Source organism: Pseudoflavonifractor sp. (assembly GCF_050943825.1).
Lineage (GTDB): Bacteria > Bacillota > Clostridia > Oscillospirales > Oscillospiraceae > Pseudoflavonifractor.
The window spans coordinates 455,440-540,436 of the sequence record NZ_JBMNPX010000001.1 but is presented as its reverse complement, the minus strand read 5'-3'; the positions used below and the strand labels follow the sequence as shown (position 1 = coordinate 540,436).

75 protein-coding genes, 1 tRNA gene and 1 riboswitch (1 of these 77 cut by a window edge) are annotated in these 84,997 nt (G+C 61.7%); of the genes, 59 read left to right on the top strand and 17 right to left on the bottom strand.

The window, feature by feature from the left end:
- The 5 genes from ACOX7T_RS02460 to ACOX7T_RS02440 all read left to right on the top strand — a co-directional run.
- The coding region (locus tag ACOX7T_RS02460; protein WP_433439558.1) for a helix-turn-helix domain-containing protein at positions 1 to 431 on the top strand (431 nt) is incomplete at its 5' end.
- Between the two features lie 187 nt (positions 432 to 618).
- Positions 619 to 1,038, top strand: coding sequence for a hypothetical protein (locus ACOX7T_RS02455; protein ID WP_433439556.1), 420 nt, complete (start codon positions 619 to 621; stop codon positions 1,036 to 1,038).
- The gene (gene mobP3, locus ACOX7T_RS02450; protein ID WP_433439554.1) at positions 1,026 to 2,972 is read left to right on the top strand and encodes a MobP3 family relaxase; all 1,947 of its coding nucleotides are present in this window, start codon (positions 1,026 to 1,028) and stop codon (positions 2,970 to 2,972) included. Before ACOX7T_RS02455 ends, mobP3 begins: the two co-directional genes overlap by 13 nt.
- 69 nt (positions 2,973 to 3,041) lie before the next feature.
- Positions 3,042 to 3,260 carry a helix-turn-helix domain-containing protein gene (locus ACOX7T_RS02445; RefSeq protein ID WP_087373467.1) on the top strand — a complete coding sequence of 73 codons (219 nt, stop codon included), beginning with the start codon at positions 3,042 to 3,044 and terminating at the stop codon, positions 3,258 to 3,260.
- Positions 3,261 to 3,315: 55 nt separating this feature from the next.
- Positions 3,316 to 4,545, top strand: coding sequence for a tyrosine-type recombinase/integrase (locus tag ACOX7T_RS02440; RefSeq protein ID WP_433439552.1), 1,230 nt, complete (start codon positions 3,316 to 3,318; stop codon positions 4,543 to 4,545).
- Positions 4,546 to 4,612: 67 nt separating this feature from the next.
- On the opposite strand, the gene ACOX7T_RS02435 is transcribed toward ACOX7T_RS02440, so the two are convergent.
- Together ACOX7T_RS02435 and ACOX7T_RS02430 are read right to left on the bottom strand one after the other, a co-directional pair.
- A complete protein-coding gene (locus ACOX7T_RS02435) occupies positions 4,613 to 5,209 on the bottom strand; it encodes a hypothetical protein (RefSeq protein WP_433439550.1) in 597 nt (198 codons plus the stop codon).
- Between the two features lie 319 nt (positions 5,210 to 5,528).
- Positions 5,529 to 5,604, bottom strand: a tRNA-Pro gene (locus ACOX7T_RS02430).
- Between the two features lie 247 nt (positions 5,605 to 5,851).
- Here ACOX7T_RS02430 and trmB point away from each other — a divergent pair.
- Positions 5,852 to 6,544: a tRNA (guanosine(46)-N7)-methyltransferase TrmB gene (trmB, locus tag ACOX7T_RS02425; RefSeq protein WP_433439548.1), complete on the top strand. Its 693-nt coding sequence runs from the start codon at positions 5,852 to 5,854 to the stop codon at positions 6,542 to 6,544.
- 72 nt (positions 6,545 to 6,616) lie between these two features.
- On the opposite strand, the gene trhA is transcribed toward trmB, so the two are convergent.
- The gene (gene trhA, locus ACOX7T_RS02420) at positions 6,617 to 7,363 is read right to left on the bottom strand and encodes a PAQR family membrane homeostasis protein TrhA (RefSeq protein ID WP_433439546.1); all 747 of its coding nucleotides are present in this window, start codon (positions 7,361 to 7,363) and stop codon (positions 6,617 to 6,619) included.
- Between the two features lie 335 nt (positions 7,364 to 7,698).
- Between trhA and ACOX7T_RS02415 the strand changes: the two genes are divergently transcribed.
- Both ACOX7T_RS02415 and ACOX7T_RS02410 read left to right on the top strand, forming a co-directional pair.
- Complete coding sequence (locus ACOX7T_RS02415; protein ID WP_433439544.1) at positions 7,699 to 9,669, top strand: bifunctional metallophosphatase/5'-nucleotidase; 1,971 nt, start codon at positions 7,699 to 7,701, stop codon at positions 9,667 to 9,669.
- Positions 9,670 to 9,702: 33 nt separating this feature from the next.
- A complete protein-coding gene (locus ACOX7T_RS02410; protein ID WP_433439542.1) occupies positions 9,703 to 10,437 on the top strand; it encodes a class I SAM-dependent methyltransferase in 735 nt (244 codons plus the stop codon).
- 48 nt (positions 10,438 to 10,485) lie between these two features.
- On the opposite strand, the gene spoVAE is transcribed toward ACOX7T_RS02410, so the two are convergent.
- Both spoVAE and spoVAD read right to left on the bottom strand, forming a co-directional pair.
- Positions 10,486 to 10,854, bottom strand: coding sequence for a stage V sporulation protein AE (gene spoVAE / locus ACOX7T_RS02405; protein ID WP_433439540.1), 369 nt, complete (start codon positions 10,852 to 10,854; stop codon positions 10,486 to 10,488).
- A gap of 13 nt (positions 10,855 to 10,867) precedes the next feature.
- Complete coding sequence (spoVAD, locus tag ACOX7T_RS02400; RefSeq protein ID WP_433439538.1) at positions 10,868 to 11,893, bottom strand: stage V sporulation protein AD; 1,026 nt, start codon at positions 11,891 to 11,893, stop codon at positions 10,868 to 10,870.
- Between the two features lie 155 nt (positions 11,894 to 12,048).
- Here spoVAD and ACOX7T_RS02395 point away from each other — a divergent pair, with 155 nt between their 5' ends.
- The 15 genes from ACOX7T_RS02395 (at position 12,049) to ACOX7T_RS02325 (ending at position 32,830) form a co-directional block, all read left to right on the top strand.
- Positions 12,049 to 12,657, top strand: a complete 609-nt coding sequence (locus ACOX7T_RS02395) for a hypothetical protein (protein ID WP_433439536.1) — start codon at positions 12,049 to 12,051, stop codon at positions 12,655 to 12,657.
- Positions 12,658 to 12,735: 78 nt separating this feature from the next.
- A complete protein-coding gene (locus ACOX7T_RS02390; RefSeq protein ID WP_433439534.1) occupies positions 12,736 to 13,473 on the top strand; it encodes an acyl-[acyl-carrier-protein] thioesterase in 738 nt (245 codons plus the stop codon).
- 164 nt (positions 13,474 to 13,637) lie between these two features.
- Positions 13,638 to 15,113, top strand: a complete 1,476-nt coding sequence (gene guaB / locus ACOX7T_RS02385) for an IMP dehydrogenase (protein ID WP_433439532.1) — start codon at positions 13,638 to 13,640, stop codon at positions 15,111 to 15,113.
- A gap of 171 nt (positions 15,114 to 15,284) precedes the next feature.
- Positions 15,285 to 16,079: a cell wall hydrolase gene (locus ACOX7T_RS02380; protein ID WP_433439530.1), complete on the top strand. Its 795-nt coding sequence runs from the start codon at positions 15,285 to 15,287 to the stop codon at positions 16,077 to 16,079.
- Between the two features lie 127 nt (positions 16,080 to 16,206).
- Positions 16,207 to 16,749, top strand: coding sequence for a phosphodiesterase (gene yfcE / locus ACOX7T_RS02375; RefSeq protein ID WP_433439528.1), 543 nt, complete (start codon positions 16,207 to 16,209; stop codon positions 16,747 to 16,749).
- Positions 16,750 to 16,870: 121 nt separating this feature from the next.
- Positions 16,871 to 17,371, top strand: coding sequence for an RNA polymerase sigma factor (locus ACOX7T_RS02370; RefSeq protein ID WP_433439526.1), 501 nt, complete (start codon positions 16,871 to 16,873; stop codon positions 17,369 to 17,371).
- Entirely contained in the window at positions 17,368 to 18,297 is a 930-nt protein-coding gene (locus tag ACOX7T_RS02365) for a hypothetical protein (RefSeq protein WP_433439524.1), read from the top strand. The genes ACOX7T_RS02370 and ACOX7T_RS02365 overlap by 4 nt, the downstream gene beginning before the upstream one ends.
- Before the next feature lie 125 nt (positions 18,298 to 18,422).
- A complete protein-coding gene (locus tag ACOX7T_RS02360) occupies positions 18,423 to 18,902 on the top strand; it encodes an RNA polymerase sigma factor (RefSeq protein ID WP_433439523.1) in 480 nt (159 codons plus the stop codon).
- Complete coding sequence (locus tag ACOX7T_RS02355; RefSeq protein WP_433439521.1) at positions 18,895 to 20,316, top strand: DUF4179 domain-containing protein; 1,422 nt, start codon at positions 18,895 to 18,897, stop codon at positions 20,314 to 20,316. The genes ACOX7T_RS02360 and ACOX7T_RS02355 overlap by 8 nt, the downstream gene beginning before the upstream one ends.
- Before the next feature lie 127 nt (positions 20,317 to 20,443).
- Positions 20,444 to 22,897, top strand: coding sequence for a leucine--tRNA ligase (gene leuS / locus ACOX7T_RS02350; protein ID WP_433439519.1), 2,454 nt, complete (start codon positions 20,444 to 20,446; stop codon positions 22,895 to 22,897).
- Position 22,898: 1 nt separating this feature from the next.
- Positions 22,899 to 23,276 carry a VOC family protein gene (locus ACOX7T_RS02345; protein ID WP_433439517.1) on the top strand — a complete coding sequence of 126 codons (378 nt, stop codon included), beginning with the start codon at positions 22,899 to 22,901 and terminating at the stop codon, positions 23,274 to 23,276.
- Between the two features lie 167 nt (positions 23,277 to 23,443).
- Entirely contained in the window at positions 23,444 to 23,626 is a 183-nt protein-coding gene (gene rpsU / locus ACOX7T_RS02340; RefSeq protein WP_294520882.1) for a 30S ribosomal protein S21, read from the top strand.
- A gap of 110 nt (positions 23,627 to 23,736) precedes the next feature.
- Complete coding sequence (locus ACOX7T_RS02335) at positions 23,737 to 23,910, top strand: hypothetical protein (protein ID WP_433439515.1); 174 nt, start codon at positions 23,737 to 23,739, stop codon at positions 23,908 to 23,910.
- A 142-nt stretch (positions 23,911 to 24,052) separates the two neighbouring features.
- Positions 24,053 to 25,417, top strand: a complete 1,365-nt coding sequence (locus ACOX7T_RS02330; protein WP_433439583.1) for an MATE family efflux transporter — start codon at positions 24,053 to 24,055, stop codon at positions 25,415 to 25,417.
- A gap of 348 nt (positions 25,418 to 25,765) precedes the next feature.
- A complete protein-coding gene (locus ACOX7T_RS02325; protein ID WP_433439513.1) occupies positions 25,766 to 32,830 on the top strand; it encodes an S-layer homology domain-containing protein in 7,065 nt (2,354 codons plus the stop codon).
- Positions 32,831 to 32,880: 50 nt separating this feature from the next.
- Here ACOX7T_RS02325 and ACOX7T_RS02320 read toward each other — a convergent pair whose 3' ends face one another.
- From ACOX7T_RS02320 to ACOX7T_RS02305, 4 genes are all read right to left on the bottom strand, one after another.
- On the bottom strand, positions 32,881 to 35,118 hold the full coding sequence (locus ACOX7T_RS02320; RefSeq protein ID WP_433439511.1) for a DUF6273 domain-containing protein: 2,238 nt from the start codon (positions 35,116 to 35,118) through the stop codon (positions 32,881 to 32,883).
- 34 nt (positions 35,119 to 35,152) lie between these two features.
- Positions 35,153 to 36,181, bottom strand: a complete 1,029-nt coding sequence (locus tag ACOX7T_RS02315) for a threonine aldolase family protein (protein WP_433439510.1) — start codon at positions 36,179 to 36,181, stop codon at positions 35,153 to 35,155.
- Positions 36,182 to 36,257: 76 nt separating this feature from the next.
- Positions 36,258 to 37,940, bottom strand: coding sequence for a glutamine--tRNA ligase/YqeY domain fusion protein (locus ACOX7T_RS02310; protein WP_433439508.1), 1,683 nt, complete (start codon positions 37,938 to 37,940; stop codon positions 36,258 to 36,260).
- Between the two features lie 137 nt (positions 37,941 to 38,077).
- Positions 38,078 to 39,028 carry a 2-hydroxyacid dehydrogenase gene (locus ACOX7T_RS02305; protein WP_433439506.1) on the bottom strand — a complete coding sequence of 317 codons (951 nt, stop codon included), beginning with the start codon at positions 39,026 to 39,028 and terminating at the stop codon, positions 38,078 to 38,080.
- 115 nt (positions 39,029 to 39,143) lie between these two features.
- Here ACOX7T_RS02305 and ACOX7T_RS02300 point away from each other — a divergent pair, with 115 nt between their 5' ends.
- Positions 39,144 to 39,479 (top strand): helix-hairpin-helix domain-containing protein, encoded by a 336-nt coding sequence (locus ACOX7T_RS02300; protein ID WP_433439504.1) that lies wholly within the window; start codon positions 39,144 to 39,146, stop codon positions 39,477 to 39,479.
- 41 nt (positions 39,480 to 39,520) lie between these two features.
- Here the strand turns inward: ACOX7T_RS02300 and ACOX7T_RS02295 are convergent, their stop codons facing one another.
- The 3 genes from ACOX7T_RS02295 to ACOX7T_RS02285 form a co-directional block, all read right to left on the bottom strand.
- Positions 39,521 to 40,267 carry a TraX family protein gene (locus tag ACOX7T_RS02295; RefSeq protein WP_433439502.1) on the bottom strand — a complete coding sequence of 249 codons (747 nt, stop codon included), beginning with the start codon at positions 40,265 to 40,267 and terminating at the stop codon, positions 39,521 to 39,523.
- Between the two features lie 171 nt (positions 40,268 to 40,438).
- A complete protein-coding gene (locus ACOX7T_RS02290; protein ID WP_433439500.1) occupies positions 40,439 to 40,993 on the bottom strand; it encodes a Fe-S-containing hydro-lyase in 555 nt (184 codons plus the stop codon).
- Positions 40,994 to 40,996: 3 nt separating this feature from the next.
- Complete coding sequence (locus ACOX7T_RS02285; protein WP_433439498.1) at positions 40,997 to 41,686, bottom strand: hypothetical protein; 690 nt, start codon at positions 41,684 to 41,686, stop codon at positions 40,997 to 40,999.
- 221 nt (positions 41,687 to 41,907) lie between these two features.
- Between ACOX7T_RS02285 and ACOX7T_RS02280 the strand changes: the two genes are divergently transcribed.
- The 9 genes from ACOX7T_RS02280 to ACOX7T_RS02240 all read left to right on the top strand — a co-directional run bounded on the left by ACOX7T_RS02280 (position 41,908) and on the right by ACOX7T_RS02240 (position 51,581).
- Positions 41,908 to 42,774, top strand: a complete 867-nt coding sequence (locus ACOX7T_RS02280) for a class I SAM-dependent methyltransferase (protein WP_433439496.1) — start codon at positions 41,908 to 41,910, stop codon at positions 42,772 to 42,774.
- Positions 42,775 to 42,801: 27 nt separating this feature from the next.
- Entirely contained in the window at positions 42,802 to 43,650 is an 849-nt protein-coding gene (locus ACOX7T_RS02275) for an energy-coupling factor transporter ATPase (protein ID WP_433439494.1), read from the top strand.
- A gap of 67 nt (positions 43,651 to 43,717) precedes the next feature.
- Complete coding sequence (locus tag ACOX7T_RS02270) at positions 43,718 to 44,587, top strand: energy-coupling factor transporter ATPase (RefSeq protein WP_433439492.1); 870 nt, start codon at positions 43,718 to 43,720, stop codon at positions 44,585 to 44,587.
- Positions 44,588 to 45,394, top strand: coding sequence for an energy-coupling factor transporter transmembrane component T family protein (locus ACOX7T_RS02265; RefSeq protein WP_433439490.1), 807 nt, complete (start codon positions 44,588 to 44,590; stop codon positions 45,392 to 45,394).
- A 207-nt stretch (positions 45,395 to 45,601) separates the two neighbouring features.
- A complete protein-coding gene (truA, locus tag ACOX7T_RS02260; RefSeq protein ID WP_277215644.1) occupies positions 45,602 to 46,351 on the top strand; it encodes a tRNA pseudouridine(38-40) synthase TruA in 750 nt (249 codons plus the stop codon).
- 34 nt (positions 46,352 to 46,385) lie between these two features.
- A complete protein-coding gene (locus ACOX7T_RS02255) occupies positions 46,386 to 47,582 on the top strand; it encodes a DUF5711 family protein (RefSeq protein WP_433439487.1) in 1,197 nt (398 codons plus the stop codon).
- A gap of 39 nt (positions 47,583 to 47,621) precedes the next feature.
- Entirely contained in the window at positions 47,622 to 48,329 is a 708-nt protein-coding gene (locus tag ACOX7T_RS02250) for a CvpA family protein (RefSeq protein WP_433439485.1), read from the top strand.
- A 42-nt stretch (positions 48,330 to 48,371) separates the two neighbouring features.
- The gene (locus ACOX7T_RS02245; protein WP_433439483.1) at positions 48,372 to 48,905 is read left to right on the top strand and encodes a CDP-alcohol phosphatidyltransferase family protein; all 534 of its coding nucleotides are present in this window, start codon (positions 48,372 to 48,374) and stop codon (positions 48,903 to 48,905) included.
- Positions 48,906 to 49,052: 147 nt separating this feature from the next.
- On the top strand, positions 49,053 to 51,581 hold the full coding sequence (locus ACOX7T_RS02240; protein ID WP_433439481.1) for an AAA family ATPase: 2,529 nt from the start codon (positions 49,053 to 49,055) through the stop codon (positions 51,579 to 51,581).
- A gap of 54 nt (positions 51,582 to 51,635) precedes the next feature.
- Here ACOX7T_RS02240 and ACOX7T_RS02235 read toward each other — a convergent pair whose 3' ends face one another.
- On the bottom strand, positions 51,636 to 52,346 hold the full coding sequence (locus ACOX7T_RS02235) for an ATP-binding protein (RefSeq protein WP_294549510.1): 711 nt from the start codon (positions 52,344 to 52,346) through the stop codon (positions 51,636 to 51,638).
- A gap of 102 nt (positions 52,347 to 52,448) precedes the next feature.
- On the opposite strand from ACOX7T_RS02235, the gene ACOX7T_RS02230 reads away from it, so the two are divergent.
- The 5 genes from ACOX7T_RS02230 to ACOX7T_RS02210 all read left to right on the top strand — a co-directional run bounded on the left by ACOX7T_RS02230 (position 52,449) and on the right by ACOX7T_RS02210 (position 58,463).
- A complete protein-coding gene (locus ACOX7T_RS02230) occupies positions 52,449 to 53,138 on the top strand; it encodes a Crp/Fnr family transcriptional regulator (protein WP_433439479.1) in 690 nt (229 codons plus the stop codon).
- A gap of 65 nt (positions 53,139 to 53,203) precedes the next feature.
- Positions 53,204 to 53,749 carry an RNA polymerase sigma factor gene (locus ACOX7T_RS02225; RefSeq protein WP_433439477.1) on the top strand — a complete coding sequence of 182 codons (546 nt, stop codon included), beginning with the start codon at positions 53,204 to 53,206 and terminating at the stop codon, positions 53,747 to 53,749.
- Positions 53,746 to 55,185, top strand: a complete 1,440-nt coding sequence (locus ACOX7T_RS02220) for a hypothetical protein (protein WP_433439475.1) — start codon at positions 53,746 to 53,748, stop codon at positions 55,183 to 55,185. The genes ACOX7T_RS02225 and ACOX7T_RS02220 overlap by 4 nt, the downstream gene beginning before the upstream one ends.
- Positions 55,186 to 55,378: 193 nt before the next feature.
- Positions 55,379 to 57,397, top strand: coding sequence for an FAD-dependent oxidoreductase (locus ACOX7T_RS02215; protein WP_433439473.1), 2,019 nt, complete (start codon positions 55,379 to 55,381; stop codon positions 57,395 to 57,397).
- A 139-nt stretch (positions 57,398 to 57,536) separates the two neighbouring features.
- Positions 57,537 to 58,463, top strand: coding sequence for a LysR family transcriptional regulator (locus ACOX7T_RS02210; RefSeq protein WP_433439471.1), 927 nt, complete (start codon positions 57,537 to 57,539; stop codon positions 58,461 to 58,463).
- 56 nt (positions 58,464 to 58,519) lie between these two features.
- On the opposite strand, the gene murC is transcribed toward ACOX7T_RS02210, so the two are convergent.
- Positions 58,520 to 59,896 carry a UDP-N-acetylmuramate--L-alanine ligase gene (gene murC / locus ACOX7T_RS02205; RefSeq protein WP_433439469.1) on the bottom strand — a complete coding sequence of 459 codons (1,377 nt, stop codon included), beginning with the start codon at positions 59,894 to 59,896 and terminating at the stop codon, positions 58,520 to 58,522.
- Positions 59,897 to 60,051: 155 nt separating this feature from the next.
- Between murC and ACOX7T_RS02200 the strand changes: the two genes are divergently transcribed.
- The 12 genes from ACOX7T_RS02200 (at position 60,052) to ACOX7T_RS02145 (ending at position 68,931) form a co-directional block, all read left to right on the top strand.
- A complete protein-coding gene (locus ACOX7T_RS02200) occupies positions 60,052 to 61,230 on the top strand; it encodes a CCA tRNA nucleotidyltransferase (RefSeq protein ID WP_433439467.1) in 1,179 nt (392 codons plus the stop codon).
- 11 nt (positions 61,231 to 61,241) lie between these two features.
- Entirely contained in the window at positions 61,242 to 61,580 is a 339-nt protein-coding gene (locus ACOX7T_RS02195; protein WP_294549528.1) for a hypothetical protein, read from the top strand.
- Positions 61,581 to 61,701: 121 nt separating this feature from the next.
- Positions 61,702 to 61,983: a YabP/YqfC family sporulation protein gene (locus ACOX7T_RS02190; RefSeq protein WP_294549531.1), complete on the top strand. Its 282-nt coding sequence runs from the start codon at positions 61,702 to 61,704 to the stop codon at positions 61,981 to 61,983.
- An 18-nt stretch (positions 61,984 to 62,001) separates the two neighbouring features.
- On the top strand, positions 62,002 to 63,252 hold the full coding sequence (locus ACOX7T_RS02185) for a sporulation protein YqfD (protein WP_433439464.1): 1,251 nt from the start codon (positions 62,002 to 62,004) through the stop codon (positions 63,250 to 63,252).
- Positions 63,253 to 63,294: 42 nt separating this feature from the next.
- The gene (locus ACOX7T_RS02180; protein WP_433439581.1) at positions 63,295 to 64,263 is read left to right on the top strand and encodes a PhoH family protein; all 969 of its coding nucleotides are present in this window, start codon (positions 63,295 to 63,297) and stop codon (positions 64,261 to 64,263) included.
- Positions 64,264 to 64,265: 2 nt separating this feature from the next.
- Entirely contained in the window at positions 64,266 to 64,787 is a 522-nt protein-coding gene (locus tag ACOX7T_RS02175) for a hypothetical protein (protein ID WP_433439462.1), read from the top strand.
- A complete protein-coding gene (locus ACOX7T_RS02170; protein WP_433439460.1) occupies positions 64,784 to 65,275 on the top strand; it encodes a hypothetical protein in 492 nt (163 codons plus the stop codon). Before ACOX7T_RS02175 ends, ACOX7T_RS02170 begins: the two co-directional genes overlap by 4 nt.
- Complete coding sequence (gene ybeY, locus ACOX7T_RS02165; RefSeq protein WP_006572869.1) at positions 65,272 to 65,766, top strand: rRNA maturation RNase YbeY; 495 nt, start codon at positions 65,272 to 65,274, stop codon at positions 65,764 to 65,766. Before ACOX7T_RS02170 ends, ybeY begins: the two co-directional genes overlap by 4 nt.
- Positions 65,767 to 65,768: 2 nt before the next feature.
- Positions 65,769 to 66,023 carry a hypothetical protein gene (locus ACOX7T_RS02160; protein WP_433439457.1) on the top strand — a complete coding sequence of 85 codons (255 nt, stop codon included), beginning with the start codon at positions 65,769 to 65,771 and terminating at the stop codon, positions 66,021 to 66,023.
- Positions 66,024 to 66,085: 62 nt separating this feature from the next.
- A complete protein-coding gene (gene era / locus ACOX7T_RS02155) occupies positions 66,086 to 66,979 on the top strand; it encodes a GTPase Era (protein ID WP_148318710.1) in 894 nt (297 codons plus the stop codon).
- Between the two features lie 273 nt (positions 66,980 to 67,252).
- Positions 67,253 to 68,011, top strand: coding sequence for a DNA repair protein RecO (recO, locus tag ACOX7T_RS02150; protein WP_433439455.1), 759 nt, complete (start codon positions 67,253 to 67,255; stop codon positions 68,009 to 68,011).
- A gap of 94 nt (positions 68,012 to 68,105) precedes the next feature.
- Positions 68,106 to 68,222, top strand: a riboswitch (THF riboswitch).
- Between the two features lie 91 nt (positions 68,223 to 68,313).
- Entirely contained in the window at positions 68,314 to 68,931 is a 618-nt protein-coding gene (locus tag ACOX7T_RS02145; protein ID WP_433439453.1) for a folate family ECF transporter S component, read from the top strand.
- A gap of 40 nt (positions 68,932 to 68,971) precedes the next feature.
- Here ACOX7T_RS02145 and ACOX7T_RS02140 read toward each other — a convergent pair whose 3' ends face one another.
- Entirely contained in the window at positions 68,972 to 69,913 is a 942-nt protein-coding gene (locus tag ACOX7T_RS02140) for a S1 RNA-binding domain-containing protein (RefSeq protein ID WP_433439451.1), read from the bottom strand.
- Positions 69,914 to 70,062: 149 nt separating this feature from the next.
- On the opposite strand from ACOX7T_RS02140, the gene ACOX7T_RS02135 reads away from it, so the two are divergent.
- The 3 genes from ACOX7T_RS02135 to ACOX7T_RS02125 all read left to right on the top strand — a co-directional run bounded on the left by ACOX7T_RS02135 (position 70,063) and on the right by ACOX7T_RS02125 (position 71,807).
- Complete coding sequence (locus tag ACOX7T_RS02135; RefSeq protein ID WP_433439449.1) at positions 70,063 to 70,257, top strand: DUF951 domain-containing protein; 195 nt, start codon at positions 70,063 to 70,065, stop codon at positions 70,255 to 70,257.
- Positions 70,254 to 71,327, top strand: coding sequence for a histidinol-phosphate transaminase (hisC, locus tag ACOX7T_RS02130; protein ID WP_433439447.1), 1,074 nt, complete (start codon positions 70,254 to 70,256; stop codon positions 71,325 to 71,327). The genes ACOX7T_RS02135 and hisC overlap by 4 nt, the downstream gene beginning before the upstream one ends.
- Positions 71,328 to 71,420: 93 nt before the next feature.
- Positions 71,421 to 71,807: a pyridoxamine 5'-phosphate oxidase family protein gene (locus tag ACOX7T_RS02125; RefSeq protein ID WP_433439445.1), complete on the top strand. Its 387-nt coding sequence runs from the start codon at positions 71,421 to 71,423 to the stop codon at positions 71,805 to 71,807.
- A gap of 95 nt (positions 71,808 to 71,902) precedes the next feature.
- On the opposite strand, the gene ACOX7T_RS02120 is transcribed toward ACOX7T_RS02125, so the two are convergent.
- Positions 71,903 to 72,478 (bottom strand): xanthine phosphoribosyltransferase, encoded by a 576-nt coding sequence (locus ACOX7T_RS02120; RefSeq protein ID WP_433439443.1) that lies wholly within the window; start codon positions 72,476 to 72,478, stop codon positions 71,903 to 71,905.
- Positions 72,479 to 72,929: 451 nt separating this feature from the next.
- On the opposite strand from ACOX7T_RS02120, the gene ACOX7T_RS02115 reads away from it, so the two are divergent.
- Positions 72,930 to 74,807, top strand: coding sequence for a DUF4914 family protein (locus tag ACOX7T_RS02115; protein WP_433439441.1), 1,878 nt, complete (start codon positions 72,930 to 72,932; stop codon positions 74,805 to 74,807).
- Positions 74,808 to 75,050: 243 nt separating this feature from the next.
- A complete protein-coding gene (locus ACOX7T_RS02110; RefSeq protein WP_433439439.1) occupies positions 75,051 to 75,599 on the top strand; it encodes a TetR/AcrR family transcriptional regulator C-terminal domain-containing protein in 549 nt (182 codons plus the stop codon).
- Between the two features lie 49 nt (positions 75,600 to 75,648).
- On the opposite strand, the gene ACOX7T_RS02105 is transcribed toward ACOX7T_RS02110, so the two are convergent.
- On the bottom strand, positions 75,649 to 76,677 hold the full coding sequence (locus ACOX7T_RS02105) for a hypothetical protein (protein WP_433439437.1): 1,029 nt from the start codon (positions 76,675 to 76,677) through the stop codon (positions 75,649 to 75,651).
- A gap of 330 nt (positions 76,678 to 77,007) precedes the next feature.
- Between ACOX7T_RS02105 and ACOX7T_RS02100 the strand changes: the two genes are divergently transcribed.
- The 4 genes from ACOX7T_RS02100 to ACOX7T_RS02085 form a co-directional block, all read left to right on the top strand.
- Positions 77,008 to 80,364, top strand: a complete 3,357-nt coding sequence (locus ACOX7T_RS02100) for a PD-(D/E)XK nuclease family protein (protein ID WP_433439435.1) — start codon at positions 77,008 to 77,010, stop codon at positions 80,362 to 80,364.
- Positions 80,365 to 80,378: 14 nt separating this feature from the next.
- Positions 80,379 to 84,014 (top strand): helicase-exonuclease AddAB subunit AddA, encoded by a 3,636-nt coding sequence (gene addA, locus ACOX7T_RS02095; RefSeq protein WP_433439432.1) that lies wholly within the window; start codon positions 80,379 to 80,381, stop codon positions 84,012 to 84,014.
- Positions 84,015 to 84,160: 146 nt separating this feature from the next.
- Entirely contained in the window at positions 84,161 to 84,364 is a 204-nt protein-coding gene (gene rpmE / locus ACOX7T_RS02090) for a 50S ribosomal protein L31 (RefSeq protein WP_006572889.1), read from the top strand.
- 130 nt (positions 84,365 to 84,494) lie between these two features.
- On the top strand, positions 84,495 to 84,997 hold the 5' portion of the coding sequence (locus tag ACOX7T_RS02085; protein WP_433439429.1) for a flavin reductase family protein. 4 nt of this gene lie beyond the right edge of the window; the window shows 503 of its 507 coding nt (coding positions 1-503); the start codon lies at positions 84,495 to 84,497; its stop codon lies beyond the right edge, outside the window.

Genomic DNA, 84,997 nt, shown 5'->3' with positions numbered 1-84,997 from the left:
TGAGCATCGAGGACAGAGAAACCTACCAGTGCTACCCCAGCTACAAGACCATCGGCAAGGCGCTGGGTATGAGTGAGAACACCGTGAGCAAGTATGTGCGCAGCCTGGAGGAGAAAGGTCTCATCCGCACCGAGCCGACGATGGTGCGGAGCAAAGGCGGCAGGCCCCTCAACGGGAACCTGCTCTACACCATCCGTCCGATCCAGGCGGCAATCGAATTGTTCTACGAGCGGCAGTTCCGGCAGCTGGAGGAGGATACCGCCCGCCAGAGGGCGATGGCACACCTTGCAGAATCGGCCCGCGAAAGCCCACAGAACGCCCTGTGTACGCCTTTCGGAGCAGAAGCGAGTCCCAGTGCCGCCCCGGGGTTGGAGGCCCGATTTGGCCCGCTTTCGGAGGCGCTTCCGGGGACGAAAGAAAAAGCAGGATAAACGACGGGGTCGCAAGCGCCCCCGTCAGAAGCACCTCTGCCCGCAGTGCGGGCAGTTGCGGGGGCTTTTGCGGGGATTGGAAATGGGGTCAAAATCCGGGCCGTGACGTCATCTCTGCGGTCACAATCCCCAAAAGCCTACTGCCACAAGGAAAAAACAGGGGTCAATCCCCGGAAAGGAGAACATTATGAGCAAAAAAGAGAAATTCCCACTCTACCTGTCGCCGGAGAAAAAGGCCATCCTGGAGCGCCGGTATCAGGAGGACGGGAGCCGGAGTATCACCGCCTTCATTGAACGGGCGGTGGACTTTTACCTGGACTACCTCAGTGCCAACAGCGCCGGACTGTTTCTCCCCACCTCCATCAAGTCCTATCTGGACGGAAGGATGGGACAGCTGGAGGAGCGGCTGTCCTCCATCGCCTTCCGGCAGGCGGTGGAGCAGGACATGGTGGCCGGTATCCTCGCCGACGCGTATCAGTTCAGCAGCGAAGATCTACGCCGACGGCGGGCGGAGAGCGTTCAAAATGTGCGGAAAACCAATGGCCGCATCTCGCTGGAGCAGCGGGTGCGTGGAGCCTGGGAGGAGGACGATGAGTGGCAGGATTGATCGTGAAAAGCCCTTATCTCAAGTGCGGAGGCAGCAGTTCGGTCAGCGGCTATCTGAGGTACATCGGCACACGGGAACGGGTGGAGATCATCCCAGATGACCGTCCGCCCACTCGAAAGCAAGAGCAACTCATCACCAAACTGACAAAGGATTTCCCGGAGGCTAAGGAGCTGGGTGAGTATTCCGATTACAAAGACAAGCCCACCAAGGCCAATGCCTCTGTCTTTATCACCCGAGCGCTGGAGGAAAACTGGTCTCAAGTGCAACAGTCAGACGGCTACATGAAATACATCGCTACTCGGCCTCGTGCGGAACGGCTTGGTGATCACGGGCTCTTTGGTGATGAAGATGCTGTGGACTTGGAGCAGGCCATGCAGGAACTGGATCAGTACAACGGAAATGTGTGGACGCATATCCTCTCACTGAAGCGTGAGGACGCTGCGCGTCTTGGATATGACAATGCCAAAGCATGGCGAAACCTGCTCCGAGCCAATCGCAATGAAATTGCCGCCGCCATGAATATTCAACCGAACCACTGCCGCTGGTACGCTGCCTTCCACGATGAGGGCAAGCATCCCCATGTCCACATGATGGCGTGGTCAACACAGCCGGGAGAAGCGTACCTTACGCGGGACGGAATCCGCAATATCAAATCTACCCTCACCAATCAGATCTTCAAACAGGAGATGCTCCACACCTACGAACAGAAGTCACAGTCGCGGGATGAGCTGGTGCGGGAGGCCCGCCGGGCGATCCGGCAGCTCACCCAGGAGATGACACGAAGCGTCTGTACGGCTCCTGAGATTGAGCAGAAGATGGAGCAACTGGCTGGACAACTGGAAACGGTCAAGGGCAAAAAATCCTATGGCTACCTTCCCAAGTCCGTGAAGAAAACCGTGGACGAGGTAGTGGACAAGCTGGAGGAGCTGCCGGTAGTACGTGAGTGCTACGATCGGTGGTGCAGGCTCCAGGGCGAGGTGGAGAGTTACTACCACGACAAACCCAGAGAACGGAAAAAGCTGTCCCAGGAGAAAGAGTTCCGGCAGATCAAAAACGCTGTCATCCAGGAGGCGGAGCACATCCGTCTTGGTGATATCTCCTTCGAGGATGATGACTTGGCTGAGCATGACGAACCAGAACCGGCGCGTCGTGAGTCCGATGCCTGCCGGGAACTGTGGCGAATCATTGGGAACGAGGACATTTCCCTGGACTACCGTGACCGGGCGGCAGAGAAGTTGGAACAGGTGGCGGAGCGCGGCGACGCCTATGCGCAATACCGAATGGGACAGCTCTACCGGGACGGCCCTCTGCTGATCCCGGACAACCATAAGGCAAAGCACTGGCTCACCCAGGCGGCAAAACAGGGGTTGCCGGAAGCACAGTATGTCCTTGGCAAGCTGCTCCTCTCTGACGATTGGGAAGTGCGGGACCCGGACGAGGGCATCCGCTGGCTGAAACAGGCAGCGGAAAACGGAAGCCACTTTGCCGCTTACCGTCTGGGCAAAGAGTATCTGGAGGGAAACGCCGTCAACAAGGACACCTCCAAAGCGGCGGATTGGTTTACCAAATCGGCGGAGGCAGGCAACCAGTACGCCCAGTACATGGTGGGCAAGCTGTACCTAATGGGACAGGGCCTACCACGGGATCAGGCACAGGCGATGGTGTGGTTTAGCCGTTCCGCGGTCCAGGGAAATCAGTATGCTCAGTTCTTTTTGGAGCAGCGAAACCATCTCCGCACGCCCTCTGTGATGCTGGCGGTCACCCAACTGCTCTACCACATGAGCCGGATCTTCCAGGACAACTCTGTGCCGCCTGCCGTCCCGATGGGCCAGCAGGTGGACCGAAAACTCAGGCGAAAGATCCAGGAGAAGAAAATTGCGATGGGCCACAAGCCGGATGACCATGAGGAGCAGTGGCCTGAGATGACCATGTAAGCGGCGCAGAATATGAGCCGCAAAACAAAGAATAAAATCCCTTCCACGAGAAGGGTAGAAAGGAATCCAATGAAACGATCCAAGTACAACTCTTTCAGCGAACTCCCCCTGATGCTGACCGTGCAGGATGTGGCTGATGTGCTGGGCATCGGACTGGCCCACGCCTACGAGGTCGCCCACCGGCAGGATTTCCCCACCATCACCCTGGGCAGCCGTATCATCGTACCCCGTGATAAGTTCATGGCGTGGATCGACGATCAGGCGGCCAAAAAGACGGAAATATTTTAGTGGCTATTTCAAAGATTCTGTGGTATTTGTTTGTGTTGCCAAGGAGGGATGATCAATGGCAAAGAAACGAGCAAACGGCGAGGGCAGTATCCGTAAAAAGCCCAACGGCCGCTGGGAGGGCAGATACACCCAGGGCATCGACCCAAGCACCGGCCGCGCCATCCAGAAAAGCGTGTCCGCCCGGACGCAGGCCGAATGCAAGGAGAAACTGGCAAAGGCTATCCGGGACAACCGGGGCATCCCGGTGAACCACGACGAGGACTACACCGTGGCGGGGTGGTGCCGGCTGTGGTTTGAAACCTACAGCAAGCCTGTAATCCGCCCCAACACCGCCAAAACCTATGAGAACATGATCGAGAACCACATTGTACCGGCCATCGGGGGAGTAAAACTCAAACGGCTCACTGCCATCCAGATCCAGAAGATGTACAACGATTCCAAGACCAATGGGCGGGTGCAGCGGTTCGAGAAAAAGACCGACACGGCCCTGTCTGGAAGCACGGTGCGGCGCATCCACATGGTGCTCTCCTCGGCGCTGAAACAGGCGGTCAAGGAGCGGATCATTCCCTACAACCCCTGCGACAACTGCCGTATCCCACCCAAGGAGAAAAAGGAGATGGCCATCATCCCGTCGGAGAAACTGGGAGTATATCTCAGCGAGGCGGAAAAGTACGGCGTCCTGCCCATGTTTTTCCTGGAGATGTCCAGCGGCCTGCGGCGGGGGGAACTGCTGGCGCTCCGGTGGGACGACCTGAATGTGAAGGACCGCATCCTCTCGGTGAGCAAGCAGATTACTCGGATCGAAGGGGAGCTGGTGGTGACGGAGCCGAAAACCAAGAACTCCGTCCGCAAGGTGGCGCTGTCCCAGCAGGCCGTGGATATGCTGGTGAAGGAGCATGAACAGCATCCGGACAGCCCCCTCCTGTTCCCGTCGCCCCGCACCGGTGGCTATTGGAGCCCGGACGCAGTGTCCAGGATCAACCGCAAGCTGCTGGCGAAGGCGGGCATTGAGGAGCATGTTCGCTTCCACGATCTGCGCCATACTTTCGCAACCATGGCCCTCTCCAGCGGCGTGGATGTGAAGACCCTGTCCAGTATGCTGGGCCACTACAGCGCCGGGTTCACCCTGGATACCTATACGCATATCACCAATGACATGCAGAGAGGTGCAGCGGAGAAGATCGGCGGCTTCATGGAAACGGCCACGGCCAAGCCAGAGCCGGAACCGCCCGACCCGCCGGAGGAGAGCCGCTGCAAGGTGATACCCTTCGAGAGGGTGAGGTAAGTAATGTAAAACAGCCACAGATAGAGTAGCTTCTATCTGTGGCTGTTCACATTATTGCATATCAAGATTAATAGAATCTATTTCTCTGCTCCTGACGTATATGGTCTTTTTCGTAGGCGGCCATGATTCGCTGATATTCCTTCGGGTTATCATTTTCACAGTCCAGTGTAACAATTTGATCAACGTACGGCTTTAATGGGTCGGGGCTGTACCATGGCTCTTTTATTGTGAGATAAATGATTTTTTTCGTCTTCTGCCGTACTGCCATTTCATGCAGCATTTGAATCTCTTCTGGATTTTTCGTAACGCTTTGCATCGGCCATACAATCATAAAGTCAAACGCATAATTGTCGTATTTATTGCTACTGCTCTTGGTGGATAGATTATCGAAATAGATAGTAAGGTTCGACAATTGCATGGACTCGCCATACTTTTTAGGAACTTTTACTTTGTAAAGACCTGACCAACGGAAGAAACTATCCATCCCATCCTTTGTGGTATGAATAAGAAAGATTAGACCTTTAGACCTCCCTCGATCATTCAGTGCTTTTAGAAGTGCTCGGTGTTTTTCTTCATCGGCTATGCCGCAGATCAATAGCGTTTTCTCTGTCTCATTATTTAGGAAACTTGCAATTTGCTGATAGGCGTTCTCTACATCAGACATGAAAATCCTCCTGATAAAACACTATCATAATGTGTTGGTTGGTGACTTTTTGGCTGTATCTGACAACACAAAAACTACTATAAACATTATAGGCGCGAAAAAGGAAAAACTCAAGTTTCCGTCGTAGCTGTGGCGAAATACCCGAGTTACACCCGTTAGGGATAGGTTAGGGATTTGGCGGTTTCGGAGGCTATCCACACTCATGCTCCCGCCGCTTTTCTGCCCCTGAAACCACCGCTGAACAGCGGTTATCCAAACTGCAAAAACAGAACTAAAAACGCAGAAAAACCGCCTAAATAGGCGGTTTTTCTAAGAAAGGTGGTCCGAGTGACAGGATTCGAACCTGCGGCATCCTGCTCCCAAAGCAGGCGCGCTACCAACTGCGCTACACCCGGATATGAAGTTGTGGGGTGGCCTGGGCGTATTCTCCCAAAGCAAGCGCGCTACCAACTGCGCTACACCCGGTTATGAAATTGTAGAGCGGTCTAAGCCTATTCGCCCAAGATTGACGTCAAAGGAAAGACGAACTGGCAAAGAGCGTTAATAGTATACGATAAAAGAATCGATATTGCAAGAGTACCTTTACAGAAAAGCGTATAATATGATATGATACTAAAGATTTTTAAGCGAGGTGCAGACAGTATGCGAATGCGGAAAAAGCCAAATCTGATTCCGAGAATGGAGCGCTGCGCGGCGTGTCAAATCCGTGACCCTGAGGCCAGACGCGGACACTGGCGCGACCTGATGCCTGAGGCCAAGGAGCTGCGGCTGGAGCTGGGCTGCGGTAAGGGACGGTTTACTGCCGAGACTGCGGCACAGAACCCGGATATTCTCTTCATTGCTGTGGAGCGTGTGCCGGATGCCATGGTGATTGCCATGGAGCGGGTGACGGCTATGGAGCTTCATAATGTATTTTTTGTGGACGGAGATGCGGCCAAGCTGCCTGAATACTTTGCCCCCGGCGAGGTAGACCTCATCTACATTAACTTTTGCGATCCGTGGCCTACTAAGCGGCACGCTAAGCGGCGGCTGACCTTTGTAGCTTTCCTGAAAAAGTACCGCGAGGTCCTGAAGGAGAAGGGGCAGATCCACTTCAAGACGGACAACCGTGATTTGTTTGAGTGGTCCCTCACCCAGTTCCCTCAGGCTGGGTTTGAACTCTCCGAGGTGACCCGGGATCTGCACGCCAACGGTATCTGCGGCGTGATGACTGACTATGAGGAGAAGTTCCACAACCTAGGCACTCCCATCAACCGCTGTGTGGGTACCATGAGGGAGCTTCCGCCTGAACTGCCCAAGGAAGAGCCTGAGGCGGAAGAAGAGGCCGGAGAATAAGTACACCAGAATGTGAAAAAGCGCCTGTGTGGTTTCCAGACCACACAGGCGTTTTTTGTGTGAAAGCTGTGATTAGAGAAGGCAGACCACCTGATACATCAGCAGGAAGTGGCAAACACTGCCCAGAACAATAAACACATGGAAAATCTCGTGGCAGCCAAAATGGGGATTGTCACGACCGGGCCACTTCAGCGCGTAGGACACACCGCCGATGGTATAGAGTACACCGCCGGCCAGCAGCCAGGACAACCCTGCCCAGCCCACGGTCTGATAGAGGGGATAGATTGCCACCACGGCCATCCAGCCCATGGAGATATAGATGGCGGCGGTGAGCTGACGGGGCATGTTAATCCAGCCCATGGTGAGGATGATGCCAGCCAGAGCCAGAACCCAGATGATGGAGAACAGGGCCCAGCCCCAGGCACCTACAGTGCGGAGCACACTAAGACAGATGGGCGTATAGCTGCCGGCAATCAGAAGATAGATGGAGGCATGGTCAAACTTGCGCAGGGCGATGCGGCCGCGGACGCCGGTGTGCAGGCAGTGGTACAGGGTGCTGGCGGTGTAGAGCCCAATCATGGACGCGCCGTAGATGGCAAAGGAGACGATGTGCCAGGCGTCCAGCCCCAGGGTGACGGAACGAATCAGGAGCAGTACGGTCCCCAGTACCGCCAGTGCGGCGCCAATGCCGTGGGTGATGGCAGACCAAGGACGCAGGCCGTCGTAGGGGTTACGGCCTTTCTCCTGAGGGCGGCGGCTGGTTTTTGCAGGAGTGATTCGGGGAACAGAAAATTCAGGATACATCATAAGTTCGTCCATAAAAACCTCCATACGCGTTTACGCGTTTCCCAATATGAGGTATCTCCGCACTGGGCTACGGCGGAGAAAGAGAATACAGTTGTAAGGGGAAAAGATGGTCAGATTGACATGAATAACAGACGTTGCTTTTCTTTGATATAGTATAACACTGAAATTGCGTGATATCAATAGAAAAATGACATAATATAATTTTTAAAATTATATTTAAAAATATGGTAAAATAAGGGGTGAAATTTAAGAGGGTACAAGAGCGGTTTGTACAATTCGTTCAAATTTGACTTTCCATTTCACTGGAATTATGGCATAATGGGGGCAGAACACTGGGAGGGAAGACCATGAAAAAGCGCATAAGACAAATTCTTGTACTGTTGATTACGCTGGTGCTGGCGGCGGGATGCCTAATGACGCCCGCGTTTGCTCAGGAGGAAGAGGGGAAGGTTGCCACCATCCTCTTTACCCATGATATGCACTCCCATCTTTTGCCCGCAGAGCAGGAGGGAGGCGGGGAGTATGGCGGCTTTGCACGGCTGATGACTGCCCTGGAGCAGGAGCGGGCCGAGGCAGAGGCGTCTGGCTATGCCTGCATCACTGTGGACGGCGGCGACTTCTCCATGGGTACGCTGTTCCAGACCATCTACACCACCCAGGCCACTGAGCTGCGCAGCCTGGGGGCGCTTGGATACGATGCCGCCACCTTCGGCAACCACGAGTATGAGTACCGGGCGGATGGACTGGCGAAGATGCTGCGCGCTGCCGCCGAGAGCGGCGACCCGCTGCCCGCGCTGGTCCAGGCCAACTATGTGACGCCCAAGGACCCAGAGGCGGACGCGGAAGTGGTGGAAGCCATGGCTGACTGCGGCGTCACCGATTACGTGATGATCGAGCGAGACGGCGTGCGCTTTGCGGTGTTCGGCGTGATGGGCGAGGACGCGGATGCCTGCGCACCCATGTCCGGCATGGAGTTTGAACCGGTGATTGAGGCAGCCCAACGGGTGGTGGACGAGATTAAGGCCAATGAGGAGTACGACTTCCTCATCTGCCTGTCCCACAGCGGCACCAATCCGGACCCCAAGAAGTCGGAGGATGAGCTGCTGGCCAAAAATGTGGACGGCATCGACTTTATCGTCTCCGGCCACACCCACTCCACCATGCCGGAGCCCAAAATCGTGAACAACACCGTTATCGGCTGTACGGGGGAGTACTGCACCAACCTGGGCAAGGTGACCATCAAAAAGGATGCGGAGGGCAACAACGCGGTTCTGGACTATGAGCTGATTCCCATTGACGAAAATGTGGATGAAGACCCCCAGATTGCCGTACAGGTGGCCAAATACAAGGACTTAGTTGAGACGGAATATCTGTCCCAGTTTGACATGACCTTTGACCAGGTGCTGGCGTACAGTCCCTTTGATTTCACGCCTATCTCCCAGTTTGCACGGGAGCAGGAGGAGGACAGCCTGGGCAACCTGATCACGGATGCCTATATCTATGCCGTCCGGCAGGTGGAGGCGGGCACCAACGCGGCTCCCATTACGGCGGCCTTTGTCAACTCGGGCGTCATCCGGGCCAGCTTTTCTCAGGGAGACATTACAGTGTCCGACGCATTCAACGTCAGCTCCATCGGTTCGGGTGCTGACGGATCGCCGGGTTACCCGCTGATTGACGTGTGGCTCACTGGCAAGGAGCTGAAAACCGTGCTGGAGCTGGACCCGTCGGTGGGGCCCATCTTCTCCGGTGCCCAGCTGTACAGCTCCGGCGTACGCTACAACTTTAATATGAACCGGATGCTGTTCAACCGGGTCACCGACCCGGCACTACTCAGCTCCAACGGCACCACCTCGCCCATTGACGACAACAAGCTCTACCGGGTGGTGACCAACCTCTACTCCAGCCAGATGCTGGGCACCGTGACCGACATGTCCTACGGCATCCTGAAGATTACCCCCAAGGACGAGTGGGGCAACCCCATCACCGATTACGAGGCCCACATCATCCACCTGGAGGACGGATCTGAGCTGAAGGAGTGGTACGCGGTGGCCACCTATCTGGCCTCCTTCACGCCGGAAAATGGTGTGCCCCAGGTGCCCCAGCGGTACGCAGGGCCGGAGGGACGCAAGGTGCGGGATGACAGCGTCAATCCCATCGCTCTGCTCCGCCAGCCCAACTGGATTACCCTGATTGTGCTGGGCGTGGCGCTGCTGCTGGTGGCGCTGGTGGTGTTCATCATCTACCGGGTGGCAACCAGACGCCGCCGCCGTTCCCGCCGCTCCGGTATCCGGAGAGGCTACCGGGGTTACCGAGGCTGAGAAAATCCCAAATTAGAAAGCAGAGAAACTTCCATGAAAGAGAATCAATACGACGACAGCCACTTTTTTGAGCAGTACAGCCACTTCCCCCGCTCGGTGGAGGGGCTGAGTGCCGCCGGAGAGTGGCACGCACTGAAAGCGCTGCTCCCTGACTTCCGGGGCAAGCGGGTGCTGGACCTGGGGTGTGGCTTCGGCTGGCACTGCCGGTACGCCGCCGAGCAGGGCGCTGTCCAGGTACTGGGCATTGACCTGTCGGAGAAGATGCTCTCCCAGGCTGAGGTGCGCAACCCCCACCCCGTGATCACCTACCGCAGGGCGGCCATTGAGGACCTGGACCTGCCCGAAGGCTCCTTTGACGTGGTGCTCAGCTCGCTGGCGCTCCACTATGTGGAGGACCTGGACCAGGTGTGCCGGATGGTGTACCGCCTGCTGACGCCGGGCGGAGCCTTTGTGCTCTCCTGTGAGCACCCCGTGTTCACTGCCAGGGGAGACCAGGAGTGGTACCGGGACGGTGATGGGAACATCCTCCACTGGCCTGTGGACCGCTACTTTGACGAGGGCGCACGGACGGCCCATTTCCTGGGCTGCGACGTGACCAAATACCACCGCACCCTGACCAGCGACGTGGGGGCCCTGCTGAAGGCGGGCTTTGTCCTCACGGATTTGGTGGAGCCCCGGCCCGACCCCAGGCTCATGGATGTGCCCGGCATGGCCGACGAGCTGCGCCGCCCCATGATGCTGATTCTGTCCGGCCGCAAGCCGGCGTAAAAGAGAACAGGAGGCTCCCGGACCGCTCAGGCGGTTCGGGAGCTTCTTTTACTCCTTGGGCTTGGGCCGGAAGATGAGGGCGGCCAGCCAGCTGAAGAAGATGGCGGCGGTAATGCCGCCCGACGCAGCGGTGATGCCGCCGGTGAGGACGCCCAGCACGCCCTGTTCCTCCACCGCCTTGGCCACTCCCTTGGCCAGCAGATAACCGAAGCCGGTGAGGGGCACGGTGGCCCCAGCGCCGCCGAACTCCACCACGTATTTGTACAGCCCCAGGCCGCCCAGCACCACGCCGGAGACCACATAGGTCACCAGGATGCGGGCGGGGGTCAGCTTGGTCTTGTCGATGAGCAGCTGGCCGATGAGGCACAGCAGGCCGCCGCACAGAAAGGCACGGCCGTATTCCCACAGCATTTCCATTGCAATTCCTCCTTTATGCCCTTTCGCAGCCCGGGGCTGCCAGGGCAACCGCGTGGCAGATGGCGGGGATGGACTCCCCCTGCTGGGTGGAGGTGGGGGAGAGAAGGGCGCCGGTGCCGCAGAACAGGAGCCGCTTCCAGCGGCCCTGCTTCAGACCGTCCATCAGATATCCGTTGAGCACCACGGCTGAGCAGCCACATCCGGAGCCGCCGCAGTGGACATCCTGACCCTCCAGGTCATAGATCATGGTGCCGCAGTCGGCCAGGTTGGACAGCTCCACGCCGTCCTGCCGGAACAAGTCCAGTACAATGTCACGGCCCAGCTTGCCCAGGTCGCCGGTGAGAATCAGGTCGTAGCAGGAGGGCTTACGCCCGGTGTCCTGAAGGTGTGCCTTGATGGTCTCGTAGGCGGCGGGAGCCATGGCCGCGCCCATGTTGTTGGCGTCCTTGATGCCCTTGTCCGCGATTTTACCTGTGGTCACATGGGTCACCCGAGGACCGTCCCCCTCTGCGGCCAGGATGGTGCAGCCTGAGCCGGTCACCGTCCACTGGGCGGCGGGGGTACGCTGGCCGCCGTACTCCAGCGGCGTGCGGTACTGACGCTCCGCCGAGCAGAAGTGGGAGGAGGTCATGGCCGCCGTGTGGCTGGCAAAGCCGCCGTCAATCATCAGTGCCGCCAGGGACAGGCTCTCCGCCATGGTGGAACAGGCGCCGTACAGCCCATAGAAGGGAATATCCTGTCCCCGCAGGGCAAAGCCGGTGCCGATGCACTGGTTGAGCAGGTCGCCGGCAAAGATATAGTCCAGGGTGCAGGCCGCCAGCCCCGCCTTGTTCAGCGCCATGGAGAGGGCCAGCCGCTGCATGGCGGTCTCCGCCTTCTCCCAGGTCTTTTCGCCGAAGCTGTCGTCCTGCTCGATGTGGTCGAAAGAGGCCGCCAACGGGCCGTCTCCCTCTTTCTTGCCCACCACGCTGGCGTACCCCGCCACAGCGGGCGGACAGGCCAGCGCCACTGTCTGGGCGCCCATACGCTTTGTCTCCATGCGCTCCACCTCGTATCTTTCAGAAGTGGGCTTAGTTTGAACAAAAAGGGAAGAAAATATAAGTGCGTATTTTGTGGGCGGACATGCTGGTCAAACGGTGATATTTGCGGTATAATGCTATTATCTGCCCGCAACGGCGAAGTGAGGTATTTTTCATGGTACAAGAGAGCAAACGGACGCTGGCCTATATCTGCCCGTCCTGTCATCAGAGTGTGATTGTAGAGCGCAGTGTCTTTCAGCTGGCTGCATCGGCCAATGAGCTGCCCTGTCCCTGCGGTAAGTCCGCCCTCAAGGTGGAGATGATGGGGGACCGGGTGAAGCTGACCGTGCCCTGCCTGTTCTGCCAGACCGAGCACACCGTCACCTGTTCCGCCAAGGCCTTCCTCCACGAGAAGGCGCTGGCCTTTTCCTGCGGCGCGTCCGGTCTGGACTGCTGCTACGTGGGAGAGGAGGGCCCTGTGTTCGCCGCTGTGCGCCGTCTGGAGGAAGCGGTGGACAAGCTGGAACAGGACGCGGGGGAGAAGGGTGCATTTCTGGACGAACTGGTGATGCACGAGGTGCTCTCCGAACTCAAGGATATCGCGGCCAGAGGCGGCATCTCCTGCGCCTGCGGCTCCAAGCAGTGGAAGATGCAGGTCAATTACAGCTCCATCGACCTGTTCTGTGCCGACTGCGGCGCGGCCATGCGTATCCCCGCCGCCACCGCCTCGGACATTGACGACATCTGCTGCAAGAACACCATTGTGATCCACAGCGGGCACTGAACCTGTTCCGCCGCAGATGGATGAGACTGCCGGAGAACGCTCCGGCGGCCTGGGTATACCGGGAAAGGAAGAAAAATCTTGAGCGTTTATTTTGAAGGCACTTACCCTGTGGACTCCAGGGACGTGGACCCCTTTGACCAGTGCCGGCCGTCAGCCCTGCTGGGGATTCTCCAGGAGGCGGCCACCACGGCGGCGGTGGAGCTCCACGTGTCCCGGGATGAGATGATTGCACGGTACAATGTGTTCTGGATGCTCTCCCGCATCTGGTACCGGCTGGACCGGCCCCTCCACTGGAGCGAACCGGTGACGGTGCGCACCTGGCACCGGGGCGGCAAGGGCGCGGCCATGTACCGGGACTTCGACCTGTTCGTGAAGGGAGAGCGTGTGGGGGAGGCGGTGTCCTCCTGGGTGCTGGCCGACCTGGACACCCACAAGCTGTTCCGGCTGAATAACGTGGAGGAGTTCGCAGGCACCGACGGCGGGGAGCTGTGCAAGGAAAAGCGGCTCACCAGCCTGCGGATGCCGGAGGGGCTGGCTCTGGCCGAGCACCGCACCCTCCATTACAGCGACGCCGACATCAACGGCCATGTCAACAACGTTCGCTACGCCGACTTCGCCTGCGACGCCCTCCACCTGGAGCGGCTGGACGGCGGGCAGTATGTGTCTGAGCTTCAGCTATGCTACCTGGCCGAGTGCCGTCCCGGCGAGGCTATCGACCTGCTCACCGGAGCGTCGGAAGGCAGACATCTGGTCCAGGGTATGGGCGAAGAGGGCAAAATCCGCTTCGACGCGGCCCTCACTTTGGCCAACCTGTAAGAATGGATAGGCCGCCTCTTGACAAGACGGCCCGTCCGCCGTAAAATAGGAAAAATTTATTCGGATGGGACAAGTGTCCATTTGCTTTGCAGAGCTCCCTGCACATGGAGTTTTATCCCGTACGCCGAGTGAAAATTCACTGGAAAAGATAAAGGAGATGCGATATGGTCAATACCGATGAGCGACAGAAGTTTACCAAGCAGGGTCTGACCTTTGACGACGTGCTGCTGGTCCCCGCAGAGAGCGATGTGCTCCCCGCCGACATCGACCTGCACACCAATCTGACCAAGAAGATTCAGCTGAATATCCCTCTCATGAGCGCCGCCATGGATACCGTCACCGAGTACCGCATGGCCATCGCCATTGCCCGTGAGGGCGGCATCGGCATCATCCACAAGAATATGTCCATCGGCCAGCAGGCTGAGCAGGTGGACATGGTCAAGCGCAGCGAGAACGGCGTTATCACCAACCCCTTCTGGCTGGCCCCCGGCCACACCCTGGCCGAGGCGGATGAGCTGATGGCCAAGTACCGCATCTCCGGCGTGCCCATCTGCGACAACGGAAAGCTCATCGGCATCATCACCAACCGTGATATGAAGTTCGAGGTGGACATGTCCCAGCTCATCGACAACGTGATGACCAAGGACCACCTGGTCACCGCCAAAGAGGGCATCACCCTGGAGGAGGCCAAGGAGATCCTGCGCAAGCACAAGATCGAGAAGCTCCCTCTGGTGGACGACGAGTTCCGCCTGAAGGGCCTCATCACCATCAAGGACATCGAGAAGGCCACCGTGTACCCCAACTCCGCCCGTGATGCCAAGGGCCGCCTGCTGGTGGGCGCCGCCATCGGCGTGACCAGCGACGTGCTGGATCGTGTTGCCGCTCTGGTGGAGGCCGGCGCCGACGTACTCTGCCTGGACTCCGCCCACGGCCACAGCCACAACATCATCGACTGCGTCAAGCGCATCAAGGCCCTGTACCCCGACGTACAGCTCATCGCCGGCAACGTGGCCACCGCGGAGGGTACCCGCGCCCTCATCGAGGCCGGCGCCGACTGCGTGAAGATCGGTATCGGCCCCGGCTCCATCTGCACCACCCGCGTGGTGGCCGGTATCGGCGTGCCCCAGATTACCGCCGTGTACGACGCCGCCTGCGTGGCTGACAAGTACGGCATTCCCATCATCGCCGACGGCGGCGTGAAGTACTCCGGCGACATCGCCAAGGCCATTGCCGCCGGCGCCAACGTGGTCATGCTGGGCTCCCTGCTGGCCGGCTGCGAGGAGTCCCCCGGCGACACCGAGGTCTACCAGGGCCGTCAGTTCAAGGTCTACCGCGGCATGGGCTCCCTGGGCGCCATGGCCAAGGGCTCCAAGGACCGCTACTTCCAGCAGAACAACAAGAAGCTGGTTCCCGAAGGCGTGGAGGGCCGCGTGCCTTACAAGGGCTCCACCTCCGACACCATCTATCAGATGATGGGCGGCCTGCGTGCCGGTATGGGCTACTGCGGCTGCGCCACCGTGTCCGACCTGCAGAAGAAGGCCCAGTTCATCCAGATTACCGCTGCCGGTCTCAAGGAGAGCCACCCCCACGACGTGTATATCACCAAGGAGGCTCCCAACTACACCATCAGCGCCCAGTAACAAAAGTAACACAAAGAAAAAGTACCCGTACCGCTCCGGTACGGGTACTTTTCTGCACTTTTTCAGAGCGTGACCGGGAACGACAAAGAAAACTCTTGCAATTTGGAAACAGATAGGTTACAATATGGTAACAAAAAGTTTCCGAATGGAAACGGCATGAGGAGTGGACACATGAAGAAGCGTTTTTCCTGCGCCTTACTCGGACTTGCACTGATGATTGGCCTCAGCGGTCACGCGCTGGCGGCTGAAGATATCACCGCCCCTGTGGTGGTGGACGGCGTGGAGCAGACCAATTTCTGCGCCACCCAGTATGGTGATACTACCTACACCTCCTTCTACGGCGTCACCCTGGCCCTCCGGCCCGACGCGGTCATCACCTGGGAGAACAACCAGCTGGTGGCCCGGGCGGATGACTTCACCATGTACGCCCGCATCGGCACCAATTTCCTGGTCATCAACGACCGGTACCTGTACATCCCCGACGGCGTGAAGGTGGACGACACCGGCGACACCCTGGTGCCCACCCGTGTGCTGGCCACCGCTCTGGGCGCCACCATCAGCTGGGAAAACGGTAACGTGACCTACACCGCTGCCGGCACCCCGCTTGCCTCCGGCAGCACCTACTACGACGCCGCCACCGTGGACCTGCTGGCCCGGGTCATCACCCACGAGAGCGGCAACCAGCCCCTGGAGGGCAAGATTGCCGTAGGCAACGTCATCCTCAACCGGGTGGCCAGCCCCTCTTTCCCCAACACGGTGGCTGAGGTGCTCAGCCAGCCCAACCAGTTCCCCGGCGCCACCGACTGCGTGGCCAACAGCGAGTCCATCCTGGCCGCCAAGCTCTGCCTGGAGGGCGCCATGGAGGCGCCCGGTGCCTACTGGTTTAACGGCGCCGGCATCTCCTGCTGGGCCTCCAACAACAAGAGCCACATCGTCACCATCGGCGGACATTCCTTCTACGGTTAACAGTACGGCGGTCTCCCATTCGGGAGGCCGCTGTTTTTTGTGCTTGACTTTCCCTGCGGAACATGGTAGTTCTTTCACTGAACGACGAAACTGTACCCGGCGGACACGCCGGAGGAGGAGAACAGATATGAACCTGATGATTGCCTCGGATATCCACGGCTCCGCCCGGTACTGCCGGGACCTGCTGGCCGCCTTTGACCGGGAGGGCGCCGATCGCCTGGTGCTGCTGGGGGACCTGCTGTACCACGGCCCCCGCAACGACCTGCCCGACGAGTACGCCCCCAAGGAGGTCATCACCCTGCTGAACGAGCGCAAGAGCCGCCTGCTGTGCGTCCGGGGCAACTGCGAGGCCGAGGTGGACCAGATGGTGCTGGAATTCCCCGTGCTGGCCGACTACGCCATCCTCTGGGCGGGGGAGCGGATGATCTTCGCCACCCACGGACACCACCACCACAAAAACGCCATGCCGCATCTTCAGCCCGGCGACATCCTGCTCCACGGCCATACCCACATCCCCGCCTGGGAGCCGGTGGGGGAGAACCTGTACCTGAACCCCGGCTCCGTGTCCATTCCCAAGGAGGGGAGCGAGAGAGGCTACATGACCTTTGACGGCAAGACCTTCCTGTGGAAGAATCTGTCTGGTCAGGTCTACCACACCCTCAGCCTGTAAACACCACAGTGAGCACGGGTTCCCGGCAGAGCATTTTTTTCCAATGCTCTGCCGGGAACCTTTTATATCCGCCGTGCATCTATTAAGTGTCCGGACAATGAAAACATGAGTAGGTGACACCATGGAGATGATCAAAGCCGTGCCCGCCGCCGGGGCGCGGGAGCGGTTCGCCGCCGCTGCCCAGGCCCATACCCGGTCCATGTACCGGGCGGCCCGGGCCATCCTGGACAGCGACACCGACGCCGAGGACGCGGTGTCCGAAGCGCTGCTGCGGGCCTGGCAGGCCTTCGGCAGGCTGAAAAGCGAGGAGGCGCTCAAGGGCTGGCTGCTGAAAATCACGGTCAACTGCGCCCGGGAGCAGCGGCGGAAGGGGGCCAGGGTGACCTATACCGACGACCTGGAACCCCTGGCGGGCAGCATGGAGGACAGACAGTACGACGGCCTGTGGGACGCGGTTCTGGCCCTGCCGGAGGACCAGCGGACGGCGGTGGTCCTGTTCTACTACGAGGATATGACGCTGACCCAGATCGCTTCGGTGCTGGGCGTGGCCCAGGGGACGGTCAAGTCCCGGTTGTGCCGGGCCAGAGGCCGCCTGCGGGAGATGCTGAAGGAGGAGCTATGAACGAGTTTGATATGCGGATGAAGGAGCGTGCCCGGCGGGAGGACTGTCCCATCCCCGAGGGCTTCGACAGACGGATAGACGCAGCCCTGGAGCAGCTGCCCCAGGCTGCCCCCAGGAGAGGCAGACGGTTCTATCGCATCGTGGCCGCCGCTGCGGTGCTGTGCGTTCTGGCCACAGCGGCGGGTGCTGTGGGCGCGGTTCTGCGGCAGACCCAGGTCCACTTTTTCCGGGACGAGGAGGAGCTGCTGGCGGCCATGGAGGAGGACAAGAGCGGCGGCCTGAACGGCTATTACATTCCCCACGGCGGTCAGGACTTCGACCCGGCTTCCCTGGCGAAAGAGAACGAGGAGGCGTGGAACGACTACGCCGGAGGTACCATCGCCGAGGAGCGGCAGGGCACGGAGGCTGACGGCTGGACCGACATGCGCGCCTGGGAGTTCATGAAAGGGGAGGTGCCCTATCAGGCGGAGATGTACCGGGCGGAGCGGCTGTCCGACCTGAACGGCCTGCGGGACGGCCCCGGCTGGGATGTGAGCTGGCTGGAGGAGCACTATGACACAAGGCCCGGTACCTGCGTATACCACACCGAGACCGACATGGAGACCGGCGAACTGACCTATGAGTCCTTTATCGGCGGATTTGAGGGCGAAGACGGGACGTCCTTCAACGTGGAGTGCAGCTGGTTCTATCAGTACGAGATGGAGGAGGACCGGTATGAGGTGGCCGACGGCGTACACTATGTGACAGCCGACGGCGTCACCGTGGCCATCACCATGTGGACCACAGCCAGCGGACAGCAGCGCTTCGACGCCAGCGTCTACTCCGGCCACATGGCGTGGTACATGCAGGGCACCGGGCTGGAGCTGGAGGAGATCCAGACTCTGGCCGACCACATGGGTCTGGCGGCCCTGTGCGAGTATACCTGACAACGGCTGAGTGTGAGCCTGCAGAATTCCGGGCGCAGTAATGCGCCCGGAATTTTTGCGTTGTCTGTAACAATCCGGGCGGATGCCGCGTGTAATAGGCAGAACAGAAGAAGGAGGCGGTGAATATGGAACGGGAAGAGGCGGCGCGGCTGGTGGAGACCCACGGTCAGGCGGTGTACCGGCTGGCCTATGCCCGTACCGGCAGCCGGGAGGACGCCGAGGACATCACCCAGGAGACCTTTCTCCGGCTGGTGTGGGCGGCGCCTGTGTTCCGGGACGAGGCCCACTGCCGGGCCTGGCTGCTCCACGTGGCCATGAACTGCACCCGGAGCCTGTTCCGCAGGCCGTGGCGCAGGCGGGACCTGCCCCTGGAGGAGGCGGCAAACGCCGCCGCGCCGGAGGGGGAGCGGGGGGATGTGCTGGAGGCGGTGCTGAACCTGCCGGAGCAGTACCGGGCGCCGGTGCATCTCTTCTACTACGAGGACCTGACTGTGGAGCAGATTGCAAAAATTATGGGGCTGCGGGAGGGCGCGGTCCGCACCCGGCTGAGCCGTGCCAGAGGAATGCTGCGCGACATGCTGAAGGAGGATGAGGAGCATGCTTGAACGGGAATACCGCAGGGAGATGGACGCCGTAGTCCTGACGGCGGAGCAGAAGGAGAAGCTGGTGGATATGATGACGGGAACGGCGAGAGCGCCCCGGGCAATCCGGGCGGGCAGGACCGTTCTGGTGGCCGCGGCGGTGTGCGCTGTGCTGGCCGCATCCGCCCTGGCCTATGTCGCCGGCGCGCTGGACTTCCTGAAGGGCAGGGAGGAGTATCAGTTCCTGGGCCAGGCGGCCCTCTATGAGGACTGCGCCCAACGGGTCGACCTGTCCGCCACGGCGGACAACGGAGACACCCTGACCATCGAGTACACGGCCATGGACGAGAATTTCTGCACCGTGTTTTACACCCTTGAGACGGCAGAGCCCATGGAGGTCTGGTCCCAGCGGGAGCATCTGCCCATCTCGCCGGACGCGCCCGACCTCTGGCAGGCTATGGGCCTGGAGCCCAGCTTCACCCTGGAGGCGGACGGGGTGGTGCTGACCGGCGGGCAGGACGGGCAGCAGTACCTGCTGGACGCCAACACCCTGGTGGGCATGTCGCGGCTGCCCCTGAACCGGGCCGGGGCCCTGGAGAACGGGAAGACCGTTACCCTGAGGGCGGAGGCCCCCCTGGGGGACTGGGACGGCGTGTCCGACCGGGAAGAGGCCGGCCAGTGGAGCTTTACCCTGACGGCAGAGCCCATGGAGGCACAGACCTACACCCTCTCCACCCCGGCGGCACTGGGGGAGCGGCAGGTGGAGTCCCTGAGCGTCACAGTCTCCCCGCTGGGCACGGTGCTGCGGGCCCGTGTGACGGTGCCCGAGGAATACCGGGCGGAGCCGGACCTGTGGGGCGGCCTGGGCTGGTTTGTGGTCCGGGATGAGGACGGCAGATACTATCCCTACGATGCGCTGACCTCGGCACTGTCGGAGGACGGCACCGCCTGGGAGGAGTCCTATATCCTTTATGGCTTGGAGGACGCGGAGACGCTGGAGCTGCTGACGGCAGAGCTGGATGGCGAGTTTGTCACCGTGGGCCTGGAGGACCTGCCCTGGCAGGGAGAGGGCGGCTATACCTTTGCCTCCTTCACGGTGGAGGAGGGCCAGATGACCCTCCGGCTGGAGCCGGACGGCGTGGTGGGCAGCACCGGCTACTGCGGCAGCGTGGCCTATTTCCTGCGTCGTGAAGCCGGGGCGGATGAGCTGCCCCAGGGTTTCCGGGAGGATGAGAGCGGAAGGCTGTTCTACGGCGACGGAGCCCCCGACATCTACCAGAACAGCTACACCGACTGGCGGGACGGCAGCGTCACCGTCACCTGGTCCCTGGACGAGGCCGCACAGGCCCAGGCGGAGGAGCTGACCGGGCTGGAGCTCTACGTGGAGACTTATGTGCCGCAGGAGGGGACAGGCGTCCTGCTTGCGCTGACAAAGTGAAGAAAAATCAGGAAAGGGCGCCCGCCGGATATCCGGCAGGTGCCCGTCTTTCCTGCGGAACCTCTTGAAATTCAGTCACTTTTCCAGTATAATATAACAGATTGAACCAAGACCGAAGCGGTCTGCTATGATATCACAGGAAAGCGTGAGAGATTTGAAGTACGATTTTGCCAGCATTGAGCCCAAGTGGCAGAAGAAATGGGCGGAGGAGAACACCTTCCACTGCGAGAACCACAGCGACAAGCCCAAGTTCTACGGCCTGGTTGAGTTCCCCTATCCCTCCGGCCAGGGCCTCCACGTGGGCCACACCCGCCCCTATACCGCCATGGACGTGGTGGCCCGCAAGCGCCGCATGGACGGGTACAACGTGCTCTTCCCCATGGGATATGACGCCTTCGGCCTGCCCACCGAGAACTACGCCATCAAGAACCACATCCACCCCGCCAAGGTGACCCACGACAACATCGAGAACTTCACCAAGCAGCTCCACATGCTGGGTTACTCCTTCGACTGGGACCGGGTCATCAACACCACCGACCCCAGCTACTACAAGTGGACCCAGTGGATCTTCCTCCAGCTGTGGAAGAAGGGCCTGGCCTATAAGTCCACCATGCCCGTCAACTGGTGCACCTCCTGCAAGTGCGTGCTGGCCAACGAGGAGGTCGTGGACGGCGTGTGCGAGCGCTGCGGCTCCCCCGTCATCCGCAAGGAGAAGAGCCAGTGGATGCTCAAGATCACCGAGTACGCCCAGCGCCTCATCGACGACCTGGACGACCTGGACTTCATCGAGCGGGTCAAGACCCAGCAGAAGAACTGGATCGGCCGCTCCACCGGCGCTGAGGTGACCTTCAAGGCCACCACCGGCGAGGACATCGTGGTGTTCACCACCCGGCCCGACACCCTCTTCGGCGCCACCTATATGGTTCTCTCTCCCGAGCATGCTCTGGTGAAGGGCTGGCTGGAGAACGGCAAGCTGAACAACGCCGACGAGGTGAAGGCCTATCAGGCCGCTGCCGCCTCCAAGTCCGACCTGGAGCGCACCGAGCTGAACAAGGAGAAGACCGGCGTGTGCCTGGACGGCGTGAAGGGCATCAACCCGGTCAACGGCAAGGAGATCCCCATCTTCATCTCCGACTATGTCCTGGCCACCTACGGCACCGGCGCCATCATGGCCGTACCTGCTCACGACGACCGCGACTGGGAGTTTGCCAAGAAGTTCGGCTGCGAGATCATCGAGGTGGTCTCCGGCGGCGAGGACGTGCAGCAGGCCGCCTTCACCGCCAAGGACGAGACCGGCATTCTGGTCAACTCCGAGTTCCTCAACGGCCTGACCGTCAAGGACGCCATCCCCGTCATCACCAAGTGGCTGGAGGAGAAGGGCATCGGCGCGGCCAAGGTCAACTACAAGCTGCGCGACTGGGTGTTCTCCCGTCAGCGTTACTGGGGCGAGCCCATCCCCATGGTGTACTGCGAGAAGTGCGGCTGGCAGCCCCTGCCCGAGGACCAGCTGCCCCTGCTCCTGCCCGACGTGGATTCCTACGAGCCCACCGACGACGGTGAGTCCCCCATCAGCAAGATGACCGACTGGGTCAACACCACCTGCCCCCACTGCGGCGGCCCTGCCAAGCGTGAGACCGACACCATGCCCCAGTGGGCCGGCTCCAGCTGGTACTTCCTGCGCTATATGGACCCCCACAACGACAAGGCCCTGGCTTCCAAGGAGGCTCTGGAGTACTGGAGCCCCGTGGACTGGTACAACGGCGGCATGGAGCACACCACCCTCCACCTGCTGTACAGCCGGTTCTGGCACAAGTTCCTCTACGACATTGGCGTGGTTCCCACCAAGGAGCCCTACCAGAAGCGCACCTCCCACGGCATGATCCTGGGTGAGGGCGGCGAGAAGATGTCCAAGAGCCGCGGCAACGTGGTCAACCCCAACGACGTGGTGGCCCAGTACGGCGCCGACACCATGCGCACCTATATCATGTTCATCGGTGACTTCGAGAAGGCCGCCTCCTGGAGCGACAACGCCGTCAAGGGCTGCAAGCGCTTCCTGGACCGCGTCTGGAACCTGTCCGAGAATCTGACCGACAGCATGGATTACTCCGCTGCCAACGAGAGCGCCATCCACAAGACCATCAAGAAGGTGTCCGACGACATCGAGGCCATGAAGTTCAACACCGCCATCGCCGCTCTCATGGCCCTGGTCAACGACTTCTATGCCAACGGCTGCTCCAAGGGCGACTACGCCGCCCTGCTGCTCATGCTGTCCCCCTTCGCGCCCCACATGGTGGAGGAACTGTGGGAGACCCTGGGCTACGCTGCCCAGCGCGGCGGCATGGCCTGCCAGCAGTCCTGGCCCGCCTACGACGAGAGCAAGACCATCGACGCCCAGGTGCAGATGGCCGTCCAGGTGTGCGGCAAGCTCCGCGCCACCATCACCGTGCCCATGGACAGCGACGAGGCCACCGTGGTGGCTGAGGCCCTCAAGGATCCTAAGGTCCAGAAGTTCACCGAGGGCAAGAACCTGGTCAAGACCATCCTGGTGCCCAACAAGCTGGTCAACCTGATCGCCAAGTAAGATGAGAGGTATTCATCATATTTCCCTCAGGGCCCCGGGCGCCGGGGCCTTTGAGCGGGTGCTGGACTTTTATCAGAATGTGCTGGAGTGCCCTCTGGTCCGCCGTTGGGGCCAGGGGGACGGTCAGGGCGCCATGCTGGACCTGGGCAACACCCTGCTGGAGGTGATGGCCAACGGTTCGGAGGAGCGGCTGGGCCTGTTCGCCCATATTGCCTTTGCCACAGAGGACGTGGATGGGATGATTGCGCGGGTGCGGGCGGCGGGCTGCCCGGTGCCTGTGGAGCCAAAGGACGCGAACCTGGGCGGCGATTACCCCATCCGTATCGCCTTCTGCGCCGGACCGGCGGGGGAGGAGCTGGAGTTTTTTCAGGAGCGATGAGCAGGGGAAGTTCAAGGAAATTTTTTCCCTTTAAAAGATCTCCTTGACAAGACGCTGAATTTTTCATATAATACTACTGTTAAAGCCATATCTAGTAGGCGCAACCGCCTATGCCTGTGGCCCTTTCGTGGCAGACAGGTCTGCCGCGTCGGAGGGAGGGGAAATCAATGTCGGAAGTCCGTGTGAAAGAGGGCGAGTCCCTGGAGAACGCCCTGAAGCGTTTCAAGCGCAGCTGCGCCAAGTCGGGCGTCCTGGCCGAGGTGCGTAAGCGCGAGTGCTATGAGAGTCCGAGCGTCAAGCGCCGCAAGAAGTCCGAGGCCGCGCGCAAGAACCGCAAGAAATTCTACTAAGAATTAAAACCCCGCAGCCGGTTGGCTGCGGGGTTTTTGCTGTCACAGGGCTGAAAAGCGGCGTATCAATTCCACTGCATCGGTGCACACTGTGTGGGAGGTGATGCACGATGAAGCGGGAATATAACGATATGTACGCCCTTTTCCGCCACGAGCCGGGCGCAGAGGAGTACTTCAACCATCTGCCCAGCTATCTTCAGGACCGGATCCGGCCCCGCTACCAGATGGTGAATTCCTTCTCCACGCTGGAGGACTGCGCAAATCGGTTCCGTGGGCTGGAATGAATAGAAGGAGCGGGCGGGGACGCGCCCAAATGCGTCAGATCTCACAATTGAAAAATCCATCCTGTGCTCTATAATGGGTAGAGCCTCATTTGAGGCTCTACCCATTTGTATTTACAGCGTTGAGCAGGGAGCCAGGTGTGTGATGGAAAAGACAGTGACAAAACCCAGAATGTCCGGCGGCCGGGAGAATAACATCCTCCTGCTGACAGGGCCGATTTTTGTGGAGCTGCTGCTCCAGATGCTGGTGGGCAACGCGGACCAGATTATGGTGGGCTGGGTGGACCCCAACGGCGTGGGCGCCATCGGCAACGCCAACCAGGTGACCAATCTGCTGCTGCTGGTGTTCTCCGTGGTGTGTACTGCCTCCATGATCCTTATCTCCCAGTATATCGGTGCGCGGGACACCAGAAGCGTCAACGAGACCTACACCGTGTCTCTCTTCACCAACATCGTCTTTGGCGTGGCGGTAAGCCTGATTCTGGTGCTGGGCTGCGGGCCCATCTTCCGGCTCATGGGCGTCCACGAGGAGATTTTTGAAAAGACCTGCCTCTATATGCGCATCATCGGCGCGGGCATGGTGTTCCAGTCGGTGTATCTGACCTTCACCGCCTTCTTCCGCTCCAGTCAGATGATGAAGGAGACCATGGTTATCTCCGTGTTCATGAACTGCCTGAATATCGCGGGCAACTACATCCTCATCAACGGCGTGGGCCCACTGCCCGCCCTGGGGATCGCCGGCGCGGCCATCTCCAGCGGCCTGAGCCGCCTGGTGGGTGTGGTCATCATCGCCGTGCTCTTCCGGAAGAAATTCGGCCCGGTGATCCGATTCTCCCAGCTGCGGCCCTTCCCCAAGGACCAGCTGCGGCGGCTGCTCCGTATCGGCGTGCCCGCCGGCGGCGAGTCGGTGAGCTATAACATGTCCCAGATCTGCATCCAGACCGTGTGCAACCGCTTCGCCACCTATGTGGTGAATACCCGGGTGTACGCCAACATCTTCGCCAACGTCACCTACATGTTCGGCTCAGCCATGAGCCAGGCCTGTCAGGTGGTGGCCGCCCGGCTCATGGGCGCGGAGAAGGTGGAGGAGACCAACAAACAGGTGTACCGCACCGTCATCTTCTCCCTGATTATCTCTGGTACGGTGTCTGTACTGTTGTTTTTGGTCTGTGAGCCGGTATACAGCCTCTTCACCACTGACCCCCAGGTGCTGAAGCTGGCCAAGACCATCATGCTCATCGAAATTCCCCTGGAGCTGGGCCGCGCGGTGAACATGACCATGTGCCGGGCGCTCCAGGCCTGCGGAGATATCCGGTTCCCCATCGGTATCTGCATCCTCGGAGCGTGGTTTGTGGCCGTGGGCGGCAGCTGGCTGCTGGGCGTGGTGTTTGAGATGGGGCTGGCAGGGCTGTGGATCGCCATGGCGGCGGATGAGTGTATGCGAGCCTGCCTCTTCCTCTGGCGTTGGCACAGCCGCGCCTGGGTGAACAAGCGCCTGCTGGCTGGATGATATGGAAAATATGATACAGGATACAAAAGAGAAAAGCAGAACTATATCACTCTGATACAGCGTGATAAAGCTATAAGGTATAGGAATTAGGACTAAATAAAAAAATGAGCCATCTGCCCTGTGCAGATGGCTCATTTTTTAGTAAAAAAACAGTGCCGATTATTCCAGAATAAATGCTGAATATTCAAGGAAGAGGAGAAGGAAATATAGTAATATTGTGGAAAGCGCAGGAGATGAAATGCGCTGAATTCAAAAGGAGAGGAGCAGACGTCAAAAAGGAATAGCAGAAAAATGAATTAAATTGCACCAGCATGAGTGGTCAAATGGCTCATAAAAGGAGAGAAGGAAATGAGAAAGATACGAAAAGCGCTTGCGCTTATGCTCGCGGCGGCGCTGTTGTCCGGACTGATTTCTATTCCCGCTGCCGCAGCCGATGGACCGCAGGTTTATGCGGACGAAGACACTGTGGTGATTAAAGAAGCAAATTATGAGGTGCACATTCAGCTGGATGGATTCCGCTATGGCTTTTACAGGCCGGATGGCACTGTGATAGCGGAGCCCCATAACATATCCGGCATCTCCTTCGGCCCTGCGGGTGGTGAACCCAGCCTGGCAGAATCGGCCGTCTATGAGGGAGAGCAGGATGGAAGCCACCTGTTTACTGTGGTGAACACAGCGGGGGACAGCGCCAAGGTGGAGCTGATCCCCAGTGAAACCTACCTCCAGATGAAGATTACCCCCGAAGAAGGTGAGCCGGAGGAAACCAATGGCTATCTGACGGTGCCCACAGGAGCGGGGTGCCTGGCTACCATTGGTCCGGAACTGGAGGAAGGAAGTCAGACTATCTCCATGGATATCCGAGCTGCCAAACAGCTAGCCTCCAGCGGAAGCGGCATCGTGCTGGGATACAAGGAAGATGGCAGTATGATCCACGCGCGCCTGAGAGTGGGTATAAAAGATGGCGCAGAGGACAACTCCCTGCAGCTCTATGAAAAGGTGAGAGATGGTAAGCTGACTCTGATAGGTGAAGAACATGTTGCTTTTGGGACAGACTGGATCACTTTTAAAGCAGAGGTGAATGGCAGCAAGCTGACTCTGACAGTGGGAGAGACTGTCATGGAGCATGAATTCAGCTATCCCATTACCGGCGCTGTGGGTGTCCGTACCTATGATGACCGGGTGGATGTTGACAATGTGTCCATCACCGGCACCGTAGGCGGCGAGGACTACTCCAAGTCCTGGGACTTTGAAAACGGTATGCCGGATGATGTCAGAATTCTCTCCGGAGATTGGTCGGTGGAGGGCGGCAGCGCGCCCAGTGAGCCGAAGGAGAGTCTGTACGTCATCGATGCCCGCACCAAGGGCATTGACCCGGTCTACGGCATGGGCGATTTCGGCTCCCAGGCCAATGACTACGATGACATGGGCTCTGACGGGCGTGTGAAAGCCAGAGATACCGCCAATGTGTTCGGTCTTACGCGCATGAGCGGCGATATAAGCGGCTCCGGCAAGGACTGGGACGCGGTCTCCAACCGTGGCTCCTGCAAGCGCTTTGTCTCCACCTTCGCCGTGTTCCCCAGCCAGGGTATGGCAGAGGTGCTGATTGAGGAGGGGGCCAAGCGGGTGGCCTTCACCGCGGACCAGAACCTCCAGGGCGTATTCTCTGAGCCCTGTGTGGACCGGCTGTACTACTTCTTCGGCCCCACCATGGAGCAGATTTACGCCGATTATCAGGCTGTGCGGGTGAAGGAGGGCTATCCCGACACCCTGCCCAATTCCCAGATGTTCGAGCTGGGTTGGGAGGCCTACGGCGCCCTGGGATGGAACGCCTACCAGAGCTCTGTTATGGAGAGCATCCAGGGCTATCTGGACCGTGGCTACCCCATCGGCTGGGCGGTTATCGGCTCCGGATTCTGGAAGGGAGACCGGAAGAACGCCAATCAGGGTATCACCACCAGCTTCGGTATGTGGGACGATGTGGAGACGCCGCGCAGTGACGGGCTTCCCAATCCCCGTTTCCCCGATGTGGAAGGAATGATGAAGTTCTTTGAGGAGAACGATGTAGCCGTAATTCTGGGCCTGCGGAACAATTTCAAGGCCACAAAGGAGGACGGCGGCAACCATAACGACGAGAACAACGGACCCTTCATGCAGTATGCTGTGGAGCATGACTACCTGATGAAGAACCCCGACGGCAGCCTGCGTACCGTGACCCGGGGAGACTTCCCGGCAAAGGGCGCGTATTACCTGCTGGACAGCCGGAATGAGGAGGCTGTGAACTGGTATGTGGAGCAGGCCCGGCTGTGGGGCGTGGACGGATTCAAAGAGGACGCCATGCTCTATGAGGACACTTGGGACGACGGCAAGTGGAATGTGATCAATGAGGCACTGGTGGATGACGGAAATCTGATCATTGTCCGCAATACCGCCTACTCCATTCCCGGCGACCTGATCCGTATCAACGACTCCTACTACGGTACTGGAAAGGACTACCACCACGACCCGGACCGGATGCCCATCAACCTTCTGAACTTCGCGGCCTCCGGTGCGCCCAACACCTACCCCGACATCATCGGCGGCACACCTACCGAGAATATCAAGGACCCCTCTTTCCAGAAGTATGTGGTGCGCAACGCCCAGTTCGCGGCCCTCTGCCCCTCACTGTCTATGGGACGCCGGGTCTGGGATATGGAGAACCCGGAGTACGAGCAGAATGTCAAGGACGCCATCGACTGGCATACCACCTACATGCCCTACATTTACAGCGCTGCGGTGGACAGCTATGAGACCGGCTATCCTTACACCATGACGCCCCTCTACATCGCCTATCCCGATGACGAGAACACCTATGAGATGATCAGCCGGGAGAAGCGGCAGTATCAGTGGATGATTGGTCAGTCCCTGATGGCCGCGCCTCAGTTTGGCTGCGACTTTGAAGATGTAGACAGCCGGGACGTCTATCTGCCCGAGGGTACCTGGCTGGACTACAACTCCGGCGAGGTGTATCAGGGCCCCACCACCCTGAAGGACTATCCTCACCCCCTGGATGAGATGCCTGTCTTTGTGGGCGGCAAGGGCATCCTGGTGGGGCGTGATCCTGAGAACCTGAACCAGATGTTCGGCGAGGTGTTCCCCATCTCTGCCAAGGGGACCAGCTATACCTACACCCATACGGATGGAAAAACAGAATCCACCATTACCAACAACGCAGACGGCTGGGCCTCCTCCACTTTGGAGGTTTGGGATACCACCGACAATGTTCAGGTGAAGTTTACCCGTATGGAAAACGGCGCTTTCCGGTTCGACTTTACACCGGGCCATGACTATGAAATCAAAGGCGGCGAGGGTACCGGTGTTATCGACCGGGCCCGGCTGAGCGCTGCCAGCAGCCAGCTGATCAAGGGCGACACCACCCAGCTGACTGTGACTGCCACCGATGATGCGGGCGCGGACATTGCCCTCACTGGGGAAGAGATTCAGTGGATTGTCACACCGGAGGACGCTGCCGAGGTTGACGGGAACGTGCTGACAGCCAAGCAGGCCGGCGACGTGACCGTGGCGGCGGATGTGACTGTGGGCGGCGTTACGGTCCGTACCAACGAGATTACGATCCAAGTGGAGGACGTCTCCATTGCTATTCTCAGCCCCGACAAGGCCATCAGCGAGAGTACGGCGGTCAGCGACAGCTTTGACAATGGGCTGATTCAGTGGACGGGGTCCGGAGCTGGTGAGCTGTACACTGTGGAGAATGGAAAGCTCCATTACAGCAATGCCACCAACAACACCAATGCGGCTGCCGGAACCATCGTCTGTTCCTATTCTAAGAGCGGTGATGTAACCGTCGAGGTGGATGTGACAACCCCTGCAAACATGCCCTCCAAGAAGACCATGGGCATTGTGCTGCGCTATCAGGCATATGAGCATCACTATATTCTCGGCTACAGCCCCGATATGGGATTCCGCTATATCAAGAGAAATACGGGAGGAAAAACAGACTCCTATACTGTACCCGATACAGACGGTGCACTGAAGCCCAACACAACCTATCATTTCAAAGCCCAGGCCATCGGAGATATGTTCTACCTCTACGTGGATGGGAACCTGGTGCTGGAGTACCAGGATACGGCGCCCAAGGACCCCGTGTTTACCAGCGGCCTGAGCGGCTTCTACACGCTGGGTATGGATGCTGACTATGACAACTTCAGCTGTACAGAGGCCGAGCCCTTCCCCTTCACCGTCAGCGGCACGGCCAACAGCGGCACCCAGGTGCGGCTGACCCTCGACGGCAAAACAGCGACAGTCCCTGTTGAAAACGGCGCCTTTACATGGGAGGTGACCGAACCTATGGAGAACGGCAGCTATCCGCTGACGGCGGAACTGCTGGATGCCTCCGGTGAGGTGATCGGCCGCGCAGAACAGGAGATCAAGGTGGAGATCAAGGTTCAGATTCCCTCCTTCGGAGAGCAGCGCTTCCTCATGGAGCTGGACGGCTTCCCCGGCAGCTACGCGGTGGTGACTCTGCCTGAGAACTATGAGGAGGGCGGCACCTACCCTGTGCTCTTCGAGTACACCGGCAACTACTGGCCCACCAGCGGCAGCACCGGAAAGGTGGAGGATGCGGCTCTGGGCTACGGCATCACCAGGGGACAGGACGTTATCTGGGTCGCCCTGCCCTATGTGGGCGAGAACGGCGGCAATGAGATTACCTGGTGGGGCGACGTGGACAAGACCGTGGCCTTCGCCAAGGAGGCGGTGGAGAAGGTCTGCACCGAGTACGGCGGCGACCGGGATAACCTGTTCCTCTGCGGCTTCTCCCGGGGCGCCATCGGCGTCAACTTCCTGGGCCTGGCCGACGACGAGATTGCCGGTCTATGGAAGGGCCTGATGTCCTTTGACCACTATGACGGCGTGCGTGAGTGGCCCGGTGAGGACTGGGGCAGCCCGCTGGAGGAGTACCGCGCCGAGGCCAAGGAGCGGCTGAAGCGCATTGACGGGAAGAGCGTGCTGATCGTCCAGAACCCCGACACCAGTGATATCAAGGAGTATCTGAGCGAGGTATACCCCGACGGCAACGACAGCTTCACCTTCCTGGACGTCCCCATGGAGGAGCTGTTTGAGATCCCCAACGACGACTTCATCCATCCCCACAACGACAAGTGGGTCTATTTTGACAATGAGTACAGCGACTTTGTGCGTACCTGGCTGTTCAGCCAGTTCGACGACGAGGTAGACCCTCTGCCCAATCCCAACGACGGAGCTTGCGTCACCAGTCTGGCCGACCGACAGGTGATCCAGCGTGACCCGGAGAAGAAGATCGCTCAGGTGACCTTCACCGGCACATGGGCGGGCGACAGGCCCGACAGCATCCAGATTGCGGTGGAGCCCTACGGCGGCGGTGCCGCGCTGGTGGACTGGCAGGATGTGACGGTGGGCGGAATGGGCAGCTGGAGCCATACCATGACAGTGCCTCAGGGCGGCTGGTATCAGCTGGCGGTCCGCACCGTAAAGGGCGACGTCTATGGCGAGCCGGAGTATTCCGACCGCTGGGGCGTGGGCATCAATCTGCTGCTCATCGGTCAGTCCAACATGCAGGGCGCTGGCATGCCCGGCGAGGGCGAGTCCTATGTGGTGGCGGATGACCGGGCCTCTACCTTCCTGAACGAGACCTGGGACCACCTGGAGGACCCCTATGGCAGCGGCGACAACAGCATCTGCGGCAACGGTGACAAGCCCACCGGCTCCATGGCTCCCGCACTGGCCAACGCCCTGATCGAGGCCTACGATGTGCCTGTGGGCATTATCCCCGCGGCCAAGAGCGGCGCCGGTCTGGCCTATGACGCAAAGTACCTGTACTGGACGGGCGATGCGGAGCATCCCGGCCGCAATCCTGAGAACCCCGCAGACCGTTCCACCCTCTACGGCAACTCCATCTACCGGGCCTGGGAGGCCGGCGGCTGCGAGTACATCGTGATGAACGGTGGCGAGCACGACGTCTCTCTCAAGCGCACTGGCGAGGAGTTCAAACAGGATCTGGAGACCCTGATCGGCTATTACAGACAGGATCTGCCCGGCGTGCCGTTTATCTACTGCCAGCTGGGCGCCTGCAAGTCCGGCAGCTGGGATTCCCCGGAGTACGATGAGAGCATCACCGGTATCCGGAACGCCATGTGGGAGGTCAACGATCCCGACAACGGCGTCTATGTGGCCGCTGTGGAGCAGGGCCTGCCCCAGCGTGAGGACAATATCCACTACACCCTCCAGTCCCAGGCAATCATCGGTGCCCGGGTGGCCCATGTGATTGAGTACATCCTGGGGGATGAGACCTATTACCTGCCGCCCACCATCAGCGGCGCGGCTTTCGCAGATGAATCCGGAACTCTGATTGATATCCAGGTGGCACACAGCGGCGGAACCGATCTGGTGGGCACCGGCAGCTTTACCGGCTTTGAGGTGTTTGCTGACGGCGTGGCCCAGACAGTGGAATCCGTAGTCAGACTGGATGGCGACACCCTGCGCCTTACCCTGAGCGAGGCGGCGGAGGGGAACGTTACCCTGCGGTACTTCTACGGCACCAGACCGGATATGTCCAATCTGGTGACTGACAATTCCTCCATGGGTCTGGCGCTGAACAGCACTCCGGGTGAGTTTGAAGTAGCGGCCTATGAGAGCGTACCCGGCGTTCCCATGTACAGCGTTGTCATCGAGGCGGAGCACGGCAAGGTGACTGCAACACCCAAACTGGCTTATCCGGGGCGTCAGGTGACCCTCTCCGTGTCCCCTGACCAGGGTTATGAGGTGGCGTCCATTGTGGTCACCGACCTCCGGGGGAATGAAATCCCCGTGTCCGACTATCGATTCACCATGCCCAACGGTACGGCCAAGGTGACCGTGACCTTCCGGAAGATAGCAGGTACAGATGTCTTCACCGATGTGAAGGAGGGCGCATGGTACTATGACGCCGTAATGGAGCTCTGTGAACAGGGTATCCTGACCGGTGTGGGCGGTGGAATGTTTGCACCCGGTGACGGTGTGACCCGCGCTACCGTGTGGACAGTCCTGGCACGGATGGAGGGCGTGGATACCTCCGGCGGAGAGAACTGGTATGCCGCGGCGCAGAAGTGGGCCATGGATAACGGTATCTCCGACGGCACCGCGCCTGACGGGGCCATCACCCGGGAGCAGCTGGCAGTTATGCTGTACCGTTACAGCGGCAGTCCCAAGTGCTCCGGCAGCCTGAACGACTACCCGGATGGAGCCCTTGTCTCCAGCTGGGCCGAGGACGGAATGGTCTGGGCGGTGCAGAGCGGCCTGCTCAAGGGCGGGGACGGCGGCAAGCTGCTGCCTCAGTCCGGTGCGACACGGGCCGAGCTGGCAGTGATGCTCCAGCGATTCCAGGCAGAAGAGAACCGATAACAGAAAAAACATCCCCCGCGCAGTAATCACTGCGCAGGGGATGTTTTTTCTTAGAGAGAAGGGACAAAGGGGGAACCAATGCTGCCTGAGCCGGTGAGCACGGCATCAGCCGACAGGATTACCACCGGCCGGACGCCCCATTCGTCGGCGGCGTCCCGCATATAGAAGTACCCGTCGGTGCCCAGAATGCGCACCATGGAGCCATTGTTGAAATAGGGGGTATCCATCCAGCAGGGGGAGCCCGAGAGCAGACCTGCCCTGGACAGGGAGGACATCAGGCCGATGTCAGGCAGGCGGACGGTGTCGGTGCAGTCCATGGCCACTGCCTCCTCCATGCCCCGGTCGCTGTACGCCGGAACGTGGAAGGCAAAGAAGTCATTAAAGCCGGAGTCGGCCAGCTCACGGTCTATGATGGATAGGAGTACCCGGTGGCTGCCTGTCACCAGCATCTCCTGTTCCGACTGGTCAAAGGCGGAGGTGAGGAAGTCGCCGTTGAGCCACTCACGCAGGTCGGAGTCACTCCATCGGCTGCTGCCAAAGTCCCCGTCCTGGTCAAAGGCACGGCTATCCACCGCGTCCACAGCCAGGAGCAGCCAGCTGCCGTCCTTCTGCTGCTCCGCCGCCTGCCACAGAAGAGGCTCGCCCTCCCAGGTACCCAGCTGGACGTAGGCGCCGGTTTCCAGCGTGTCGTGGGATAGCTGTGTCCGTATCATGGAAATTCCGGCGGGCACGGCCAGCAGCAGGCAGAGCACCCCGGCGGTGCTGCATGCCAGCACGGCGGCGGGGCGTCGCACCCGTTCTGCCGTGGAAAGACGGTATCCCAGCCAGGCCAGCACCAGCAGGAGCAGCAGGTCGATGAACTGGGCGAAGGCGAACATGTGCTTTGCCAGGTCGCCCTCGCCGTTGGTGACCGTGGGCATGAGGAACTGGTAGGCCATGGAGCCCAGCACGGTGAGCACCAGCAGGGCGGCGGAGAGCTTGTCCCGTCCCGTGCCCTTCCGGCCCGCAACGGCCCGCCACAGGGCCCAGCAGCCGGCGGCCATGATGAGCCCGGCAGCCATCCAGGTGTTGACAGGCAGCTGGCCCCGCAGCCAGCTCCAGCCGCCGAAACGGCCAGCAAAGGTGAGCCGGGGGTGGGTGTCATCCAGATTGGAGAGGTAGTAGGGCCGGATAAAGCCGGTATGGGCCATGGCCACGTCCAGCTTTTCCAGGTAGTAGCCCGGATGGGAGAGGTAGAAGAACAACAGGTCAAACTTGGATACCTGGGAGAAGTCCTCTTTGAACTGTTCGCTCTCCCGGGCGGGAGCCACCCGGTCCATGTAGTAGTTGGAGTTGGCGTACTCTGCCATGTACTCCGGCAAGCCCAGGTCGGAGAGATACTGCTCAGTCTGCTCCGGGGTGGTGTCCTTGAGGACGCCGTAGAACACGGCGTTATAGTTTGTTTCGTAGTCCATCCAGCTGGGGAGAGAGAGGTACACCGCTCCCAACACAGCCACGCAGGCCACAACGCCGCCGCACAGCCACTTCCGGTATTTCTGCTCCGCCCGGAGAAAGAGAACCGCCCCCATGCCCAGGGCGCACAGGGCGGCCACCGGCAGGTTGATGAACTTGCTCCAGCCGTACACCACACAGGAGAGGAAGTACCAGCCTGCGTTCCAGCCCAGTCTGCCACGACCCGTCAGCAGCCGCAGGCCAAAGACTGCCATGGCCAGCAGGCCCAGCATCTGCACGGGCTCGCTGTACAGGGAGTTGAAGTAGGTGATGTACCCCTCGTCGCACAGGACAAAAAGGATGGCCAGCTTTACCAGCAGGTCGCACCACAGGGAGGGCAGACGGAAGGAGCGGAACAGCAGGAGCAGCAGCCCCGTGTAACAGAGCAGATAGATGAGGCCCAGCACCTGGATGTGGTAGGTGTCAAGGCTCTGGCCGGTGAGCACGTTGAGAGCCAGGTTTCCCGCCAGGGAGGCCCGGACAAACACCAGGTGGATGGAAGGGTAGGCGGCGGTGTTGTCCAGGTTGAAGAGCAGATTCCACAGCTTCTCACCGGCGGAATCTCCCTGAAAGACCATGCGGAAGGTGTCCTCATACACAAAGGAGCCGGTGCTCTCCGCGTAGTCCAGGGAGTTGGTGCTCAGCACCCGGCCGAAGTCTCCACTGTTGGATAAGCCCGCCCCGCCGCCGGTGAAGAGCACCAGGGTCATGATGACTGCCGCCAGCGCGGCCAGCAGGAGGGGACCAAACCGGTCGTAGAATTGTGCCGCCCGTGGGGCAAAAGGCTGTCTCTTCATACGTCACCTCGCTGAAAATGGGGATGCTGGAGGGTCACAGGACCGCCTTCAGGCCGGAGAGGAGGCCCTCCACGTCGGAAGGCTGGGTGGCAAAGGAGGTGACCAGCCGGATGGCTGTGTGGCCTGCATCCTGGCGGGCCCACACCTCGTAGGTGCACAGCTTGTCCAGCACGGGGAGCAGGCTGTCGGGCACCACGGGGAATACCATGTTGCTGGCCGAGCGGGAGGCCATGGGCAGGCCCAGAGCTTCCAGGCCGGACTGGAGGGACTGGGCCATATCCACCGCGTGACGGGCGATGGTCCAGTAGAGTCCGTCCTCCAGCAGAGTCTGGAACTGAAGGCCCAGCAGCCAGCCCTTGGCCAGCACGCCGCCCCGCTGCTTTTTAATGCGGAAGAAGCCCTCCTGAAGGGCGGGGTTGACGATGACCAGAGCCTCGCCCATGAGGGCGCCGTTCTTGGTGCCGCCGATGTAGAACGCATCGGTAAGGCGGGCCAGGTCGGGGAGGGTCAGGTCGTTCTCCGCCGCGCCGAAGGCGGCCCCCAGCCGGGCGCCGTCCAGGAACAGGAGGAGGTTGTTGGCCTTGCAGCAGGAGGAAAGGGCCTCCAGCTCGGCCAGCGTGTACACCGCGCCGGTCTCGGTGGCGTCGGAGATATACACCAGGCGGGGGAGGGTCAGGTGCTCGTCGGCCGCGGCCTCCACCAGGGGGAGAATGAGCTCAGGGGTCAGCTTTCCGTCAGGCGCGGCGACGGCCTGAACCAGCTTGTGGCCGGTGGCCTCCACCGCGCCGGCCTCGTGGCCGTTGACGTGGCCGGTGTGGGCGCAGATCACGCTCTCCCAGGGGCGGAGGAAGGCGGCGATGGCGGTGAAGTTGGTCTGGGTGCCGCCGATAAGGAACTGGACGTCCGCCCCGGGACAGCGGCACAGGTCCTTGATGAGCCGGGCGGCATTGGCGCAGTAGTCGTCAGCGCCGTAGCCGATAACGTGCTCGTCGTTGTGGGCGGCAATGGCGGCGAGGACGGCGGGATGGGCGGCCTCAGAGTAGTCGTTGCGGAAATTGTACATGTTCATTCACCTCATAACAAAGGGGCCGCAGGCCGCCCCGAAAGCCGGGGAGGGCCTGCGGCCGCTGAAATTGCCATTAGAATTTGAAGCTGTCCTTCAGGCTCACGGACCGGTTGAACACCAGATGGCCGGGGGCGGAGTCCTTGCTGTCCACGCAGAAGTAGCCCTGGCGCAGGAACTGGAAGGAGGCGGGGGCGGCGGCGTCGGCCAGACTGGCCTCCACCTTGGCGCCGGAGAGCACCTCCAGGGAGTTGGGGTTCAGGCAGTCCAGGAAGCTCTTGTCGCCCGCGTCGGGGTCGGCGTCGGAGAACAGGTTGTCGTACAGCCGGATCTCCGCGTCCACGGCAGTGGCGGCGTCCACCCAGTGGATGGTGGCGCCCTTCACCTTACGGCCGTCGGCGGGATCGCCGCCGCGGGAGTCGGGATCATACTCGCAGAGGACCTCCACCACGTTGCCGTTCTCGTCCTTCACGCAGCCGGTACACTTGATGAGGTAGGCGCCCTTCAGGCGGCACTCGGGACCCTCGGGATAGAGACGCTTGTACTTGGGCACAGGGGTCTCCAGGAAGTCCTCGGACTCGATATACAGGTGGCGGGAGAAGGACACCTCGCGGGTGCCGTCCTCGGGACGGCTGGGGTTGTTCTCCACGGTGAAGGTCTCGCTCTGGCCCTCGGGGTAGTTGGTGACGGTGAGCTTGATGGGGCGCAGCACCGCCATACGGCGCAGAGCCACCTCGTTCAGGTCCTCACGCAGGCAGTGCTCCAGGAAGGCGAACTCCACGGTGGAGGCAGCCTTGCTCACGCCGTTGCGCTCGGAGAAGTTGCGGATGGAGCGGGGGGTGTAGCCCCGGCGGCGCAGGCCGCACAGGGTGGGCATACGGGGGTCGTCCCAGCCGGAGACCCGGCCCTCCTCCACCAGCTGGCGCAGCTTGCGCTTGCTCATAACGGTGTAGTTGATGCCCAGACGGGCGAACTCGATCTGCCGGGGCTTGGCGGGCAGGTCACAGTGGGCGATGACCCAGTCGTACAGGGGCCGGTGGTCCTCAAACTCCAGGGAGCAGAGGGAGTGGGTGATACCTTCCAGGGCGTCCTCGATGGGGTGGGCGAAGTCGTACATGGGGTAGATGCACCACTTGTTGCCCTGGCGGTGGTGATGCATGTGGTTGATGCGGTAGATAACGGGGTCGCGCATGTTGAAGTTGCCGCTGGCCAGGTCGATCTTGGCACGCAGGGTCATGCGGCCGTTCTCAAACTCGCCGGCACGCATGCGGGCGAACAGGTCCAGGGATTCCTCCACGGGGCGGTCCCGGTAGGGGGAGCGGGCGGGGGTGCTCACGTCGCCGCGGTACTCCTTGAACTGGTCGGGGGTCAGCTCGCAGACGTAGGCCAGGCCCTTCTTGATGAGCTCCACGGCGCAGTCGTACATCTTCTCAAAGTAGTCGGAGGCGTAGTAGAACCGGTCGCCCCAGTCATAGCCCAGCCAGTGGATGTCCTCCTGGATGGCCTCCACGTACTCCACGTCCTCCTTGGTGGGGTTGGTGTCGTCCATGCGGAGGTTGCACAGGCCGCCGTACTTCTCGGCGGTACCAAAGTCGATGAAGATGGCCTTGGCGTGGCCGATGTGGAGGTAGCCGTTGGGCTCGGGGGGAAAACGGGTATGGACGGTCATGCCTTGGAACTGACCACCCTGGGCGATGTCCTCGTCAATGAAATCATGGATGAAGTTTTGGGTCATGGTGGTGTTCAGCTCTTCGGTCATGTTGTTTCACTCCTTAAATGTTCCATTTCAGCCGGACCGCCCAAAGACAGCCGGCCAAATCCTTATTTTACCCGGTGTATACAAAAATTGCAATCTATTTCTTACAAAAAGGCAGAAAAATCCGACCGCGCCCGCCGTCATCCCACCACGTTGATGGGGCGGCCATCCAGGTAGGCGGCGATGTTCCCTGCCAGCAGGGAGATGAGCCGCTGCCGGGTCTCCAGGCCCTTCCAGCCCATGTGGGGGGTGAGGATGACGTTTTCCATGGTATAGAGGGGGTTGTCCGCCGCAGGAGGCTCGGTCTCCTGTACGTCCAGACCCGCACCCGCGATGGTTCCGGACTTCAGGGCGTCGATGAGGGCGGCCTCGTCCACCAGTGCGCCGCGGGAGGTGTTGATGAGGAAGGCGGTGGGCTTCATGAGGGACAGCGTGTCCCTGTTGATGAGGTGCCGGGTGGCGTCGGTAAGGGGACAGTGGAGGGAGACGTAGTCGCTGCGGCTGAGCAGCTCCTCCAGGCTGACGCAGGTCACGCCGGGGCCGTAGTCCCGGGGGGTGCGGCTGTAAACCAGCATCTCCATGTCCAGAGCCAGGGCGATTTTCATCACCCCACGGCCGATGTTGCCCGCGCCGATGAGGCCGATGGTCTTGCCGTTGACCTCCACGTGGTCCAGGCCCAGGCAGCGGGTGAAATTGCTCCGGTCGCCCCGCTCCAGCATCCGGATCTGGGCGCCCATGGAGGAACTGAGGCAGAGCAGGAGCATGATGGCCGTGTGGGCCACCCGCTGGGAGCTGTACGCCGGGATGTTGCACACGGTGATGCCTCTGGCCCTGGCGGCGGCCAGGTCGATGTTGTTGTAGCCGGTGCCCGCCTCACAGATGAGTTTTACCGAGTCGGGGAATTGAGCGATAAGCTCCGCCGGTACGGGCAGCTCCTTGGTCACGGCGATTTCGCAGCCCTGGAGCCGCTGGGGAATCTGCTCGGGCGTGCTGTCGTCATAGATGGTAACGTGGGGGGCCAGGGTGGTCAGGTTCAGCTTCCCGTCGTAGTTCATTTTCGCGGCGTTGAGCACCACGGTAGTTCCGTTCATTCCTATCCATCCTCTCAAAGGGGTGATTAAATTTACTATATCAGTATGGAGACAGGCTGACAAGAGAGGGGAGAAGATTTGTGTATTTTCAGGCTGCAAAAGGAGATGCTGCGTTATGCCGGCACTGACCAAGGCCCAAAGAGCCATGATGAGCAAGAATAAGGACGACTTGAAGCTGACCGCGCTGCCCGGCATCGGGCCGCGTATCGGCAAATACCTCAACGACATGGGCTTTTACCGCGTGGGAGATTTGAAGGGAGAGAATGCGGAGGACCTCTATGCCCGCAACAACGCGATCCGGGGCTTTGAGGACGACCCCTGTTTTCTCTATGTATTCCGCATGGCCATCTATTTTGCCGAGCATGACGTGCAGGACCCGGAGCTGCTCCAGTGGTGGAGATGGCGCAGGCCGGACGAGGGCCCCCAGGGCGGAAAGCACCCAGAGAAATAGTACAGGCCCGCCGGAACCATGTTCCGGCGGGCTTGCTTCATTCAGGCGGCAATCAGCGCGATGACGCCGATTACCCAGAGATGGAGGGGGTAGAAGAAATAGAAAAAGTACTTGGAGAAGGGGGTGTTGGGGCCGCGCTGGCCGTTGTAGAGCGCGATGAAGGGCAGTACGGAGATAAAGAGGAAATCCGAGTTGAAGCCCAGCATCAGCAGCGTCTCCCAAAGCGAGGGGTAGAGGTGGAACGCCGAAAAGAAGAGGAGAAGGGAGAAGCCCAGATACACAATATTGCGGACAAGGGGACGGCCGCGGAAGTAGAATGTAATCAGGATAAACGGCAGGATAACCGGGCCGCCTTCCGCGCAGATCAGCCCTGCGAACAGCACGGCGCAGCCGCCCACAATGCGCAGAGCGCGCTGCCAAAGCGGGGCGTCAGGCTGCGCGCCCGCCAGCAGGTTGAGCATGAGCACCCCGAGGGCCAGCGTGAGAAAGATATTGTTGGAAAGGGTCAGACCCTTACCGGCGGCCAGCAGGTTATAAAGCTGGTTTCCGAGCGCCATGACTGCCGCCCAGCCGAAGAGACGGAGGTTATAGCGCAGGCGGCTGCGGGTGTGCAGGAAGCCCTCCACGGCCAGATAGGCAAACCACACGCCCACACAGCGGGTGACCGCGTGGAACAGCGCGCTCAGTTCGGGCGGGAGCAGACCGGGGATGTGGTCCAGATGGTCCAGCACCATGAGCAGCGCCATAAAGAGCTTGAGTTCAAACGCATTCCATTTTCCTAATTTCATCAGACAGAAGGACACCTCTCACAACAAAAATTCAGCCTTGACAGGATATCAGGCGGCACGAAAGAACGTTTTAGAAATATTTGAAGTTTTGTTTAAGAAAAGAGGAAAGAAGCCTTTTGACAAGCAAAGCGGCGCGGGAATTTCCCGCGCCGCTGACAGTTATTCAGAGCATTACCGGGCGTAGGCGGCCCGGCCGGTCTCGTAGAGGTTGCCGCCCTGGGCGTCGATGGCCACAGTGAGAGGCAGGTCTTTGACGGTCATCCGCTTGACCGACTCGCAGCCCAGGTCCTCAAAGGCGATGACCTCCACGGTCTGAATGCACTTGGCGATGAGGGCACCTGCGCCGCCCACGGCGGCGAAGTACACCCCGCCGTTGCGGACCATGGCGTCCACCACGGCCTGGGACCGCTGGCCCTTGCCAATCATGGCACCCAGGCCCAGGTCCAGCAGCCGGGGGGCATAGGGGTCCATCCGGCTGGAGGTGGTGGGGCCGCAGGCACCCACCGCCATGCCCTGCTGCCCAGGAGTGGGTCCGGCGTAGTAGATGACGGCGTCCTTCAGGGGGAAGGGCGGCTCCTTGCCCTGATCCAGCAGGGCAAAGATGCGCTTGTGGGCGGCGTCACGGGCGGTGTAAATGGTGCCCGACAGCAGTACCCGGTCTCCGGCACGCAGGGTCGGAGCTACGGCAGGCAGCTGCTCGGTGGTGAGAGAGATGGTCTGCGCCATGGCTTATTCCTCCGTCAGAGGCGTGGGGGCCTTGGGGGGCTCACCCTCACGGCAGACCTGGAGCAGCTTCTCCAGGGCGGTGTCGTGCTCGGCAAACTCGGCGGTGATGTGCTCCAGGCTGCGGGCCACCCGCTCCAGCTCGCCGGAGGCGTGGGAGATGGTGGCGTCCACATCGGTGCGCAGGCGGTCGTATCCCGCCTCCACCCGGGTCAGCCACTGGCCCACCTGTTCCCGGGTCTCCCTGGCCTTTTTCTCCGCCTCGGCCTGGACGGCCTGGGCACGGTAGTGGGCGTCCAGCTCAATGCCGGCCACCCGGTCCTTGACGCCGGCGTAGGCCTCGGCATCCGCCTCCGAGCGGGACAGGCGGGACTGGGCGGCGGAGAGTTCCTCCTCTACCCGCACCAGCCGGGCGGTCTTCTCCTCCAGCTCGGCCCGGATGGCATCCAGCGCGTCGCTCTTCTCCTTCAGCTCGGCGGCCAGAGCCTCCGCACGGGCGGACAGCTCCTCCTCCCGGACAGCGGCGTCCGCCGCCTTCTTCTCCGCCTCGGAAGCGGCCTTGCGGGCCTCCTCCAGGTCTCTGTTCAGGACGGCTACCTTCTCCCGGTGCTGCCGGGAGGAGGTCTCCACATAGTTCAGCACATCCTGCTTATGAAATCCGCCGAAGGCCACCGTGCGGAACTGCTGCTCACTCATATGAGACACCTCGTCTTTCTGCGAAAATGGAATCGCAATCACAGACAGTATATCACATCTTTCCGACTGATACAATCGTTTGCGCCTTACGGATGGGCGGACTGACGGGAAAACCGCCCGAGAAATCCCACGGATATGGGGAGTTATGAATTGACGTTCCAGCGGAAGGGGTGATATAATATACTGATTTTGTATGCACATATGTTTTGAGGGATATGCTTATGTGGATTTCTGACAAGTGGAACGATTACGAATTGATTGACTGCGGCGGCGGGGAAAAGCTGGAGCGCTGGGGCAAGTATACCCTGGTGCGGCCCGACCCCCAGGCCATCTGGAACACACCCCGGGAGAACCGGCTGTGGCGGCGGCCTGACGCCCGGTACGCCCGCTCCTCCACCGGCGGCGGCCAGTGGGAGAAGAAGGACGTGCCCGAGCGCTGGCAGGTGTCCTACGGGGACCTGACCTTCAACATCAAGCCCATGAACTTCAAGCACACCGGACTCTTCCCCGAGCAGGCCGCCAACTGGGACTTTGCCCGGGAGCAGATTCGGAAGGCGGGGCGGCCCATCAATGTGCTCAACCTCTTTGCCTACACCGGCGGAGCCACTGTGGCCTGTGCCGCCGCCGGCGCCAGCGTGTGCCACGTGGACGCGGCCAAGGGCATGGTGGCTTGGGCCAGGGAGAATGCCAAGTCCTCCGGCGTGGAGGACCGGCCCATCCGCTGGATCATTGACGACTGCGGCAAGTTTGTGGAGCGGGAGATCCGCCGGGGCCGGAAGTACGACGCGGTGATCATGGACCCGCCGTCCTATGGACGGGGACCCTCCGGCGAGATCTGGAAGCTGGAGGAGAACCTCTACCCCTTTGTGGAGCTGGTGGCCCAGGTGCTCTCCGACGAGCCCCTGTTCTTCCTCATCAACTCCTACACCACAGGCCTTGCCCCCTCGGTGCTGACCTACATTCTGGAGACCGTGGTGTCCAGCAAGCACGGCGGCCGCACCGAGAGCGCCGAGCTGGGCCTGAGCGTCACCGAGACCGGTCTGGCGCTGCCTTGCGGCGCCACCGGGCGCTGGATGGCCGACCGGTAAAGAACAACAGGGAATGGGAGGCAAAAAATGGCCAATTCCATTGTAAAAACCGAAAATCTCCGCTTCTCCTACGAGGCCGAGGGAGGTCTCTCCCCGGTGGTGCTGGACGGGGTGGACCTGGAAATTGAAGAGGGCAGCTTTGTAGCGGTGCTGGGTCACAACGGGTCGGGCAAATCCACCCTGGCCAAGCACATGAACGCCATCCTGCTGCCCACCGGCGGCAAGGTGTACGTGGACGGCATGGACACCTGCGACGACGACCTGCTGCTGGACATCCGCCGCACCGTGGGCATGGTGTTCCAGAACCCGGACAACCAGATTGTGGCCAACGTGGTGGAGGAGGACGTGGCCTTCGCCCCCGAGAATCTGGGCGTGCCTCCGGAGGAGATCCGCCGCCGGGTGGACGAGGCCCTCAAGCTGGTGGACATGTACGAGTACCGGGAGCACGCGCCCCATCTGCTCTCCGGCGGCCAGAAGCAGCGGGTGGCCATTGCGGGCGTCATCGCCATGCGGCCCCGCTGCATCGTGCTGGACGAGCCCACCGCCATGCTGGACCCCATCGGACGCAGCGAGGTGCTGCGCACCATCCGCCAGCTCAACCGGAACGCGGGCATCACCGTGGTGCTCATCACCCACCACATGGACGAGGCTGCCCAGGCCGACCGATTAGTGGTTATGAGCAAGGGCAAGGTCATCGCTGACGGAGCCCCCCGGCAGGTGTTTCAGCGGGTGGAGGAGCTGAAGGCCGTGGGCCTGACGGTGCCCGAGACGGTGGAGCTGTGCTGGGAGCTGCGCAGGGAGGGGCTGGACGCCCCCCTGGACGCCCTCAGCGATGAGGAGTGCGCCAAGGCGCTGTATGAGCTGATCACCCGGTAAAACGGCATATTTTGCGGGCGTTACCTCCATATGAGGAATGCACCACTGATAAAAAGGACTGAAGTCATTGGAACCGATTATCCAGACGGAAAAACTCAGCCACATCTATTCCGCCGGCACCCCCTTTGAGCACGGCGCGCTGATTGATGTGGATTTCACGGCCTACCGGGGGGAGTACCTGGGCATCATCGGCCACACCGGATCGGGCAAGTCCACCCTGATTCAGCACCTCAACGGCCTGCTCAAGCCCACCTCCGGCCGGGTGCTCTTTGAGGGCAAGGACATCTGGGAGAGCAAGGAGCGCACTCATCAGACCCGCTTCCAGGTGGGCCTGGTGTTCCAGTACCCGGAGTACCAGCTCTTTGAGGAGACGGTGTATAAGGACATCGCCTTCGGACCCCGGAACATGAAGCTCTCCGAGGAGGAGATTGACCGCCGGGTCCGGGAGGCGGCGGCCTTCGTGGGCCTGTCCGATGCCATGCTGGAGCAGTCTCCCTTTGAGCTGTCCGGCGGCCAGAAGCGCCGGGTGGCCATTGCGGGCGTCATCGCCATGGAGCCCTCCGTCCTCATCCTGGACGAGCCCACCGCCGGTCTGGACCCGGTGGGCGTGGAGAGCATCCTGTCCAACATCCACGACTACCACGTGGCCAAGAACGCCACCATCATCATCGTCTCCCACTCCATGGAGGAGGTGGCCCGGACGGTGGACCGGCTGGTGGTGGTCAACGACGGCCGCATCCCCTTCGCCGGCACACCCCGTGAGGTCTTTGCCCACGAGGAGGAGCTGATTGCCATGGGCCTGGGCGTGCCCCAGGTGACCCGGGTGCTCCACCAGCTGAAAAAGCTGGGCGTGGACGTGGACGACACGGCGTACACCATGGAGCAGGCCAGAGCGGCTGTCATGGCGGCGTACAGAGCGCGGAAGGGGGCGGTGTAAATGGCGCTGAAGGACATTACCCTGGGACAGTATTTCCCCGGAAACTCCATTCTCCACCGCCTGGACCCCCGCACCAAAATCCTGCTTGTGGCCATGTATATTGTGGCCCTCTTCCTGGCCAAGCAGCTGGTGGGATACGGCATCATGATAGTGGTGCTGGCCTCGGCCATCGCCGTGTCCAAGGTGAAGCTGAAGACCCTTTTCCGCGGCCTCAAGCCTATTATGATTATTATCGTCATCACCGCCTTCCTTAACCTGTTCTGGACCCCCGGACAGACCATCTGGAAGTGGGGCTTCCTCAACCTGACGGTGGAGGGCATCTGGTCGGCCGTCTTTATGGTGCTGCGCATCTCCATGCTCATCCTGGGCACCTTCCTGCTGACCTACACCACCTCGCCCATTCTCCTGACCGACGGCCTGGAGAATCTGATGGGCCCCCTGAAGAAAATTCATGTGCCCGTCCATGAGCTGGCCATGATGATGTCCATTGCCCTCCGGTTCATCCCCACCCTCATTGAGGAGACGGACAAGATCATGTCCGCCCAGAAGGCCCGCGGCGCCGACTTCGATACCGGTGGCCTGATGGACAAGGCCAGGGCCCTCATCCCCCTGCTGGTGCCCCTGTTTATCTCGGCCTTCCGCCGGGCGGACGAGCTGGCTATCGCCATGGAGTGCCGCTGCTACCACGGCGGCGAGGGCCGCACCCGCCTGCGTCAGCTGAAATATCGCCGGGCTGACGTGGTGTTCCTGGTGTGCGGATTGGCAGTCTGCGTGGCCGTGGGCGTGCTGGGTCACTTCGGCCTGTGAAAAATTTTAAGAAATTTCTAATGAAAGCTCTATGATTTTATGAGAAATATCGCGTTAAAATTGATGTACGTGGGCACCGCTTATCACGGATGGCACCGCAGCGTATAGCAAACGTGCCGGTGGCACGTTTGTAGCGTAGGCTCCGACGGCTATGCCGGCGGAGGGGAAGTGAAGTAGAAGCAGAGAGGAAAGGCGTGGGAGGCCGTTATGCGGAATATAGCACTAAAACTGATGTATGTGGGAACGGCCTACCACGGATGGCAGATTCAGAAGAACGCCGTCACCGTGGAGGAGACCCTGGAGAAGGCCATCGCCTCGGTGGTGGGCCATCCGGTGAAGTGTACCGGCGCTGGCCGCACCGATGCAGGCGTCCACGCGGAGAACTATATCGCCAATTTCCGCACCACCTCCACCATCCCCTGCGACCGGCTGCCCCTGGCGGTGAACACCCGCCTGCCGGAGGACATTGTGGTGGTCAAGGCCACCGAGGTCCACGACGGCTTCAACGCCATCGGCTCCTGTATCAAAAAGGAGTACACCTACCGCATCTACAACTCCCGCATCCGCAACGCCTTTTTCGTTAACCGGGCCTGGTTCTACCCCAAGCACCTGGACGAGAAGATCATGCAGGCGGCGGCCGACCGGTTTGTGGGCACCCACGACTTCGCCGCCGTCCAGTCGGTGGGCACGGAGGTCCAGTCCACGGTGCGCACTGTGCACTACTTCAATATGACCCGCTCGGGTGATATGATTGAGTGCCGGGTGTGCGCCAACGGCTTCCTCTACAACATGGTGCGTGCCATGGTGGGTACCTGCGTGTACGCCGCAGAGGGCAAGTTCCCGCCCGAGGCGGTGAGCGACATTCTGGAGGGCCGCTGCCGCACGGCGGCGGGGCCCACCGCGCCTCCGGGCGGCCTGTATATGACCAAGCTGTGGTATGAGGAGGACGTACTCTGACGGGCAGAATTTTTAAGGAATTTGGTGCATACACATGAACGACAGACAGGAAGTGCCCAACGGCAAGAAAAAACCGAATATTCTGGTCCGTCTGCTGGCCTTTCTGGTGACATTGGCGCTGATTTTCGGCGCGGTGACCCTGGTGGTCTACCGGGACCGGCTGAATTTTGACGTCATCCGGCGGTACTTTGCCTACCGCAGTCTGGAACGCAACGACAGCGGACAGGCCGAGTCCTTTGCCCATGAGGGCAGCACCCGGGACATTTTTGTCTCGGCGGGGGAGAACCTGCTGGTGTGTTCCACCACCGGTGTGCGGCTCTTTTCCGGCAGCGGCACCCAGTATGCAAACGAGCAGATTGTGATGGAGCAGCCGGTGGCCATGGCAGCAGGGGAGTGGTCCCTGGCCTATGACGCCGGCGGTAAGAGCCTCTATCTCTTCCGGGATAAGGAGAAGGTGTTCTCCCTGGGCGCGGACAACGGCAAGACAATTCTCTCCGCCCGAGTCAATGAGAACGGCTGGCTGGCGGTGGTCACCCAGGCGGCCAGCTACAAAGGCTCGGTGACTGTGTACAACCCCCAGCAGCAGCCGGTGCTTCAGCTGAACCGGTCCAGCGGCTTTGTGATGGACGCAGTGGTGACCGAGGACGGGAAGTACCTGGCGACAGTCACCGTGAGCCAGAGCGGCGCGTCCTTTGCCAGCAGCCTGGACTTCTACCGGCTGGATCGGACTGAGGAGGAGACTGAGCCGGATGCCTCGTGCACCCTGGACGGCAGCGTGATTCTGGACCTGCGGGAGCAGGACGGGACCATGTGGGCCCTGGGGGATACAGGGGTGTTCGCCGTCTCTCTGGCGGAGAAGAACCTGGGGGAGCGGAAGGGAGCGTACAGCTACTCGGAGCAATACCTGAAGGAGTTCTCTCTGGAGGGGGACGGGTACGCGGCGCTGCTGCTGGGCAAATACCGGGCCGGTACTCAGGCCCAGCTGCTGGTGACTGACGAGGCGGGAGAGGTGACGGGCACGCTGGACATTGGCGAGCAGGTGCTCTCGCTGTCCGCGGCGGGGCGGTATATCGCCGTACTCACCGCCGACCGGCTGGACATCTATACCTCGGATCTCCGGCTCTATGACAGCCTGTCCGGCACCCAGAACGCACAGAAGGTGCTCATGCGGGCCGACGGTACCGCCATGCTCATCGGTGCGAAAACTGCCCGGCTCTACATCCCGGGCTGAGTAAGAAACCCTTTTCAGTGATTCCATACGGAGGTTCCCATGGCTTATCTGGTATTTGATATCGCAATTCTGGCAATTCTGGCCCTCTTCGCCTGGCGCGGTGCGTCCAGGGGCTTTGTACTCTCCCTGTGCGGCCTGCTGGCCGTTGTGGTGGCCTTTGTGGGCGCCAGCTTCCTGGCCAGCCTGCTGGCACCCAAGGTGGGCGCCGCCCTGGAGCCAAAATTCGCCCAGGTGATTGAGGAGAAGCTGGAGGAGCAGTTCCAGCAGTCCGACCCGGCGGGAGATGCCGCCGCAGGTCTGGAGGAGGGGGAGGACTACCCCCTGCAGGACGTGCTGTCCGTACTCCGGGACATGGGACTCTATGAGGACCTGGTGAACACCATCGACCAGGCGGTCCAGGACGGTATGACCGCCGTGGCTGCCAACGCGGCAGCGGCTGTGGCCGCCGCCATCGCCCAGTCTGTGGCCTATACGGTGATTTTCACCGTGGCCTTTGCACTGATTCTGATTGCGTGGAAGGTGTTCTCCCATGCGGTGGACCTGGTGGCAAAGCTGCCCGGTCTGAATTTCCTCAACAAAACCGGCGGCGCGGCCATGGGCCTGGTCAAGGGCGTGCTGATTCTCTTCCTGGTGGCCTGGCTCATCCAGTACTCCGGCAAGCTCATCCCGGAGGAGACCGTCCAGCAGACCCACCTGCTTAAGTTCTTCATGACCACCAATCCCATGACCCTGCTCCAGGGGCTGTAATGGAGCATTCCCCGCCATTCCACACAAATGAAGGTGTTAACGATGAATGTGCCCAATTTTCTCTCCCTGCTCCGGCTGGCCATGGTGCCTGTCTTTGCAGTGGTGTTCTTCCAGCCCATCTCCACGGCGCGGTACTGGGCGGTGGGTGTGTACGCCCTGGCCTTTGTCACCGACATCGCCGACGGATACATCGCCCGCCACTTCAACCAGATTACCCGCTTGGGGCGGATTCTGGACCCGCTGGCGGACAAGCTGATGACCTTTACCGTTATCGTCTGCATCACGGCGGCGGGCATCATCCCCATCTGGGCAGTGATCATCTTCTTCTGCAAGGAGGCGGCCATGGGCCTGGGCGCCCTGTCCATGCTCCACAAGATTGATGATGTCATCCCCTCCAACTGGCTGGGTAAAATCTCCACCTTCGTGTTCTTTGTGGTGTGCGCCGCTCTGGTGCTCTTTCCCCAGATTCCCCGGGCCTGGGCCACGGGCATGATCTCCTTCGCCCTGGCCCTGACCATTCTGGCCTTCCTCTACTACCTGTGGCTGTACATGAGCGTGCTGGGCAAGAAGAAGTAAGCAATACCCGTTGCGGCTGGAAAATAAAAAACCGAGTAAATTACCAGAAATTCATACCCAGTTCACAATTTCGCACTAGAATTTTTTCTCCGGGGCACAGTAGGGCCCCAAGGGGAGAAAACATCCCCCTTAAAGGAGCTGAACAATATGCAACCTACACTCTGTTCCAGATGTCATAAGAATGTGGCTGTTATCTTTATCCAGAAGATTGAGGGCGGCGAGACCAAGAGCGAGGGGCTGTGCCTCAAGTGCGCCCGGGAGCTGGGCATCAAGCCCGTTGAGGACATGATGAAGAAGATGGGCATCACCGACGAGGACCTGGATGGTCTGACCAACGAGATGCTCTCCGCCTTCGGCGGCGCCGAGGGTATGGAAGGTCTGGTGCCTCAGGGGGATGATCCGGACAGCGACGAGGACGACGAGGGCCGCACGGCCACCTTCCCCTTCCTCAACAAGCTCTTCGGCGGCGCTCAGGGCGGCGACAGCCAGCCCAAGGAGGAATCCCGCCCCCGTGAGGAGAAGAGCGGCAAGGAGCGGGCCCCCAAGCGGAAGTTTTTGGAGAACTACTGCATCTCCCTGACCCAGAAGGCTGCCGAGGGCAAGCTGGACAACATCGTGGGCCGGGACCAGGAGATTGAGCGCACCATCCAGATTCTCAACCGCCGCCAGAAGAACAACCCCTGCCTCATCGGCGAGCCCGGCGTGGGCAAGACCGCCATCGCCGAGGGCCTGGCCCAACGGATTTACTCGGGCAACGTGCCCTACAAGCTCCAGGACAAGGAGGTCTACCTGCTGGACCTGACCGCCCTGGTGGCGGGTACCCAGTTCCGCGGCCAGTTCGAGAGCCGGATGAAGGGCCTGATTGACGAGGTCAAGAAGCTGGGCAACATCATCCTGGTCATCGACGAGGTCCACAACATCGTGGGCGCAGGCGATGCCGAGGGCAGCATGAACGCCGCCAACATCCTCAAGCCCGCCCTGTCCCGTGGTGAAATCCAGGTCATCGGCGCCACCACCCTCACCGAGTACCGCAAGTACATCGAGAAGGACTCCGCCCTGGAGCGCCGGTTCCAGCCCGTCATTGTGGAGGAGCCCTCCATTGAGGACGCGGTGCGGATCATCATGGGCATCAAGTCCTACTATGAGAAGTACCACTTCGTCTCCATCTCCCCCGAGATGGCCCGGCTGGCCGTCACCATGAGTGAGCGGTACATCACCGACCGCTACCTGCCCGACAAGGCCATCGACCTCATCGACGAGGCATGCTCCGACGTGAACCTCCACAACGCCAGTCTGGCCCGGGAGGCCCAGCTGAAGAAGGAGCTGGAGGCCATCTCCAAGGAGCGGGAGGCCCTGGTGGCCGAGGCCAACAGCCGGGATTTCAAGCGCCAGAGCGACCTGAAGGCCAACGAGAACCGCCAGGCGGAGATCCGCCGGGAGCTGAACAAGCTCACCGACCAGTACAGCGCCCTGTCCGCCGCCGGCGGCCAGGAGGCCGGCATGAAGGACAACGAGCGGGAGCAGGCCCGCCTCCAGCGTGAGCTGCAGAAGCTGATTCAGGACCGGAACAGCCTCAACGCCTCCACCGGCGACGAGGACTACCAGCGTCTGGCCGTCATCAAGAGCCGGGAGCTCCAGCTCCAGCAGGAGCTGGACAAGCTGGAGGCCCAGAGCGCTCCGCCCCTGACCGTGGGCCACCTGGCCCGGGTCATCGAGCTGTGGACCAAGATTCCCGCCAGCCAGATTCAGGAGGCCGAGTATGAGCGCTTGGCCCAGCTGGAGAACCGCCTCAAGGAGCACATCATCGGCCAGGACGACGCGGTGAAGGCTGTGGCCGCCGCTGTCCGCCGCGGCCGCGTGGGCATCGCCTCCAAGCGCAAGCCCGTGTCCTTTATCTTCGTGGGCTCCACCGGCGTGGGCAAGACCGAGCTGGTCAAGCGGCTGGCCATGGACATGTTCCACTCCCCCGAGTCCCTCATCCGGCTGGATATGTCCGAGTTCATGGAGAAGTTCGCGGTGAGCCGCATCATCGGTTCTCCCCCGGGCTACGTGGGCTACGATGAGGCCGGCCAGCTCACCGAGAAGGTCCGCCGCAAGCCCTACTGCGTCATCCTCTTCGACGAGATTGAGAAGGCCCACCCCGACGTGCTCAACATCCTGCTCCAGATTCTGGACGACGGCCACATCACCGACGCCCAGGGCCGGAACGTGAACTTTGAGAACACGGTCATCGTCATGACCTCCAACGCGGGCAGCGAGGCCAAGGGCTCCGGCAGCGTGGGCTTCGGCCGCACCGCCGCCGAGCAGGGCCGTGAGCGGGCCATGAAGGCCCTGGAGAGCTTCCTGCGGCCTGAGTTCATCAACCGGGTGGACGAGATTGTCTACTTCAACCGTCTCAGCGAGGAGAACTTCAAGGCCATCGCCGGCATCATGCTGGGCGAGCTGAAGGGCACCCTGGCCGAGAAGGGTATCACCTTCACCTACGACGACAGCCTGCTGGACTACCTGGTGAAGAAGTCCTACTCCCTGACCTATGGCGCCCGCAACCTGCGCCGCCAGATTCAGAAGGACCTGGAGGACCCCATCGCCACCCGCATCATCGAGAGCTATCTCAACCCCGTCCGTACCCTGCATGCCTCCTCCGACGGAGAGACCGTGCAGATTACCGGCGAATAAGCAGCATAAAAGGGCCCCGTCTCACAAAACTGAGACAGGGCCCTTTTTATGTCCTTATTGCTGGATGGTGCGGAGAATCTCGCCCTCGGCGGAGATGACGGTGATGGTGAGGGGAATGTGCTTACCGGAGTTGGCCACGGCCAGCTCAGCGGCCCGCTGGATGCCGCCGCAGCAGGGCACCTCCATCCGGGCAACCGTGACGCTGCGCACGTTGTTGCGGCGGAAAATCTCGGTGAGCTTGTCGGTGTAGTCCCCCTCGTCCAGCTTGGGGCAGCCCACCAGCACCACACGGCCCCGGATAAAGTCCCGGTGGAAGGCGCCGTAGGCGTAGGCGGTGCAGTCGGCTGCGATGAGCACATCGGCGCCGCTGAGCCAGGGGGACATGGGGTTGACCAGCTTAATCTGCACCGGCCACTGCCGCAGCTCGCTGGGAATCTCACCGGCGGCAGCGGGGCGCTCCTGACGGTGAATAGCACGGCTCATGCTGCCTGGACAGCCGCAGGGCAGGGGAGCGGCAGCATTCTCCTTGGCCGCCTTGGCGGCCATGACGGCGGCGTGGTCATAGGCGGGGGCCTCCCGTTCCTCAAAGGTGATGGCTCCGGTGGGGCAGGCGGGGAGGCAGTCCCCCAGGCCGTCGCAGTAGTCCTCGCGGAGCAGCCTGGCCTTGCCGTCCACCATGCCGATGGCTCCCTCGTGGCAGGCCGCCGCGCAGGCGCCGCAGCCGTTGCACTTGTCCGCGTCAATCTTGATAATCTTCCGAATCATAGGGAAAACCCTCCTTGTATTTGTAAGGAAAGCATACTATACTGGTATCAAATTTTATGTTGCAGTTGCAACATGGGAGGAAAAAACATGGGAGGAAAAAACATGGGGAAATTTCTGCCGGTGCTCCAGAGGTCGCCTCTCTTCACCGGGATTTCAGAGCAGGATATGGAGACTATGCTGGACTGTCTGGGGGCGGTGGAGCGGAAATTCAGCAGGGGAGAGGCGGTGCTCCGGGCCGGAGAGCCTGCCCGCCGGCTGGGCGTGGTGCTGTCCGGGCGGCTCCAGGTGTGCCGGGAGGACCGGGAGGGACGCAGAACCGTGCTCTCCTCAGTACCTCCGGCGGGTATCTTCGGCGAGGCCCACGCCTGCGCCGGGACAGCCGCCCTGCCGGTGTCGGTGTGGGCGGTGGAGGACAGCGGCGTATTGCTGCTGGACATCGCCCGGGTGGTGGGCACCTGCCCTTCCTCCTGTACCTTCCACAGTCGTCTGGTCACCAACCTGCTCTCCGTGCTGGCGGGGAAGAACATCCTCCTATCTGCCAAGCTGGAGCACGTGTCCCAGCGGACCATCCGGGAGAAGCTGCTCTCCTACCTCAATGCCCAGGCGGCTCTGGCTGAAAGCGACTCCTTTGCCATCCCCTTTGACCGGCAGGCTCTGGCGGACTACCTCTGCGTGGACCGGAGCGCCCTGTCCCGGGAGCTGTCCGCCCTGCGGCGGGAGGGGATTCTGGAGGCGGAGAAAAACCGCTTCCGGCTACTGGGGCAGGGAGAAAAAATTTCTCCCCATATGTGAAACCTTTTGCTCCGTCCGTCCGTATATCAGGGCGAAACCGGTTTTAGGAAGAGAGGAGTGGCGGCATGGAGGATGAAAAGCTGGTGCGCCGCCTGCAGAAGGGCAGCCGCACGGCGTTGGAGCAGGCCATCAACCGATATACCCCCTATGTCAGCACCATTGTTTGGCGCACCCTGGGCGCCGCCGCCACCCGGGAGGACACGGAGGAGGTGGTCTCCGACGTGTTTCTCAGTCTGTGGTCCCACGCCCACGAGCTGGACCCCAAGCAGGACCTGCGTCCATGGCTGGGTGCGGTGGCCCGCAACCGGGCCACCGACTGCCTCCGCAGAACAAAGCCCACCGTACCGCTGCCGGAGGACGACGGACCGTCCCCGGTTGAGGGGCCGGAGGAGACCGCCGCCGCCAGGGACCAGGCGGAGCGGCTCTGGCAGGCGGTGGACGGCCTGGGGGAGCCCGACCGGACCCTCTTCCTCCGCCACTACTACTACGGCGAGAAGCTCAGCAAGGCGGTACGGGGGCTGGGCCTGAGCCCCGGCGCGGCCCGCATCCGCCTGTCCCGGGGCAGGAAGAAGCTCCGGGAGATTCTGACGAAAGGAGGGGAAGGACTGTGAGCAGCATGGAACGGCTCTGGAAGGACATGGAGCTGAACGGCCCATGCCCGGAAATCAACCCCGCTGATATTCGGCGCAGGGTGAACACCGCCCTCAATGCCGACCCCTCGGAGAGGAGCATCTATATGAGACAGAAAATCCGCATTGCCGCCGTGATGGCCGCCGCAATTATCGCCCTCACCGGAACCGCCCTGGCAGTGGGCACCAACTGGGACGCTCTGATGGAGCACCTGGGCATCTTCGCCCCCTATGTTCAGACCGTGGACGGTGTGTCCGTCACCGACCAGGGGCTGAAGGTCAGCGTGGTGGCGGCGCTCAGCGACGAGAGCGGCACCAAGGCCTATGTGTCGGTCACCGACCTGACCGGCGACCGTCTCAGCGAGAACCTGGCCTACAACGGCAGGCTGGGCAGCAGCTGCATCAGCTACGACCCTGAGACCCGCACCGCCCTGCTGGAGATGCCCATGATGACCAACCGGGACTTCAACAAGGACGGCAGCCTGACCCTGACCTTTGCCAGCTTCCAGCCCGGGTTCCGGGAGCTGACGGGCATCCCCTTCCCAGAGGAGGCCCTGAGCACCGCTACCCGCAGCAGCCGCCTGTTCACCGACGAGGAGCTGACCAAGAAGATGGTGAACTCGGGCACCGAGGTCAGGGGCCTGCTGCCCGGCCAGAACCCGGTGAAGCTGGAGGGCACCGACCTCATCTGGATTTCCTCCTCCGGCTTTGATGAAAACGGCGTGTTCCATATCCTGTACGAGATTGCGGAAGGGGTGCAGTGCACCGCAGACCCCACCCCTTTCATGGAGTTTGACGATCGGGAGATGCCCAGTTACAGAATCAACCAGATTGCCTGGGAGGACGGGCGATATCTGGACATCAGCTTCCCTGACAGCAATGTGTTTACCAGGGAGAGCGTCCCCCATCTGGAGCTGGGGGACATGGACATCAGGCTCTACACCGAGGAGGACATTGAGGGCAGCTGGGAACTGACCTTCTTCCCTGAAAATCTGCCCCAGCGGTCGGCTACCATGTCCGAGACCCTCAGCGGCATGTCCATGACGGGGGTGGACCTGACCGCCATCAGCCTCCGTCTGGAGCTGACCAGCAAGGGCGGCACCCCCGCCAACTATCCGGTCAGCGTCTACCTGGCCGACGGCACCCGGATTGACATCGAGGGCTGGGGCAGCATCACCGACCGGGACGACACCGCCATGGAGAAAGTCGTCATCGACGGCGTCACCTATTACAGGGTTGACGGTTCGGCGGACCCGTATGGGGAGCGGCACTACGCCGTCACCTGGTATTTCCCCGCGCCCATTGACCCGGCGCAGGTCACCGGCTTCTCCCTGGGCTACCGGATGTACGCCATCCAGGATGGCGCCGCCGTCCCCACCGGCTGGCTCACCCAGCTGCCCGGCGAGACCGACAAGTAAAGCAGCACCAAAAGAGAAGAGACGGCGGAGAATTTCCGCCGTCTCTTTTGCATTTCCCGTATGCGGAGCGCGAAAACGAAAAAGGTGAGAGCAGGTAACACTTTTTCGGCGGCACAGGAGGAGAGGACGATGTTATAATTTTAACGAGACCGGGCGGGAACCCGGATTTCAGTAAAAGAGGAGAGAAGAAGACATGAAAAGAAAGCTGTCCCTGCTGCTGGCCGGCGCGCTGTGTATCAGCCTGGCGGCCTGCACCAACACCGCGCAGCCCAGCGAATCCCCCTCCGTTCAGCCCACTGAGAGCGCTCCCGTGGGCACCGAGGGTACCGGCGCCCTGACCGCCGGCACCTACACCGCCAGTGCACCCGGCATGAACGGCCAGGTCACCGTGGAGGTCACTGTCACCGACAGCGCCATCGAGTCCGTTGAGGTTACCGAGCACCAGGAGACCACCGGTATCGGCGCTCCCCTCCTGGACAGCGACGGCAACGTGCTCCTGACCGCCGGCGAGGCCCCCATCACCAAGATTCCCGCTGAGATCGTGGCCCAGCAGAGCGTGAAGGTGGACACCGTGGCCGGCGCCACCATCACCAGCTATGCCGTCATCAACGGCGTCAAGGACTGCCTGGAGCAGGCCGGCGCCAACCTGGACGACTGGCAGAGCGAGACCGCGCCCGAGGCCCTGGCCGCTGACGCTTCCGCCGATGTGGTGGTTGTGGGCGGCGGCGGCGCCGGTCTGGCTGCCGCCATCTCCGCCGCTCAGAACGGTTCCTCTGTCATCGTGCTGGAGAAGAACGGCCTGGTGGGCGGCGACACTCTGGTCTGCGGCGGCATCTACAACAACCCCGATCCCGAGCTCCAGAGCAAGGTGGAGATGAGCGACTCCGTCAAGTCCACCATTGAGGCTGCTCTGGCCGAGGAGCCTGTCAGCGACGAGCACGCCGCCCTGCAGGCCGAGGTCAAGGCCCAGTGGGATGAGTACAAGGCCTCCGGCCGCACCGACCTGTTCGACAGCGCCGAGTGGTTCGCCCTCCAGACCTGGATCAACGGCGACAAGGTGGGCAATCTGGACCTGGTGAAGGTCCTGACCTACAACGCCGAGGCCGGCTACGACTGGATCCGCAGCCTGGGCATGGAGTACACCGACGTCATCGGTCAGGGCGCCGGCTCCCTGTGGCAGCGCACCCACTCCTCCGTCATGAACATGGGCACCGGAATGATCTCCACCTACATCAAGGAGATTGACAGCCTGGACAACGTGACCATCATGACCTCCGTCAGCGGCAAGAGCCTCATCCAGGATGAGAGCGGCGCCATTGTGGGCGTGAAGGCCGAGGACAAATACGGCAACGAGTGCACCATCGACGCCGCCAAGGGCGTGGTGCTGGCCACCGGTGGCTTCTCCGCCAACGGCGAGATGGTCCAGCAGTACAACACCTCCGGCAAGTGGGACGACCTGTCCAAGGTCATGACCACCAACCGCTTCAGCTGCTCTCAGGGCGACGGCATCACCATGGCCGTTGAGGTGGGCGCCTCCCTCACCGACATGGAGCAGGTCCAGCTGCTCTACCTGGGCACCACCAAGGACGGCACCATGACCAAGTATCCTCCCCGCTGCCTGAGCGGCACCGACCAGGTCATCTTCATCAACGCCGAGGGCGAGCGCTTTGTCCGTGAGGACGGCCGCCGCGACGAGATCTGCCTGGCCGTGCTGAACCAGACCGACAGCATGTACTACATCCTGGAGTCCGGCGACGGCGATTTCGTGGAGCTGGACAAGGCCGTCTCCGGCGACGGCTTCTCCTTCGACTACCTGGAGGAGAACGGCTACATCGTGGTGGGCGAGACTCTGGAGGAACTGGCCACCAAGCTGGGCATGGACCCCGCCACCCTCCAGGCCACCGTGGACACCTTTAACGCCGACGTGGACGCCGGTGTTGACGAGGAGTTCGGCCGCACCCTGTTCAACTGCAAGCTGGAGAACGGTCCCTGGGTGGCCACCGCCCGTACTGCCTGCGTGCACCACACCATGGGCGGCGTGACCATCGACACCGAGGGCCACGTCCTGGCCGAGGACGGCAGCATCATCCCCGGTCTGGTGGCGGCCGGTGAGGTCACCGGCGGCATCCACGGCGGCAACCGTCTGGGCGGCAACGCCGTGGTGGACACCGTGGTCTTCGGCAAGCTGGCCGGCGAGACCATCAGCAAGTAATCGCAGTTCCCACACCGCAGGGGGCGCGTCAGACCGCGTTCCCTGCGGTTTTTTATACTGCGGCTTGCCTCAGTGCCCGGGCGTCTGATATAATGAAAATGAAACCGGGCGAATACAGGAGAATCGTGAGGGAAACCCCATGGATACAAAACAAATCCTGACCTTTATCACCCTGGCGGAGACAAGCAACTACATCAAGGCGGCCGACCGGCTCAACTACGCCCCGTCCACCCTGGCAAAGCACATCCGCTGCCTGGAGGAGGAGCTGGGCACCAAGCTGGTGGAGCACCGGGACAACCGCATCCGTCTCACCCGGGAGGGGGAGCGGTTCTACGCTTACGCCCAAAAGCTGCTGGAGACCTACTGGGAGGCCATGGAGAAGGTGGCTGACCCGGCCTGCCTCACCGGCGGCGTGCGCATTGCCGGGGGAGAGCCCATCGTAGGCTTCAGCCTGTCGCCCTTCCTGCTGGATTTCTCCAACCAGTACCCCAAGGTGTCCGTCAATGTGCAGATGATCTGCTGTGCCCGGGTGCCCGCATGGCTCCGGGGGCGTGAGGTGGACATGGGCTACATCTACGAGATGGAGCAGATGGAGGACGACGTGTTTGAGCGGGTGTCCCTGTACAACGAGCCGGTCTGGCTGGTGACCACGCCGGGGAACCCTCTGGCGGAGCGGGAACAGGTCTGCTATCAGGACCTGCAGGACCAGAAATTCGCCTTTACCTATGACGACTGCTGCTTCACCATGGCCTTCCGGGACCGGATGCGGCAGCGGGGCATTGCCCCCGCCTCCGAGCTGTTTCTGGGCAGCGTCTCGGCGGTGATCAACAGCGTCACCCAGAGTGACCGGATTGCCCTCATCCCGCACTCCACCCTGCCCCATATCCCGGGGGCCTCCGGGCTGGTGCGGCTCAACTGGGTGGACGAGCCCCTCCGCTCCTGGGTGCAGATTGTCTACGACAAAAACCGGCATCTGAGCCACGTGGAGAAGGAGATGATCCGGCAAGCCCGCCAGTATGCCGCCGCACTGGTGGAGAAGGATGGCGAGGGTCAGCTCCACGCATAATGGAAACAAAACACGCCCCTGTCCGTACGGACAGGGGCGTGTTCATTGTCTCAAGGTCAGTCCTGACGCTGGACCAGGGCTTCACCGGCGGTGTAGATATCGCCGGCGCCCACGGTGAGAATCAGGTCACCGGGCCGGGCCAGCTCCGCCAGCGCGTCGGTCAGCTCGGGCAGAGTGGCGAAGTACCGGGAGCCGGGAATCTGGGCTGCCAGGTCCCGGGAGGAGATGCCGATGGTGTTGTCCTCGCGGGCGGCGAAAATCTCCGCCAGCAGGGTCACATCAGGCTCCCGGAGGACCTGGACGAAGTCGTCAAACAGGGCCTTGGTGCGGGAGTAGGTGTGGGGCTGGAAGGCACAGATAATCCGGCCGTAGCCCAGACCGCTGACGGCGGAGAGCAGGGCCTTCAGCTCACCGGGATGGTGGGCGTAGTCGTCATAGACTTCGGCGCCGTGGTAGCTGCCCTTGTGCTCAAAGCGGCGTGCAGCGCCCCGGAAGGCGGACAGACCCTCTTCCACGGCCTTGGCGGGCATGCCCAGCACAATGGCGGACGCGGCGGCGGCCAGAGCGTTTTTCACGTTGTGTTCCCCGGGCACCCGGAGGGACACGTGGGCAAAGGGCTGGCCCTTCCAGATGACGTCAAAGGTGGGCAGGCCCCGGCTCCAGGTCAGGTTGGCGGCGTGGACGTCGCCCTCCTCCAGGCCGAAGGTGACCATGGGACGGGTCTCGCCCTCCAAGGTGTGCATGGTGTTCTCGTCGTCCCGGTTGGCCACGATGACGCCGTCCTCGGGCACCAGGTCGGCAAAGGTGCGGAAGGACTTCTCCACGTCTTCCAGGTCCTTGAAGAAGTCCAGGTGGTCGGCCTCAATGTCCAGAATCACCGCCACGGTGGGGAAGAAGGAGAGGAAGGAGTTGCAGTACTCGCAGCTCTCCAGGATGATGGTGTCGCCCCGGCCCACCCGGTGGCCGGCGCCCAGCAGAGGCAGGGTGCCGCCGATCATCACCGTGGGGTCGGCCTGGGCGGCCATGGCAATGTGGGTGCACATGGAGGTGGTGGTGGTCTTGCCGTGGGTGCCCGAGATGCACAGGGCGTTCTTGTAGCCCCGCATGATGGCGCCCCAGGCCTGGGCACGCTCAAACACCGGGATGCCCCGGGCGTGAGCGCCGGAGATCTCGGGGTTGTCATCGTGGGCGGCGGCGGTGCGGATGACCAGCTTGGCGCCCTTCAGGTTCTCGGCCCGGTGGCCGATGGCAATGTCGATGCCCAGGGAGCGGAGATGCTCCACTGTGGCGCTCTCATGCATGTCGGAGCCGGTGATGACCATGCCCATGCCGTGGAGCACCTCGGCCAGGGGGGCCATGGACACGCCGCCGATGCCCACCAGGTGAGCGTGGCAGCCGTGGACGAAATAATCGTGAATATTTAAATCAGACACAGGGAGCACTCCCTTTTTTGAAAATATGAAATGATACTTGGCCTCTTCCAGAAAAAATATTATAATATGAACGAAGGAAAATGGCAAGGCCAATTCCATATGTCACCATTATAGACGGCAACAGTGAAAAACATACCGGAGAGAAGGTGAGCGGCGTGGAGATAAGAGAAATTCCCAGTGGTGTGGCGGCGCTGTGCGCCCGGCTGCAGTCGGCGGGATGGGAGGCCTACCCGGTGGGGGGCTGCGTCCGGGACCTGCTGCTGGGGCGTACCCCAGGAGATTGGGATGTGACCACCTCCGCCCGGCCGGAGGAGGTCATGGACCTTTTTGAACATACGGTGCCTACCGGAATCAAGCATGGCACCGTGACCGTGCTGACCGGGGACGGCAGGGTGGAGGTCACCACCTTCCGTGCGGAGAGCGGCTATGCCGACGGACGGCACCCGGACGCGGTGACCTTTGGCGGCGATCTGGAGGGGGACCTGTCCCGCCGGGACTTCACCATCAACGCCATGGCCCTGGGGCCGGACGGAGCGGTGATTGACCCCTTCGGCGGCCAGAAGGACTTGAAAGCCCGGCTTGTTCGCTGCGTGGGGGAGCCGGAACGCCGCTTCCGGGAGGACGCCCTGCGGATGCTGCGGGCGGCGCGGTTCTCCGCCCAGCTGGGCTTTGCCATTGAGAGCGCCACAGCGGAGGCCCTGAGAAAGAACGCCGGACTGGCCGGACGCCTGTCCGCCGAGCGAGTGCGCACCGAGCTGGAAAAGACCCTGCTTTCCCAGTGGCCGGAGCGGGGGGAGGGGCTGTTTGCCTGGGGGCTGCTGGCCGCCTTTGTGGGAGAGAATGCCCTGCCGGACCTGACCACCCTCCACCGGGTGCCCGCCGGACCGCTGGAGCGGTGGGCGGCCCTGTGTGCCCTGCTGCTGGATGAAGGGAGTATCCGCAGCGCGGAGGAGTTCCTCAAGGCCCTGCGGCTGGACGGACGCACCGTCCGGGCCTGTGCCGCCGGCGCGGAGCTGGTCAAAACCATGCCCCGGGGTACCGTGGGATGGCGCCATGCTCTGGCGGAGCACGGTGAGGACGCCTGCACGGCAGCTGCCGCCATCGGAGCCGCCATGGTGGGCGGCACCTATCTCCAGGAGCTTGCGGAGACTTTAGCGGAGGGGAGCTGCCTGACGGTCCGGGAGCTGGCCCTCTCCGGCGCGGAGCTGGCGGCCATGGGCTACCACGGCGCGGACATCGGCGCGGCCCAGCGCCGTCTGCTGGATCATGTGCTGGACCACCCGGAGGACAACCGGCCGGAGCGGCTGAGAGGATTGCTGAAAGCAGAGTGTTAGGGGGGAGTGCAGTGGAGGAAGAAATGGGTGACGTCCGACTCACTGTGGAGCGATGGCGGGCGATCATGGCGAAGGAGCTAAATCAGGCGTCCAGGTTTGAAATCCACTGCTGGGCGGAAGAGACGGGGGAGATTGCCGCCGCGCTGGCATACGGAACCCGAAAAGAGACATCCTGGCCTTATGGGACAGTGATTACCGGAGAGGTAACGGCGGCGTTTTCCGCTTTTCTGTTGAGCCTGCCCAAGCCTGCTGATACGGAGGTCTGTGACAAAGTAACACCGTTTTTCTCTGTTTTTCTTGACAATGGCTTTAGCTCTGAGCACTATGGGACAGAGCTTAACCGGTGCTGATTCCGGCAGGGAAAGAGAATAAAGGGGACGGTCCCGCTTGGGGGCCGTCCCTTTTTTGCGTGGGACAGGCAAGCAGGGCGGCGCTGCGTCATATGGATAACAGGACGAGGAGGTGGGTGCGGTGGAGAAGCGGCAGAAGCGGGAGGGGTTGTTGGAGCGTACAGCCCAGGTCCTGGACCTGCCCGGGGACGTGGTGGCCGGGCTGCCCCGTGTGGAGCTGACGGGCAGCCGGGAGCTGCGAATGGAGAACCACAAGGGGATTCTCTCCTACGGCACGGAGGAGATTCACGTCTCAGGCGGCAAGCTGATTCTGAAAATCCGGGGCAAGGGGCTGGAGCTGAAGGCCATGAACGCCAGTGAGCTGCTGATTACAGGGGAGATTGAAGGGGTGGACCTGACATAGGGCCGCTGGAGGTGGAGCATGCAGAAGGTGATCAATTTTCTCCGGGGCAGCGTGCGCCTGGAGGCGGAGGGGGCCTTTCCCGAGCGGTTTCTCAACCTGTGCGCCCAGAACGGCGTGGCCTTCTGGGCCGTGGAGTGGCTGGAGACAGGCCGGGTGGCCATTACCGTCCCCCGGCGTGACGCCAGACGGGCCCAGGCCCTGGGGGAGCGGGCCTCCTGTCAGGTCCAGCGGCAGAGGACCGGCGGCGTCCCCTTTTTCCTGGCCCGGTTCCGCAAACGGTACGCCCTGCTGACAGGATTGGTTTTTTCCCTGGCGGCTGTGTGCGTCTTGTCCCAGTTTGTGCTCAATGTGGAGGTGTCGGGCAACGAGGCTGTCACCACGGCGGAGATTCTCACCGAGTTGCGCCGCCTGGGGGTGCGCCCCGGGGTGTATGGACCGGGCATCGACCCGGCGGCCACGGCCCAGAAGCTGCTGCTGCAGCTGGACGATCTGTCCTGGTGCGCCATAAACCTGAAGGGCACCGTGGCCGAGGTGCTGGTGCGGGAGCGCATCGAGCCGCCGGAGGTGGTGGACGAGACCGAACTGGGGGATGTGGTGGCCACGGTACCCGGCATTGTGACCCAGGTGGAGGTGCTGGGCGGCGAGCCCGCTGTGGAGGAAGGGGACACGGTGGTGGAGGGACAGGTGCTCATCACCGGCAATATCCACATGGAGGGGGCGGAGTACAGCGGCATCGACCTGGGGTGGCGTCAGGTGCGTGCCCAGGGCCGGGTATACGCCCGCACCTGGCGCACCCTGGAGGCGGAAATCCCCCTGACGGCCCAGGTTAAGGTCTACACCGGGGAGGAGGAATCCTTCTGGTCCCTGAGCCTGCTGGGGTGGCGGGTCAATTTTTATGGAAACAGTGGAATTTCCTATGAGAGGTATGATAAAATAAGCGACGTATGGACCGCCCATCTGCCAGGCGGACAGGAGATGCCCCTGTCCCTGACCAGAGAGACGGTCCGGGCTTACGAGACCGCCACCGCCCAGATGGACGCCGCTGCGGCGGAGAAGCTGCTCCGGGCGCAGCTGGAGGAGGACCTTCTGGCTGCTCTGGGAGAGACGGGAGAGGTGGTCTCCATGGATTTTGCCGCCCGGGAACAGAGCGGCATGCTCATCGTCCGGCTCCAGGCCGAGTGCCGGGAGGAGATTGGACGATTTGTGCCCTACGAGGGACAGCAGGAAAATGAAACCCAGCCGGCGGAGGAACAAGGCTCTTCCGGCTGAAGCAGCGAGGAGCGTAGAAGTTTGATTGAACAGACGATAAGCATGGAGCGAATGGAGGAGGCCGTCAATATCTTCGGCTCCTTCGATGAGAATATCCGCATCATCGAGCGGGAGCTGGGCGTCACGGTGGTGAGCCGGGACGGAGAGCTGAAGGTGTCCGGTGAGGCGGAAAACGTGATGTACGGCGTCAAGGCCATTGAGGGGCTCATGTCCCTCTCCGCCCGGGGCGAGACCATCAACGAGCAGAACGTGCGCTATATCATCTCCCTGATCCGGTCGGGCAATGAGGACCGGATCGGGGACCTGGCCAGGGACGTGCTGTGCGTCACCGCCAAGGGCAAGCCCATCAAGGCCAAGACCATCGGACAGAAGAAGTACGTGGAGGCCATCAAGAAGAACCTGGTCACCCTGGGCATCGGCCCTGCGGGTACCGGTAAGACCTATCTGGCGGTGGCCGCGGCGGTGGCCGCCTTCCGGGACAAGCAGGTCAACCGCATCATCCTCACCCGCCCGGCGGTGGAGGCCGGCGAGCGGCTGGGCTTCCTGCCCGGCGACCTGCAGAGCAAGGTGGACCCTTATCTGCGGCCCCTGTACGACGCGCTCTTTGAGATGCTGGGGCCTGAGACCTATCAGAAGTATCTGGAGCGGGGCAACATCGAGGTGGCCCCTCTGGCCTACATGCGCGGCCGCACCCTGGACGACAGCTTCATCATTCTGGACGAGGCACAGAACACCTCTCGGGAGCAGATGAAGATGTTCCTGACCCGCATGGGCTTTGGATCCAAGATTGTCATCACCGGCGACGTGACCCAGATTGACCTGCCCAGCGACAAGATTTCCGGCCTGAAGGAGGCCATGCGGGTACTCAACGGCGTGGAGGATATCGCCATCTGCCGCCTGGGCCAGGCCGACGTGGTGCGCCACGTCATTGTCCAGCGGATCATCAAGGCCTACGAGGAGGACGAAAACCGCCGCAATGCCAAGCGTGCCAAGGAGAAGGAGGGGCGCTGACTATGAAGAAGATGTTCTGGGGATTGCTGTTTCTGTTCGTTGACATCAATCTGGGGCGGCTGTGTGTTGCCCCTGCCTGGGTGGGCTATCTGCTGATCTGGTCCGGCCTGGGCGAGGTGCCCGAGAGTCAGGTTTTCCAGAACATCAGGGGCCTGACTGTGGGTGCCGCCGTCTTTTACGGCCTGATGTGGCTGAAGCAGCTGTTTGCTATCTCCATCAGTGTGCCCTTCGCGGAGGCTGTGCTGACCGCTGTGGGGGTCTGCCTTCAGCTGATCATCACCTACCGTATTGTGGAGGGTGTCCGGGAGCTGGAGGCCGTCCACAACCGGGACATGAGGAGCGCCGGACTGCTGGCGGGCTGGAAGGTCATGCTGGTCGGTATCATTGCGGCCTATGCACTTATTTTCTTCGTACCCGGCCTGGCTTTGGTCGGCCTGGTGCTTACCTTTGCAGCGGCCATCTACTATGTGGTAGTGTTCTTTCAGGCCGCCCAGGCCTATGAAGAGGCGGTGAGGGGGCAGTGACACGCTTTGAATGGTTTGGCTATACAGTAGAGGTGGACGAGTCCGCCACCCGGGATTATTACGCTCAGGCGGAGGACTGGGGCTGTGAATGCGGCCACTGCCGTAATTTCGTGGCTCTGGCCCGGGAACGGAAGCTGCCGGAGGAGCTGCTGGCGATTCTGGACAGCGTGTCCATCCCGCCGGAGAAGGCCACCTATGTGTGCGAGCTCTACCACGAGGAGAATTGGCGGGAGAAAGGGCTGCTCTACGAGCTGTCCTGGCGTGTGGCGGGCACCATTCTGGACAAGCCAGCCGGAAAGGACAACGGGCAGGAGTGGGGGCCTCTGGTAGAGCTTCCGTGGGGCAGCATGATACTGGGCCACGAGACCTTTCCGGTGGAGCCGGAATTTCCACTGCCCCACTTTGACCTGGATTTTACTCTGTATCTGCCCTGGGTGCTGGAGGAGCATGTGGACAGCCCGGAGAAAAAGAAGGAGGATGCTCCGTGAACCATGAACTGATTATTGAGACTGAGGTGGAGGGCGCCGAGCCCTATGCCGACCTGCTGCGGCAGGTCATTCCCGCCGCCCTGGAGGCGGAGGGGGTGGCGGTGCCCTGGGAGGTGGACGTGCTCTTCACCGACGACGAGGGCATCCACCAGATCAACCTGGAGCAGCGGGAGGTGGACCGACCCACCGACGTGCTGTCCTTCCCCATGTTCGACCTCCAGCCCGGAGAGCATCCCACCGAGGAGGACGCCGACCCGGGTACCGGCCTGGTGCCTCTGGGAGACATGGTCATCTCTCTGGAGCGGGCCCAGGCCCAGGGGGAGGAGTACGGCCACGGCACCCGCCGTGAGGTGGCCTATCTGGCCGTCCACTCGGTGCTCCACCTGCTGGGGTACGACCACATGGACGAGGGTCCCATGAAGGCCCAGATGCGGGCACGTGAGGAGGCTATCCTGGAGCAGCTGGGGATTACCAGAGAGCAGGAGGGGTAACAATGCGGTACAGATACATCGTCGGCGGAGGTTTGTTCTCTATTGCCCTCTTTTATGCCATCCTCATGGTGCTGAGCGGCCTGGGTGCGGGAGGCGGCCTGCTCGAACTGATGTCGCTGTTTCTCCTCATGGCCCTGCCGGGCATCATCGTGGGTGCGGCCGCGGCCGAGCGGGAAAAGCAGGAGGAGGAGATCTCCGAACTGAAGAAGGAACTCTCCGCTATTCGAGCCCTGCTGGAGAAGCAGGACAAACAGTGAAATATACGGTCTGAAAAAGACCGCATATGAATAAAATTGCTCAAGAAAGTTGAGGATAACCTATGGAAATCAAAAAATCCGGCATGATCGCCATTGTGGGACGGCCCAATGTGGGCAAGTCCACCCTGACCAACGCCCTGGTGGGCGAGAAGATCGCCATCGTCACCAACAAGCCCCAGACCACCCGCAACCGCATCTGCGCCGTGCTCAACCGGGACGAGTGCCAGTTCGTGTTTATGGACACGCCGGGCCTCCACCGGGCACGGACCCGTCTGGGCGACTACATGGTGAAGGTGGTGCGGGACAGCGTGGCCGACGTGGACGCGGTCATGCTGCTGGTGGAACCCATCCCTCATGTGGGCGGACCGGAGGAGGAGCTCATCGAGCGCATCAAGGCGCTGGGCGTGCCCTCCGTGCTGGTCATCAATAAGATTGACACCGTGAAGAAGGACGAGCTGCTGGCCGTCATGCAGGCCTACGGCGAGAAGCACAGCTTCGACGCCATCCTGCCCATCTCCGCCAAGAACAGCGAGGGCCTGGAGGACCTGCTCAAGGTGCTGGGCGAGTTCCTGCCCGAGGGTCCCCAGCTCTTCCCCGAGGACATGGTCACCGACCAGCCCGAGCGGCAGGTGTGCGCCGAGATTGTCCGGGAGAAGCTGCTCCTGTGCCTGGACAAGGAGATTCCCCACGGCACCGCCGTGGAGGTCACCCGGTTCATCGAGCGGGACGACGAGGTCATCGAGATGGACGCCACCATCTACTGCGAGAAGGACTCCCACAAGGGCATCATCATCGGCAAGGGCGGCGCCATGCTCAAGAAGATCTCTACCCTGGCCCGGCAGGACATCGAGCGCTTTATGGGCACCAAGGTGTTCCTCCAGACCTGGGTAAAGGTAAAAGAGAACTGGAGAGATAACCTGAATCTGATTCAGAATTTCGGTTATCGGGACGAATAACGCCGCAAAATTTACCGTTCATAAACAAGACGCTCCGGGCCAAGCTATGGACGAGGGGGCTTGGATATGGACTGTGAGACCATGTGGCGGCTGTTTCTTGCCACCGGACTGCCCGAGGCGTACAGCCTGTACGCCCACCTGCGGGAAGAGGCGGAGCGGGCAGCGGAGAGCAAAACCGCATAACTTGCTGTTACGTTCCGGCCCGGTGAACCCGCTGTTCGCCGGGCCGGTTCGGTCCGAAAGAGAGAACATACATACTGCGTGGTGAAGCATATGCACCTGACAACCCAGGGGATTGTCCTGCGGGAGGTCAATTACAAGGAATCGGATAAAATCCTCACCGTCCTCACCCGGGACCTGGGGAAGCTGACGGTGAAGGCCCGTGCCTGCCGGCGGAAGAACAGCCCACTGGCTGCCGCGTCCCAGCTGCTGGTGTACTCGGAGCTGACTCTGTTTGAGTACCGGGACTACTGGTCCATGGACCAGGGGGACTCCCTGGAGCAGTTCTGGGGCGTGCGGCAGGACGTGGAGAAGCTGGCTCTGGGCTCCTATTTCGCTGAGGTGATGGAGACGGTGGCCGAGGAGGGAAGACCGGACCCGGCCCTTCTGTCTCTCATTCTCAACTCACTCTACGCCCTGGATAAGCTCAGCAAGCCCCTGCCCTTGGTGAAGGCGGCCTACGAGCTCAAGCTGCTGTCCCTGGTGGGCTACGAGCCCATGCTGGATGCCTGCGCGGTGTGCGGTGTACCCGACCCCGAGGAGCCCCGGCTCCACCTGCGGGAGGGCGTGCTCCACTGCGCCCGCTGCCGGGGCGGCGTGGGGGACGGGGTGTCCATGCCTCTGGACGGCCCCGCCCTGGCCGCTATGCGCCACGTGGTCATGGGCGACCCCAAGCGGCTGTTCTCATTTAAGCTGGATGTACCCTCCCAGAAAAAGATGAGCGACGTGTGCGAGGCCTTTCTTCTCACCCAGCTGGAGCGGGGCTTCGGCACTCTGGACTTCTACAAGCAGCTCTCCGCCCTTCAGCCATAAGATTCCAAATCCGCCGTACCGGAGATATCATTTCCGGGTTCGGCGGATTTTTCCTTGCTTTTTTCACGGGGCGGGGCTATAATGGCCTCTATCAGGCAGAGTAGGAGCGCGTGTGCAGCACCTCGCGAGAGGTCCAGTGCCGGCGGGACGGGGAGTTGTCCGCCGGACGAAAAGCCACAGGCTTGCAGTACGCCCTCCGCATCCCGCTGCCGCATATCAGGCGCGCCGTGGGAGACCACGGTCCTCCTCTGTGCGGCGTTCCCGCTTTTTGCGGGCTGCCGAATACAGAAGGAGGTTTTTTTATGCCCGTACTCAACAAGAACCGTACCATGTTCAAAACGCCCTTCTCCGCCGCCTACTGGCGCTGCGCTGTGGATGACTTCCGCAGTCTGCGCAGCCTGGTGTTCGCCGCGCTGATGATCGCCGCCTGCATCGTCCTCTCCAAGTTCTCCATCCCCATCTACGCGGGACTGAAAATCAGCTTCGGCTTCCTGGCCCGGTCCCTGTGCGCCCTGGTGTGCGGCCCGGTGACCGCTCTGGTGTTCGGTGCCGCCGAGGACACTCTGTCCTTCTTCCTCTCCTCCAGCGGCGACCCCTATTTCCCGGGTTATATGCTCACCACCATGCTGGGCACCTTCATCTACGCCCTGTTCCTCTACCGCGCCCGGGTGACTGTGCTGCGGATTTTCCTGGCCAAGCTGTGCACCAACATTCTCAACGTGTTCCTGGGCAGCCTGTGGAGCGCGATTCTGTACAGCAAGGGCTACATCTACTACATGACCAACAGCATGATCAAGAACACCCTGATGCTCCCCGTTCAGACCCTCATGCTGGTGGTGCTCTTCGGCGCGCTGGTGCCGGTGCTCTACCGGATGGGCGCTCTGCCCAACCAGGCCGAGCGGCGTCTGGCGCTGATCTGAATCAAAAAAGGGAGGATGCCCCGGCATCCTCCCTTTGCTTTTATCGGAATACAGTCTCGGCCCCTGTCTTGCAGCAGCCCTCGGGGGCATAGCTCCAGCGGTCCAGCCGCCCGCTGGAGGGCAGGAAGTAAGTCAGGGGCTGGGGACCCTCCGGCGGCAGCTTCTCAATGACCAGCAGCTTGATTTTCATCCGGTCGGGGAAGATGGCCTTGATGTACACCGACACCCGGTCCCCCTCGTGCAGGTCCCCTCTGGGCTCGGCCAGACCGGAGAGGTTGGGGGCAAGCTCTACAAAGATGCCGTAGTCCTTGATACCCCGCACATAGCCGGGGACGGTCATGCCGGCGGAGAAGCGTGCGGCATTTTCCTGCCAGTTGCCCAGCAGCTCACGGTGGGAGAGAATGACCCGTCCCAGTTCCGGGCAGGTCTCCAGTACCACAGCGAAAATTTCCTGGCCCACAGTGAAGCGCCGGTCCGGGTGGGGGATCCGGGAGACCGAGATGTGCTCAATGCTGATCATGGACGGCACACCGCAGCCGATGTCCACAAAGGCGCCGAAGGGCTCCAGATGGGACACGGTGGCGGGGAGGACCATACCGGGTTCCAGGGTGTCCATCAGATGCTCCAGCGCCATGGCCTGGGCGGCCCGGCGGGAGAGACGGGGGCGAAGCAGACCTTCTTCCTGTTCCACCGCCTCAACTGTAAAGGAAACAGGCTTCCCGACACGGGAGAGAATGGCGATTTCCCTTGTGCGGCCCTCGGCGATACCCAGCGCCGCCTCCTCCCGCGGAATGTAGCCTGTAAAGGGACCTAACGATACAGTCAGGTTGTGCCCGGCGTCGCAGAGGACGGCCTTTCCCTCCAGCACCCGCCGTCCCTCCATGGCCCGGATAAGCCCCGCCTTTGTGGCGCAGAGGGCCCGATTCTCCTCAGTGTGCAGCAGCCGCCCTTCAGGCGGAAACAGAGTTGTCAATTTCACCAAATCCTTTCGGCCGCAGCGGAGATTTTTCCCGATAGGCCACTATATGCGGTTTGGCTCTGCGAATTGACAGAGAAAGGGAAAGAAACTTATAATATAGAAATACAGTCAATTCTATTTCAGCCGGCCGGGGCTGGACAGGAGGAATTTCCATGGATGTACGGGTGGGCGACGTACTGGAGCTGAAAAAGGAGCACCCCTGCGGCAGCAAGCACTGGCAGGTGCTGCGGGTGGGAATGGACTTCAAGCTGCGCTGTCAGGGCTGCGGCCATGAGCTGATGATTCCCCGCAGCAAGGCGGAGAAAAATATCAGAAAGATTCTGCGTACCGGGGAGGAAGAGACATGAAGGAACTGTGGAGCCAACGGATTCAGGACCTGGTGCCCTATACGCCGGGTGAGCAGCCCAGGGACCGGAAGTTTATCAAGCTGAACACCAATGAGAACCCCTATCCCCCCTCCGCCATGGTGACGGAGGCCATCCGGCAGGAGGCGGGCAGCCCGCTGCGGCTCTACCCCGATCCGGAGTGTACTGCCCTGCGGGAGACCATTGCCTCTTACCACGGCCTGACCCCGGACCGGATTTTCGTGGGCAACGGCTCCGACGAGGTGCTGGCCATGTGCTTCTACGCCTTCTTCTCTCCGGGGAAGGCCATTGTGTTCCCTGACATTACATACAGTTTCTACCCCGTCTACGCCCAGCTCTTCGGCCTGGACTACCGGGAGATTCCCCTGGATGAGAACTTCGGCGTGCCGGTGGAGCAGTTCCTGGGCAATAACGGCGGCGTGGTGATTGCCAATCCCAACGCCCCCACCGGCCGTGATCTGCCCCTCCACGCCATCCGGAAGATTGCCGACGCCAACCCGGAGGCGGTGGTGATGGTGGACGAGGCCTATGTGGACTTCGGCGCTCACTCGGCGGTGGCGCTGCTGGATATCTGCCCCAACCTGGTGGTGGTACGCACCCTGTCCAAGTCCCGGTCCCTGGCCGGACTGCGGGTGGGCTACGCCATGGGCAGCGCCGACCTGATTGCCGCCATCAACTGCGTGAAAAACTCCTTCAACTCCTACACCGTGGACCGGCTGGCGCAGGCTGGCGCGATGGCGGCCATCCAGGACGACGACTATTTCCGCTGTGTGGTGGCCAAGGTGAGCAACACCCGGGAGGTCACCGCCTGCCGCCTGAAGCAGATGGGCTTCCGGGTCTACGACTCGGCCGCCAATTTCCTCTTCATCTCCCATGAGCACGCCCCTGCCAAGGCACTGCTGGACGGCCTGCGTGAGCAGGGCATTCTGGTGCGCTGGTGGGACAAGCCCCGCATCTCCAACTGTCTGCGGGTGTCCATCGGCACGGACGAGGAGATGGAGACCTTCTGCCAGGTTATGGAGGAGCTGCTCAAGCAGTTCCCCAGGAACTGAACAGAAGGGGAAATTTTCCCTCCGGCCTTTCCAAAGACGGAAAAAGGCGATATAATGGAGAAAATCCAATATTGCAGAAACGGAGGGATTCCTATGACGGAAAATGTGGTAAAGGTACTCAAGGCCAATGCGTGGAGCGTGGCCACCTGCGCTGATGTGCCCAATGTGGTACCGGTGGGCTTCAAGGACGTCACGGAGGAGGGCCTGCTGGTGGTGGGCGACGTGATGATGGACACCACGGTGAAAAACGTGCTGGCCAACGGAAAAATCGCCGTCTCCGCCTATGACCCCAAGACCTCGGAGGGGTATCAGGTCAAAGGAACCGCCGTCTACCAGACCGAGGGGCCGGTGGTGGACGCCTTCCGGGAGAAGGCCATGGCGGTGTTCCACGGCGCCATGACCGTCAAGGGCGCGCTGGTCATCACCCCGGAGAAGGTCATTGTCACTACGCCCGGGCCGGACAACAAGAAGGAGCTGTAAGGCATCCGGCGCGGGAAACGAAAAAGCAGAAACGGGAGCGGCCCGGGCATTTGCCCGGGCCGCTCCCGTTTTCAATTCTGTCCGCATCAGGGCGGTCAGTCGTCAGCCAGGATGATTTTTCCGTTCTCCACCCGCTCCACGCGGGCCAGTGCCTCCACCCGGAGACCCATGCGGCGCAAAACCTTGCCGCCGTCCTGCATGGCCTTCTCAATGGCCACCGCCACACCGGCCACCTCGGCCCTGGCCTTGGAGACAATCTCCGCCAGACCCAGAATGGCCTGGCCGTTGGCCAGAATATCATCCACCAGCAGCACCCGGTCGTCCTCCTCCAGATAGCGGCGGGAAACCCGCAGGGTGTAGGACTTCTCAAGTGAGAAGGAGTGGGTTTCGGCGGAGTAGACGTCGGGATCGATATAGCCGGTCTGAAACTTCTTTGCGTAAATTACCGGCACATCCAGCGCCCGGCCCACAAAGCAGGCGACCGCAATGCCTGAGCTCTCGGCAGTGAGCACCTTGGTGATCTTCTCGCCCCGGAAGCGCTTGGCCAGGGCATTGCCCACATGCTCAATCAGATCCATGTCCATGCAGTGGTTGAGGAACATATCCACCCGGATGATGCTGCCCTCTCCGACTTCAGCGTCGTTGAGGAGCCGGCGTTTCAGAACGTCCATGTTCTTTCCTTTCCATGCGCCCGTTCTCCCCGGGCGGCGTTCAGACAGTTTTATACAGCTGTCGGGCAGCTGCTGTAACAGATATTATTTATTATAGACGAAAGCGAAGAAAACTGCAAGAGCGTAGGTGGAGGAAGGAGGGCGCATACCCTCCGAAATGCGAAATTTTTGAAATATCAGACGCCGTTCCCTGCAAGAAGGGGAGGCTTTGCGGCGCGGCGGCCGCCGGGGCGGAACAACCGGGCCCATCTGCGCTATCCCGGTGGACAGGCGGAAAAACCGGGGAAAGAGGTGGGAAAGGTTAAGGTGGAGGTTATGATAGGGAAAATGCAAGTTGATTTCCTGCTTGTCGCAATTTTGCATATTGACAAAGCGCTTGTTTCACGGTAAAGTAATTCATATACGCGTCGCGTGCCCGGTGGGCCGGGCGGGAGAAAGTGAGGAGCGCTTAATGAACGTTTTGTTTGAGAAATTCACACTTCCGCAGGAGCTGCAGAATATCATCTACAACAGCCCCAGCGTTATCATTCCGGAGAGCAAGGAAGTGCTGTTTGAGCTGATTTTCGGCAACAAGCACACGGACAAGATTGAGGTGCTCTACGAGGTCAACGGCAAAAATGTGAAGGAAGCGGATGTGGTGCGCTGCAGAAATGGCGCCGCCGTCAACTTTGCCGAGGACTACATGCGCCGCCGCGACCCGGACAGCATGCGCATTGCAGACGACGGTCCCACCGACAAGCCCCGCTTTGCCGACGTCTATGGCTATGATTTTTCCGAGCTGCGGGAGGAGACCTTCCAGTGGCTCACCCGGCAGGAGCTGATTCTGGTGCCCTTCAAGGCGGGCGGCTATCAGTACGGGTATGACTCCATCCTGGTCTGCCCCCGGAACGCCGCCTTCTTTGCCTTTACCCTGTCCCAGCTCCAGGCCTTTGTGGACATGAAGACTGTGGAGCATTTCAAGCCCCGGGCCGTGGTGTATGTGGCGCCGCCCTTCCGGCACACCCACTTCAAGGGTAAGCAGGTGGTGGTCCACCGCCGCCAGCCCGATCTCCATGAGATCTTCTCCTATAACCTGTATCCCGGCCCTTCCGCCAAGAAGGGCATTTACAGCGTCCTGCTGGACATCGGCGAGCAGGAGGGCTGGGTCACCGCCCACGCCAGTGCCGCCCGTATCATCACCCCCTATGAGAATGAGATGGTCATGATGCACGAGGGCGCCTCCGGCGGCGGCAAGAGCGAGCTGCTTCAGGATGTGCAGCGCGGCTCCGACGGCCGTGTGCTGCTGGGCGTGAGCACCATCACCGGCGACGAGCGGTACATCAGCATGAGCGATACCTGTACCATCGAGCCCGTTACCGACGACATGGCTATCTGCCATCCCTCCTTCCAGAAGAGCAACGGCAAGCTGGCCGTGGCCGACGGCGAGGACGGCTGGTTCGTCCGTGTGGACGGCATCACCAAGTACGGCAGCGACCCCCTCTATGAAAACATCTCCATCCACAGCAAGGAGCCCCTGGTGTTCTTCAACATCGACGGCGTGCCCCGTGCCACCTGCCTGCTGTGGGAGCACACCCTGGACTCCAACGGCAAGACCTGCCCCAATCCCCGGGTCATCATCCCCCGCCGGATGATTCCCAACGTTGTCTGGTCCCCCGTGGAGGTGGATGTGCGCTCCTTCGGCGTGCGTATGCCTCCCTGCACCGCCAAGAAGCCTACCTACGGCATTATGGGCCTGATGCACATCATCCCGCCCGCTCTGGCATGGCTGTGGCGCCTGGTGGCGCCCCGGGGCTTCAACAACCCCAGCATCGCCGCCAGCGGCTCCGGACTGGCCAGCGAGGGCGTGGGCTCCTACTGGCCCTTTGCCACCGGCCTGCGGGTCAAGCAGGCCAACCTGCTGCTGGAGCAGATCCTGGCCTGCACTGCCACCCGTTACGTCCTCATCCCCAACCAGCACATCGGTATCTATAAGGTGGGCTTTGCCGCCGAGTGGATTGCCCGTGAGTACCTGGCCCGCCGCGGCGGCGTGAACATGAAGATGGACCGCCTGGTGGCTGCCCGCTGCCCTCTCCTGGGCTATGATCTGAAGGAGATGAAGGTGGACGGCCAGCGGATCTCCAGCAAGTTCCTCCGTCCTGAGACCCAGGAGCTGCTGGGTGAGGAGGCCTACGACAAGGGCGCTGAGATCCTCTACAAGTTCTTTGAGAAGGAACTGGCTGTCTACGACGTGGAGGAGCTCCATCCGGTGGGCAAGCAGATTCTGGAGTGCTTCAAGAAGCGGGGCTCCATCGAGGACTACTGCAAGATCATTCCCCTGGGTCTGGAGTAATAAAGCATAGACATGGCGAGAAATACCGCCTGTTATGTTGGAGAATGAAGTATAAGTGCGGGAAAAAGGGAACCATTTCGGTTCCCTTTTTCCCATAGAAGGACGGTATGCGAGGGCATTGTGCCTTGAGGGAAAGCTATTGGCAGAGGCCGGAACGCTTGATTTTCCCCAAGCTGAGTGGTATAGTTTTTTAAAATACTCTGAATCTGAAGAAGACGGGCACAGGTGGAAGGAGGAGCGTTCATGCCGGATTCCAGCCTTACCAAGCGGGCACTGGCCAAGACAATGAAGAAATTGATGGCCCAATATCCTTTCGCCAAAATCAGCGTGGGGGAGATCTGCGAGGCCTGCGGCATGAGCCGCAAGAGCTTCTACTATCATTTCCGCGACAAGTACGATCTGGTCAACTGGATTTTTGACACAGAATTTATTGAGGTCATCCAGAAGGGCGGGTATAAGAACGGTTTTGGAATTTTGGGCGGAATGTGCCGGTATTTTTATGAGGAACAGGGCTTTTACCGGGCTGCTCTGGCGGTGGAGGGGCAGAACTCCTTTCGGGATCATTTCACTGAGGTGATTACGCCGGTGATGTACTCCATTGCCCAGGAACTGTTTTCCAACCGGGAGGACGAGGAGTTTTTCTCTGTGTTCTTCAGCGACGCGGTGCTGGCCTCCATCATCCGCTGGCTCACCAAAGGTACACCTATGCCCGCGGAGGAGTATGTAGCCCGGCTGAAAAATCTGGCACAGGGACTCAGCCGCCTGGACCCGAAAAGCAGAGAAGAAAACTAAAATAAAAACAGCGGCCTGCCGGAGAAATCCTGTCCGGCAGGCCGCTTTATTATGCCCGGGGAAAATTATTGCGGAAGAAATCGGCGAGGGACTGCTGCGGGGACAAGACAGGCAGAGATTCTTTACAGCCGTCCGTGTATGCAGCAGCCTGTCCGTCCGGAAAAAGCTCCAGGTATCGGGGACTTTCAGAGATAATACCGTCCACCAGCAGAATGTCCTGATAGTAGTCCAGCAGCATAAGCGGCTGCTTCTGGCCGCTCCTGGCTGTCTCCACATAGGTGTGGAGACGGGAGATAACGGCGTCGGGACAGCACTCCTCCGGCAGGCAGAACGCCATGGAGCCGCCGTGGCCCAGCAGGGACTGAACCCAGGCGCCGGAGAGCACTCTGTCGGCGCAGTCTGTGCTGTCGCAGCGGATAAAGTAGCCGAAAAAGCGGCGGGCTTTCCGCAGCAGAGCGGCGGCTGCCTGCCAATCCTCACAGCCCGTGTCCAGCAGTATCAGCAGGTTGGGAAGTGAAGAGAGCCTGTCCATCCAGGACTCCACCAGTCCGGGGGAGAGAAAGAGAGGAAAGGCGCACTCAGGTGCCTGCCGGGCCAAATCCAATGCGATTTCTATGGCGTGGTCTGAGGCACCGCAGTGAAGAAAGTAGGTGTAAATCCCCAGGCCTCTCCCTTCGTCCAGCAGCCGGAAATAATTGGCGCGCTGGGAAGGCTCCGCCTCCTCCAGCCGGAAGGTGACGGACCAAGGAATATCGTACCCCTCACAGGATTCCACAGACCGGATCTGCCTGGCACCAACCGTCCAGCTCTGCCAGCCCACGTTGATACCAAAGGTCCGCAGGCCTGTCCGGTCGGTATGCCGGACGGTGTCCTGGACCAGGTCGTAATAAGGACTTCCCCCATTCTCCAGCATCTGCTGAATAATACCGATATAACGCTTTTGAAAGGGACCCTTGGCGAACATCTGCCCCATATCCACCAGCTTGCGCAGGCTGCGCTGAGGGTCCTCGCCGATATCCCGGATGGCGCGGTCCACAATGGTATCCAGAATGGTTCTGGTAACTGCTTCGCGCTTCAACTGAAGTGCCTCCCTTTAGTGCGGCCTGAGTAAAGACCGCACATGCGTATCATATTATTATTTTTATCATAATACCGATGCCATCCCGTGAGAAGGGACAAAACCATACAAATGTCCCAAATTGACCCGGTCCGGAGTTTTCCGTGTTCTGTCACTGGCGGGCGGGAGCAGACGATGGTATAATAGCCGCAAAGCGGCTATTATACTTTGTGTTTAGCCGTTTTTCTCGCCCCTTGCGGGGCAACCGAAAAACCTGGCAATATACCATTCCAGCTTTGCCGTCATAGTATCATCATCTCTGCAAGCCCAGACGAGAGGAGAGAGGGACATATGCTGAATTTGCTGCTGGGCCGCTCGGGGAGCGGAAAAACCACGGCCATGCTCCGGCGCATCGGGGAGAGCGGAGGCGTCCGGCCCCAGGTGCTGGTGGTGCCGGAGCAGCACTCCCACGACATGGAGCGCCGCCTGTGCGCCATCGGGGGGAACCGGGTGTCCCGGTACGCCGAGGTGCTCTCCTTTACCCGCATGGCGGGCCGTGTGTTCACCGTCACCGGCGGACTGGCCGCCCCCACCCTGGACACGGGCGGACGGCTGCTGCTGATGTACGCCGCCCTCCAGGCGGTGGCGGGAGAGCTGAAGGTGTACGGCCGTCCCTCCCGGAAGCCGGAGTTTCTCTCCGGCCTCATCGCCACGGTGGACGAGCTGAAGAGCTGCTGTGTCACGCCCAAGCACCTGTGGACGGCGGGGGAGGAGGCCGACGGCCCCGAGGGGGACAAGCTGCTGGACCTGTCCCTCATCTACGGAGCCTACGAGGCCCTCACAGCACGCCGTGCTGCCGACCCCCGGGACCGGGTGACCCGTCTGGCCGAGGGACTGGAGAAGAGCGGCTGGGCAAAGGGGATGGACGTGTACCTGGACGGGTTCACCGACTTCACACCCCAGGAGACCCTGGTCATCAAGGCGCTGCTCAAGCAGGCCAATTCGGTGACGGTGGCCCTGACCTGCGACAGTCTGGACGACCAGCGGGACAGCGCGGGTATCTTCGCGCCCGCCCGCCGCACGGCCCGCAGCCTGCTGCGTCTGGCCCGTGAGAACGGCGTCCCCGCCCGGACGGAGGTGCAGGAGGAACGGGCCAAGGAAGGCCCGGAGGAGCTGGCCTTTCTGGAGGCACATCTCTTTGACGCACCCGAGACACCCTGGGCGGGCAAGCCGGTCCATATCTCCCTCTTCAAGGCGGGCAGCCCCTACGCCGAGGTGGAGTACACCGCCGGGGAGATCCTCCGGCTGGTGCGGGAGGAGGGCTACCGGTTCCGGGATATCGCCGTCACCGCCCGCAGCATGGAGGGGTACGGCGAGCTCATCGAGACCATCTTTGCCCGGTACGGCGTGCCTGTATTCCTGGCCAAAATGAGCGACATCCTCCAAAAGCCCATCCTGGCCCTCATCACCTCCGCTCTGGCTGCGGTGGCGGGAGATTATCAGTACGACGACCTGTTCCGCTACCTCAAGACTGGTCTCACCGGCATCTCTGAGGAGGACCGGGACCTGCTGGAGAACTACGCTCTCAAGTGGGACCTGCGGGGGAGCCGCTGGACCCAGAAGGGGGACTGGACCATGCACCCCAAGGGGTACGGCCTGCCCGTCAGGCCGGAGGACGAGGTCCTGCTGGCACGGCTCAACGCCGTCCGGCGGCAGGTCATCGCGCCCCTGGAGGAGCTGCGGAAGAACCCGGACCACACCGGCCTGGGCCACACCAAGGCCCTGTACGCCTTCCTGGAGCGCATCGGCCTGCCCGAGCGGCTGGAGGAGCGGACCGCCGCCCTCCAGGAGCGGGGAGAGCCCGCTCTGGCCCAGGAGTACAGCCAGCTGTGGGACATCCTGTGCAACGCCCTGGAGCAATGCGCCCAGATTGTGGGGGACACCCCCATGGAGGGCGACGAGTTTGCCCGGCTCTTCTCCCTGGTGCTCTCCCAGTACGACGTGGGCGCCATCCCCGTGTCCCTGGACCGGGTCACCGCCGGCGAGATGCCCCGTCTGGCCCACAAGCACTGCAGGGCGGTGTTCCTCCTGGGGGCGGACGACGGGGCCATCCCCCAGGCCGCCCCGTCCCCCGGACTGCTCAACGACGACGACCGCTCCCTGCTGGCCTCCTACGGCCTGGAGCTGGCCCCCACCCTCACCGAAAAGCTGAACCGTGAGCTGACCATCGTCTACGAGACCTGCGCCTTGGCGGGAGAGCGGCTGTCGGTGAGCTGGGCGGCCATGGGCAGCGGCGGGGAGGAGCAGCGGCCCGCCTTCCTGACTCCCCGGCTGCGGGGGCTGTTTCCGGCCCTGCGCCCGGTCACAGAGGCGGAACTGGACGGAGCCTTCCGGCTGTCCGCCCCACGGCCCGCGCTGGAGCTGGCGGGGCGGTACCCGGAGGCGGCGCAGGCTCTGCGGGCCATGCCGGAGTACGCCCCCCTGGTGGAGCGGATGGAGCAGGCCGCCGGGCTCACCCGGGGCAAATTGTCCCGTGTCGCCGTGGACGCCCTCTACGGCAGCCGGGTGCCCATGTCGGCCTCCCGGATGGACAAGTACAAGTCCTGTCACTTCTCCTACTTCATGCAGTACGGCCTGAAGGCGGAGCCCCGGAAGAAGGCGGGCTTCCAGGCGCCTGAGTACGGCACCTTTGTCCACTACGTGCTGGAGCACGTGTTCCAGAGCGAGGAGTGGCGGGATGAGAATGGGGGCGTGGACGGTGACAAGCTGGACGCCCTCACCGATGAGATTGTGGAGCGCTATATCAAAGAGGAACTGGGCGGCCTGGCCGAGGAGACGCCCCGGTTCCGCTACCTGTTTCAGCGGCTGCTCAAGCCGGTGCGGGCGGTGGTGCGCAACGTGGCCGAGGAGCTGTCCGCCTCCGACTTCAAGCCCATCGCCTTTGAGCTGGGCTTCGGCTCGGGGAAGGATCTGCCCCCGGTGGAGCTGGAGGTAGACGGCGTCACCATCAGCATCTCCGGTTTTGTGGACCGGGTGGACGGCTGGGTGAAGGACGGCCGCCTGAACCTGCGGGTGGTGGACTACAAGACCGGCCGCAAATCCTTTGACCTGACCGACGTGTGGAACGGCATGGGCCTTCAGATGCTGCTCTACCTCTTCACTCTCCAGAAGGAGGGCAAGGACCTGTTCGGCGGACATGAGATAGACCCGGCGGGGGTGCTCTACCTGCCTGCCCGGGATGCGGTCATCGCCGGCAGCCGCACCATGACCGAGGCGGCCCGCCGTCAGGCGGTGGACAAGGAGCTGCGCCGCCGTGGTCTGGTGCTGGACGACCCGGAGGTGCTGGAGGCCATGGAGCACCCCGGCCCGGAGGGCATCCGCTTCCTGCCGGTGAAGGTGTCCTCCCGTACGGGGGCTATCACCGGCGACGCCCTGGTGTCCGCCGAGCGGCTGGGCCGTCTGGAGCGGCACATCCAGCGGGTGCTCCGGGACATCGGCGGTGAAATTGCCGCCGGAAACATCGCCGCCGACCCCTTCTGGAAGGGGCCGGAGAAAAACGCCTGCCAATACTGCGACTACGCCGTTGCCTGCCACTTTGAGGAGGGCAGAGGCTCCGACCGCCGCCGCTGGCTGCCCACGGTGAGTGCCGGGGAGTTCTGGGCCAGAGTGGAGGAGCAGGAGGGCGGCGGACAGACGGACAACAAGTAAGAGGGGGAATTGTTATGGCCTTTCAGCTGACAGAGCAGCAGGCCGCCGTGGTGAACAACCGGGGCGGAGCCTTGCTGGTGTCCGCCGCCGCCGGCTCGGGCAAGACAAGAGTGCTGGTGGAGCGGCTGCTGGGCCGGGTGGAGCACGAGGGCCTGGATATCGACCGCTTCCTGGTCATCACCTACACCAAAGCCGCCGCCGCCGAGCTGCGCTCCCGCATTGTGGAGGAGCTGTCCCAGCGGCTGGCCCGGAACCCCACCGACCGCCACCTCCGCCGCCAGCAGACTCTGGTCTACAAGGCTCAGATTTCCACCGTCCACGCTTTCTGCGCCCAGCTCCTCCGGGAGTGCGGCCACATGCTGGACGTGAACCCGGATTTCCGCCTGTGCGACGAGGGGGAGGCGGGGGTGCTCATGCTGCGCGCCCTGGACGAGGTGATGGACCGACAGTATGAGGACATCACCCCGGACAGCGACTTTGCCAAATTGGTGGACACCATGTCCGCCGGACGGGACGACAGCCGCCTGATGCAGATTGTGCTGGACATCCGGGGCCGGGTCCAGAGCCACCCGGACCCGGCTGCCTGGCTGGACCAGCAGGGGGCGGCCTTCTCCCTGGAGGGCGTGACCGACGCGGGGGAGACCCCCTGGGGCAAGCTGCTGCTGGAGGACGCCGCCGCTCAGGCGCGGTACTGGCTGAGCCGCATGGCGGGCGCCCTGGAGGACTGCGCCTGTGACCCCAATCTGGACGCCAACTACGCCCCCACCATCTCGGCCACCATGGCCGGGCTCCAGGCCTTCCTGGACGGGGCGGCCCAGGGGTGGGACGCCGCTGCCGCCGCCCTGCCCATCCCATTCCCCCCGGCGGGGCGGAAGAAGATGACCGAGTGCCCTGAGGCGGCGGAGCGGGTCAAGTCGGTGCGGAACCGCTGCAAGAAGCGGCTGGAAAAGCTGGCCGAGGGTTTCTCCGACGACAGCGCCGGACTGCTCTCCGACATGGCGGCGGTGTACCCCGCTGTCCGGGGGCTGTTTGCCCTGGTGAAGGACTTTGAGGCGGCCTATGCCGCCGAGAAGGAGCGCCGGGGCGTGCTGGACTTCTCCGACCTGGAGCACATGGCGGTGCGCCTGCTGGTGGGAGAGGACGGCAGCCCCACACCTCTGGCAAAGCAGTGGTCGGCCCGGTACGACGAGATTATGGTGGACGAGTACCAGGACACCAACGCCGTCCAGAATGCCATCTTCTCCGCCATCTCCCAGGATGGCAAAAATCTGTTCATGGTGGGCGACGTGAAGCAGTCCATCTACCGCTTCCGCCTGGCTGACCCCACCATATTTCTGGAAAAGTATCGCACCTTTACGCCTTATGAGACAGCGGAGGAGGGAGAGCCGAGACGGATTATCCTGTCCAAAAACTTCCGCTCCCGGGCCCAGGTGCTGGAGGGGGCAAACTTCATCTTCCGGGGCATCATGTCCCGCTCCTTTGGCGAGATGGACTACACCGCCGACGAGGCCCTCTACCCGGGCGCTTCCTACCCGGATGGGGCGGACTACGCCGTGGAGCTGGACGCCCTGGACCTGTCCGCCAGCGGTGGGGATGACGACGGGGAGGAGAAGAGCGAAAAGACGCCCCGTGACCTGCTGGAGGCCCGGTTCCTGGCCAAGCGCATCAAGGAGCTGAAGGACGGCGGCTTCCCTGTGTCCGACGGCGAGGGGGGCACCCGTCCTGCCGGGTACGGCGACATGGTCATCCTGGTCCGCTCTCCCAACTCGGTGCTCCACCACTACGCCCGTGCCTTGGGCGAGCGGGACATCCCCTGGGAGGCAGATGCGGGCGGCGACTACTTTGAGACCACCGAGGTGTCGGTGGCCCTGTCCCTGCTCCAGATTGTGGACAACCCCCGGCAGGATGTGCCCCTGATTTCGGTGCTTCGCTCCCCGGTGTACGGCTTCACGGCGGACCGGCTGGCGGTACTGCGTGCCGCCTCGCCGGACACGGACTTCTATGCCGCCTTGGTGAAGGGGGCGGAGGAGGGCGGAGCGGACTGCGCCGCCTTCCTGGCCGAGCTGGAGGACCTGCGTTTCCGGTCCGGTGACCGGAACAGCCACCAGCTTTTGTGGCAGATTTACGACCGCACCAACCTGCTGGGCATCTTCGGCGCCATGGACGAGGGGGAGAAGCGGCAGGGGAACCTGCTGGCCCTGTGCGAGCTGGCCCGGCAGTTTGAGGCCGCCGGACACAAGGGCCTCTTCGGCTTCCTCACCTACCTGACCCGCCTGCGGGACAACGGCGGCAAGCTGGCCGCGCCCCAGGCGGCCCGGGAGGGGGGCGGCGTGCGCATTCTCTCCATCCACAAGTCCAAGGGCCTGGAGTTCCCCATCGTTCTGCTGGCGGGGCTTACCCGGCGGCTCAACCGGGACGACATGCAGCGGCCCATCCTCTTCCACCCCCAGTTGGGCGTGGGCCCCAAGCGGCTGGACACCGAGCGGATGATTGAGTATCCCACCCTGGCCCGGCGTGCGGTAGCCCGACAGCTGGAGTATGAGATGATGGCCGAGGAGCTGCGTCTGCTCTACGTGGCCATGACCCGGGCAAAGGAGAAGCTGATTCTCTCCTGCGCCCTCACCCGGGGGGCGGCTGACCTGCGGAAGCTGGCCGAGGACGCCGAGTACCCCGCCGATCCCCAGGTGCTCTCCGGCTGTCAGTCGGTGGGCCAGTGGGTGCTGCTGCCGGTGCTCACCAGGCCGGACGCTGTGGCCATCCGGCGGGCGGCTGACTACCCGCTGCCCATTGCGGCGGCGGAGCTGGGGCCGGACTGGGACATCCGCTGGGTGGACGGCAGCGACCTGCTCCAGCCGCCGGAGCGGAAGGCCGCTGTTCTGCCCGAGGATGTTGAGGAAAAGTCGGTGGGGGATTTGACCGGCGTGCTCACCTGGCGGTACCCCTACGCCGGAGACGTGGAGATTCCCTCCAAGCTGACCGCCACCCAGCTCAAGGGTCGGGAGCTGGACCGGGAGGCCGCCCAGGAGTCCGGGGCGGAGTTCCCGCTGCCCCAGGGTGAGCCGGAGGAACCGGCCGCCGTCCCCGCTGGCAAGCGGAGCACCCTGCGCCGTCCCCGGTTTGCAGAAGAGGAGTTCGGCCTCACCCCGGCCCAGAAGGGCACCGCCCTCCACCTGGTCATGCAGTACATCGACTTCGAGCGGGCGGGCACGGAGGAGCAGGTGAAGGAAGAGATTGCCCGTCTGGTGGCGGGAGCCTACATCACCCCCGAGCAGGGGGAGGCGGTGAACCCGGCCAAAATCGCCGCCTTCTTCCGGTCCCCGCTGGGGCGGGAGATGATGGAGTCGGTGTCTCTGCGGCGTGAGTTCAAGTTCTCCATTCTGGTGCCCGCCGCCGACTACTGTCCCGGCGCCGGGGAAGGGGAGCAGGTGCTGCTCCAGGGCGTGGTGGACTGCTGCTTTGAGACGTTGGAGGGCATCACGGTGGTGGACTTCAAGACCGACCGGGTGACCCGCCGCACTGTTCAGGAGCGGGCGGAGGAATACCGTCCCCAGCTGACGGCGTACAGCCGCGCCCTGGAGGAGATGACCGGCAAACGGGTGGTCCGCCGGGCTCTGTGGTTCTTCGCCCTGGACCAGGCGGTAGAGGTATGATCGTGCACCTTCTGTCCCTGGAAAAAAGAAATGATAAATTTGAAAAAAATAGTTGCATTTTCTGAAGAAGAGTGCTATGATATCAAATGCGTTGTGAGGACGTGTGTCCTTGCGCCTATCCTCCGAAGAGAAAGAGGTGAACCAGCATGAAGGAAGGCATCCATCCCAACTATCAGCAGACTACCATCAAGTGCGCCTGCGGCAACGTGATTGAGACCGGCTCCACGAAGCAGGACATCCGCGTCGAAGTCTGCTCCAAGTGCCACCCCTTTTTCACCGGCAAGCAGAAGATGGTGGATACTGGCGGACGTGTCAGCCGCTTCAACAAGAAGTTCGGCCTGGACAAGTAAGCTGGATTTGGTCAAAGAGCCCGTACCGGTACCGGTACGGGCTTTTTTGTATCCTGACCGGATATTTGTAGACAGCGGGCATGGTTCCGCATAGAATAAAAGCGCATGATAAATAACAGGAGGGAACCGCATGTTTAAGAAGATTGACCCCAAGACCCTGGACAAGAACGTGTTCTCCATGATCCATGACCAGTGGATGCTCATCACCGCCGGTACGCCCGAGCGCTGCAACACCATGACCGCCAGCTGGGGCGGCCTGGGGATTCTCTGGAACAAGTGCGTGGCCACCTGTTACATCCGGCCCCAGCGGTACACCAAGGAGTTTGTGGACCGGGAGGAGTACTTCACCCTGGCCTTCTTCGGCGAGGAGTATCGCAAGGCGCTGGCCCTGTGCGGCAGCAAGAGCGGCCGTGAGGTGGACAAGGTGGCCGAGTGCGGCTTCACCGTGGCCGCCGGCGAGGGCAGCGCCCCCTATTTTGAGCAGGCTGAGCTGGTGCTGGTGTGCCGGAAGCTGTTCCGCCAGGCCATGGACGAGAGCTGCTTCCTGGACAAGAGCCTGATTGAGAAGAACTACCCCGGCGGGGATTTCCACGTCACCTATGTGGGTGAGATCGTGGAGTGCCTGGTGCGGGA

Bases quoted from the DNA above. Each gene is read 5' to 3' on its own strand.
- ACOX7T_RS02455 (WP_433439556.1), top strand. From the start codon at position 619: ATGAGCAAAAAAGAGAAATTCCCACTCTACCTGTCGCCGGAGAAAAAG.
- ACOX7T_RS02445 (WP_087373467.1), top strand. From the start codon at position 3,042: ATGAAACGATCCAAGTACAACTCTTTCAGCGAACTCCCCCTGATGCTG.
- ACOX7T_RS02440 (WP_433439552.1), top strand. From the start codon at position 3,316: ATGGCAAAGAAACGAGCAAACGGCGAGGGCAGTATCCGTAAAAAGCCC.
- ACOX7T_RS02435 (WP_433439550.1), bottom strand. From the start codon at position 5,209: ATGTCTGATGTAGAGAACGCCTATCAGCAAATTGCAAGTTTCCTAAAT.
- trmB (WP_433439548.1), top strand. From the start codon at position 5,852: ATGCGAATGCGGAAAAAGCCAAATCTGATTCCGAGAATGGAGCGCTGC.
- trhA (WP_433439546.1), bottom strand. From the start codon at position 7,363: ATGGACGAACTTATGATGTATCCTGAATTTTCTGTTCCCCGAATCACT.
- ACOX7T_RS02415 (WP_433439544.1), top strand. From the start codon at position 7,699: ATGAAAAAGCGCATAAGACAAATTCTTGTACTGTTGATTACGCTGGTG.
- ACOX7T_RS02410 (WP_433439542.1), top strand. From the start codon at position 9,703: ATGAAAGAGAATCAATACGACGACAGCCACTTTTTTGAGCAGTACAGC.
- spoVAE (WP_433439540.1), bottom strand. From the start codon at position 10,854: ATGGAAATGCTGTGGGAATACGGCCGTGCCTTTCTGTGCGGCGGCCTG.
- spoVAD (WP_433439538.1), bottom strand. From the start codon at position 11,893: ATGGAGACAAAGCGTATGGGCGCCCAGACAGTGGCGCTGGCCTGTCCG.
- ACOX7T_RS02395 (WP_433439536.1), top strand. From the start codon at position 12,049: ATGGTACAAGAGAGCAAACGGACGCTGGCCTATATCTGCCCGTCCTGT.
- guaB (WP_433439532.1), top strand. From the start codon at position 13,638: ATGGTCAATACCGATGAGCGACAGAAGTTTACCAAGCAGGGTCTGACC.
- ACOX7T_RS02380 (WP_433439530.1), top strand. From the start codon at position 15,285: ATGAAGAAGCGTTTTTCCTGCGCCTTACTCGGACTTGCACTGATGATT.
- yfcE (WP_433439528.1), top strand. From the start codon at position 16,207: ATGAACCTGATGATTGCCTCGGATATCCACGGCTCCGCCCGGTACTGC.
- ACOX7T_RS02370 (WP_433439526.1), top strand. From the start codon at position 16,871: ATGGAGATGATCAAAGCCGTGCCCGCCGCCGGGGCGCGGGAGCGGTTC.
- ACOX7T_RS02365 (WP_433439524.1), top strand. From the start codon at position 17,368: ATGAACGAGTTTGATATGCGGATGAAGGAGCGTGCCCGGCGGGAGGAC.
- ACOX7T_RS02360 (WP_433439523.1), top strand. From the start codon at position 18,423: ATGGAACGGGAAGAGGCGGCGCGGCTGGTGGAGACCCACGGTCAGGCG.
- ACOX7T_RS02355 (WP_433439521.1), top strand. From the start codon at position 18,895: ATGCTTGAACGGGAATACCGCAGGGAGATGGACGCCGTAGTCCTGACG.
- leuS (WP_433439519.1), top strand. From the start codon at position 20,444: ATGATATCACAGGAAAGCGTGAGAGATTTGAAGTACGATTTTGCCAGC.
- ACOX7T_RS02345 (WP_433439517.1), top strand. From the start codon at position 22,899: ATGAGAGGTATTCATCATATTTCCCTCAGGGCCCCGGGCGCCGGGGCC.
- rpsU (WP_294520882.1), top strand. From the start codon at position 23,444: ATGTCGGAAGTCCGTGTGAAAGAGGGCGAGTCCCTGGAGAACGCCCTG.
- ACOX7T_RS02335 (WP_433439515.1), top strand. From the start codon at position 23,737: ATGAAGCGGGAATATAACGATATGTACGCCCTTTTCCGCCACGAGCCG.
- ACOX7T_RS02330 (WP_433439583.1), top strand. From the start codon at position 24,053: ATGGAAAAGACAGTGACAAAACCCAGAATGTCCGGCGGCCGGGAGAAT.
- ACOX7T_RS02325 (WP_433439513.1), top strand. From the start codon at position 25,766: ATGAGAAAGATACGAAAAGCGCTTGCGCTTATGCTCGCGGCGGCGCTG.
- ACOX7T_RS02320 (WP_433439511.1), bottom strand. From the start codon at position 35,118: ATGAAGAGACAGCCTTTTGCCCCACGGGCGGCACAATTCTACGACCGG.
- ACOX7T_RS02315 (WP_433439510.1), bottom strand. From the start codon at position 36,181: ATGTACAATTTCCGCAACGACTACTCTGAGGCCGCCCATCCCGCCGTC.
- ACOX7T_RS02310 (WP_433439508.1), bottom strand. From the start codon at position 37,940: ATGACCGAAGAGCTGAACACCACCATGACCCAAAACTTCATCCATGAT.
- ACOX7T_RS02305 (WP_433439506.1), bottom strand. From the start codon at position 39,028: ATGAACGGAACTACCGTGGTGCTCAACGCCGCGAAAATGAACTACGAC.
- ACOX7T_RS02300 (WP_433439504.1), top strand. From the start codon at position 39,144: ATGCCGGCACTGACCAAGGCCCAAAGAGCCATGATGAGCAAGAATAAG.
- ACOX7T_RS02295 (WP_433439502.1), bottom strand. From the start codon at position 40,267: ATGAAATTAGGAAAATGGAATGCGTTTGAACTCAAGCTCTTTATGGCG.
- ACOX7T_RS02290 (WP_433439500.1), bottom strand. From the start codon at position 40,993: ATGGCGCAGACCATCTCTCTCACCACCGAGCAGCTGCCTGCCGTAGCT.
- ACOX7T_RS02285 (WP_433439498.1), bottom strand. From the start codon at position 41,686: ATGAGTGAGCAGCAGTTCCGCACGGTGGCCTTCGGCGGATTTCATAAG.
- ACOX7T_RS02280 (WP_433439496.1), top strand. From the start codon at position 41,908: ATGTGGATTTCTGACAAGTGGAACGATTACGAATTGATTGACTGCGGC.
- ACOX7T_RS02275 (WP_433439494.1), top strand. From the start codon at position 42,802: ATGGCCAATTCCATTGTAAAAACCGAAAATCTCCGCTTCTCCTACGAG.
- ACOX7T_RS02265 (WP_433439490.1), top strand. From the start codon at position 44,588: ATGGCGCTGAAGGACATTACCCTGGGACAGTATTTCCCCGGAAACTCC.
- truA (WP_277215644.1), top strand. From the start codon at position 45,602: ATGCGGAATATAGCACTAAAACTGATGTATGTGGGAACGGCCTACCAC.
- ACOX7T_RS02255 (WP_433439487.1), top strand. From the start codon at position 46,386: ATGAACGACAGACAGGAAGTGCCCAACGGCAAGAAAAAACCGAATATT.
- ACOX7T_RS02250 (WP_433439485.1), top strand. From the start codon at position 47,622: ATGGCTTATCTGGTATTTGATATCGCAATTCTGGCAATTCTGGCCCTC.
- ACOX7T_RS02245 (WP_433439483.1), top strand. From the start codon at position 48,372: ATGAATGTGCCCAATTTTCTCTCCCTGCTCCGGCTGGCCATGGTGCCT.
- ACOX7T_RS02240 (WP_433439481.1), top strand. From the start codon at position 49,053: ATGCAACCTACACTCTGTTCCAGATGTCATAAGAATGTGGCTGTTATC.
- ACOX7T_RS02235 (WP_294549510.1), bottom strand. From the start codon at position 52,346: ATGATTCGGAAGATTATCAAGATTGACGCGGACAAGTGCAACGGCTGC.
- ACOX7T_RS02230 (WP_433439479.1), top strand. From the start codon at position 52,449: ATGGGGAAATTTCTGCCGGTGCTCCAGAGGTCGCCTCTCTTCACCGGG.
- ACOX7T_RS02225 (WP_433439477.1), top strand. From the start codon at position 53,204: ATGGAGGATGAAAAGCTGGTGCGCCGCCTGCAGAAGGGCAGCCGCACG.
- ACOX7T_RS02215 (WP_433439473.1), top strand. From the start codon at position 55,379: ATGAAAAGAAAGCTGTCCCTGCTGCTGGCCGGCGCGCTGTGTATCAGC.
- ACOX7T_RS02210 (WP_433439471.1), top strand. From the start codon at position 57,537: ATGGATACAAAACAAATCCTGACCTTTATCACCCTGGCGGAGACAAGC.
- ACOX7T_RS02185 (WP_433439464.1), top strand. From the start codon at position 62,002: ATGCAGAAGGTGATCAATTTTCTCCGGGGCAGCGTGCGCCTGGAGGCG.
- ACOX7T_RS02180 (WP_433439581.1), top strand. From the start codon at position 63,295: ATGGAGCGAATGGAGGAGGCCGTCAATATCTTCGGCTCCTTCGATGAG.
- ACOX7T_RS02175 (WP_433439462.1), top strand. From the start codon at position 64,266: ATGAAGAAGATGTTCTGGGGATTGCTGTTTCTGTTCGTTGACATCAAT.
- ACOX7T_RS02160 (WP_433439457.1), top strand. From the start codon at position 65,769: ATGCGGTACAGATACATCGTCGGCGGAGGTTTGTTCTCTATTGCCCTC.
- era (WP_148318710.1), top strand. From the start codon at position 66,086: ATGGAAATCAAAAAATCCGGCATGATCGCCATTGTGGGACGGCCCAAT.
- recO (WP_433439455.1), top strand. From the start codon at position 67,253: ATGCACCTGACAACCCAGGGGATTGTCCTGCGGGAGGTCAATTACAAG.
- ACOX7T_RS02145 (WP_433439453.1), top strand. From the start codon at position 68,314: ATGCCCGTACTCAACAAGAACCGTACCATGTTCAAAACGCCCTTCTCC.
- ACOX7T_RS02135 (WP_433439449.1), top strand. From the start codon at position 70,063: ATGGATGTACGGGTGGGCGACGTACTGGAGCTGAAAAAGGAGCACCCC.
- hisC (WP_433439447.1), top strand. From the start codon at position 70,254: ATGAAGGAACTGTGGAGCCAACGGATTCAGGACCTGGTGCCCTATACG.
- ACOX7T_RS02125 (WP_433439445.1), top strand. From the start codon at position 71,421: ATGACGGAAAATGTGGTAAAGGTACTCAAGGCCAATGCGTGGAGCGTG.
- ACOX7T_RS02120 (WP_433439443.1), bottom strand. From the start codon at position 72,478: ATGGACGTTCTGAAACGCCGGCTCCTCAACGACGCTGAAGTCGGAGAG.
- ACOX7T_RS02115 (WP_433439441.1), top strand. From the start codon at position 72,930: ATGAACGTTTTGTTTGAGAAATTCACACTTCCGCAGGAGCTGCAGAAT.
- ACOX7T_RS02110 (WP_433439439.1), top strand. From the start codon at position 75,051: ATGCCGGATTCCAGCCTTACCAAGCGGGCACTGGCCAAGACAATGAAG.
- ACOX7T_RS02100 (WP_433439435.1), top strand. From the start codon at position 77,008: ATGCTGAATTTGCTGCTGGGCCGCTCGGGGAGCGGAAAAACCACGGCC.
- addA (WP_433439432.1), top strand. From the start codon at position 80,379: ATGGCCTTTCAGCTGACAGAGCAGCAGGCCGCCGTGGTGAACAACCGG.
- rpmE (WP_006572889.1), top strand. From the start codon at position 84,161: ATGAAGGAAGGCATCCATCCCAACTATCAGCAGACTACCATCAAGTGC.